The sequence below is a fragment of the Nocardia pseudovaccinii genome, assembly GCF_050942345.1.
GTDB lineage: Bacteria > Actinomycetota > Actinomycetes > Mycobacteriales > Mycobacteriaceae > Nocardia > Nocardia pseudovaccinii.
Genome location: NZ_CP192074.1, coordinates 5,559,057 through 5,674,399, shown reverse-complemented (window position 1 = coordinate 5,674,399; position 115,343 = coordinate 5,559,057). Strand labels below are relative to the sequence as shown.

General features: G+C 66.4%; 106 protein-coding genes and 1 pseudogene (1 of these 107 only partly in view). 57 read left to right on the top strand and 50 right to left on the bottom strand.

The genetic code is table 11. The features are described 5' to 3' along the window. The 8 genes and pseudogenes from ACQPZ2_RS25520 to ACQPZ2_RS25485 all read right to left on the bottom strand — a co-directional run. Positions 1-50, bottom strand: partial view of a GuaB1 family IMP dehydrogenase-related protein gene (locus ACQPZ2_RS25520; RefSeq protein WP_433520754.1) — the 5' portion only. The gene continues 1,387 nt to the left of window position 1, outside the view; only the first 50 of its 1,437 coding nucleotides appear in the window; its start codon is at positions 48-50; its stop codon lies beyond the left edge, outside the window. 90 nt (positions 51-140) lie between these two features. Then, the gene (locus tag ACQPZ2_RS25515) at positions 141-986 is read right to left on the bottom strand and encodes a DMT family transporter (protein WP_063037380.1); all 846 of its coding nucleotides are present in this window, start codon (positions 984-986) and stop codon (positions 141-143) included. A gap of 430 nt (positions 987-1,416) precedes the next feature. Beyond that, a pseudogene (locus ACQPZ2_RS25510) lies at positions 1,417-2,760 on the bottom strand (DEAD/DEAH box helicase); the annotation flags it as partial. A 123-nt stretch (positions 2,761-2,883) separates the two neighbouring features. After that, positions 2,884-3,822 (bottom strand): M56 family metallopeptidase, encoded by a 939-nt coding sequence (locus ACQPZ2_RS25505; RefSeq protein WP_327098363.1) that lies wholly within the window; start codon positions 3,820-3,822, stop codon positions 2,884-2,886. A 63-nt stretch (positions 3,823-3,885) separates the two neighbouring features. Then, positions 3,886-4,278 (bottom strand): BlaI/MecI/CopY family transcriptional regulator, encoded by a 393-nt coding sequence (locus tag ACQPZ2_RS25500; protein ID WP_040689937.1) that lies wholly within the window; start codon positions 4,276-4,278, stop codon positions 3,886-3,888. Between the two features lie 71 nt (positions 4,279-4,349). Further along, positions 4,350-5,165 (bottom strand): ABC transporter ATP-binding protein, encoded by an 816-nt coding sequence (locus ACQPZ2_RS25495; RefSeq protein WP_433520753.1) that lies wholly within the window; start codon positions 5,163-5,165, stop codon positions 4,350-4,352. After that, positions 5,162-6,313, bottom strand: coding sequence for a FecCD family ABC transporter permease (locus ACQPZ2_RS25490; protein WP_433520752.1), 1,152 nt, complete (start codon positions 6,311-6,313; stop codon positions 5,162-5,164). Before ACQPZ2_RS25490 ends, ACQPZ2_RS25495 begins: the two co-directional genes overlap by 4 nt. A gap of 55 nt (positions 6,314-6,368) precedes the next feature. After that, the gene (locus ACQPZ2_RS25485; RefSeq protein ID WP_433520751.1) at positions 6,369-7,442 is read right to left on the bottom strand and encodes a FecCD family ABC transporter permease; all 1,074 of its coding nucleotides are present in this window, start codon (positions 7,440-7,442) and stop codon (positions 6,369-6,371) included. Between the two features lie 108 nt (positions 7,443-7,550). Here ACQPZ2_RS25485 and ACQPZ2_RS25480 point away from each other — a divergent pair, with 108 nt between their 5' ends. From ACQPZ2_RS25480 to ACQPZ2_RS25445, 8 genes are all read left to right on the top strand, one after another. After that, on the top strand, positions 7,551-8,264 hold the full coding sequence (locus tag ACQPZ2_RS25480) for a hypothetical protein (protein ID WP_433520750.1): 714 nt from the start codon (positions 7,551-7,553) through the stop codon (positions 8,262-8,264). Positions 8,265-8,734: 470 nt separating this feature from the next. After that, the gene (locus tag ACQPZ2_RS25475; RefSeq protein WP_433527521.1) at positions 8,735-9,133 is read left to right on the top strand and encodes a PaaI family thioesterase; all 399 of its coding nucleotides are present in this window, start codon (positions 8,735-8,737) and stop codon (positions 9,131-9,133) included. Between the two features lie 67 nt (positions 9,134-9,200). Next, the gene (locus ACQPZ2_RS25470) at positions 9,201-9,503 is read left to right on the top strand and encodes an urease subunit gamma (protein WP_387292824.1); all 303 of its coding nucleotides are present in this window, start codon (positions 9,201-9,203) and stop codon (positions 9,501-9,503) included. A 7-nt stretch (positions 9,504-9,510) separates the two neighbouring features. Then, complete coding sequence (locus tag ACQPZ2_RS25465) at positions 9,511-9,828, top strand: urease subunit beta (RefSeq protein WP_433520749.1); 318 nt, start codon at positions 9,511-9,513, stop codon at positions 9,826-9,828. Continuing rightward, on the top strand, positions 9,825-11,546 hold the full coding sequence (locus tag ACQPZ2_RS25460) for an urease subunit alpha (protein ID WP_433520748.1): 1,722 nt from the start codon (positions 9,825-9,827) through the stop codon (positions 11,544-11,546). Before ACQPZ2_RS25465 ends, ACQPZ2_RS25460 begins: the two co-directional genes overlap by 4 nt. Before the next feature lie 128 nt (positions 11,547-11,674). Continuing rightward, positions 11,675-12,229: a YbaB/EbfC family nucleoid-associated protein gene (locus tag ACQPZ2_RS25455; RefSeq protein ID WP_433520747.1), complete on the top strand. Its 555-nt coding sequence runs from the start codon at positions 11,675-11,677 to the stop codon at positions 12,227-12,229. A 124-nt stretch (positions 12,230-12,353) separates the two neighbouring features. Beyond that, on the top strand, positions 12,354-12,689 hold the full coding sequence (locus ACQPZ2_RS25450) for a type VII secretion target (protein WP_433520746.1): 336 nt from the start codon (positions 12,354-12,356) through the stop codon (positions 12,687-12,689). A 4-nt stretch (positions 12,690-12,693) separates the two neighbouring features. Beyond that, entirely contained in the window at positions 12,694-13,704 is a 1,011-nt protein-coding gene (locus tag ACQPZ2_RS25445) for a hypothetical protein (protein ID WP_433520745.1), read from the top strand. Positions 13,705-13,729: 25 nt separating this feature from the next. Here the strand turns inward: ACQPZ2_RS25445 and ACQPZ2_RS25440 are convergent, their stop codons facing one another. Beyond that, entirely contained in the window at positions 13,730-14,584 is an 855-nt protein-coding gene (locus ACQPZ2_RS25440) for an SGNH/GDSL hydrolase family protein (protein ID WP_433520744.1), read from the bottom strand. 155 nt (positions 14,585-14,739) lie between these two features. Here ACQPZ2_RS25440 and ACQPZ2_RS25435 point away from each other — a divergent pair, with 155 nt between their 5' ends. The 5 genes from ACQPZ2_RS25435 (at position 14,740) to ACQPZ2_RS25415 (ending at position 18,540) form a co-directional block, all read left to right on the top strand. Continuing rightward, positions 14,740-15,420, top strand: a complete 681-nt coding sequence (locus ACQPZ2_RS25435) for an O-methyltransferase (RefSeq protein WP_397047331.1) — start codon at positions 14,740-14,742, stop codon at positions 15,418-15,420. A gap of 164 nt (positions 15,421-15,584) precedes the next feature. Next, complete coding sequence (locus ACQPZ2_RS25430; protein ID WP_433520743.1) at positions 15,585-16,118, top strand: DUF3558 domain-containing protein; 534 nt, start codon at positions 15,585-15,587, stop codon at positions 16,116-16,118. 13 nt (positions 16,119-16,131) lie between these two features. Continuing rightward, positions 16,132-16,497 (top strand): hypothetical protein, encoded by a 366-nt coding sequence (locus ACQPZ2_RS25425; RefSeq protein ID WP_433520742.1) that lies wholly within the window; start codon positions 16,132-16,134, stop codon positions 16,495-16,497. Positions 16,498-16,516: 19 nt separating this feature from the next. Beyond that, positions 16,517-17,770, top strand: coding sequence for a hypothetical protein (locus tag ACQPZ2_RS25420; RefSeq protein WP_433520741.1), 1,254 nt, complete (start codon positions 16,517-16,519; stop codon positions 17,768-17,770). Further along, positions 17,767-18,540: an ESX secretion-associated protein EspG gene (locus tag ACQPZ2_RS25415; RefSeq protein ID WP_433520740.1), complete on the top strand. Its 774-nt coding sequence runs from the start codon at positions 17,767-17,769 to the stop codon at positions 18,538-18,540. Before ACQPZ2_RS25420 ends, ACQPZ2_RS25415 begins: the two co-directional genes overlap by 4 nt. On the opposite strand, the gene ACQPZ2_RS25410 is transcribed toward ACQPZ2_RS25415, so the two are convergent. Next, positions 18,531-19,511: a zinc-binding dehydrogenase gene (locus ACQPZ2_RS25410; protein WP_433520739.1), complete on the bottom strand. Its 981-nt coding sequence runs from the start codon at positions 19,509-19,511 to the stop codon at positions 18,531-18,533. The genes ACQPZ2_RS25415 and ACQPZ2_RS25410 overlap by 10 nt on opposite strands. A gap of 56 nt (positions 19,512-19,567) precedes the next feature. Next, positions 19,568-20,245, bottom strand: coding sequence for a TetR/AcrR family transcriptional regulator (locus ACQPZ2_RS25405; RefSeq protein WP_433520738.1), 678 nt, complete (start codon positions 20,243-20,245; stop codon positions 19,568-19,570). An 89-nt stretch (positions 20,246-20,334) separates the two neighbouring features. On the opposite strand from ACQPZ2_RS25405, the gene ACQPZ2_RS25400 reads away from it, so the two are divergent. From ACQPZ2_RS25400 to ACQPZ2_RS25390, 3 genes are read left to right on the top strand one after another with little or no spacing between them, the layout of a single operon-like run. Beyond that, on the top strand, positions 20,335-21,795 hold the full coding sequence (locus ACQPZ2_RS25400) for an MFS transporter (RefSeq protein WP_433520737.1): 1,461 nt from the start codon (positions 20,335-20,337) through the stop codon (positions 21,793-21,795). 50 nt (positions 21,796-21,845) lie between these two features. After that, positions 21,846-22,295 carry a hypothetical protein gene (locus ACQPZ2_RS25395; protein WP_433520736.1) on the top strand — a complete coding sequence of 150 codons (450 nt, stop codon included), beginning with the start codon at positions 21,846-21,848 and terminating at the stop codon, positions 22,293-22,295. Further along, positions 22,292-23,203 (top strand): SDR family NAD(P)-dependent oxidoreductase, encoded by a 912-nt coding sequence (locus tag ACQPZ2_RS25390; protein WP_433520735.1) that lies wholly within the window; start codon positions 22,292-22,294, stop codon positions 23,201-23,203. Before ACQPZ2_RS25395 ends, ACQPZ2_RS25390 begins: the two co-directional genes overlap by 4 nt. On the opposite strand, the gene ACQPZ2_RS25385 is transcribed toward ACQPZ2_RS25390, so the two are convergent. Both ACQPZ2_RS25385 and ACQPZ2_RS25380 read right to left on the bottom strand, forming a co-directional pair. Then, positions 23,164-24,261, bottom strand: coding sequence for a 4Fe-4S binding protein (locus tag ACQPZ2_RS25385; RefSeq protein ID WP_433520734.1), 1,098 nt, complete (start codon positions 24,259-24,261; stop codon positions 23,164-23,166). The genes ACQPZ2_RS25390 and ACQPZ2_RS25385 overlap by 40 nt on opposite strands. 66 nt (positions 24,262-24,327) lie before the next feature. Beyond that, positions 24,328-24,906, bottom strand: coding sequence for a phosphatase PAP2 family protein (locus ACQPZ2_RS25380; RefSeq protein ID WP_433520733.1), 579 nt, complete (start codon positions 24,904-24,906; stop codon positions 24,328-24,330). Positions 24,907-25,029: 123 nt separating this feature from the next. Between ACQPZ2_RS25380 and ACQPZ2_RS25375 the strand changes: the two genes are divergently transcribed. Next, a complete protein-coding gene (locus tag ACQPZ2_RS25375) occupies positions 25,030-25,686 on the top strand; it encodes an urease accessory protein UreF (RefSeq protein WP_433520732.1) in 657 nt (218 codons plus the stop codon). A gap of 99 nt (positions 25,687-25,785) precedes the next feature. Here the strand turns inward: ACQPZ2_RS25375 and ACQPZ2_RS25370 are convergent, their stop codons facing one another. Next, positions 25,786-27,048, bottom strand: coding sequence for an IS701 family transposase (locus ACQPZ2_RS25370; RefSeq protein ID WP_433520731.1), 1,263 nt, complete (start codon positions 27,046-27,048; stop codon positions 25,786-25,788). A 118-nt stretch (positions 27,049-27,166) separates the two neighbouring features. Between ACQPZ2_RS25370 and ureG the strand changes: the two genes are divergently transcribed. Next, positions 27,167-27,883, top strand: coding sequence for an urease accessory protein UreG (ureG, locus tag ACQPZ2_RS25365; protein WP_433520730.1), 717 nt, complete (start codon positions 27,167-27,169; stop codon positions 27,881-27,883). Continuing rightward, positions 27,873-28,523, top strand: a complete 651-nt coding sequence (locus ACQPZ2_RS25360; protein ID WP_433520729.1) for an urease accessory protein UreD — start codon at positions 27,873-27,875, stop codon at positions 28,521-28,523. Before ureG ends, ACQPZ2_RS25360 begins: the two co-directional genes overlap by 11 nt. Positions 28,524-28,639: 116 nt before the next feature. Here the strand turns inward: ACQPZ2_RS25360 and ACQPZ2_RS25355 are convergent, their stop codons facing one another. Together ACQPZ2_RS25355 and ACQPZ2_RS25350 are read right to left on the bottom strand one after the other, a co-directional pair. After that, positions 28,640-29,269: a hypothetical protein gene (locus ACQPZ2_RS25355; RefSeq protein ID WP_433520728.1), complete on the bottom strand. Its 630-nt coding sequence runs from the start codon at positions 29,267-29,269 to the stop codon at positions 28,640-28,642. Positions 29,270-29,565: 296 nt separating this feature from the next. Next, the gene (locus ACQPZ2_RS25350) at positions 29,566-31,005 is read right to left on the bottom strand and encodes an NAD(P)/FAD-dependent oxidoreductase (protein ID WP_433520727.1); all 1,440 of its coding nucleotides are present in this window, start codon (positions 31,003-31,005) and stop codon (positions 29,566-29,568) included. Positions 31,006-31,182: 177 nt separating this feature from the next. On the opposite strand from ACQPZ2_RS25350, the gene ACQPZ2_RS25345 reads away from it, so the two are divergent. Beyond that, a complete protein-coding gene (locus ACQPZ2_RS25345) occupies positions 31,183-32,685 on the top strand; it encodes a cytochrome P450 (protein WP_433520726.1) in 1,503 nt (500 codons plus the stop codon). Here ACQPZ2_RS25345 and ACQPZ2_RS25340 read toward each other — a convergent pair. Both ACQPZ2_RS25340 and ACQPZ2_RS25335 read right to left on the bottom strand, forming a co-directional pair. Further along, positions 32,672-33,520, bottom strand: a complete 849-nt coding sequence (locus ACQPZ2_RS25340; protein ID WP_245720771.1) for a tat pathway signal sequence — start codon at positions 33,518-33,520, stop codon at positions 32,672-32,674. The two genes, ACQPZ2_RS25345 and ACQPZ2_RS25340, sit on opposite strands and share 14 nt — an antisense overlap. 101 nt (positions 33,521-33,621) lie before the next feature. Beyond that, a complete protein-coding gene (locus ACQPZ2_RS25335) occupies positions 33,622-33,819 on the bottom strand; it encodes a hypothetical protein (protein WP_387292870.1) in 198 nt (65 codons plus the stop codon). Positions 33,820-34,082: 263 nt separating this feature from the next. On the opposite strand from ACQPZ2_RS25335, the gene recC reads away from it, so the two are divergent. The 9 genes from recC to ACQPZ2_RS25290 all read left to right on the top strand — a co-directional run bounded on the left by recC (position 34,083) and on the right by ACQPZ2_RS25290 (position 46,044). Beyond that, on the top strand, positions 34,083-37,430 hold the full coding sequence (gene recC / locus ACQPZ2_RS25330) for an exodeoxyribonuclease V subunit gamma (RefSeq protein ID WP_433520725.1): 3,348 nt from the start codon (positions 34,083-34,085) through the stop codon (positions 37,428-37,430). Between the two features lie 121 nt (positions 37,431-37,551). Next, positions 37,552-40,902 carry a UvrD-helicase domain-containing protein gene (locus ACQPZ2_RS25325; protein ID WP_433520724.1) on the top strand — a complete coding sequence of 1,117 codons (3,351 nt, stop codon included), beginning with the start codon at positions 37,552-37,554 and terminating at the stop codon, positions 40,900-40,902. Beyond that, positions 40,899-42,779 carry an exodeoxyribonuclease V subunit alpha gene (recD, locus tag ACQPZ2_RS25320; RefSeq protein WP_433520723.1) on the top strand — a complete coding sequence of 627 codons (1,881 nt, stop codon included), beginning with the start codon at positions 40,899-40,901 and terminating at the stop codon, positions 42,777-42,779. Before ACQPZ2_RS25325 ends, recD begins: the two co-directional genes overlap by 4 nt. A 49-nt stretch (positions 42,780-42,828) precedes the next feature. Next, complete coding sequence (locus ACQPZ2_RS25315) at positions 42,829-43,308, top strand: RNA polymerase sigma factor (RefSeq protein ID WP_433520722.1); 480 nt, start codon at positions 42,829-42,831, stop codon at positions 43,306-43,308. After that, positions 43,308-43,922, top strand: coding sequence for a methylated-DNA--[protein]-cysteine S-methyltransferase (locus ACQPZ2_RS25310; protein ID WP_433527520.1), 615 nt, complete (start codon positions 43,308-43,310; stop codon positions 43,920-43,922). The genes ACQPZ2_RS25315 and ACQPZ2_RS25310 overlap by 1 nt, the downstream gene beginning before the upstream one ends. An 11-nt stretch (positions 43,923-43,933) precedes the next feature. Then, positions 43,934-44,653: a 2OG-Fe(II) oxygenase gene (locus ACQPZ2_RS25305; RefSeq protein WP_433520721.1), complete on the top strand. Its 720-nt coding sequence runs from the start codon at positions 43,934-43,936 to the stop codon at positions 44,651-44,653. 1 nt (position 44,654) lies between these two features. Continuing rightward, complete coding sequence (locus tag ACQPZ2_RS25300; RefSeq protein WP_433520720.1) at positions 44,655-44,909, top strand: Ada metal-binding domain-containing protein; 255 nt, start codon at positions 44,655-44,657, stop codon at positions 44,907-44,909. A 59-nt stretch (positions 44,910-44,968) separates the two neighbouring features. After that, on the top strand, positions 44,969-45,484 hold the full coding sequence (locus ACQPZ2_RS25295) for a methylated-DNA--[protein]-cysteine S-methyltransferase (protein WP_433520719.1): 516 nt from the start codon (positions 44,969-44,971) through the stop codon (positions 45,482-45,484). A 47-nt stretch (positions 45,485-45,531) separates the two neighbouring features. Beyond that, the gene (locus ACQPZ2_RS25290; protein ID WP_433520718.1) at positions 45,532-46,044 is read left to right on the top strand and encodes a mycothiol transferase; all 513 of its coding nucleotides are present in this window, start codon (positions 45,532-45,534) and stop codon (positions 46,042-46,044) included. A gap of 59 nt (positions 46,045-46,103) precedes the next feature. Here ACQPZ2_RS25290 and ACQPZ2_RS25285 read toward each other — a convergent pair whose 3' ends face one another. Together ACQPZ2_RS25285 and ACQPZ2_RS25280 are read right to left on the bottom strand one after the other, a co-directional pair. Then, complete coding sequence (locus ACQPZ2_RS25285) at positions 46,104-46,631, bottom strand: DUF3558 domain-containing protein (RefSeq protein ID WP_433520717.1); 528 nt, start codon at positions 46,629-46,631, stop codon at positions 46,104-46,106. Next, on the bottom strand, positions 46,628-47,083 hold the full coding sequence (locus tag ACQPZ2_RS25280; RefSeq protein WP_433520716.1) for a hypothetical protein: 456 nt from the start codon (positions 47,081-47,083) through the stop codon (positions 46,628-46,630). The genes ACQPZ2_RS25285 and ACQPZ2_RS25280 overlap by 4 nt, the downstream gene beginning before the upstream one ends. A gap of 131 nt (positions 47,084-47,214) precedes the next feature. Here ACQPZ2_RS25280 and ACQPZ2_RS25275 point away from each other — a divergent pair, with 131 nt between their 5' ends. Then, the gene (locus ACQPZ2_RS25275; protein ID WP_433520715.1) at positions 47,215-48,708 is read left to right on the top strand and encodes a flavin-containing monooxygenase; all 1,494 of its coding nucleotides are present in this window, start codon (positions 47,215-47,217) and stop codon (positions 48,706-48,708) included. A 7-nt stretch (positions 48,709-48,715) separates the two neighbouring features. Here ACQPZ2_RS25275 and ACQPZ2_RS25270 read toward each other — a convergent pair whose 3' ends face one another. Further along, entirely contained in the window at positions 48,716-49,390 is a 675-nt protein-coding gene (locus ACQPZ2_RS25270; protein ID WP_433520714.1) for a TetR/AcrR family transcriptional regulator, read from the bottom strand. 104 nt (positions 49,391-49,494) lie between these two features. Between ACQPZ2_RS25270 and ACQPZ2_RS25265 the strand changes: the two genes are divergently transcribed. Next, positions 49,495-50,364, top strand: a complete 870-nt coding sequence (locus ACQPZ2_RS25265; RefSeq protein WP_063037298.1) for a metal-dependent hydrolase — start codon at positions 49,495-49,497, stop codon at positions 50,362-50,364. Then, complete coding sequence (locus tag ACQPZ2_RS25260; RefSeq protein ID WP_433520713.1) at positions 50,361-51,431, top strand: PDR/VanB family oxidoreductase; 1,071 nt, start codon at positions 50,361-50,363, stop codon at positions 51,429-51,431. Before ACQPZ2_RS25265 ends, ACQPZ2_RS25260 begins: the two co-directional genes overlap by 4 nt. A 2-nt stretch (positions 51,432-51,433) precedes the next feature. Here the strand turns inward: ACQPZ2_RS25260 and ACQPZ2_RS25255 are convergent, their stop codons facing one another. Next, entirely contained in the window at positions 51,434-52,129 is a 696-nt protein-coding gene (locus tag ACQPZ2_RS25255; RefSeq protein ID WP_433520712.1) for a TetR/AcrR family transcriptional regulator, read from the bottom strand. Positions 52,130-52,292: 163 nt separating this feature from the next. On the opposite strand from ACQPZ2_RS25255, the gene ACQPZ2_RS25250 reads away from it, so the two are divergent. Continuing rightward, positions 52,293-53,864, top strand: a complete 1,572-nt coding sequence (locus ACQPZ2_RS25250) for a succinic semialdehyde dehydrogenase (protein ID WP_433520711.1) — start codon at positions 52,293-52,295, stop codon at positions 53,862-53,864. 42 nt (positions 53,865-53,906) lie between these two features. Continuing rightward, on the top strand, positions 53,907-54,737 hold the full coding sequence (locus tag ACQPZ2_RS25245) for an SDR family oxidoreductase (RefSeq protein ID WP_433520710.1): 831 nt from the start codon (positions 53,907-53,909) through the stop codon (positions 54,735-54,737). A 95-nt stretch (positions 54,738-54,832) separates the two neighbouring features. Here the strand turns inward: ACQPZ2_RS25245 and ACQPZ2_RS25240 are convergent, their stop codons facing one another. Further along, positions 54,833-55,633, bottom strand: coding sequence for a putative protein N(5)-glutamine methyltransferase (locus tag ACQPZ2_RS25240; protein WP_433520709.1), 801 nt, complete (start codon positions 55,631-55,633; stop codon positions 54,833-54,835). Positions 55,634-55,725: 92 nt separating this feature from the next. After that, entirely contained in the window at positions 55,726-56,598 is an 873-nt protein-coding gene (locus ACQPZ2_RS25235; protein ID WP_433520708.1) for a YdcF family protein, read from the bottom strand. 206 nt (positions 56,599-56,804) lie between these two features. Between ACQPZ2_RS25235 and ACQPZ2_RS25230 the strand changes: the two genes are divergently transcribed. Beyond that, the gene (locus ACQPZ2_RS25230; protein ID WP_433520707.1) at positions 56,805-57,659 is read left to right on the top strand and encodes a bifunctional 5,10-methylenetetrahydrofolate dehydrogenase/5,10-methenyltetrahydrofolate cyclohydrolase; all 855 of its coding nucleotides are present in this window, start codon (positions 56,805-56,807) and stop codon (positions 57,657-57,659) included. A 1-nt stretch (position 57,660) separates the two neighbouring features. Here the strand turns inward: ACQPZ2_RS25230 and ACQPZ2_RS25225 are convergent, their stop codons facing one another. Both ACQPZ2_RS25225 and ACQPZ2_RS25220 read right to left on the bottom strand, forming a co-directional pair. Continuing rightward, entirely contained in the window at positions 57,661-59,259 is a 1,599-nt protein-coding gene (locus ACQPZ2_RS25225; protein ID WP_433520706.1) for a 2OG-Fe(II) oxygenase, read from the bottom strand. A gap of 8 nt (positions 59,260-59,267) precedes the next feature. After that, positions 59,268-59,750 carry a MarR family winged helix-turn-helix transcriptional regulator gene (locus tag ACQPZ2_RS25220; RefSeq protein ID WP_433520705.1) on the bottom strand — a complete coding sequence of 161 codons (483 nt, stop codon included), beginning with the start codon at positions 59,748-59,750 and terminating at the stop codon, positions 59,268-59,270. Between the two features lie 81 nt (positions 59,751-59,831). Between ACQPZ2_RS25220 and ACQPZ2_RS25215 the strand changes: the two genes are divergently transcribed. Continuing rightward, entirely contained in the window at positions 59,832-61,592 is a 1,761-nt protein-coding gene (locus ACQPZ2_RS25215; protein WP_433520704.1) for an ABC transporter ATP-binding protein, read from the top strand. A gap of 5 nt (positions 61,593-61,597) precedes the next feature. Here ACQPZ2_RS25215 and ACQPZ2_RS25210 read toward each other — a convergent pair whose 3' ends face one another. Further along, a complete protein-coding gene (locus ACQPZ2_RS25210; RefSeq protein WP_433520703.1) occupies positions 61,598-62,014 on the bottom strand; it encodes a winged helix-turn-helix transcriptional regulator in 417 nt (138 codons plus the stop codon). A gap of 67 nt (positions 62,015-62,081) precedes the next feature. On the opposite strand from ACQPZ2_RS25210, the gene ACQPZ2_RS25205 reads away from it, so the two are divergent. Next, entirely contained in the window at positions 62,082-62,990 is a 909-nt protein-coding gene (locus ACQPZ2_RS25205) for an NADP-dependent oxidoreductase (protein ID WP_433520702.1), read from the top strand. A gap of 3 nt (positions 62,991-62,993) precedes the next feature. On the opposite strand, the gene ACQPZ2_RS25200 is transcribed toward ACQPZ2_RS25205, so the two are convergent. From ACQPZ2_RS25200 to ACQPZ2_RS25190, 3 genes are all read right to left on the bottom strand, one after another. Next, positions 62,994-64,436: a hypothetical protein gene (locus ACQPZ2_RS25200; protein WP_433520701.1), complete on the bottom strand. Its 1,443-nt coding sequence runs from the start codon at positions 64,434-64,436 to the stop codon at positions 62,994-62,996. 133 nt (positions 64,437-64,569) lie between these two features. Continuing rightward, complete coding sequence (locus ACQPZ2_RS25195) at positions 64,570-65,322, bottom strand: L,D-transpeptidase (protein ID WP_433520700.1); 753 nt, start codon at positions 65,320-65,322, stop codon at positions 64,570-64,572. Positions 65,323-65,486: 164 nt separating this feature from the next. Beyond that, positions 65,487-66,119, bottom strand: coding sequence for a cyclodeaminase/cyclohydrolase family protein (locus tag ACQPZ2_RS25190; RefSeq protein WP_433520699.1), 633 nt, complete (start codon positions 66,117-66,119; stop codon positions 65,487-65,489). Positions 66,120-66,236: 117 nt separating this feature from the next. On the opposite strand from ACQPZ2_RS25190, the gene ACQPZ2_RS25185 reads away from it, so the two are divergent. Beyond that, a complete protein-coding gene (locus ACQPZ2_RS25185) occupies positions 66,237-67,277 on the top strand; it encodes an LLM class F420-dependent oxidoreductase (RefSeq protein ID WP_433520698.1) in 1,041 nt (346 codons plus the stop codon). Positions 67,278-67,463: 186 nt separating this feature from the next. Here ACQPZ2_RS25185 and ACQPZ2_RS25180 read toward each other — a convergent pair whose 3' ends face one another. The 7 genes from ACQPZ2_RS25180 to mftR form a co-directional block, all read right to left on the bottom strand. Further along, complete coding sequence (locus ACQPZ2_RS25180) at positions 67,464-67,796, bottom strand: STAS domain-containing protein (protein ID WP_062989400.1); 333 nt, start codon at positions 67,794-67,796, stop codon at positions 67,464-67,466. An 85-nt stretch (positions 67,797-67,881) separates the two neighbouring features. Continuing rightward, the gene (locus tag ACQPZ2_RS25175) at positions 67,882-70,209 is read right to left on the bottom strand and encodes a SpoIIE family protein phosphatase (RefSeq protein ID WP_433520697.1); all 2,328 of its coding nucleotides are present in this window, start codon (positions 70,207-70,209) and stop codon (positions 67,882-67,884) included. An 85-nt stretch (positions 70,210-70,294) separates the two neighbouring features. Continuing rightward, a complete protein-coding gene (locus ACQPZ2_RS25170; RefSeq protein WP_433520696.1) occupies positions 70,295-70,933 on the bottom strand; it encodes a SpoIIE family protein phosphatase in 639 nt (212 codons plus the stop codon). After that, positions 70,926-71,351 (bottom strand): ATP-binding protein, encoded by a 426-nt coding sequence (locus tag ACQPZ2_RS25165; RefSeq protein ID WP_357475559.1) that lies wholly within the window; start codon positions 71,349-71,351, stop codon positions 70,926-70,928. The genes ACQPZ2_RS25170 and ACQPZ2_RS25165 overlap by 8 nt, the downstream gene beginning before the upstream one ends. Beyond that, a complete protein-coding gene (locus ACQPZ2_RS25160) occupies positions 71,329-71,718 on the bottom strand; it encodes an STAS domain-containing protein (protein WP_357475560.1) in 390 nt (129 codons plus the stop codon). The genes ACQPZ2_RS25165 and ACQPZ2_RS25160 overlap by 23 nt, the downstream gene beginning before the upstream one ends. Positions 71,719-71,730: 12 nt before the next feature. After that, the gene (locus ACQPZ2_RS25155) at positions 71,731-72,639 is read right to left on the bottom strand and encodes an STAS domain-containing protein (protein ID WP_357475561.1); all 909 of its coding nucleotides are present in this window, start codon (positions 72,637-72,639) and stop codon (positions 71,731-71,733) included. Between the two features lie 108 nt (positions 72,640-72,747). After that, positions 72,748-73,365, bottom strand: coding sequence for a mycofactocin system transcriptional regulator (mftR, locus tag ACQPZ2_RS25150; protein WP_433520695.1), 618 nt, complete (start codon positions 73,363-73,365; stop codon positions 72,748-72,750). A gap of 67 nt (positions 73,366-73,432) precedes the next feature. Between mftR and mftE the strand changes: the two genes are divergently transcribed. Further along, entirely contained in the window at positions 73,433-74,161 is a 729-nt protein-coding gene (gene mftE / locus ACQPZ2_RS25145) for a mycofactocin biosynthesis peptidyl-dipeptidase MftE (RefSeq protein WP_433520694.1), read from the top strand. Further along, positions 74,158-75,351, top strand: a complete 1,194-nt coding sequence (gene mftD, locus ACQPZ2_RS25140) for a pre-mycofactocin synthase MftD (protein WP_433520693.1) — start codon at positions 74,158-74,160, stop codon at positions 75,349-75,351. The genes mftE and mftD overlap by 4 nt, the downstream gene beginning before the upstream one ends. 9 nt (positions 75,352-75,360) lie before the next feature. Here the strand turns inward: mftD and ACQPZ2_RS25135 are convergent, their stop codons facing one another. After that, complete coding sequence (locus tag ACQPZ2_RS25135) at positions 75,361-75,831, bottom strand: MarR family winged helix-turn-helix transcriptional regulator (RefSeq protein WP_063037244.1); 471 nt, start codon at positions 75,829-75,831, stop codon at positions 75,361-75,363. A gap of 255 nt (positions 75,832-76,086) precedes the next feature. Between ACQPZ2_RS25135 and ACQPZ2_RS25130 the strand changes: the two genes are divergently transcribed. The 4 genes from ACQPZ2_RS25130 to ACQPZ2_RS25115 all read left to right on the top strand — a co-directional run bounded on the left by ACQPZ2_RS25130 (position 76,087) and on the right by ACQPZ2_RS25115 (position 79,538). Further along, a complete protein-coding gene (locus tag ACQPZ2_RS25130; RefSeq protein ID WP_364488554.1) occupies positions 76,087-77,763 on the top strand; it encodes a fumarate hydratase in 1,677 nt (558 codons plus the stop codon). A 146-nt stretch (positions 77,764-77,909) separates the two neighbouring features. Further along, positions 77,910-78,311: a hypothetical protein gene (locus tag ACQPZ2_RS25125; RefSeq protein ID WP_433520692.1), complete on the top strand. Its 402-nt coding sequence runs from the start codon at positions 77,910-77,912 to the stop codon at positions 78,309-78,311. 119 nt (positions 78,312-78,430) lie between these two features. After that, entirely contained in the window at positions 78,431-78,640 is a 210-nt protein-coding gene (locus ACQPZ2_RS25120) for a hypothetical protein (RefSeq protein WP_433520691.1), read from the top strand. A 292-nt stretch (positions 78,641-78,932) separates the two neighbouring features. Beyond that, on the top strand, positions 78,933-79,538 hold the full coding sequence (locus tag ACQPZ2_RS25115; RefSeq protein ID WP_433520690.1) for a D-alanyl-D-alanine carboxypeptidase family protein: 606 nt from the start codon (positions 78,933-78,935) through the stop codon (positions 79,536-79,538). On the opposite strand, the gene ACQPZ2_RS25110 is transcribed toward ACQPZ2_RS25115, so the two are convergent. From ACQPZ2_RS25110 to ACQPZ2_RS25065, 10 genes are all read right to left on the bottom strand, one after another. Then, positions 79,539-80,843, bottom strand: coding sequence for an MFS transporter (locus ACQPZ2_RS25110; protein ID WP_433520689.1), 1,305 nt, complete (start codon positions 80,841-80,843; stop codon positions 79,539-79,541). A gap of 16 nt (positions 80,844-80,859) precedes the next feature. Next, positions 80,860-85,071, bottom strand: a complete 4,212-nt coding sequence (locus ACQPZ2_RS25105; RefSeq protein ID WP_433520688.1) for a TIGR02680 family protein — start codon at positions 85,069-85,071, stop codon at positions 80,860-80,862. 3 nt (positions 85,072-85,074) lie between these two features. Then, on the bottom strand, positions 85,075-86,490 hold the full coding sequence (locus ACQPZ2_RS25100; RefSeq protein WP_433527519.1) for a TIGR02678 family protein: 1,416 nt from the start codon (positions 86,488-86,490) through the stop codon (positions 85,075-85,077). Next, positions 86,490-87,977 (bottom strand): TIGR02677 family protein, encoded by a 1,488-nt coding sequence (locus ACQPZ2_RS25095; RefSeq protein WP_433527518.1) that lies wholly within the window; start codon positions 87,975-87,977, stop codon positions 86,490-86,492. The genes ACQPZ2_RS25100 and ACQPZ2_RS25095 overlap by 1 nt, the downstream gene beginning before the upstream one ends. A 153-nt stretch (positions 87,978-88,130) precedes the next feature. After that, entirely contained in the window at positions 88,131-88,454 is a 324-nt protein-coding gene (locus ACQPZ2_RS25090; protein ID WP_433520687.1) for a type II toxin-antitoxin system PemK/MazF family toxin, read from the bottom strand. Beyond that, positions 88,444-88,656, bottom strand: coding sequence for a hypothetical protein (locus ACQPZ2_RS25085; RefSeq protein WP_433520686.1), 213 nt, complete (start codon positions 88,654-88,656; stop codon positions 88,444-88,446). The genes ACQPZ2_RS25090 and ACQPZ2_RS25085 overlap by 11 nt, the downstream gene beginning before the upstream one ends. A gap of 61 nt (positions 88,657-88,717) precedes the next feature. Next, positions 88,718-92,659, bottom strand: coding sequence for a CHAT domain-containing protein (locus tag ACQPZ2_RS25080; RefSeq protein WP_433520685.1), 3,942 nt, complete (start codon positions 92,657-92,659; stop codon positions 88,718-88,720). A 47-nt stretch (positions 92,660-92,706) separates the two neighbouring features. Next, positions 92,707-93,900 carry an XRE family transcriptional regulator gene (locus ACQPZ2_RS25075; protein ID WP_433520684.1) on the bottom strand — a complete coding sequence of 398 codons (1,194 nt, stop codon included), beginning with the start codon at positions 93,898-93,900 and terminating at the stop codon, positions 92,707-92,709. A 477-nt stretch (positions 93,901-94,377) separates the two neighbouring features. Further along, complete coding sequence (locus tag ACQPZ2_RS25070) at positions 94,378-96,984, bottom strand: AMP-binding protein (RefSeq protein ID WP_433520683.1); 2,607 nt, start codon at positions 96,982-96,984, stop codon at positions 94,378-94,380. Between the two features lie 99 nt (positions 96,985-97,083). Then, positions 97,084-97,986: a PAC2 family protein gene (locus tag ACQPZ2_RS25065; protein ID WP_387293241.1), complete on the bottom strand. Its 903-nt coding sequence runs from the start codon at positions 97,984-97,986 to the stop codon at positions 97,084-97,086. 136 nt (positions 97,987-98,122) lie between these two features. Here ACQPZ2_RS25065 and metH point away from each other — a divergent pair, with 136 nt between their 5' ends. The 12 genes from metH (at position 98,123) to ACQPZ2_RS25005 (ending at position 112,997) form a co-directional block, all read left to right on the top strand. Further along, positions 98,123-101,719: a methionine synthase gene (metH, locus tag ACQPZ2_RS25060; protein WP_433520682.1), complete on the top strand. Its 3,597-nt coding sequence runs from the start codon at positions 98,123-98,125 to the stop codon at positions 101,717-101,719. A gap of 382 nt (positions 101,720-102,101) precedes the next feature. Continuing rightward, complete coding sequence (locus tag ACQPZ2_RS25055; RefSeq protein WP_433520681.1) at positions 102,102-103,796, top strand: serine/threonine-protein kinase; 1,695 nt, start codon at positions 102,102-102,104, stop codon at positions 103,794-103,796. Positions 103,797-103,814: 18 nt separating this feature from the next. After that, positions 103,815-104,486, top strand: coding sequence for an HAD family hydrolase (locus ACQPZ2_RS25050; protein WP_433520680.1), 672 nt, complete (start codon positions 103,815-103,817; stop codon positions 104,484-104,486). A gap of 201 nt (positions 104,487-104,687) precedes the next feature. After that, the gene (locus tag ACQPZ2_RS25045; protein ID WP_433520679.1) at positions 104,688-105,551 is read left to right on the top strand and encodes a HalD/BesD family halogenase; all 864 of its coding nucleotides are present in this window, start codon (positions 104,688-104,690) and stop codon (positions 105,549-105,551) included. A 10-nt stretch (positions 105,552-105,561) separates the two neighbouring features. Continuing rightward, a complete protein-coding gene (locus ACQPZ2_RS25040; RefSeq protein ID WP_433520678.1) occupies positions 105,562-106,401 on the top strand; it encodes a class I SAM-dependent methyltransferase in 840 nt (279 codons plus the stop codon). Continuing rightward, complete coding sequence (locus ACQPZ2_RS25035) at positions 106,398-108,209, top strand: choline/carnitine O-acyltransferase (protein ID WP_433520677.1); 1,812 nt, start codon at positions 106,398-106,400, stop codon at positions 108,207-108,209. The genes ACQPZ2_RS25040 and ACQPZ2_RS25035 overlap by 4 nt, the downstream gene beginning before the upstream one ends. Before the next feature lie 199 nt (positions 108,210-108,408). Then, positions 108,409-109,734: an RNA-guided endonuclease InsQ/TnpB family protein gene (locus ACQPZ2_RS25030; protein WP_433520676.1), complete on the top strand. Its 1,326-nt coding sequence runs from the start codon at positions 108,409-108,411 to the stop codon at positions 109,732-109,734. A gap of 158 nt (positions 109,735-109,892) precedes the next feature. Beyond that, the gene (locus tag ACQPZ2_RS25025; RefSeq protein ID WP_433520675.1) at positions 109,893-110,174 is read left to right on the top strand and encodes a phosphoribosyl-ATP diphosphatase; all 282 of its coding nucleotides are present in this window, start codon (positions 109,893-109,895) and stop codon (positions 110,172-110,174) included. 122 nt (positions 110,175-110,296) lie between these two features. Further along, entirely contained in the window at positions 110,297-111,148 is an 852-nt protein-coding gene (hisG, locus tag ACQPZ2_RS25020) for an ATP phosphoribosyltransferase (RefSeq protein ID WP_063037213.1), read from the top strand. Between the two features lie 146 nt (positions 111,149-111,294). Further along, positions 111,295-111,429 (top strand): hypothetical protein, encoded by a 135-nt coding sequence (locus ACQPZ2_RS25015; protein WP_281005226.1) that lies wholly within the window; start codon positions 111,295-111,297, stop codon positions 111,427-111,429. Continuing rightward, the gene (locus ACQPZ2_RS25010; RefSeq protein ID WP_433520674.1) at positions 111,429-112,649 is read left to right on the top strand and encodes a YeiH family protein; all 1,221 of its coding nucleotides are present in this window, start codon (positions 111,429-111,431) and stop codon (positions 112,647-112,649) included. The genes ACQPZ2_RS25015 and ACQPZ2_RS25010 overlap by 1 nt, the downstream gene beginning before the upstream one ends. Positions 112,650-112,847: 198 nt before the next feature. After that, on the top strand, positions 112,848-112,997 hold the full coding sequence (locus tag ACQPZ2_RS25005; protein ID WP_433520673.1) for a hypothetical protein: 150 nt from the start codon (positions 112,848-112,850) through the stop codon (positions 112,995-112,997). Between the two features lie 2 nt (positions 112,998-112,999). Here ACQPZ2_RS25005 and ACQPZ2_RS25000 read toward each other — a convergent pair whose 3' ends face one another. After that, a complete protein-coding gene (locus ACQPZ2_RS25000; protein WP_433520672.1) occupies positions 113,000-113,899 on the bottom strand; it encodes a RecB family exonuclease in 900 nt (299 codons plus the stop codon). Positions 113,900-113,979: 80 nt separating this feature from the next. Here ACQPZ2_RS25000 and ACQPZ2_RS24995 point away from each other — a divergent pair, with 80 nt between their 5' ends. After that, positions 113,980-114,813, top strand: a complete 834-nt coding sequence (locus ACQPZ2_RS24995; RefSeq protein WP_433520671.1) for a tRNA (adenine-N1)-methyltransferase — start codon at positions 113,980-113,982, stop codon at positions 114,811-114,813. A 1-nt stretch (position 114,814) separates the two neighbouring features. Here ACQPZ2_RS24995 and ACQPZ2_RS24990 read toward each other — a convergent pair whose 3' ends face one another. Next, the gene (locus tag ACQPZ2_RS24990; protein ID WP_433520670.1) at positions 114,815-115,336 is read right to left on the bottom strand and encodes a hypothetical protein; all 522 of its coding nucleotides are present in this window, start codon (positions 115,334-115,336) and stop codon (positions 114,815-114,817) included. Positions 115,337-115,343 lie beyond the last annotated feature (7 nt).

The following is a 115,343-nucleotide window of genomic DNA, read 5'->3' as shown; positions in this document are numbered from 1 at the left end:
TCGTCGTAGGTCAGGTCGTACGGCGGTTGATGACCAGGGAGAAACTGCACTTAACCGATTCTAACCGGTGCGCCGGAGTTCCGTGCAATCACCCAGCATTCCCTCCGCGCCGATGTTCACCTGATGTCGAGCCGTGTATGTCACGCGTCGGCTTGGGCACGGGAGAGTTGGATTGTGGTCGCGCACATGATGATTACGGCGACGGTGATCACCGCGAATCCGATGTGGTCGGTGCGCAGGCGTTCGTCGAGGACGGTAATGCCGATGAAGGCGGCGGCCAGGGGTTCGGCGATGGTGACGGCGGGCAACGATGCGACGAGGGGGCCGGATTGGAAGGCGCGTTGCTGGAGATAGAGGCCGGTCAAACCGGAGGCCACCAGAGCCCAGGTTTGCCAGCTGCCCAGCACGTGGATGAGGCCGCCGTCGAAGAGTTCGGTCACGTACTCGGTGAGCGCGGCGGCCAGACCGAACAGGGCGCCGCCCGCGGTGCCGAACAGGAGTGCGCGGCGGGTCGGGTCGGAGGTCCCGAGGCCGACGACGACGGCCACTGCCAGCACACCGAGCAGAGCGGCGAGCGGCGGGATCCAATCACGCAGGGGCGCATTGGTATTGCCCTCGGTCGGATCGCCGATGATCAAGAAGGCGGCAAGGGCCGCCGCGAGTGCGACGGCGGTCGCCCAGGTGCGCGGGGTGATGCGGCGGCGGTTGATGCGGGCCGAGAGCGGGAGCGCAAAGACCAACATGCTCACCAGAATCGGCTGGACGAGCAGCACCGCACCCAGAGTGAGTGCCGCGACCTGCATGGCGTAACCGCCCGCATCCCCGATGATTCCGCCCCACCAGCGCGGATTGCGCAGCAGTGAACGCATGAGCGATTCGTCCTCGGGCACCGCGGCCGCCGCATGCTGCTGCGCGACCGCGGCCACCGCGAAGAGCAATGCCGCGATCAGCGCACAGACGACCGCGCCCACCTGATGATTCGCCACCTGGTCAGTTTGCCCCGTGATTGCGGTTGCCCGGCACCCCCTGTGCCCGCCCGGCGCGTCGACGCGTACGTCCGGGCGTGTCGCCGCTGGTCGCAGCGGTGCGACCGGACCCGGCACCACGACCGGAAGTGGCCCCTGCGCCATGGCCGGTTGACGTAGCGCGCGCGGATGAGCCCGTTCCGTGGGCCGCCTTGGCGGACCCGGCAGCCCGACCCGGCGCGGCCGATGCCGTGCTCGCGGTCCGCCCCGGAGCTGTGTTCGCCGACCCGGCGCTCCGGCCGGGGGCAGCCGTCGCCGCTGCGGTGGCCCTACCCGTGGCAGGGGCGGCCGTCGTCCCACGACCCGACGTTCCGACACTCCGCCGATTCGAAGTCGCGGTGGAGCTCGACGAAGCACCCGAGGACTTCTTCGCACCCCCGGCGCGACCACTCGAACCAGCACTACGCCGCCCGGCACCGGCTGAGCCCGCACCGCCCGAGCGTGCGCCGCGACCACGACCACCGGAACCCGGGCCGGACCGGCGGCTCGACCTACCGACCTTCAAGTCACCCTCGTCACCCACGGTGACCGCGGAGTTCGCCGCGACGATCGGTACGCCCGACGGTTGCTTCGCGCCGGTGATCTGGATCAGGCGCCGATCGCCCGGACGGACCTGCACGCCGTCGACATCGACGCCCGCCTTGCGGGTCATCTTCTCGACCTCGGCGCGTTCCTCCTCGGTGACCAGCGTGACGACGACGCCGTCCTCACCGGCACGGGCGGTGCGGCCCGCGCGATGCAGGTACGCCTTGGATTCCGCGGGCGGATCCACGTGCACGACAAGGGAAATCCCGTCTACATGGATACCTCGCGCGGCCACATCGGTGGTCACCAGAACCGGTGTCGCACCGTCGGCGAATGCGGCCAGCGTCCGCACGCGGTTGTTCTGTGCCTTACCGCCGTGCAGCGCGCCTGCAGCGATTCCGGCTGCGCGCAACTGCTTGGCGAGCCGGTCCGCACCGTGTTTGGTGCGCACGAACATGATGGTCAGCCCGTCGCGGGCGGCGATCTGCGCGGTGATCTCGCGCTTATCGGCCTTGCGCAGGTACAGCAGATGATGCGACATCGTCGCGACCGAGGCCGACGGCGGCGCAGTGGAATGCGTCACGGGGGAGCGCAGGTAACGCTTGACCAGTTTGTCGACCTCACCGTCGAGGGTGGCCGAAAATAGCAGGCGCTGACCATCTTTCGGCGTCCGGTCGAGCAGTTTGGTGACCTGTGGCAGGAACCCCATATCGGCCATGTGGTCGGCCTCGTCCAGTGCGGTGATCCGCACATCGGACAGGTCGGCGGAGCGCTGGTTGATCAGATCTTCCAGCCGCCCGGGCGTGGCGATCAGCAGGTCCACCCCGCGCGCGAGCCGGTCGGCCTGCCGCTTGATCGGTGCGCCGCCGACCACTGAAGCGACTCGCAGCCCGAGCGACAATGCCGCACTGTCCAGTGCCTTTTCGATCTGGGCGGCCAGTTCCCGGGTCGGCACCAGCACCAGACCGCGCGGACGGCCCGGCTTGGCCTGCGCGCCCGCCAGCAGCGCGAGCATCGGCAGCCCGAAGGCCAGGGTCTTGCCGGAGCCGGTCGGGCCGCGTCCGAGCACATCCTTACCCGCCAGCGCATCGGTCGCGGTCGCGGCCTGGATCGGGAACGGGGCCTCGATGCCGTCGCGGCGCAGCGCCTGGACGAGCACGGCGGGTAGGCCCAGATCCGCGAAGGTGGTGGCAGGGGTGGAGGAGGTCAACGGGGTTGTGTGCCTTTCATGTCTCGGCGCGGGCGGATCCGGGCACGCGTGGTGCCGCCGAGATGGTTGGGCCCGGTCATCGGGATGCGGTAGGACCGGGTGTGTCGGGGAGAACCGGAGGAATCAGTTACGCAGCAGTCGATCCAGTTCGACCAGCCAGGGTACCGCGACGGCCATGGTCGGGACCACCAGGATGGCCGCCGACCCCAGATACGCCGCCGAGGCCACCCGAATATCGCCGATTCGTCCCCCCAGGCGCTGGATGCGGATCAGGGTGGTCGGCCCGCCCGCGGCGAGCGCGCCCTGCGGAGCGGTGGATTTGGCGCATGCCACCAGCGCGCGGGCCAGCGGCTTCGGGCCGGTCACCTTCACCGCCGAATCGTCGGCGAGCAGTTCGATCAGCAGCTTCACCGATCCGAGCGCGGCCTTGCTGCGCACCACCCGGGGGAAGGCCTCGTGCACCGCCGTGAACGCCTCGAGCACCAGATCGTGCCGCGCGCGCAGGTGCGAGCGCTCATGGCTGACGATGGCGGTGACCTCGGCGTCCTGCAGGCTGGTCAGCGTGCCTTCGCTCAGTACGACCCGCTGGCGCAGGCCGGGCAGACAGTAGGCGATCGGCTCGGTCGAGGCGAGCACCCGGATATCGGCGGCGCGGCGCTGCGGTCCGCTCTGGTCGAGCAGATCGACCAGCATGCGGTGGCGCGCCCGGCGCCTGCGGGTGTGCACGCCGACGCACACGATCGCGTACATCAGTCGCGCGCCGACCAGCAGGGTCAGCGCGAAGACGAAGACGTAGGCCAGCCACAGCGGCAGTCCGAGCGCGTCGATTTCCCGGGCCGGGGAGGTGGTCGGGCGACCGTTCGGTCCGGGGACGAGTAGTTGTGCGGCGATGGCCAGGCCCGAGCCGAATGCGCTGAGCACGGCGGCGAGCGCGATGGCCTGCCATAACACGAGCGCGGCGCGCGGAGTCCGATACGGCCAGGTCGCGCGGCTCAGCAGCGCTGGGGCAGGCCCCGCGAGAAGCAAAGCGAGACCGGCGAAGACCGGCGCGGTTGCGTTCATCGACTCAGCTCACTGCGTTGTGGGGCCAGGGTCTCACCTCGTTGTGAGGCCAGGATCCCAAGACTACTGCTTCGGCGGCGCAGTATCTTCGGATGCCTCGAGCTTAGCGAGTGCTTCTCGCAACGCGTCCGTATCGTCCCTGCCGACCTGTTCGACGAAATGCACGAGCGCCGCCGCGCGGCTGCCCGCCACATCGGCCTGCTGCAATGCGTCGACCATCAAGCTGGCCACCAGTTCGTCACGGGTGTGCACCGGGGCGTAGCGGTGGGCGCGGTCGTCGCGGCGCTGGACCACCAGATTCTTCTTCGCCAGCCGTTGCAGCACCGTCATCACCGTGGTGTACGCGAGCTCACGGCGGGCGGCCAAAGCCTCGTGTACCTGCCGTACGGTCTGCGGCTCGTCACTGGACCACAGCTGGTCCATGACCGCCTTCTCGAGTTCACCAAGTCCTGCCATTCCACAAGTTTACGGACTCAACGACACAATTGCGTACTACACCCCGTCGTAACTGCCTGATAGCTGGTGTGTCATTTGTCATACCTGGGCAAAACGTGCCGGGTTCCGATGGGCACGATCATCGGACGGCCGGAGACCGGATCCTCGAGGACCGAGGCGTCGAGATCGAAGACCTCGCGCAGCAGGGCGACATCGATGATATCGGCGGGCGCGCCCTGGGCGACGATGCGACCGTCGCGCATGACGATGAGTCGGTCGCTGTAGCGAATGGCCAGGTTGAGATCGTGCAGCACCATCACCACGGTGCGGCCGAGGTCGTCGTGCAGCCGGTCGATCAGGTCCAGTACCTCGACCGAATGCGCGAGGTCGAGGTAGGTGGTCGGCTCGTCGAGCAGCAAGATATCGGTGCCCTGGGCCAGTGCCATGGAGATCCAGGCGCGCTGGCGCTGACCGCCGGACAACTCGTCGAGTGAACGATCGGCCAGCTCGGCGATGCCCGTCGCCGCGAGCGCGGACATGACCTCGGCCTCGTCGGTGACCGACCACTGCCTTATCCAGGACTGATGTGGATGACGGCCGCGCGCAACGAGATCCGCGACGGTGAGGCCCTCGGGCGCGACCGGCGACTGCGGGAGCATGCCGATGACGCGTGCCACATCCTTGGTCTTCATCGTCGAAATCGCCTTGCCGTCCAACAGGATTCGCCCCTGTCGCGGACGCAGCAGGCGCCCGAGCGAGCGCAGCATGGTCGACTTGCCGCAGCCGTTGGGGCCGATGACGGTGGTGACGACGCCGGGTGCGATATCGATATCGAGGCCGTCGACGATGATGCGGTCGCCGTAACCGAGGGTGACTTCCTGTGCGGAGAGCCGCGTATCGCTGGTCATGACAGGGTCGCCTTCCGATTCATACGCACGAGCAGGTAGAGCAGGAACGGTCCGCCGAAGGCCGCGGTCACGACACCGACCGGCAGATCGACCGGGAACAGCGTGCGCGAGGCCACATCCGCGCCGACTACCAGGATGGCACCGATGAGCGCGGAGCCGATGAGTGGTTCGCCGGGAGTTCGCAGCAGTCGGCGTGCGATCTGCGGTGCGGCGAGCGCCACAAAAGTGACCGGGCCGACAGCCGCCGTGGCGACGGACGCGGCCACGACGGCCGCGCCGATCAACAGCGTCTGCTGGGTCTGGATCCGCACGCCGAGCACGCGGGTGGTGTCGGTGCCGAGACGGAGTGCGGCAAGGGTTCGCGCGGAGCCCACCGCGACCACGACGACCATGGCCAGGGCCAGCGCGGCCGGGACGAGCTTCGTGCGGTCCGCGCTGTTGAGCGAGCCATTGAGCCAGAGTTGCGCGCGGGCCGCGTCCTGCAGGCTGGCGCGGGTGAGCAGAAAGCTGATGCCGGACAACAACAATGCGTTCACACCGATGCCGATCAGCACCAGTCGCATCGGCGTGACGCCGCGGTCGCCGGTCACGCCGCGACCCCAGGCGAGGAGGTAGATCACGATCGCGGTGAGCAGACCGCCGGTCAGCGCTGCCAGTGGTGTGCCGACGCTCGCTGCGAGTCCCGTGGTCGCGCCGCCGGTTCCGACCAGTACCGCGACCGCCCCGAGGCTCGAGCCGGTGGTGATGCCGAGCATATCCGGTGCGGCGAGCGGGTTGTGCAGGATCGATTGGGTGATCGCACCCGCGATGCCGAGCGCCGCACCGACGACCGCGGCGGTGAGCGCGCGCGGCAATCGGGACTCCAGCACGATGAAGCGCTGGGATCGAGTGCCGCCGCCGCCGAGGACATCGAGTACTCGGCCGATCGGAATGTGGGTGTCGCCGAAGGCGATATCGAGGCAGAACAGTGTGAGCACGATCGCGGCGAGCGCCAGAACCATGAGCGCCATGGTGGGGCGCGACACAATCGACACCGGACCGAGGCGCAAGGCGGGGCGGATGCGGCGCAACGGCGTTGCCGACGGAGTGCCGCCAGGCCCGCTCGCGGTGCTGTCCGGGGAGATTGCGTCCATGATTCGTTCGCTCATGGATGCTCCCCGGTGGCCCGCGAATTCGTGCGCGGCGATCGCGGTGACATCTCCCTCACAGGCTCACCAACTTCTTGCGACGAACGAGCAGAATGAAAAACGGTGCACCCAGGGCCGAGATCATCACGCCGACCTGTACTTCGCCCGGTCGCGCCACAGTTCGCCCGACCACATCGGCGACGAGCAGCAGTAGTGCACCGAGCAGTCCGGAGTACGGGATCAGCCAGCGATAGTCCGGACCGGTGAAAACCCTTGCGACATGCGGCACTATCAATCCGATGAACGCGATCGGGCCGACCGCCGCTGTCGCTGCGCCGCACAGCAATACGATCGCCGCCAGGCCGAGCGCACGGCTGCGCCCGATATGGACCCCGAGTCCACGCGCGACCTCGTCACCGAGGCTCAGCAGATTCAGGCCCGGCGCGGCCGCGACGGCCAGCACGACTCCGCTCGCCAAGAACGGCAGCACCTGCCAGAACACCTCGGCGTCGCGCCCGTTCACCGTGCCGACCACCCAGAATCGGTAGGTGTCCAGCGCGGCATTGTCCATGAGCACAATGGCATTCGTCATCGCCTGCAGGAATGCGGTCACCGCGGCACCTGCCAGCACCAGGCTGAGCGGACTCGCCTTGCCACCGCCGATCGCGGACACGCCGAACACCACCAGCCCGGCGATCAGCGCACCCGCGAAGGCGAACCAGATGTACTGCTCGGGTGCGGTCAGCGCGAAAAGGTAAATGCTCAGTGCCGCAAGGAAGGCCGCGCCCGCGTTCAAGCCGAGCAGGCCCGCGTCGGCGAGCGGATTGCGGGTATAGCCCTGGATCAGCGCACCCGCGATGCCGAGCGCGAGCCCGGTGATCAGCCCGAGTGCGGTGCGCGGCAAGCGAAGTCCGCGCACGATCTCCTCCGCCGTCGACCTGGCGGGACAGGTGAACGGCCGGCCCGGACAGCTGAGGGCATTGTGCACGGCGTCGTAGACGGCGCCGGGGGGCAGTGACCGGGTGCCGATGGCGATGCTGGCCACGGTGGCGATGAGGAGCAGTGCGGTCAATGCGACGAGTCCGAGCCGACGACGGCGCGCCGTATTCGTTCGTCGCGCCCCCGGCGCGATGGTGCCTGATGCCGTCACGGCGACGAACTACTCCTGACTAGATAGCTGGTATCCGATTGTTAGGTCTGGTAAGCCTAACCTATCTTTTCAATCCGACCCATCACGGAGCCGACCCGAGGAGGTTCGATGTCCGAGCCAGTCACCACCTACATGCCTCGCCAGTCCCAGGTGGCATTCGGTAGGGCCTGTGCCCGGTTGCGCTCGTTGCAACCCGAACATCCGCGGGTATATGCGGTGGCCGCCATGTCCGAACAGGGCAAACGGCGCTGGTGGCGGCTGGCCGACGGATTGCGCGAGGGACGGATCGAGCTGATGTATCGGCGGCATGCCGCGGAGATGATCAGCGCCGATACCGCCGCCGAGGTGGTGGCGACCGCGCTGATCCACGCGGTGATCGGCCGGGTGGTCGCGCTCCTGGTGGCCGAGGGGCGGGTCTGGGATCCGGGTCTCGAGAATCTGTGGCTCCACACCGACAATGACGGCGGCATCGACTGGGCGGGCTTGGCGGACACCACGATTCGGGTGCTCGACGGTGATCGGCTGGCAGGGGAGGCCGGTGTGGTCACGTTGCCGTGCGAGCGGGCGATGTACGTCTGGCTCGCGCATCGGTGTGAGCCGTCGTTGCGGTTGATCCAGCGGACATTGGCGGGTTGCGCGGGACTCGGTGAGCGTCGGTTCTGGTCGCTGGTCGGTGAATCGATCGTGGGCGCAGCCACTTACGTGCCGGATCTGGCGCGGACGGATTCGCTGGTCGGTGCGCGCCGGGGTGAGGGGTTGCTGTCGACGCTGGAAGAGCGCGGTTTGCCCGTGCGACGCGTTGTGGGTTGCTTGGTTCGATAAGGCCCTATCGTTTGGCGGGTTGCTCGGCTCTACCCGCGGCGTCTCGGTGGGCACGGCGAACGAATTGCCATGGTTGCCGGTTGCGTGCCGAGCCGGTCCACCGGGGCCGTGTCGACGATCGGGCGCGCTGGTCGTGTGTGGAATGGGTTATGGCAGAAAGTGTCTGGCCGTCTGCATGGTCTTGGTCGCGTGCGGAGCCCGATCCGACAGGAGTTGCTCACTTAGGTAAGCCTGACCTATAATAATTTCGGCGTTGGGATCGGCCGAGTGTTCCGGAGGGCTGCCGTGAACCCCCGATCCACTGCCGCGGCGGGCTCCATGTGCGTGTGGAGCCCGCCGCTCTGTCTCGGCGAGCGAACGCCGGGAAGTAGCCGTCGTGCGAGGGCCGGGACGCCCTGTGTCAAGGTGAATGCATGACACAGCAGGAAGTTGCCCAGATCGAGTCGCTGGCCGACGTGACGCCCGAGCTGATGACCGAGCTCAGCAAGAACACCTTCACCGATCTGATCGGCCTCGAATTCACCGAGGTCACGCCGGATCGGGTGCGCGGAGAGTTGACGGCGGGGCCGCAGTTGCTGCAGCTGGCCGGCATTGTCAACGGCGGCGTGTACTGCACGGTTGTCGAAACGCTGGCAAGCGTCGGGGGTGGGGTCTGGTACAACGCCCAGGGCAATAAGGGCACCGTGGTCGGGGTGAACAACAACACCGACTTCCTGCGCTCGGTCCGCGAGGGCAAGGTCTTCGGCGAGGCGACGCCGCTGCACCGCGGCCGCTTGCAGCAGCTGTGGCAGGTCGTACTCGCCGATGGCGAGGGTCGCACGGTGGCGCGTGGCCAGGTGCGGCTGCAGAACCTGCCCGCCCGGGATTGATCGGCGCTCCCGGAACGGGCGTGCCAGAATTACCGTCACCCCGATCCATGAGCGTTGAGGAGCCCGGATGCGACTGTCGCCGCACGAGCAGGAACGGCTGCTGCTGAGCTACGCGGCCGAACTGGCCCGGCGCAGGCAGGCGCGCGGGCTCAAGCTGAACCATCCGGAGGCGGTCGCGCTGATCACCGATCATGTGCTCGAGGGTGCGCGCGACGGGCGCACGGTCGCGGAGCTGATGTCTTCGGGGCGAACGGTTCTCACGCGTGCCGATGTGATGGACGGGGTGCCGGAGATGATCCACGACGTGCAGGTCGAGGCCACCTTCCCGGACGGCACCAAACTGGTCACCGTCCACCATCCGATCGGCTAGGGCGACCATGATTCCGGGTGAATATCTCTGCGCCGAGGGCACGATCGAGCTGAACGCGGGCGCCGACCGCATCGAGCTCGATGTCGTGAATACCGGTGACCGACCGGTCCAGATCGGCAGCCATGTGCATTTCCCGCAGGCCAATGCCGTGCTGCGTTTCGATCGAGAGGCCGCGCACGGACGTCGGCTCGATATTCCCGCCGGTACCGCAGTGCGCTTCGAACCCGGTCTCGGCCAACGGGTTTCGCTGGTTCCGCTGGGCGGTGCGCGCGAGGTGCACGGCATCAGCCTGAATCCCCCCGGACGTTTGGACGGTGCGTCATGAGTGAGCTGAGCCGCGCGCGCTACGCCGAGCTGTTCGGCCCGACCACCGGCGACCGAATTCGCCTGGCGGATACCGATCTGCTGATCGAGATCACCGAAGACCGCAGCGGCGGACCGGGACTCGCGGGCGATGAGGCCGTCTTCGGCGGCGGCAAGGTGCTGCGCGAATCCATGGGCCAAGCCCGCGCGACCCGCGCCGACGGCACCCCCGACACCGTCATCACCGGCGTGGTCATCATCGATCACTGGGGAATCATCAAGGCCGACGTGGGAATTCGCGACGGCCGCATCAGTGCCGTCGGCAAGGCGGGCAATCCGGACACCATGAACGGAGTGCATCCGGATCTGGTGGTCGGCGCGAATACCGAGATCATCGCGGGCAACGGCCGGATCCTCACCGCGGGCGCCATCGACTGTCATGTGCACTTCATCTGTCCGCAGCTGATGGACGAGGCACTCGGCGGCGGCATCACCACATTGATCGGCGGCGGCACCGGCCCGGCCGAGGGCAGCAAGGCGACCACCGTGACCCCCGGATCCTGGCATCTGGCCCGGATGTTGGAGGCCACCGACGCCTGGCCGATGAATATCGTGTTGCTGGGCAAGGGCAATACCGTCAGCGCCGAATCCATGTGGGAGCAATTGCGCGGTGGCGCAGCGGGTTTCAAGCTGCACGAGGACTGGGGTTCCACTCCGGCCGCCATCGATGCCTGCCTCACCGTCGCCGATGCGGCGGGTGTACAAGTGGCGCTGCACTCGGACACCTTGAACGAAGCCGGATTCGTAGAGGACACGCTCGCCGCCATCGCGGGCCGCGGCATCCACGCCTACCACACCGAGGGCGCGGGTGGCGGGCACGCACCCGACATCATCACCGTCGCTGCACATCTCAATGTGCTGCCCAGTTCGACCAACCCGACCCGTCCGCATACCGTCAATACCTTGGACGAGCACCTGGACATGCTCATGGTGTGCCATCACCTCAGCGCGTCCATCCCGGAGGATCTCGCCTTCGCGGAGAGTCGAATTCGCCCCTCCACCATCGCCGCCGAGGATCTGCTGCACGATCTCGGCGCGATCTCCATGATCGGCAGCGACTCCCAGGCCATGGGCCGCATCGGCGAGGTCGTCATGCGCACCTGGCAGACCGCGCACGTCATGAAGCGCCGCCGCGGTGCGCTGGCCGGCGACGGCGCCGCCGACAACGCCCGCGTGCGGCGCTACATCGCGAAATACACCATCTGCCCGGCCATTGCCCACGGACTCGACCACGAAATCGGTTCGGTGGAGGTGGGCAAGCTCGCCGACCTCGTGCTGTGGGATCCGGCGTTCTTCGGTGTCCGCCCGCATGCCGTCCTCAAGGGCGGCGCGATCGCCTGGGCCGCCATGGGCGATGCCAACGCCTCCATCCCCACGCCGCAGCCGGTGTTGCCGCGCCCCATGTTCGGTGCCGCACCGCTGGCCGCCGCCGCGACCTCGTTGCACTTCGTCTCCGAACAAGCCATCGAGAACGGCCTCGCCGACCGCTTGGGCCTGCGCCGAAAACTGGCTCCCGTCAAGAACGTTCGTCGCGTGACCAAGGCGGATATGCCGAACAATGACGCCATGCCCCGGATCGAAGTAGATCCGGACACCTTCACCGTGCGCATCGACGGCGAGGTCTGGACCGAGCAGCCCGCCACCGAATTGCCCATGGCCCAGCGCTACTTCCTGTTCTGATTGCCGGTGCGGGGAAGGGCTGTTTGCCGGGCGACGGCTCGACATCGTAGGGTCGGTCCCGGCGTCGGGGGCGGAGCATTCGTGACCCCGGAACATGGCACAACCGTAGGTGCCACAATGCGAAGGGGATGAAGTTGCTGAGCGGTGACCCAGGGCAGGCAGCAGACGAACTCACCCAGTGGGCCGAGGACCTCGAGCGCAAGGCTCAGCAGTATCAGAGCCTGCACGGCCGCATGGCCACCGTGACGGTGACCGAAACGTCGAGCGACAACCGGATCTCCGTAACTGTCGACGCCAACGGTGTACCCACCGACATCAAGCTGTCGTCGGCGGCACGTGGCATGGACCCGGCCGTCATCTCCGGCGAGATCATGTCCTGCATGCGGCGCGCGCAGGCGAAACTGCGCCACCAGGTCACGAACATGGTGCACGATGCGGTCGGCGACGACGACGCCGGTGCGGCGATCATCGGCCAATATGCCGATCGCTTTCCGGACGTCGATCCTGTCGATCCAGTTCCCACCCGGGCACCCGAGCCGCCGGTATACAGCCCACCGCCCACCGGCTTCCAGCCCGAGCCGCCGCCATCGGGATCGCGCAAGCCCAATCGCGATGACATCGTCGTGCCCGACGAACCGACCGAAGAGGATCTGTACTACCAGCGCAAGTCCTGGCTGGAATAGGGTGCGCGAGCCGAACGACATGGTTCCGTCCGGATCGGATGGAACCGGATGTGCAGTGGGAGCGTCCTAGTCAGAGGGCCGTCATTCGACGGCGCGAATCCGAGGTACGGCGAGTAAGGACGACATGGGCAATTCGGATGGGGTGAACGTCGACCCGGATCAGCTGCGCGATCATGCGCAGAAGGTGGAGCAGGCGATCGAGGGGGTGCCGTTGTCCCGCGAGGCCGCCGACTATCTGGCTCAGGCGGATGACGGATACGGATGGCTGGTGGGGCCGTACGCCAAGTCGGTACTGAATTCGCTGCACGACCGGATCACCGAGAGCCTGCGCACGTTGACCGAGGAGACCGAGTCGTTGCCACGCAAACTTCGTTTCGCCGCGGACTCCTTCGAAAACGTCGACCAGAGTCGAGCCGACGGCACAGATCGTCAGCGCGAGCAGCTCGAACAGCAGGTGTAGTCGAATGGCGTACGAGAATTCGGTCGGCAAGTTCCTCAACGAAGATGCGCCGCCGTTGCCCGGGCAACTGGACAATTTCGACGACGACGCGCGCCCGGACAACGAACTGCTCGAAAACGGTGTCGACTACCGCGAGGAGTACTACCAGGAGGATGCGACCGTCTTCCGGAAACTCGGCTTGCCCGAGGGAGCGAAGAAGGGCGAAGACGGCGAGAGCGAAGACGCTGACGCGGGGATTCTCAGCGGCACTTCGGTCGGCGACGCGTTCGAAGCGGGCCACAAGTTCAAACTGGCGCTCAGTGGCGAGGACACCGGCCGGAATCTCTACGAGGGCGCCATGAAGGCGTGGGCGGCCGCCGCCGACGTCAAAGAGCTCGCGAGTATCGGCTCGGATCTGGTCAGCGGCAGAGCTCTCGCGATATTCGACCCGTTCAACTTCGTCGGCGGGTTGCTCATGGGGTGGATGCTCGAACATGTCGAGCCGATGCGGAAATCGCTGGACTCGCTGGCCGGTAATCCCGATATGGTGTCGGCCTATTCGGACTCCTGGGCGAATATTTCGGAGCGACTGACGGAGGTCGCGGCGACCTGGTCGACCGAGGTGAAGCAGGGCACCGCGGCGTGGACCGGTGCCGCCGCGAACGCCTATCGGGCGAAGGCGGACGCACACATGGCGTCGATCGCCACCCAGGCCGCGCTCGCCGATTCGCTGAGCAAGGTGAACAAGAAGATGGGTGAGCTCGTGGACGGGGTTCGCGGCATTGTCACCGAGATCTTGAACAGCCTGGCCGGCGTTCTGGTCGAGATCGCCGCCATCCTCATCGCATCCGCCGGAACGGCATCACCGGCTCTCATTGCCCGCGCGGTATTCGAAATATCGACGGCGACCATGAGCGTTTCCCGCATGCTGCTCAAACTGACTACCGCGCTGATCAGCCTGGGCGCATTGCTCCGTGAAATGATGAAAATTGTCACCGCGGTCACTCAGATCGAGCTCGAGGCGGCGAAAGCCTGACAGCCCCAAGCAGTTTCGTATCGACTCAGCGCGGAGCTCCCGATGACCGGATGGCCTGGGTGATGATGTCGGCGACGCCGCGCATGCCTTCGAGGGTGGGGTGGTAGGGGACCAGGGTTTCGGTGGCGATGATGGGGTCGAACCATCGGATTCCAGCGGGCGCGCACATGTCGTGCCCGATCGACTGCGGGCGGGTGTCGATATAGGTCGCACCCGCGGCGGCGGCTTCGCGGGCGACGACGCTGTCGAGGCGGTCGAAGGCGGCCTGGATGGTGGCGGCGTCGGTGGGGCGCAGGCCGATCAGGTCGGGGCAGCCGCCGTCGCGGACGTAAGTCGGCCAGCCGTCGACGAAGATCGTCGCATTCGGGGCCAGTGACGAGATCCGATGCAGGGCAGTCGAATACGCGGCAACGATGCTGTCGATATCGGCGTCCCACGCTGGGTCGGCGCACGGCTTCGCTCCGGCCAGGTGACAGGTGAGGATGTATTTGGTCATTTTGGCGTCGTTAGCGCCGATATGCACCGTCACGAGTTGGGTTTTCGGTCCGAGGGCGTCGAATTGCGGTGGGATGCCAGGGCCTTGGGATGCGGTGAGGTCCGAAATCTTGGCGGAGCTGCAGGTTCGGTCGTCCAGTTCCAGGCCGAGGTCGGCGGCGACCAGTTTCGGGGTATTGGCAGTGGAGCGGGCGCATTGCAGCGGTGCCCCGGTATCGAATTTCTGGACACCGGTGGTCGCGGCACCGGAATCGCCGAGGGCGACGTAGGCGGCGCCGCCGTCCGCCGGCGCCGATGATGCGGGTGCAGCCAGGAAAGCAGAAGTGAGGGCTAGCAGGCTGATCGCGAGTGAGCCTGCGCGCCAACCAGTTCGGCGGGTCTTCATGATCGCTCCCTCGTCCGCAGTAAAAGTGATACGGATTGGTCTCAGTTCTTGGGCACGCTACTGGGTGAGCGGTGTGGCCCGCAAGGTTTCCGGGGAACACGGGTGTCGGCTTCAGTTTCGGCGGTATCCGGGCACCCGGTGGCAGACTTCATGGCATGACGACGTTCGAGTGGGCCGACGTGGACAGCTACATCGTGGACTCTCTGGTGGGAGGCGAGGATTCGACCGCGACGGCATTGGCCGCGAATGCGGCGGCCGGATTGCCCGCCATCGACGTATCGCCGGCGCAAGGAAAGTTCCTGCATCTGATAGCGCGGTCGATCGGGGCGCGGAGGGTGCTCGAAATCGGCACGCTCGGCGGTTACAGCACGATCTGGTTGGCGCGGGCAGTGGGTAAGGACGGCCAGGTCATCACCCTGGAATTCGAGCCGCGGCACGCGCGGGTGGCGCGGGAGAATCTGGATCGGGCCGAGGTCGGGGACCGGGTCGAGATTCGAGTGGGTGCTGCTCTGGACAGTCTGCCCGTACTGGCAGAGGAGGATCCGGAGCCGTTCGATCTGGTGTTCATCGACGCCGACAAGGTCAACAATTCGAACTACGTGCTCTGGGCGCTGCGCCTGACCCGGCCCGGCTCGGTGATCATCGTCGACAACGTCGTGCGCAATGGCGCTGTCGCCGACGACCATTCGGACGATCCGGCGGTCCAGGCCAGCCGCGATCTGGTGGACCTGCTCGCCGCCGAGCCGAGCCTCGACGCCACCATTGTGCAAACCGTCGGCAGCAAGGGCTGGGACGGTTTCGCCTACGCCGTGGTCAACGGTGAGGCCCTCGACTGAGCGCGGCAGCTCGGATCCCCGGTGCGCGATTTTGCCGGTGATCCGGGCGTGGGGGCGGCGGATGGGCGTGATTGGATGGAACCGAACAGCGGCGGGGTGCGTCATAGACTTCGAGCGACGTGTGATGGCTGGAACGGGAGGCCTTGGTGGGACGACGGACGACGATGACCGTGGTGGCGGTGGGGATGCTGTTGGTGGCGACCGGCTGCGGATCGACGAAGGGTGGGACGGCCACGCCGAGTACCGGAGCTGCGGGTACCTCGGCCGCGACTGCGGCACTGTGGGATCCGTGCACGCAGGTTTCGGATCAGACGCTTCAGAAGGTCGGGGTTGTTCCGTCCACGAAGAAGTCTGGTGTGGCGGGCGTCGAGGAACCGGGTTGGAAAGTGTGCGCCTGGAACAGCGCCCCATCGTTGTGGGATTACACCGTTACGGTGTATTCCACGATCCACAACGTTGATGCGTACAAAAAGAAGAAGGAGAACGTCGACTTCGTTGGCATCAAGGTGCAGGGGCGTGATGGCTTCCGCTTCCATACGACCAACGACAAGGACGACGAGGACTGCGACTTGGTTTTCCCAGCCACACAGGGTGCACTGCAGATCTCCGTATTCAAAGCTTCGCCGAACAAGCCGGTCGTGGCATGCGACCAAGCGATGGCGGCAGCCGGCACGCTTGTTCCGCTCTTTCCGCGTTGAATTAGGGGTAACCGTGTCCATGCAAGAAGAAAAGACGCGCTGGCAGTACCTGTCCGGGGAGGCGGAAGCCGGTCGGCTATATCTGGACCCCTCCGTTGCCAAGAGCTGCCGCGACGCATGTAACCGTCAGATCGACCTCTATAGCACGCTGCGCAACGACCTGAAGATCATGAGCCGCGTGACTGGTCTCGGACGTTTCGATTGCTCCGAGGCACTGGCTGAGATGCTGGGGGCGAAGGCGATCGGCGGCGACGGCGACGTCGACACCGCGCTCAAAGAGCACATCGAGGTAGTAACCCTCATCCGCGACACCATCCAAAAGTCCGTGGACAAGCTCGAGGCGCAGGACGAGTCCTACTCGAAGCTCTTCAAAAACTGAAAAGAACGGGGGAACAGCCGTGGTATTTCCAATTCTTCCGGAAATCGGTATCGCGCTGTACGAGTGGAGTAAATCCGGTCCGCCCAGTTCGTCCTCTCGGGACGAGAGTGCGGATGCGACGCAGGCGCGGAATCGGATCAAGGAAATCGAGAGTGCCGGGCTCGGTCTGCAATCGCAGCCTTCGAAGGTGCCCGAATCCGCATATGTGAACCCGGACCAGTTGGACGATCTGTACGGTCGGGTTTCGTCGATGTCGGTGACCGATGTCAAGGGGCTCGAGCAGCGGTGGAATGCCATGAAGAACGCACTGGACGACGGTCTGAAGAATTTTCAGCCGGAAATCCTGAAGGCGATGGACGGCAAGTGGAACGGCGCCTCGGCCAAGTCGGCGTCGGACGGTATCAAGGAGTACGTCGACAAGTCGGCCGGTCTGGTCGGGTCGGTGCAGTTGGTCGCCGAGAAGGTGAAGCTCGTCCGTTCCGGGATCGAGCTCACCACGGCCAATGTGCAGGAAGCGCCCGGTCACACCATCACCAGCAACATTGCCAGCTGGATTCCGGGTCCGACGTGGAGTATCAACAGCCATCGGGACGAGCAGTACAAGTCGGCCGCCGAGAACACGGTCAAGAATGTCTTCTACCCGTCGGTCCGCGAGGCCGATACCGGTGTCCCGCTGGTGCCCAAGCCATACAACCCCGTCTACAAATCCGACGACACGACGAAAAAGCCGGATGACGGTTCCGGCGGTAAAACGCCGGGTAAGGACCAGTCCAAGAGCCCCACCACTGGGACGGACCCGAAGAAGACGGACACCGGTGCCGAAACCCCGGGGAGCACCACCCCGTCCACGACGGACGACACGTCGAGCACCAGCCCCAGCACGACCAACACCTCGACCACGCCGACCACCACCGACACACCGACCGTTCCGACTTCGACGACTCCCACCGGGACTACCCCGAGCCTCAGCTCCGGCGGCTCCGGCACCAGCTCGGGCACCCCGTCGACGGGCACGCCGTCCGCGGGTAAAACCCTCAACCTCCCGCCGGTCGTCACCACGTCCGGCACTACCGGCACGTCCGCTTCCAGTGGCAGCACCGGCCGCTCGGGCATGTCGGGGATGGGTATGCCGGGTTCCCGCGGCGGCGGCAAGGATGACGAAAAAGAGTCGAAGTCGAAGGAATACCTGGTGAATCAGCAGAACGGTGAGGAGCTCACCGGTCTCGACGAGGCGCATCGGGTGAAGACGGTGCCGCCGGTGATCGGCGAATGACCGTGCGGGACTGGACTTTTACTCCGCTCGGCTTCAAGGTGCTGTGGCGGGCGATGGAACGCGATGTACTGCCGTATCCGCTGCAGTACCGGTCCACCGAACGGACCCTGGCCGAATACGATCAGGCGTGGAAGGACGAGGCGGGCGCCCTGCACCGTCAACTCGACGACTGGCTGCGCTCCGCGCTCGGTATTCTCGCGCAGCCCGAGGCACGTATCCAGGTCGCCGGATTCCTGGGCAAGACGAAGCTCCGGGTGCATGTCGCGGTTCGGCATCAGCACGCGGTATGGCTGCGGCAGGAGCCCACCGATGATCCGGATCGCGGTGGGGCGGTACACATGTCGATGATGGATGCCGACTTTGTTTCGCGCCGGGTGGCGGATCTGTTGCCGCCCGCGCGGCGCGGCAGTGGACCCGGGCTGGAGGTTTCGCGCCACGATCTCGAGGACGGCGCGGATGACGACCGCCCGTACTACGTGGGCTCGCGCTCACCGCGTCAGGAGGCCGCCCAGTTCTTCGAACGGCCGCGTCTCAATGTCGTGCATGTCGCGGTGTATGCGGGTGCGGCCTGGGACAACCGGCCCGCACCCTCACGCGGCTTCCACGTCATGGACTATCCGGACGGTCGCTATCTGGTGCGCAGTGGCGGCACCATCAGCGCCGTTCCCGCGGACGCGCTGGTCATCACGGACAACCTCGACCGGGCGATGCGCGCAACGGTCGAGGGGTTCCGCGAGGAGAACGACCAGGGCTACCGCTCCTACGCCTGAAGCACCACCTTCCCGACAGTGCCGCGCGACTCGAGCGCGCGGTGCGCGTCGGCCGCATCGGCAAGTGCGAAAAGCTGGACCGTGGGCCGCAGCCGGCCGGCTGCGGCCTCGGCCATGGCCTTATCCTCCAGCGGGCGCAGATCGCCGCCGGCGCGCTGGAGCATGCGGGGTCCCACGACCATCTCGGAGGTGATGCCGCGCGTGGCCGACTCCTGCTCCGAAAGCGATAGCGGAGCACTGTCGGCCGCACCGTAGATCAGATGCCGACCGCCCTTGCCGAGCAGATCGATTGCGGTGCGGCTTATTTCGCCGCCGACACCGTCGAACAGCACAGTGGCCCTGCGTTCGCCGAGTTGGGCGCGCACCTGCTCGGGCCAGTCGGAGCGAAGGTAGTCGATCGCGATATCCGCGCCATTGCGTTGCACCAGTTCGACTTTCGCGGGTCCACCGGCCAACCCGACGACCGTCGCGCCGACATTCTTCGCATGCTGAACAAGCAGTGTCCCGATGCCACCCGCGGCGGCCGTTATCACCACGACACTGTCGGGGCCGAGTTCGGTGAACAACAGAATTCCCATGGTCGTTCGCCCGGTGCCGACGATCGCGACCGCCTCCGCCGGATCGAGGTCGGCCGGAATCTCGTGCAGCCGAGCCGTTTCCGTCACGGCCAACTCGGCATAGCCGCCGGGCTCCTGGCCGAGATGCGCGACGACCCGCTTTCCGAGCCAGGACGCATCGACGTCGGGTCCGATCTGGTCCACGGTCCCGGCGACTTCCCGCCCCGGGATTGTCGGCAAAGTGGGCGGCGGATAGGGACCGGGCGCACCACGACGCAAGGCCGTATCGATGAAATGCACGCCCGCCGCCGCGACCCGGATGAGCACCTGACCTGGTCCCGGCACGGGATCGGGAACCGTTTCGTAGCGCAGATTTTCGGCTGGTCCGAAGGTGTGAAGGCGGATGGCGTGCACGTGGCTCCTAGTCGTCGGCGAACCACCCCACCCTGCAACCTGAAGTGCCATTGAGGTCAAGCGGTGGTGGACCTCGAGCACCGTGCTTCGAATCCGTCGCAGAGCGCGGACAATCCGATATACAGCAGATCTTCCGAGGTCAGGTCGCTGACGCCGCTGCCGTTCAGATCGGCGAGTGCGGGCGGGATCGGCAGTTGTGAGGTTCCTTCCAGCAAGGCCCGCAGTCCGTTCGAGCCCTCCGGATTCATGCCCTTGCGCGCGACCAGCGCACCGCTGATATGTGGCAGCGTGGCCCCGGAGATGTAGTTCCACACCGCGAAGGCCATGGTGGACGCCTCGCGGGTCGAGACATCGAGCTCGCGCAGCCCCTCGACCAGCCAGGCGAAACAGGCCAGACCCTGCGGGCCGAAGCTGTAGCGGGGCATCGCGAAGGTGAGCAGCACCCACGGATGCTTCTGGTAGAGCGCCCAATCGATTTCGGCGGCAATGCGGACCCGGTCGCGCCAGGTCCAGTTCTTGCCCTCCGGCGACGGATATGGGTTGCGGGCCGAGATCTCGTCGGTCATCAGCGCGAGCAGCTCGTCCTTGTTCGCGACGTGCCGGTACAGCGACATGGCCCCGACACCCAGTTGCTCGGCGATATGTCGCATGGACAATCCGTCGAGCCCTGCCTCGTCGGCGAGGGTGATCGCGGTGTCGACAATGGCCGCCTGGGTGAGCTTCGGCTCGGTCATCCCATGACTCGCTTCCAGTTTTGGGACCGCATGCGTACACTGTACCCGGATTGATGCGTACGCCGTACGCGACACGGAGAGGAATCGACATGACACAGGTGGAGATCGCGCAAGCGGCGCCGACCGGTTCGCGGCGTGCTCGGCTCGGTCTCGCGGTACTGCTGCTGCCCGTGCTGCTGGTGTCGATGGATATTTCGGTGCTGTTCCTGGCCATGCCGACGCTCACCCTCGATCTCGACCCCTCGGCCGCGCAGCAGCTGTGGATTCTCGATATCTACGGCTTCCTCATCGCGGGCCTGCTGATCACCATGGGCAATCTCGGCGATCGGATCGGGCGGCGCAATATTCTGCTGGTCGGTGCGTCGATCTTCGGTATCGCGTCGGTCATGGCGGCCTTCGCGCCGAGTGCCGCAGTGTTGATCATCGCGCGAGCGCTGATGGGGATGGGCGGCGCAACGTTGCTGCCGTCGAGTCTGGCGCTGATCTCCAGTCTGTTCCCGAACGCCCGTGAGCGTGCCGCCGCAATCGGTGTGTGGACCGCATTCTTTGCGGGCGGATCGGCGGTCGGCCCGATCCTCGGTGGCCTGCTGCTGCACCACTTCTGGTGGGGCTCGGTATTTCTCATCAATATTCCGGTGCTGCTGATCCTGCTCGCCTTCGGTCCGTTCGTGCTGCCCGAACATCGCGCCGGTGTGGTCGGTCCGCTGGATACTCCGAGCGTGCTGCTGTCGATCGGCGGCATTCTGCCGGTGGTGTACGCGGTGAAACAGATCGCTGCGGAAGGGTTCGATGTCGAGCCGCTGGTAATCGGACTCATTGGTCTGGTGCTGCTCGCGATCTTCGTGCGGCGGCAGCGGCAGCTGGCCGAGCCGCTGCTCGATCTGCGACTGTTCCGGCGGGCGCAGTTCTCGGTCGCCATCGGCTCCAGCCTGGTCGGCATGATGTCGCTGGCCGCGATGAGTTATCTGACCAGCGTCTACCTGCAATCGGTGACCGGCCGTGACCCGCTCGCGGCCGCGCTGCTCGGGATTCCGATGGCGATCGCGGTGTTCGTGTGCTCGATGGGGGGTGCGCGGGTCGGACACAAGCTCGGGGTGCGTCCCACCTTCGTACTGGCGCTGCTGGCTTCGGCCATCGGCAATCTGATGCTGATCGGCGTCGGCGTGGACGGCGGAATCGCCTGGTACCTTGCGGGATCCACGATTGCGGGCATCGGTTACGGCTTGGCGTTCACCCTGGTGTCGGATGTGGCGGTGTCCTCGGTGCCGCCGGAGCGGGCCGGATCCGCGGTCGGGATCTCCGAGACCAGTTTCGAATTGGGCAACGCGCTCGGCCTCGCATTGCTGGGTTCGGTTGCGGCACTGGTCTTCCGGTCCGGTGGCGACTATGCGGACACGCTCGGAGAGACCATCCAGCATGCGGGCGGCAATTCCGCACTGATCGATTCCGCACGCGAATCCTTTGTCTCCGGAATGCATGTCGCGACTTCGGTCGGTGCGCTGCTGTTGGTGGTGATGGCGGCGGTCGCCGCATTCGCACCCCGGCGCTGACCGGCGCGCCTCCCCGGATTCGGCAGCGATTCGCGATATAATCAGGTGTCATGATTTCGCATGACATCACCTCGATCGAGGGTTTCGTCCGCAGCTACGACGAGATCGTCGCGGCATCGGATTTCGCCACACTGCCAAGCCTTTTCGAGCCGGTGATCCTGGTGACCACCCCGACAACGAGTCGCTGTGTGAGCAGGGAGGAATTCGTGGCCGCGGCACAAGCGCGGGCCGACCAATTCGGTGCCGGGTCGCAGCCGCGCACTCGTCTGGTCGAGCAAACCACCTTCGAACTGGGCGGACACTGCTGGCTGACCTCGGCGCGGTGGGCGCTGTCGCTCGGCGAACGGTCCCTCGACGTCTACAGCGACTTCCTGGTGCGCCGTGCCGAAGACGGGCTGCGGATCGCGGCCTACCTGCCCCGACAGGATCTGCCCGAGCTTCTGCGCACCTCGGCAAATGATCGCGAACAGGGCAGGTCGGCGCATACAGTCGAGAGGTGAACGACACTCCCGAATCGAGCAATGGCCGCCCGCTCGCCGAGCGAGTGGCGTCCTGGCTGCTGTATCCGACGTCCCGGCCGCGCGAGAAATCCCTGCGCGCGGAGGTCGCGGGCCGGACCGTGCTGGTAACGGGCGCGTCGCACGGCATCGGCAAGGCGAGCGCGCGCAAACTGGCCGCGGCCGGTGGGATCGTGCTGCTGGTTGCGCGCTCCATCGACGCTCTGGAGCAGGTGGCGGCCGAGATCATCGCCGAGGGCGGTACCGCGCACGTGTACCCGACGGATATGACCGATATGGACGCCGTCGAAAAACTCGGGCTCGACCTGCTCGCCCAGCACGGTCATATCGATGTGCTGATCAATAACGCGGGCAAGTCGATTCGCCGTTCGATCGACGAATCCTACGACCGCTTCCACGATTTCACGCGCACCATAGATGTGAACTATCTCGGTCCGGTCCGGCTGCTGCTCACCTTGCTGCCGAGTATGCGCGACCGCAAACAGGGCCATATCGTCAATATCTCCACCTGGGGCGTGCTCATGCCGCCCGCCCCACGGTGGGCCGCCTACGGTGCTTCCAAATCCGCCTTCGATGTCTGGTTGCGCAGTGCCGCAGCGGAAATCGCCGCCGACAAGGTGACGACGACCTCCATCTACATGCCGCTCGTGCACACCAGGATGAGCGCGCCGACCGACTTCAGCCGCGTTCCCGGGCTTACCGTCGACGAAGCCTCCGATCTGGTCTGTCACGCCGTGGCCGCCAAGCCACGCAAGATCGCGCCCTGGTGGTCGCCGGGGGTCCAGGCGTGGTCCGATCTGACCCGAGGACGGGCGCAGCGTTTCATGGAACACGCGTTCCTCGCTGATCGCTATACGCCACGTGTCCGGCGCGGACGCGGGCCGATCTGATCGAGCAGGACATTGACCTCGTCCGGGAAACCATTGGTCACCGCCTTCGGCGTCTTGGTCGGGAATCGGCGCGTGACGTGCTCCTCGGCGGCCGATCCCGGCAGGACGTAGACGGGTTCGGCCTTGTTCTGCAGCGGACGCACGACATCGTCGAGGTGGGTTTTGCGATCGTCGAGGTAGGCGCCGATCACATCCTCGCCGGCCGGGCAGACGGCCATGCAGTATCCGGCCTTGTAGTTGGGTTTGAACGACAGGCTCTGCCACATCGAGAACGATTCGCCGGTGGTGACGCGCTCACGGTAATCGGCGGCGCTGTCGCTGTCGGCGACGGTTTCGGCCCAATCGGTGAAGCCGCCCATGAACTCTCGGTAGTTGTGGGTATAGCAGGCCTGGAAATCGAAGCCGCCGTCATTGGTGATCGCGCCGACCGGACAGGCCGATACGCACAGCTTGCATTCCAGACACGGATTGAAATCCAATGCGGCGCTCGGCTCGTCGATCACCGCATCGGTGACCACCGTGCCGAGCAGGATGAAATTGCCGAACTTCGGGTGGATCACGTTGCGGTGGATACCCATGACGCCCAATCCGGCCGCCTCGGCCACCACCTTGTGCGCGATCACCCAGATCCGACCCGGGAACTTGTCGACCTCCATCGGATATCCGGGCGCGGGGTAGACGGCGCGGTACCCGGCATCCTGCAGGGCCCTGGTTATGCGGCGCGACACCTCGTTGGTCTCGTCGTCGGCGTGATTGAACTCGGTATTGGCCAGGCTGCGCATGGTGCTGCGCAGGTTGTCCCGGTTCATCCGGACACAGAAGGTGACGAATGTGCGTGCGGTGGGCAGGATTTCGCGCGCATGCTCGAGTTCGACCGCCACCCTCGGATCGTCGACCGGTACGAAACCCACATCGTCGGCTCCGGCCGCGAGGCAGAGCTCGCGCAGCCGCGCCGCATTCAGCACCGGATCCGGTGTCGTGCGCGCCATTTCGGTCATCCGCTTGACGGTCGGATGGTCCGCCAATCGTCGCTGTCCAGTTGGTTCCTTATCCGACATCTGCCCTCCTCGTAACCGCGAGACCGACACGGCCTCAGGAAGATAGACCGCGCCGATCGCCGAAACTCATCGCACTCCGGGCGTGTCGGACGGTGAGTGGTCGGCGGTCTCGCGGTTCGAGCGCAACTTGTCGACCGTCCACGCGACGGCAGCGCCGACGCCCGCGCCGAGCAGCCAACCGGCGAGCACATCGGTCGGCCAGTGCGCACCGAGATACACCATGCATCCGCCGACGAACACCACCGCCACAACGAGCGCGGTGCCCGCCGCGCGGCGCATACGGGGCGAGCGCCACTGGACCGCCAGGAATATGCCCATCGCCAGTGCCGACGTAGCCGCAGCGTGCGTGGAAGGCATTGCCCAGCTGTGGATTTCGGGCCACAAGGTCAGTTCTCCACCCGGCCGCGGCCGCCTGACCACCTGCTTCAGCCAATGCGCGATGAAATCGCCCAGCAACAGACTCGCCGCCGCGATACCGCCGACTCGCCAGCTCCGCGTCGCGACCACGGCCAATACCCCGGCCAGCGCGCCGATCTCGAGTACCTCGATGCGCATTCCGGCATTGCCGATGCCCTGGATCACCTGCGTCACCGCGTCGGCGCGCCGGACCGAGACGACGCGCATGATGCTCTCATCGAACCCCATCGCGTCGATATTTCCAGACCCCCAGCGGTGGCAGGAGGCATCCCGAGCCCGCTCCGGTCCGAAGATCATGTGTGGCCCGGTCGGGGTGAGGGAGCCCGGCCGTGTCACGCATAGGATCGACGGGTGCACGGATCGGATGTGGGGACCGCGGGGTTGGCGACGTTGTTCGCGTTGGCGGACTCGCGGCTGCCGATCGGGGGACATGTGCATTCCGGCGGTGTGGAGGAGGCGGTGGCGTCGGGCGTGGTGCGGGATGTCGCGACGGTCGAGCTGTATTTGCGGCGGCGCATCCGGACGTCCGGGCTGGTGGCGGCCTCGTTGGCGGCGGCGGTGTGTGCGGGGAAGTCGACCGCCGAGCGGGCCGAAGCCGAGGCCGACGCGCGGACACCGGCTCCGGCGGCGCGGGCGGCGTCGCGGGCACAGGGGCGTGGTTTGGTGCGGCTGGCGAAACAGGTTTGGCCGGGGGCGGATTGGACGGTTCTCGGTGTGCGGCCGCATCTGTCGACGGCCTTCGGTGTGGTCGGGCAGATCTGCGGTGCGACTCCGGAGCAGGCCGCCGCGGTCGTCGTCTACACGACCATGACCGGCGCGGCGACCGCGGCACAGCGGTTACTGGCGCTGGATCCCGCCGCTGTCGCCGCCTGCACGATCCGGCTCGGCGAACTCTGCGACGAGACCGCCGCAGCGGCCGCGACCGGACTCGCCGCGCTCTCGGATCCGCTACAGGACGTACTCGCACAGCGACACCTCGTCCGCGATATGCCCCTGTTCGCGTCCTAGTAGGACTTTGTTAGGTCGGGAAGGTGTGGTGGCAGAGCGGGCAGGTGCCGATCCAGATGGCAAGTGCGCGTTGGATTTCGCGGACGATGCCGTAGAGGGTCAGTCCTGCCCGGATGCTTTTGGGCTGGTCAGCCGCAGCGTGGTGAGGAACAGGTGGGCGGCGGTGACGAGGGTGGTGTGGTGGTGCCAGCCGAGCCAGGAGCGGCCCTCGAAATGGTCGAGGCCGAGGGCGTCTTTGAGTTCGCGGTAGTCGTGCTCGATGCGCCAGCGGATCTTTGCCAGCCGGACCAGTTCGGTGATCGGGGTGTCGGCGGGCAGGGTGGACAGCCAGTAGTCGGTGGGCTCGGTTGCACCCGACGGCCATTCGGCGACAAGCCAGAGTTCGGGCAGGCTGCCGTCGACGGCGCGGGCGATGGTGCGGTTGGCGGGCCGGACCTGGGCCGCGGTGAACTGCGAGCGCATCGCGGCGGCCGGGTTGGCGGGACCGGTTTTGGTGCCGTGGCGCCAGGTCACCTCCTGCAGTGCGTGGCGACCGGCGGTCATGACGAGGTCTTTGCATGTCGTCGGCGGGTCGGGGTAGTGGGATTTCGGCGGGCGCCCGTTACCGCACCATGGTGGTGTCACCGGTATGGCATCGCCGGGGTGGATGCTGGTGGTGGCTTTGACGGCGACGACGTAGGCCAAGCCGCGGTCGGTGAGTCCTTGCCGGAATTCGGTGGCGTCGCCGTAGCCGGCGTCGGCGACGATCACCGGCGGCAGGGTGCGGCCCCAGGCGAGCAGTTCATCGATCATCTCCAGGGCTTGTTCCCACTTGCGGCGGTGGTGCTCGTTGCCGGGGATCGCGGCCTTCGCCCGACGCGCGGTGATCGCCGCTTTCTGCTCCGCGTCGCCCGCGGCCCGATAGTCCCAGCTGGCGGGCAGGAACAACCGCCAGTTCAGGGGTGCGGAGGCGTGGTCGGTCACCGCATGCACACTGACCGCGACCTGGCAGTTGCCGACCTTGCCCAGGGTGCCCGAATACTGGCGGGCCACGCACGGCGAGGCGTCACCGTCCTTGGCGAACCCGGTGTCATCGACCGCCCACGCCTGCGGTGTGATCACCTCACACGCCTTGCGCGACAACACCTTCCGCACCGGCACCACATCCCACGGCGAGGAGGTCACGAACTGCTGCAACCGCTGATGATCGCACCCCAACCGCTCGGCCATCGGCTGCATCGACTTGCGTTTGCCGTCCAGCATCACCCCACGCACATACACCCCGGCCGTGGCCACCCGGTCCTTACGCGCCAGCGACGAGAACACCTCGCCCACAAAGGAATCGAGGTGTTCACCGACCTCGCCCAGACCTACCGCATCCACCCCGCCATGGTCTCGAGAAACACGCCGGAACTCGAGCCGACACACTCCATAGTGACTGACCTAACAAAGTCCTACTAGGCGCGCAATCGGTAAGGATGAAGGCGGAAAGGAGCACGATATGCCACCCCACCTGATCGACGGCGAACCGCACGATCACTCGCACGACCGGCCAAAGCGCGAGCGCACGCCCGGTGAAGCGCTGCGCATCGGTATCGGCGGACCGGTCGGTTCGGGCAAGACCGCCCTGGTGGCCGCCCTGTGCCGACAGCTGCGTGACGAACTCTCGCTCGCGGTACTGACCAACGACATCTACACCACCGAGGACGCCGACTTCCTGCGCAGGCACGCGGTGCTGCCGGATGAGCGGATCACCGCCGTGCAGACCGGTGGCTGCCCGCATACCGCCATCCGCGACGACATCACCGCGAACCTCGATGCCATCGACGATTTGATCGCGGCCAACCCGCCCCTGGACCTGATCCTGGTCGAATCCGGCGGCGACAATCTCACCGCCACGTTCTCCTCCGGCCTGATCGATGTACAGATCTTCGTCATCGATGTCGCGGGCGGCGACAAGGTGCCGCGCAAGGGCGGTCCCGGCGTGACGTTCTCGGATCTGCTGGTGATCAACAAAACCGATCTGGCCCCGCTGGTCGGTGCCGACCTCGACGTCATGGCACGCGATGCCGCGAAGGTGCGCGAGGGTCGCCGCACGGCGATGATCTCGCTGACCGAGGATCCGGCCGCCACCGCAGTGCTCGCCTGGGTGCGCGAGCAGTTGCGGAGCATCGCCGAACAGGACAAATCCGTCACCGAATCCGCTGTTGCGCACTGAGGTTCGCATTGTCGCTGCCGTCGGCACGCTGCCCGAGATCCATGCGAGCGGCGGGCTGGCGGCCCGGCGCACCGGTCCGGACACCGTCCACCTGATCGGCACCGCGGCCACTCCGCTCGGTGGCGATGAACTCGATATCGAGATCGTGGTCGGCGCGGGCGCACGTCTGGTGGTGCGCTCGGTCGCGGCCACCATCGCGCTACCGAGCACACGCACGCCATTGTCGTTGGCGCACTGGCATTTCGACGTCGCGGGCGAGCTGGATTTCGATCCGGAGCCGACGATCGTGGCAGGCGGCGCGCACCACCACGCGGTGACCGAGGTGCGATTGACCCCCGACGCCCGGCTACGACTGCGCGAACGCGTACAGATCGGGCGCACCGGCGAAGAAGGCGGCGGCTGGCGCGGTGACCTGATCGCCGATATCGGCGCCCTGCCGCTATTGCGGCATCGACTCGAACTCGGCGCGGGTAGTGCCACCGATGACAATCTCGCCGCACCGAGGGCATTGGACAGCGAACTCGTCTATCCGGACGACCGCCCCGTGGAAACCGACGGCCTGGTCGCGGCCCGTCTCCCGCTCGCTTTGGGCGGGACCCTGTCCACCCGAACGGGACCGCTACTCGCAAGTAAGCGATAGCTCCCGATTCGCCCCACAATGTGTCATCCATCACAGCGGGGCTTTTGCCCGGACCGGCAGGGTGTAGCGATGCGCCGGGCGGGGGAATGAAAAGAGGTGGGAACCCGACAACGTCGTCAGGTTCCCACCCTGGTGCGGCGCTCGATCAGTCGCCGACGACCCGTGCGGGCGCGTTGAAGGCATTGACCGCGCCGACGGCCGCACCGGCCGCCGCCCCGATCACAGCGGCGGGGGCCGTGATCACGGCCGCACCGAAGCCCGCTCCGAGCATCGGACCCGCGACCACGCCCACCGGCACGAACGCGAGTCCGAAGACCAGTCCCAGCGCACCAGACCAGTCCCAGTGCACCGCCGACCAGCGCGGAGGTCGCCGCGACCGGGACCGCCGCCCCGGCCCCCGCCACCGCGCCCATCGCGGCGGTGCCGATGGTCTGTCCGGCGATCCGGTCCGAGCGGCTGCGCTCCATGCCGATCGAATCGAGGAATGTCGCCAGATCGGCCTCGGGGATTGCGGAGTTGTCGTTGATCTGGATCGCTTGCTCCTGATTGATCCAATCCGGTGCGTCGATGGTGACGTCACCGAAGCGAAACTTGCCTGGCGGCGGCGCGATCGGCGGCACCGGAGCTACCGGGCCGGGCGCGTGCAGCACACCGACGGGCGTGAGGTATTTCTTTTCCGGCGCGGGACGCGACCACTGCAGCGAGCTCTTGGTGTCGTCCGGGATGTGCAGACCCTCGTACGGCATCGCGTTGGGAGCGTCGGCTGCGGGCTACTGCGGCTTCTGTTCCTGAGTGGTTGTATTCGACTGTGCGGGATCGGCATTCGCGGTGCCGGTGCTCACCAGCGCAAGAACGAGCGGTACTGCACCCGCCGCGACCATCGTCCCCATCTTCTGTCGCTGCGGGTTAGGAGCTCTGTGCTTGCCAGTCCCCATACATCGCCTTTCATCCGCAGAAATGTCATCCCACGTTCGGATTCGAGGGACTCTCGGATGGGTGCGAAATGGCGGAGGCGGCGATATCGCTAATGATTAGCTGACGGCTAGCCAACCTTGCGATCGGCCGCCTTCTCGGTGCGCACGGCCTTCCCGTTCTCCGCGGGCGGCGCCCCCAGCGCGGCCGCGAGTTCGTCGGCCTCCTGCTGATCGGCCTGCACCGCCTCCACCGCGAGCCGGGCGAAAACCCACTGCTCGGTGGCCGCCATCTGCCCGCGGGTGCGGCCGAGGAAGGTCACGAACCACTGGATGACGGTGATGATCCGGCTGCGGTAGCCGACCAGGTAGTACAGGTGCAGCGCGAGCCAGGCCAACCAGGCGATGAATCCGCCGAACTCCAGCTTGCCGACCTGGCAGACGGCGCTGAACCGCGACACCGTCGCCATACTGCCCTTGTTGAAGTACTTGAACGGCTTGCGGTCCTGCGGCGCTTCGCCCTTCAGTCCGGCCTTGATCTGCTTGGCGGCATAGGTCGCGCCCTGGATCGCGCCCTGTGCCTGACCGGGCACATTCGGAACCGACATCAGGTCGCCGACCACGAAGACATTCGGGTGGCCCTTGATGGTCAGATCGGGTTCGACGATCACGCGTCCGGCGCGGTCGGTCTCGGTGCCGTCGGAGCGTTCGGCGAGCATCTTGCCCAGCGGGCTGGCCTGCACACCGGCCGACCACACCTTGCACGAGGATTCGATCCGGCGCACCGTGCCGTCGGCATCCTTCACGGTGACCCCGTGCGCGTCGACATCGGTGACCATGGCGTTGAGCTGGATCTCCACCCCCATCTTCTCCAGCCGCCGCTTGGCCTTACCGCCCAGCTTCGGACCCATCGGGCCCAGCACCGCGCCCGCGCCCTCGACCAGGATCACCCTGGCATCGCGCGGATCGATGTTGTGGAAGGTGCCCTCCAGGGTGCGATCGGCCAGTTCGGCGATCTGACCGGCCAATTCGACACCGGTGGGTCCGGCGCCGATCACCACGAAGGTGAGCAGTCGGTCCCGCACTTCCTGGGTGGTGGCCAGTTCGGCGCCTTCGAATGAGCCGAGGATGCGCGCGCGTAGCTCCAGCGCGTCGTCGATGGTCTTCATGCCGGGGGCGTAGGTGGCGAACTGGTCGTTGCCGAAGTAGGACTGCTGCGCGCCGGTCGCCACGATCAGGCTGTCGAAGGGGGTGACGGTGTTCTGGTTGAGCAGCTGCGAGGTGACCGTCTTGTGCTCGAGGTCGATATCGATGACATCGCCGAGCAGCACCTGGGCGTTCTTCTGCTTGCGCAGCACCAACCGGGTCGCGGGGGCGATCTCACCGACCGACAGGATGCCGGTGGCGACCTGGTAGAGCAGCGGCTGGAACAGGTGAGTCGAGGTCTTGGAGATCAGAGTGACGTCGACGTCGGAATGTTTGAGGTGCTTGGTACCGAACAAGCCGCCGAATCCGGAGCCGATCACCACCACCCGGTGGCGATGGTTCTCCTGGACAGACTGAGTGCTCATCGTCGGTGCTCCTCAAACCTGGGGTGCGGCCCCTCGAACGGTGTTGACCCGACTTACGGTAGTCGGCGCTCTGCTGGCCGTCGCGGCGAGATCCCGGTTGTTGATGTGCCGATTCTTTCGAGCGAACGAATGTGAAAAAGAGAATACGATAGATCCTGTCGTTCAGGGAGGTTTGTCATGGTCGCCGGTGGCCGTGTCGCCCACATCCGCAGCGGGAATGGAAAGCCCAGCGTGCGGCACGAATCCGAGAATGCGTCGCTCATCGACGTCCCGGACGACCACCTGATCGATCGACTGCTGCGCCGGGTTCCCGAGCGTCCCCATGTGCTGGCCTCACCGCCGCGCGGCAGCACCGCGACCGCGGTGACAGGAGATGCCGGACTTCCGTATTTCGGCCGGGGTCTGCACTACCTGCGCTGGGGACCGGCGGAAATGATGCAGCGGTATCGCCGCTACGGCCCGGTATCGCTGAATTCGTCGCTGGGCTTGGATCGGGTGCTGGTCTGCGGTCCGGAGGCGATCGATGAGGTGCTCGGTAAGCGGCGTCGCGATTTCGGCCAGGGCTGGGACTACTTCATCGGCCCGTTCTTCCGGCGCGGACTGCTGCTCCTGGAATTCGACGAGCACATGTTCCATCGCCGGATCATGCAGCAGGCCTTCACCAGGGAGCGGCTGGAGGCGCATCTCGCGGCGTTGACGCCGGTGGCGCGGGCCGCTATTGATCGGTGGGCGCCGCGGGCCGGCGGCACCGTCCGGCTCTATCCGACGATCAAGGAATTGACGCTGGAGATCGCGGGCGAGACTTTCATGGCCGTCGATGTCGGGATGCAGCGCCGCGAGCTCATAGCTGCGTTCATCGACTGCACCCATGCCGGGCTATCGGTTATTCGACATCCGGTGCCCGGCGGCAATTGGCGCGCCGGGCTGCGCGGGCGCAAGGTGCTCGAGCAGTATTTCACCGACATGCTGCCGAGCAAGCGACGGACCGAGTCGGTGGATTTCTTCTCCGGACTGTGTCATTCGCGCACCGAGGACGGCGCCGAATTCAGCGACGCGGATGTGGTCAACCACATGATCTTCCTGATCATGGCCGCGCACGACACCACGACGACCACCGCCACCGCCGTGGCCTACTACCTCGGCAAACATCCCGAATGGCAGCGGCGGGTGCGCGCCGAGGTGCACGCGGTCGATGCCGAAATCGGCGGCGCCGCACCGACAATCGCCGATCTGGACCGGATGTGTGAACTGGATCTGGTGATCAAGGAGAGTTTGCGCTTGATGCCGCCGGTGCCCGGACTGCCGCGACGGGCGGTACGCGACACCGAAATTCTCGGGCATTACATCCCGGCGGGCACGCCGATCGATTGCGCGTACACGGTCAATCACTTCCTGCCGGAGCTGTGGACCCGGCCGGAAGTGTTCGATCCGGAACGCTTCGGCGAAGCGCGGCGCGAGGACAAATCGCATCGACTCGCCTGGGTGCCCTTCGGCGCGGGTGCGCACAAATGCATCGGGATGCACTTCGGCACATTCGAGGTGAAGACGATCATCGCCGCGCTGGTGCGGGATTATGAATGGGAACTCCCGGCGGATTACCGAATGCCGTGGGGATTCACGACGATTCCGTTCCCCCGGGATGGTGCGCCGGTGTCTTTGCGTCCCCTCAGCGGCCGCTGAACAGGAGTTCGGCGACCTTGGTGTCGGTCGCGGCGCCTTCGGTGTAGCCGCCGTCGCTGCCGAGTGAGCTCATGATGGCCAGGGTGTAGCGCTCACCGGGGCCCGCGAAGCCGACCGAGTTCACCACCCAGCCGCCCTGCTCCTCGGACCAGCCGTTCTTGAGGCCGGGCCGCATCGCGGCGCCCGCGCCCCACACGCCCCAGTGCTGGTTGCTGTCGACCGCGCGCATACGGTCGAACAGGTAGTTCCGGTCGTCCGGGTGCATATTGTTGAAGATCGAATCCATCAGCCGATCCAGGTCGGCGGGGGTGCACTTCTGGAACGACCAGTCCGGGAACATCGCGGTATTCGTCGGCTGCGGAATCAGGTTCACCATGCCGCTGGCGCGGAAGGCATTGTTATAGGCCATCCGATCGAGGCCGGCGTACTTGTTCCAGAGGATGTCGGCGGCTTGGTCATTGGAGGTGGCGAGCATCGATTCCATCAGGCCGCGGTCCTCGGGACCGAGACCGATCACGCCCGCCCGCGCGCGGTTGAGCAGATCGGCGGCGATCGCCAGTTTGATGGTGGAGGCGGTCCAGACCGAGTTCTCCGCATTCTCGTTCGCGTACACCCCGCCGCTGACTCGGTCGCGGACCACGTAGCCGGTCACGCCGGGCCGATTCTTCAAATACGCGTCGACAGCGGCGATTCGGCTGCTCATATCGCAATCGAAACCGGCGATGCAGCCCTGTGTATGGGCCGGAGGCGCCGCGTAGGCCGACGGAATCAGCGCGGTGGTAGTGGGGACCAGGATCGCCGCAGCGGCGAGGACAGAGACGGAGGCGTGACGCACGAGGCAACACGATCGCACATCGGCGGGCCGGACGCACGTCTTGAGCTCTGCGCGACGCTGTGGTAAGTGGCGTTGCGTGCTTGTACCGCAGCGTCTTTCGCCTAGTGGAATGCGGCGTGCAATTCCTCGACGGTGCGACCGTTGAGGCGGTAGCAGTGGGCGAAGGCCTCGGCATGCTGATCGCGCGGCCAGGAGTGTAGGACAACGGTGCGACCATAGGAGCGCGAGTTGACCAGCTCCCATCTGTCACCGACCCGGCGGACCGTGAACCCGCCTCTCGGCATCAGGGGAATCACCATCGCCATCATGAACGCGAACCAGCCTTTCGTGCAGCTATCCCGTTCCTCCCCGGTTGAGCACTGTTGCACATCGACGCCCGCGATCCGACGTGACACGACGAAGTAAATCGTTCGCGTGTGGCTTATTTCACTCCCGCGGGAATGGGGCCGGGAGGTTGCGTGCTGGTCGCTGGGCGTATAAACGTGCGGAAGCGCCGAGCCGTGCGGATAGGCGACTTGACGCGCAGTGCGGACATACCGGACCAACCGACGAGAGGGCGCAGATGCCGCTGCACATACATCGTGCCGAGCGCGCCGATGCGTTGGCGGAGGCGTTGGCCGCGCTGCTTGCGGATCCGTTGCCGGATGCCTTCGCGGCCGAGGTGGTCGCGGTGCCCGCGAAGGGTGTCGAGCGGTGGTTGACGCAGCGGCTGTCGACGGTGCTCGGCGTGTCCGGTCGCTGCGACGGTGTTGCCGCGAATATCGAATTCCCGTCTCCCGGTGCGTTGGTCGCCGAAATATCGGCGGCGGCGAGTGGCGTGCGGGCAGAGGCGGATCCGTGGGCGTCGGAGCAGGTCGTGTGGACATTGCTGCGGGTGATCGATGCGTCGCTGGGCGAAGCGTGGAGTGCGGTACTCGCGCGACATCTCGGGGTGGGGGAACCCGCCGGACATCGGGTCGGTCGGCGGTATGCGACCGCCGCGCATCTGGCGGCGCTGTTCGACAGTTATGCGGCACAGCGGCCCGGGCTCATAAAGGAGTGGGCGGCGGGTTCGGATACCGACGGTACCGGCCGGGCGGTGCCGGATGATCTGCGATGGCAGCCGGAATTGTGGCGGCGGTTGCGGGCCGAGGTCGGGGTGCCGAGTCCGGCCGAGCGGTTGGACGCGGCCTGTGCGCGGTTGCGGGACGAGCCGGACCTGGTAGATCTGCCTGCGCGTTTGTCGCTGTTCGGGGTGACGCGGCTGCCCAGCGATCAGCTGGCGGTATTGTCCGCGCTGGGGGAGCGGCGGGATGTGCACCTGTGGCTCGCGCATCCGAGTCCGGCGATGTGGACGGAGTTGAGTGGCCTGCCCGCGGCGGTGGCGCGGGCCGATGATGTCAGTGCGACGGTGGTGCGGCATCCGTTGCTGGCGGGGCTCGGCAGGGATGTGCGGGAGCTCCAGCAGCGGCTGGTCGGTGCCGTGGACCGGCACCATGCGGCTGTCGGGTCGAATCAGAATGGCCGTCAGGAAGTTTCGGGTCCGACACTGTTGAGCGCCCTGCAATCCGGGATTCGCGACGATGTGTGGCCGCCCGCACCCGCGGGCTTTCCTGGCCGCACCGTTCAGGTGCATTCGTGTCATGGACCGGCGCGACAGGTCGAGGTGTTGCGCGAATGCCTGCTCGGCTTGTTCGCGGCCGATCACACACTGGAACCGCGTGACGTGTTGATCATGTGTCCCGAGGTGGAGGCCTACGCACCGCTGGTGCGCGCGGCGTTCGGGCAGAAGATGGTGGGATCGGTCGAGTCGGTGGGGGATTCGGCGCATCCCGCGCATCTGCTGCGGGTGCGGCTCGCCGATCGAGGGCGCGGGGTGACCAACCCGATGCTCGCGGTGATCGAGGTACTGCTCGAGCTCGCCGACGGACGGGTGACGGTGACGCAGGTCCTGGATCTCGCGGCGTCCGAAACCGTCCGTCGCCGTTGCGGTTTCGACGACGACGATATCGAGCGGTTGCGCGAATGGGCGGCCGAATCCGGCGCGCGCTGGGGCATCGGGCAGCGCCAGCGACAGGCATTCGGGCTGGCCGACTTCGCGCAGAACACGCTCAACAGCGCGGTGGACCGCATCCTGCTCGGTGTCACCGCGGACGAATCTTCTGAGGACTGGCTGGATCTCGCGCTGCCGCTCGACGATGTGGACAGCAATGATGTGGATCTGGCCGGCCGGTTCGCGGAATTCATCGACCGGCTCGCGGTCTGCCTGCGCGACCTGCGCGGACCCCGTCCGGCGCACGAGTGGGCGGCGGTGCTCGGCCGCTGCCTCGAACTGCTCACCGATGTCCCCGACAGTCAGGCGTGGGTGCGCACCGAGGCCCGCCGCGAGCTGGCCGCCGCCACCGACCATGCGGGTGATGTGCCGTTGCGGTTGGCGGATGTCGGTGTGCTGCTGTCGAGTCGGCTCGCGGCACGACCGACCAGGGCGAATTTCCGGACCGGCGAACTGACGGTGTGCACGATGGTGCCGATGCGTTCGGTGCCGCATCGAGTGGTGGTGTTGCTCGGTCTCGATGACGAGATCTTCCCGCGCACCAGCGGCGTGGCCGGCGACGATGTGCTCGCACGCAATCCGCTACTGGGCGAACGGGATGCGCGCAGCGAGGATCGCCAGCTCCTGCTGGATGCGGTGCTCGCCGCCACGGAGCAGTTGCTGATCTTCCACACCGGCGCCGACCCGGTGACCGGTGCGCATCGCCCGCCCGCCATCCCGGTCGCCGAGCTGCTCGACGCATTGCGCGCGCACGTCGGCGCGGCAGGTATGGACGCGGTGGTGACCCGACATCCGTTGCAGGGCTTCGACCGTCGCAATTTCGCGGCCGAGCGCCCGTTCAGCTTCGATACCGTCGCCCTCGCCGGAGCGCAGGCCGCCGGACAACCCGCGCAGCCGCGTCCCGTATTCCTGCCCGAACCGCTGCCAGCACTCGAACTCGCGGATGTCGCACTGGCCGACTTGATTTCGTTCGTCGAGCACCCGGTGCGGGCATTCCTGTGGCAGCGCCTCGGGCTGCGCGTTCCCGAACACGACGACGACATTGCCGACCGGCTGCCCATCGAACTCGACGGCCTCGCGAAATGGGAGCTGGGCGAACGACTGCTGTCCGCGCGGCTCACCGGTGCGGATCCATCGACGCTGCGCGCGGCGGAGTGGCGGCGCGGAACACTGCCGCCGTTCGGTTTCGGTGGTGCGGTGCTCGACGAGGTCGAATCGACGGTGGACAAGCTGGTGCGGGCGGCGCTGCCGGACTACGAGGGGGCGCCGCGCGCGGTCGATATCGCCGTGGATCTCGGCAACGGCCGTCGGCTCACCGGCACTGTGCCCGAGGTGCGCGGTGAATCCTTGGTCCGCACCACATTCTCTCGGCTCGCCCCGAAACACCGCATTGCCGCTTGGGTTTCGTTGCTGGCATTGGCTGTCACGGAGGACCGCTCATGGCGGGCGGTCACCACTGGTCGCGGCCAATTCGGCCGTCCCGCATGGCGTTCCGAAATCATGGCACCGGAACCACCTGCCGCGCTGGCGATCCTGCGCGAACTGGTGCGGCTGCGTGACGCAGGTCTGACCGAACCGCTCCCGATCGCCCCGTCCGCTACTGCGGTTTACGCCGAACGTCGCTTCCGCGGCTCGAACGCCGACGAAGCGGTGAGCGCCGCCGAACGCGAATTCAACGGCGGGCCCAACGGTCCCGGGCCGTTCGGCGACCACACCGACCGTCACCTGCGCTACATCTGGGGGCCTGCCCCTCGCCTGGAACACCTCATGGCCGCACCCGCGCCCGCTGGCGAGCCCGGCGAAACCACCCGCTTCGGGTCCCTGGCTCGTCGCATGTGGGCACCGCTGTTGGCCGCCGAGAATCAGGGCCAGCCATGAGTCGGCGTACCCGTCGAATGGGACGGCACCTCGTTCGGCGCGCCTCCCGGATACGGGCGGGCGTCGGGTGGACGGTGGATGCGAGCACCGGATTTGCCAGGCACGGAAAGGGGCGGCGGGGATGACCATCGAGGACACCGCCTTCGCAGCGTCCTCGCTGGACGCCGACCGATTCGATCCCAGCGGGCCGCTGCCGACCGCAACCACCGTGCTCGAGGCGAGCGCCGGTACCGGAAAGACACATGCGATCGTCGGGTTGGCGGTGCGGTATGTCGCCGAGATCGGGATCGATATTTCGCAGCTGCTGTTGGTGACGTTCAGTCGGGCCGCTACCCAGGAACTGCGGGAACGGACGCGGGACCGGTTCGTCGCGGTGGCGGCGGCACTGGCCGATCCGGAGACCGCTCGGGCCCATGCCGATGAGCTGATTCGGCTACTGGCGCAGGCGGATTCGGCCGAGGTACTGCTGCGGCGGCGTCGATTGCTTACCGCGCTTTCGGATTTCGATGCCGGGACCATCGCGACGACCCACAGTTTCTGCCAGCGCATGCTCGATGAGCTCGGGTTGGCGGGCGAACACGATCCCGGGTCGCGCTTGGTCGAGACGATCGATGATCTGATCGGCACGGTCGCCGATGACCTGTACCTGAATCGGTATGCCCGTGCGGAGCCGCCGTTTTCGCTGAAGGAGGCGCATACACTCGCGCTGGCGGCGGTGCAGGATCGCCACGCCGTACTGGTGCCGAAGGGCGATGGCCTTGCGGGGGAGCGGGTCGCCTTCGCCGCCGCGGTGCGCGCGGAAACCGAGCGCCGCAAACGTCTCGCCGGACTGCGCGACTTCGACGATCTGCTGGTGCTGCTGCACGATGTGCTCGCCGATCCGGCGCACGGGCCGCGGGCCTGTCGCCGTATCCGTGACCGGTATCGGGTCGCCCTGGTCGACGAATTCCAGGACACCGATCCGCTGCAGTGGGACATCTTGCGGCTGGCGTTTCACGGGCATTCGACCCTGGTGCTCGTCGGCGATCCGAAGCAGGCCATCTACGCGTTCCGCGGCGCGGAGGTGCTCAGCTATATCGATGCCGTCGCACACGCCGATACTCGCAAGGAGCTCACCGACAACTGGCGCAGTGATGCGGGTCTGCTCGCCGCATTGGATCATCTGCAGGGCGGTGCGGCATTGGGGCACCGGGAGATCACGGTCTATCCGGTCACCGCGACCCGCGGCTGGTCGCGACTGTCCGGACCCGAGGAACTGACGACGCCGCTGCGGATGCGGTGTCTGCCGCGCACCGGTGCGGGCCCGTTGAACAAATCGGGATTTCCGGCGGTCGGGCGCATGCGGGCGAAGGTCGCCGATGATCTCGCGGCGGATATCGTGCGACTGCTCGAGTCCGGTGCGCGGTTCGAGGCGAAGACCGGGCCTCGGCCGATCGGTCCCGGCGATATCGCGGTACTGGTGCGGACTCGATCGCAAATCGACGTGGTGCGAACCGCTTTGGACCGGGTCGGGGTCGCCTCCGTACTCGCGGGTGGCACCAGCGTCTTCGCCACCAGCAGTGCGACGGACTGGCTCTGGCTGTTGCGCGCGCTCGAACAGCCCCATCGCTCGGACCGTGTCCGCCTTGCCGCCCGCACACCACTGCTCGGCGTGACCGCGGTCGAAATCGACAGCGGCGGTGCGGATCTGGTCGGTCGTATCTCTGCTCAACTGCGGGAGGCGGCCCGGCTGTTCGCGCGTGCGGGTTTCGCCGCGGTCTTCGAAAAGATCTCCGCCGAAGCGAATCTGGCTCAGCGACTGCTCTCGGTCGAGAACGGCGAACGCGAGCTGACCGATCTGCGGCATATCGCGCAGCTGCTGGATCAGGTCTCGCTGAGCGAAGGTCTCGGACTCACCGCGCTGACCCGCTGGCTCGCCGACCGCGTGCGCGATCCCGCCTCCGGATCGGTCGCCGACCGCAGCCGTCGCCTCGATCGCGATGCCGCGGCCGTGCAGATCGCCACCGTGCACGCCAGCAAGGGACTCGAATTTCCCATCGTCTACCTGCCTTTCGCGTGGGACAACGCGAAGAACCCGTACCCGCAGACCCTGCTGTTCCACACCGACGACGGCGCCCGTGTACTCGATGTCGGCGGCCAGGACGCGTCCGGTTACGGCGAGCGCAAGCTGCGCAGTGAAACCGAGGAGGCGGGTGAGGAACTGCGCCTGCTGTACGTCGCACTCACCCGCGCGATGTGTCAGATCGTCGCCTGGTGGGCACCCGCGATCACCACGGCCAATGCGCCGCTGCATCGGATGGTCCTCGGCCGCCCGGATGGCGGAGATCTCGTGCCGAGTAAAGCGGCGGTGCCCGCGGATGCCGTTGCGGTGTCGATGCTTTCGGCCTGGGCCGCCGGTGCGCCGGAGGCCATTTCGGTGGAAGGCGTCGAGCACACCGATACGGTCGAGATCCGCCGCGTGCGCAGCGAGCTCCCGACCGGAGCCGTCGCCGCTGCGCACTTCGCCCGCAGCATGGACCTGCAGTGGCGTCGCACTTCCTATTCGGCACTGACGGCAGGTGCGCACGATGCCGCCATCCCCGAGGCCGAACCCGAGGACGACCGCGGCCCGTCCGACGAACCCGGCGCGCCCCTGCTCGCCGAAACCGAACCCCCGATCGCCGATGCGGCCCCGTCCCTGATGAACGCGCTGCCCTACGGCGCCGAATTCGGCACCCTGGTGCACGGTGTGCTCGAGCGAATCGATACCGACGCACCGGATCTTCCCACCGAGGTGCATACCCGCTGCCGTGCGGCGACTGAAGAGCTGATGGCCGAAGCCGATCCGGTGGTACTCGGCAACGCTCTGCTCGCCGTGCTGCACACCCCGCTCGGATTCGGTTGTCTCGCCGACATTTCCACCCGCGACCGGCTCAACGAACTCGACTTCGAGCTCCCGCTCGCCGGTGGTGACCTTCCGGGTGCGCAGACGGTCACCTTGCGCCGGATCGCCGATCTGCTGCGGACCCATCTCCCGGCCGACGATTCCTTGTCCAGCTATGCCGACCAACTCGCGTCCCTGGACGACACCCCGCTGCGAGGCTACCTCACCGGCAGTATCGACGCGGTGCTGCGCATCACCGAAACCACGGGCACGCAACCACGATTCGTCATCGTCGACTACAAAACCAACCGCCTCGGCACCGGCGATCTCACTGTCGACCATTACACCCACGACCGCATGGCCGCCGAAATGCTGCGCTCGCACTACCCGCTGCAGGCCCTGCTCTACGCGGTCGCCCTGCACCGCTATCTGCGGTGGCGGCTGCCCGGTTACGATCCGACGCGCCATCTCGGTGGTGCCCGCTACCTTTTCGTCCGCGGCATGATCGGTTCCGAAACTCCGTCGGGCTGTGGTGTTTTCGACTGGAATCCACCGGCCGCGCTGATCGTCGCCCTGTCCGATCTACTGGCGGGGGAGGCTGCCCGATGACGTCGATCCAGTTGGCGCAGCGAGGAACCGGGCTGCTGCGCACGTTCAACGAAGCCGGTGTGCTCTCCGCCGCCGACGTGCACGTCGCTCTTCGATTGGGCCGGATGGGCCGGGAAACCTCGGAAGAGGTGCTGTTCGCGGCTGCGCTCGCGGTGCGGGCAGTGCGTTCGGGTTCGGTCTGTCTGGAACTTCAGCGGATGCGCGAAATCGGCGTCGATGCCGACGAAACCTGGGATGCGGGTGCGGGTATCGATCCGGCGACGCTGCCGTGGCCGGATATCGACGCGGTTGTCGCCGCACTGCGGGTCAGTCCATTGGTGTGTGGGGGACCGGCTGGTCCGCTACAGCCGTTGCGGCTGGTCACGGGGCCATTGCTCTATCTGGATCGCTATTACCAGCAGGAACAGACGATCCGCCGCGTGCTCACCGAGCGCTCCGGACACCATCCGAAGGTGGATCCGGCCATCGTGCGGCGCGAACTCGACCGGCTCTTCGACGCCCCGGTCGGTGCGGCCCCGGACCGTCAGCGGATCGCCGCCGCACTCGCCGCGACGCACTGGACCACGGTGGTGGCGGGCGGGCCGGGTACCGGCAAGACCCACACCATCGCCCGCATCCTGGCCCTGCTCGACGCGCATCAGCAGGCGCATCCGAAGTTGCCCACACTGCGCATCGCCATGGCCGCGCCCACCGGCAAGGCGGCCGCGCGACTGCAGGAAGCCGTGCGCGAACAGGCTGAATCGCTCGCGCTACCGGAGCTGACCGCCGCCACCCTGCACCGTCTGCTCGGTTGGCAGCGTGGCCGGGCGACCCGGTTCCGGTACCACGAATTCAACCGATTGCCCTACGACGTGATCGTGGTCGACGAAACCTCCATGGTGTCGCTGACCATGATGAGCAGCCTGCTGGCCGCGCTGCGCCCGGATACCCGGCTCGTGCTCGTCGGCGATCCCGATCAGCTCGCCTCTGTCGACGCGGGTGCCGTCCTCGCGGATCTCGTCGCCGGACCCGTTGTCGGCGAACCGAATCCGGTTCTCGAACAGGTCCTCGGTGCGGAATCCATTGCGACCGAGGGCAATCCGGAGGCGCTGACCGATCTCGAGCGAACGCGGCTGCGCGGCGGCATCGTCCGGCTGACCCGTGGCCGCCGCTTCGGCGGCAAGATCGCCGAACTCGCCGTCGCGGTCCGCGCGGGTGACGCCGAGACCGCACTCGCACTGCTGCGGGCGGGCGGCGAAGAACTCTCGCTCTGTACCCCCGAGGACACCGCATCCGTCCGCGCCGACGTGGTGCGCGCCGCCCGCGAGGTCACCGCGTCCGCCCTCGACGGCGATGCCGCGGCCGCGCTGACCGCCCTCGAATCCCACCGCCTGCTGTGCGCACACCGCCAAGGTCCCTTCGGCGTCGAACGCTGGGACCGGATGGCCGGTGAATGGGCTGCGGCGGGCGGCGCGGGGCCGGACTCGCATCAGGCGCCGTGGTACCCGGGCCAACCCCTGCTTGTCACCGCCAACGACCACGAGGCGCGCGTCTACAACGGCGATACCGGTGTCATCGTGCGCATGCCCGACGGTTCATTGCGTGCGGCCCTGCAGCGCGGCAGCGAACCCTACCTGGTGCATCCGACCCAATTTCCGGCCGTGGTCACCGTCTTCGCCATGACCATCCACCGCAGCCAGGGCAGCCAGTACGACACCGTCTCGGTTGTCTTGCCCGAACCCGAATCCACCCTGCTCACCAGGGAACTGCTGTACACGGCCATCACTCGGGCCCGCCGCCACGTGCGCATCATCGGTACCGACGACTCGATCCGCGCCGCCATCGACCGCCGCGTCCTGCGTGCCAGCGGCCTGTCGCGCACCCCGGAGTCGCAGTGAGCCTGACCTGGGAATCTCACGTTTTCCGCGTCCCCGACGTCTACCCAGCGTGAGATTGCCTCCGTTCGAGGAAGTGGTGGCCGAATACGGCCCGATGGTGCTGCGCGTGTGCCGGGCCGTGCTCGGTCCGACGGATGCGGCCGATGCCTGGTCGGAGACCTTTCTGTCGGCCCTGCGGGCCTATCCGGACCTCGACCCGAAGACGAATATCGAGGCATGGCTGGTCACCATCGCGCACCGGCGCGCGATCGATGTGGGGCGCGCACTGACCCGCGCACCCGTTCCCGCCGAAACGCTGCCCGAACGCACGGCACCCGATGCCGATCCGGCCGATTACGACCCCGATCTGTGGCACGCACTCGCGTCGCTGCCGACCAAGCAGCGCCAAGCGGTGGCCTACCACTACCTGGCGGGTCTACCGCACGCCGAAATCGCTCAGCTGCTGGGCAATTCGACCGATGCCGCCCGTCGCGCCGCCGCCGACGGACTCAAAACATTGCGCAAGCTCTACCCGAAGGATCGAACATGATGGCCACTATCGACCGGGATCCGGACGGCCTCTTCGACGGCCTGAACCCGAACTCCGCCGAGATCCTGTCCCGATTGCGTCGACGGCTGGCCGCCGACGCCCAGACCGCGGGCCTGCTCGACGTCGCCTACCGCACGCTGGACACCCCCGTCGGCATCTTGCTGCTCGCGGCCACCCCTGCGGGCCTGGTGCGGGTCGCGTACCCCAACGAGAACCACGACACCGTGCTCGCCGCACTCGCCGAGCGCATCAGCCCGCGCGTCCTGGCCGCCCCGGCGCGTCTGGATACCGCGGCACGCGAGATCGACGAGTACTTCGCCGGTGCGCGAACACAATTCGATCTGCCACTCGATCTGCGTTTGACCGCCGGATTCCGCCGCCAGGTGATCGAGCACCTCAGCGATATCGGCTACGGGCATCGCGAGAGCTACGCCGATGTCGCTGCGGCCGTCGGCAATCCGCATGCGGTTCGCGCGGTCGGCTCGGCCTGTGCGCACAACCCGCTGCCGGTGGTCATCCCGTGCCACCGCGTGGTGCGTAGCGACGGTTCGATCGGCCAGTACGTCGGCGGCGTGACCGCCAAGACCACCCTGCTCACGCTCGAAGCGGCGTGAAAGGAGACGCAATGAAAACCCTTGCCGCACTGGAAGAACGAGTCGAAGCGCAGCAGTGGCACGATCTGACCGAGGAGATCGACGCCTACGGCTGCGCCCAGACCGGCCCGCTGCTGAGCCCGGACGAGTGCGCCGAATTCGCCGCCATGTGGGAGGATCCGGGCCGCTTCCGGTCAACGATCGATATGGCCCGCTATCGATTCGGCCAGGGCACCTACCGGTACTTCGCCGATCCGGTCCCCGCACCGATCATGCGGCTGCGCAGGGCTTTCTACCGCAAATTACTGCCCATCGCCCGCGCGTGGGCCGACCGACTCGGCGACCCTACGCCATGGCCCGACGATTTCGACGATTGGCTCGACGCCTGCCATGCCGCAGGGCAGACAAAGCCGACGCCAATTCTGTTGCGCTACACCGAAGGTGACTGGAACGCGCTGCACCGTGATCTCTACGGCGAGCTCGTCTTCCCGCTGCAAGTCGTGATCGGCCTGGACCGCCCCGGCATCGACCACACCGGCGGGGAATTCCTCCTGGTCGAACAACGCCCGCGCGCGCAATCCAAGCCGACGGTCACCATCTTGGAACAGGGCAACGCACTCGTCTTCACCACCCGAGATCGGCCGACCCCATCGTCGCGCGGTTGGTCCCGCGCTCCGATTCGCCACGGCGTCAGTCGAATTCGCAGCGGTCACCGACACACCCTGGGCTTGGTTCTGCACGACGCCGAATGAGATGTACCTCCTGACCGATGCCGACGGCCGCCCGTATCCCAGCCCCACCCCGGGCCGGTACGGCGGTCACCGGCGCGGGAAGCTGTACGGCCGCCTGGACTGCCCGTCGGCCTTGCGAGCCTTGGCGCGCGGCCACTACCGCGCCCACCGTGTCTTCTTCGCCGGCGAACAAACCGCCATCGCCGCCGGTTATCGACCGTGCGCAGTCTGCTTGCCCGCCGCATACGCGGCATGGAAAGCCGAATCCGGCAGGTGATCTCACGTTTCGGCGCCGGGCAGCGTCTACCTGATGAAGGCTCGATAGAGAGGACCGACATGATCTCCGATACCGCCATCGCACGACTGGTGTACGGCTCGACACTGGGCAATCTGCTGATCGAAGCGAACCAGACCGGTATCACCCTGGTTGCGTTCACCGATGAGCTGCCGACCGAATCGACCGGCGAAAATTCCACGGCGCGTGAGCATCTGGAGACCGCCGCAGACCAAATCGACGAATACCTCACCGGCGAACGTCAGCAATTCACAGTCTCGATGGACCTGACGGATATGAGCGCGTTCGATCGAGAGGTCTTGCGGACGCTCGAGGCGACCACGGGATACGGCCGGACAACCACCTACGGTGCCCTGACCCGGCAATTGGGCCGCACTCCCGCCGACGCCCGCAAGATCGGCGGCGCGCTGGCTCGCAACCGCCTGCTGATCCTGCTCCCCTGCCACCGTGTGCTCGGGGCCGATGGATCCCTGACCGGTTACGCGGGCGGGCTACCTGCCAAACGGGCCCTGCTCGACCTCGAATCGGCCGACCTCCTGCTGCCGCTGGGCGGATGACGGCGCGATCGGGAATATCGGCGGCGACTCTGTGCTTGCATGAGGTCATGACGAGCGCTGAGTTGTTGGTCGATGCCTTCGGGCGGGTGCGGGAGAATGTGCACGGCGCGGTCGAGGGGCTCGGGCAGGACGAGCTGGCGGCGCAGATCGATCCGGACGCCAACTCCATCGCCTGGCTGATCTGGCATCTGACCCGGGTGCAGGACGACCACGTCGCGGACGTGGCGGGACTGGAACAGGTGTGGACGGCGGCGGGCTGGGCCAAACGGTTCGACCTGCCGTTCGCCGATGAGGCGACCGGCTACGGGCACCGCGACGGGGAGGTCGCCGAACTCGGCGGGATTTCCGCCGAGCTGCTGTTGGGTTACTACGACGCGGTGCACACGCAGACGATCGACTACGTAACCGGACTCACCGATGCCGACCTGCCCCGCATCGTCGACACCCGCTGGGATCCGCCGGTCACCCTGGGTGTGCGGCTGATCAGCGTCGTGGACGACGATATCCAGCACGCCGGCCAGGCCGCCTTCATTCGCGGAGTTCTGCTGCGCCGCAGGTAGCCGGACGTCAGCCGCCTCCGGGGAGGAGCGGGACGACGGCTTGGGCGATTTCGGTGACGTTATCGCAGGGGGAGAGTTTGCGGGGGGTGGAGGCCGCGGGGGTCGTCTACGAGGATGTAGAGGGAGCCGGATTTCATATCGATATTGATGGTGCAGCCGCCGGGGACGTCGGGACGGGCCTCGTAGCGTAGGGCCTTGCGGCCGTCGATGGTGAGTTCGGTTGCGGCGGGGAATTTTTCGCGAACCTGGGGGAGGGTTCCGTTGGTCGTCTGGACACGGAATGTGTATGTGCTCTGCGCGACGTAGAGGCAGCCCTTCCACTGGAAGTTGCCCGTCGAATCCTGCTTGGGTGTGGGGGTGCGGGCGTTCCATTGGTGTTCGGAGAGGAACTGGGACGTCAGCGCGGTGCAGGGATCGAATGCGGCGTTCGATGTGCTGGACGGCATGGCCGAGGTACCGGACGTGGCAGGTGCGGCGGACGTCGAGATCGACGTGGAATTGCTTCCGCCGCCGCATGCCGCGAGGACGACGGCGGCAGCCGTGATCAGCAGCGCCGTCTTCGGCGAGCGCTCGGCGCGGATCCTCATACGCGGATCTGCCGTATACGGCGGGCGAAGTCTTCATCGGTGCGCTCATAGGCGTCGCAGATGGTCTTGAACAGGGTCTGGATTTCCGTGGCGACCGCGATGTAGTCGCCGATTGTGTCGTAAGCGTTGTTCGGGCCGCCGAATGCCTTCTCCTTGAACAATTTCACCAGCTCGATGGCCGAGGTCAGGCGCGGGTTGTTCTCACCGAGCCCCCAGTTCGACCGCTCGCCGAGTGCACGCGCGTCGTTCTGGACCGACGACAGGTCGATGATCAAGTTCTGGCAGGCCGCGTCGATATCAAGAAACGCCTGCGGTTCCATCCGCACCTTCAGCGCCCCGGTCTTCGCATCCTCGATATACCCGCCGAACGCGCTGTCAACAGCCATAGCGGTCGCCCCTTCGACTAGTCCCGTCTGATCATAGAGACGCACCCGCCGACCAAACGGTTCCATCGAAAACACAGGTCCCCGAAACCGGGAGTTTTCGGCGCCTCCGGCGTCACGATCCTCGACCGAACCGCAACGGATAGGCTGAGGGTGAAGTCGGTGCGAATCGCACCGCCGAATATCGGAGGACGAGATCGATGAGGATCGCTGGTGAGCATGTCGATGTGCTCATTGTCGGTGCCGGACTGTCCGGCATAGGCGCGGCGTATCACCTGCGGCGGGCTTTCCCGGAGCAGAGCTTCACGATTCTGGAGAGCCGCGACGCGATCGGCGGCACCTGGGACCTGTTCCGCTATCCGGGAATTCGCTCCGATTCCGATATGTACACCCTCGGCTACCGCTTCCGTCCGTGGTTGGGGGAGTATTCGATCGCCGATGGCGCGGACATTCTCGACTATGTGCGCGCCACGGCCGCCGAGAGCGGGATCGACCGCCGTATCCGCTTCCACCATCGGGTCGTCGGCGCTGAATGGTCGTCGCGGGAAAACCGGTGGACGGTGCGCGCCGAACGCACCGATACCGGCGAAACCGTCACTCTCACAGCCGGATTCCTGTTCTGCTGCTCCGGTTACTACCGCTATGACGAGGGCTACACCCCGGAATTCGCGGGTACCGAGCGTTTCGCCGGGCCGATCATCCACCCGCAGCACTGGCCGCACGATCTGGATGTCGCGGGCAAGCGCGTGGTGCTGATCGGCAGCGGCGCGACCGCGGTCACGCTGGGACCGGCACTGACCGACCAGGGCGCGCACGTGACGATGTTGCAACGCTCACCGAGTTACATCATCTCCGCACCCGCCCGCGACGACCTCGCCGTCAAGGCGCGCAAATTCCTGCCGACCCGCGCCGCCTACGCGGTGGCCAGGGCCGAAAATGTAGCGCTGGCAACCGCGATTTACCAACTGAGCCAACGGTATCCGCAATACATGCGCAAGCGGATCAAGGGCTGGCAGCAGCGCTGGCTGCCCGAGGGCTACGACATCGATACCCATTTCACCCCGACCTACAATCCCTGGGATCAGCGACTGTGCTTGGCCCCCAATGGTGATTTCTTCCGCGCGATCCGCAAGGGTCGATTGGATATCGTGACCGATAAGGTCGAGACATTCACCGAGACGGGCCTTGCCCTCGCTTCCGGCGCGACCCTCGATGCCGACATCGTGATCACCGCAACGGGTTTGAATCTGCTCGCCTTCGGCGGCATCGAACTCGCCGTCGACGGACAGCAGGTGCACCTCGCGGAACACATGGCCTACAAGGCCATGATGCTGTCGGATGTGCCGAATTTCGCGTACATCATCGGATATACCAACGCCTCCTGGACGCTGAAGGCGGATCTGGTGTGCGAGTATGTCGTTCGGCTGCTACGCCACATGTACCGCAACGGATACGATCGCTGCACACCTGTGCGCGATCCGTCCGTCGGCGCGGCGTCGCTATTCCTGAATTTCAATCCGGGTTATGTCCAGCGCGCCGCCAGCCAATTCCCGATCCAGGGCACCAAGGCGCCGTGGCGGCTACGCATGAATTACCTACGCGATCTGGTCACGCTGCGCCACGGCAAGATCACCGATCGCGCGATGGTGTTCGAACGGTCGCGGGACCGGGATCCGGTATCCACACAGGGCTGACGGCGGGTCAGTGCGCCTCCGGCGGCTCGGCCGACCGCGCGGACGCGATATTGCGCAACACGCTGGTCGCGTGGTCGTCGAATCGTTCGCGTGGAATATCGATGGTGCCGTCCAGCCACGGGCGGTACATATACGCCATGGCGCCGAAAATGGCGTTCGAGTTGAGGCTGTTCTCGTACTGATCCGGTGGGGTCTGCGGTCCGTCGTCACCCAATCCGATCGTGAGCGCGATCGGCGCGGTGAACAATTCGATGAGCTCATTGCCTCGGTCGCCGAGTACCCGGGTGGCCTGCGATTCCACGAACATGATCTGGCCGCGGCGGCGATCCTCGACCAGGTAATCGGTGAATGCCGAAATAGCATGGCGAAATAGTTTCTGCGGTTCGGGTGGGGCGGTGGCAAGCGCAGCGAGCAGGCGTTCCTGCGCGCCGAGGACGACCGCTTCCAATGCCGCGGTGAGCAGTTTGTCCAGATTGGGGAAGCTCTCGTAGAAGTAGCGCTCGGTGAGTCCGGCCTGCCTGCAGACCCCGCGCATGGAGATGTCGGAGGCTCCGATCGTGGCCATCAACTCGATGGCGGCCTCGACGAGCTGTTCGCGGCGCGCGGCGATTCGGTCGGCCGGGGGCGTGCCGCGCCAGCGGCGCATCCCCGGTATCGATCCATCGGAAACGGCGTCGTTCATGGCCCGATCCTCCCATAGTCGGGAAGTTGACATCATGTGATGTTGACAGCATTTGATGTCGGCAATACATTGATCGTCCAGGGACCAGACGTGAGGACCATCAGATGGGCACTGCTTACGCCGATCAGGCTCATGCCATCAACGCGCGGGACGTCAGCTTCGATTTCGATTCGGTGCCGATGCACTACATCCCCGGCGAAGTCATGGCCACCCACATCATCAATGTGATGCACCTGGTGCTCCCCGAAGGCGAGCGGGCCATGGCGCAGGCGCTGGCCGAGGCCTTACCGCTGATCGATGATGAGCGATTGCGGGAAGAGGTCCGCGGCTTCATCGGTCAGGAGACGATGCACGCCGGTTCCCACGAAAAGGCCCGTCACCAGTTGGAACGCCTCGGGCTCGAGGTCGGGCCGATGGTGGATCGCGTCGCCTGGCTGATCGATCGGCTGCTCGGCGACCACGGGCTGTCCGGCCGGGCCAAACGCGAATGGCTGTGCGAGCGGCTGGCCCTGTTCGCGGGGATGGAGCACTACACCGCCGTCATCGGCGAATGGCTGCTCACCAATGACAAATTGGCGGCCAAGGGGATGCATCCGGCAATGCTGGATCTCGTCCGCTGGCACGGCGCCGAGGAGGTCGAACATCGCAGCGTGGTCTATGACGCATACATGCATCTCGACGGCGGCTATGCCCGCAAAGCGCGTCAGGCGTTGATCGCGAGTTCGGGATTGCTCGCGCTGTTCGTGATTTCGAGTGCCTACCTCTTCCAGCAGGACCCATCGCCGAATAAGGGCCGATGGTGGCCACTACAGATGGCCAGCGCCTCGCTGCGCGGTGTGGTCCCGAACTTCACCACCTTCTTGACCGAGATTCCGCGGTACCTGCGGCCGGGATTCCATCCCTCCCAACTCGGTCCGATGGATAACGCACTGCGCTACCTCGCGCAGTCGCCGGCGGCACGGGCAAACGCATGACTGCCGTGGAGGAGCAGTTCCGGCCGGGAGCAGGGCTGCGGATGATCGCGTCGGCGGTGGACTCCTACAAACGGGTATTCACCGAAGGGAAAGCGGCGCAGCTGCTTTCGCGGCCACAGCCGGTGCGGCGCACCGGCTACGATTTCGAGCTGGCGATCTTGGGAATCGAGGCCGAGGCCGACGAGGTGGTCAGCCTGACCCTGTGCGATCCAGGCGGTGCGGACCTGCCCGCCTGGACGCCTGGCGCCCATATCGATGTATTCCTGCCCTCGGGTCGGCAGCGGCAGTATTCGCTGAACAGCGACCCGGAAGATCGCAGCTGCTACCGAATCGCGGTGCGGTACATCGCCGATGGCGATGGTGGTTCCCGCGAGATCCACGAGCAACTGCGCGTCGGCGACCGACTGTGGGTGCGGGGCCCGCGCAATGCGTTCCCGCTCATCGACGCACCGGAGTATTTCTTCGTGGCGGGCGGTATCGGGATCACGCCGATTCTGCCGATGGTCACCGCCGCCGAACGCGCCGGAATACCGTGGCGGCTCATGTATTTCGGACGCTCTCGGGCGCGGATGCCGTTCCTGTACGAGCTTGCCCACTTCACCGGCGGTGATGTGGTGGTCCGACCCGATGACGAGTTCGGGGTGCCGGATCCGCGGATGATCTTCGAACAGACGCCGACCGGTGCCGCGGTGTACGTCTGTGGACCACCGGCATTGGCGGAAGCCGCGCGCAGGGTGTTGCTGTTGCACGATCCGACGGCCTCGCTGCATACCGAGCGCTTTTCGGCGGTACCGGTCAGCGACGGCGCGCCGTTCCGTATTCGATTGCGCCGCAGTGGAACCGAGGTCGATGTCGCTGCCGATGAGTCCGCGCTGAGCGCGATCCGGCGGGCGGTGCCCGGTGTCGCGTATTCGTGTCAGCAGGGTTTCTGCGGGACGTGCCGGGCGAGTGTGCTGGCCGGTGAGGTCGAGCACCGGGACCGGGCGCTACTGCCCGGCGATCGCAACAGTGCGATGCTCACCTGCGTATCGCGTTCTCGCGGTGGCGAACTCGAACTCGATCTGTAGATTCACTCCGCGGCCGGGAAGATACCCGGCAGTGTCATGGCGTATTCGAGATCGGCGCGGGTACCGAGTGTGGTGAGCAGCACGCGGATCATGGTGAGCCGTCCGGCGGCAACGGTTTCCGCGTCCGGCTCGGCGCCGGGCGCGGTACCCGCCGAAATGCGATAGACCACGTACTCGCAAACATGCAGGGCCGCATCGAGATCCAGCGGCGAAGGGACCGGGCGGCCCAATTCGGTGAACGTTTCGCGCACCAGCGCGCGGATATCGTCCAATGCCCGTTCGCGATAGGCCGATACCGGTGAGGCCGGATCGTGCAGTTCGGCGAACAGTGGACGCAGCATCGCACCGTGGCCGCGGGCCCAGCCGAGGTAGGCATCGATGAGACGAATGCCGAGTTCGACGGGCTCGTCGGGACCGGTCAGTGCCGTGCGGATGCCCTCGACGAGGCCGTCGTTGGATGCCTCCAGTACGACGTGCAGCGGTTCGGTGGCATTGCCGAAATAGCGGTAGAAGGTGGGTCGGGCCAGTTCGGCCTGTTCGATGATCTGGGCGACGTTGAGTCCGCGCGAACCGCCGCGGGTAAATACCGCCGCGGTGGCGAGCACGATGCGGGCGCGGACCTCCTCGGCCTGCTCCTGGGTCTGCGGTGGTCGGCCCCGGCGGGCCGCGCCATTCGTCTGGGAAGTGTCAGTGGACATGGTGATGCCTCACAACTCGAAGCCTTGCCCGTCTGTGTGCCACACCCGACAGCTTGACACGAGGTGCGGCACGAGCATTAATCTAACACTAGTGTTCAGGAAATAGCCGAACCGGCTTGCCGCCTCGTCCAGCACAGGCGCCCGACCCAGGAGAGGGCCGACAATGACGACCGCCCGCCAGCTGACCGAACCGACGGCCCTGCCCGCGGCCCTGGTGCGACCCCTGCTAGATCGTGCGGTCGCGGGCGGTGCCCCCGCGGTCGAGGTCTTCGCACCCGCGACCGGGTGCAAGATCGCCGACCTGCCGCAGTCCTCGACCGGCGATATCGAGACCGCCTTCGCGACCGCGCGCACCGCGCAGCGGGAATGGGCGCGGTGCTCGGTCCGCGAGCGGGCCGCGGTGCTGCGGAAGTTCCACGACATCGTGCTGGCCGAACAGGACACCATCCTCGATATCGTGCAGACCGAGACCGGCAAGTCCCGGGCGCATGCCTTCGACGAGGTCGGGGATGTGGCGGTCAATGCCAGGTACTACGCGTCGGTCGCGAACAAGCTGTTGGCCACCCGCAAGCCGCGTGGTGTGCTGCCGGTATTGACCCAGGTCGATGTGCGGCATCGGCCCAAGGGCGTGGTCGCGGTGATCTCGCCCTGGAACTATCCGCTGGCGCTGGCCGTCTCCGACGCCCTGCCCGCATTGGTCGCTGGGAATGCCGTGGTCGCGCGGCCGGACAACCAGACCGCACTGACCGCCCTGTGGGCCATCGATGCCGCCGAGCGCGCCGGGCTGCCGCGCGGCCTATGGCAGGCGGTGCTCGGCCGTGGTTCGGTGATCGGCGGTGAGGTGATCGCGCGCGCCGATTTTGTCGACTACACCGGGTCCAGCGCGACCGGCCGGACCATCGCGCAGCAGGCCGGGGAGCGGCTGATCGGCTATTCGCTCGAACTCGGCGGCAAGAACCCGCTGCTGGTGCTCGCCGATGCGGATATCTCCAGGGCGGCCAAGATCGCGATTCGGGCCTGCTTCGCGTCGGCGGGGCAGCTGTGCGAGTCGATGGAGCGAATCTATGTGCACGACAAGGTCTATGACCAATTCGTCGGCGAATTCATCGAGCATGTGCGGGCTATCGAATTGGGCGGTGCGCTCGATTACGCCAGTGATATGGGGTCTTTGACGTTCCAGCGCCAATTGGACACCGTCAGTGCGCATGTCGACGATGCCGTCGCGAAGGGTGCGAAGGTGCTTGCGGGCGGTAAGGCGCGTCCCGATCTCGGACCCTACTTCTACGAGCCGACCGTACTGACCGGGGTGCGGCCCGGGATGACGGTGTATCGCGAGGAGACCTTCGGGCCGGTGGTGTCGATCTATCGGGTCGGTAGCGACGACGAGGCCGTCGAACAGGCCAATGACACCGCATACGGGCTCAATGCGAGTGTCTGGACCAAGGATGTCGATCGAGGTCGTCAGGTAGCCGCGCGCATCAATGCGGGTTCGGTGAATGTGAACGAGGGCTTCATCGCGGCCTGGGGCAGTGCGGACGCGCCATCGGGCGGGCTCGGCATTTCGGGTACCGGGCGTCGGCACGGTCCAGAGGGCTTGTTGAAGTACATCGACACCCAGACGATCGCGGTGCAGCGGATGCTCCCGATCGCACCGCTGCCCGGCATGTCCGAGGAACTGTGGGCGAAGACCATGACGCTGTATTTCGGCGTCATGAAGGCGCTGCGCCAAAAGTAATTGCGCCAAAGCTATTTCACGACGAAATCAAGATGAGGACGAATGAAACTGGACACGGTAGCCGATAAGAAGGTCCTGGTCACGGGCGCGGCAATGGGCCTGGGCAAGCTGTTCGCCGAGCGTGCGGTGCGTGAGGGCGCGGCCGCGGTGGTGCTGTGGGATATCAACGAATCCGCGCTGAAGGAGACCGCGGTCGAGTTGTCCGGTCGCGGCGTCGCCATCCATCACTATGTGGTCGACGTGTCCGCACAGGACGCCATCGGCGAGGCCGCGGCGGCGGTGCGCGCCGACGTCGGCGATATCGACGTCCTGATCAACAATGCGGGCATCGTCCGCGGCAACAGTTACTTCTGGGAGACCACCGATCGCGCCGACATCGATAAGACGATGGCGATCAATTCCCTTGCGCCGATGTACATCACGCTCGAATTCCTGCCCGCGATGGTGCGCGGCACGGGTACGGCGCGGGTCATGACCATCGCGTCCTCGGCGGGTCTGGTTTCCAATCCGCGCATGAGCGTGTACGCGGCCTCGAAGTGGGCGGCGCTGGGCTGGTCGGATTCGGTGCGCATCGAACTGGAACAGGCGGGCCACGACCATGTGCGGATCACCACCGTCTGTCCGACCTACATCAATACCGGAATGTTCAATGGTGCAAAGGGTTTCCTGTTCACGCCGATTCTCGAACAGGACGATGTCGTCGATACCTCATGGCGGGAAATGAAGGCGGGCACGCCGCTGGTGATCCTGCCGTGGACATCCCGGCTCAACAAGGCGATCTCCGGTCTGCTGCCGATCAAACTGCGCGATCTGTTCCTGAATTCGGTCGGCGTGTACCACTCGATGGATGAGTTCACCGGTCACAAGAAGTAGCGGCCTCAGAACGTCGTGGTGAGCCGCGCAGCGCCGGATCCGGTTGACCGGACAGCAGCCATGCCGTTTTCATCGGCGTCGGGTGGTGATCTGAATCATGCGTCCGGTTTTGTGCCGATGACGACGGTGGAGTACAGCTCGCCGGATTCGGCGACGCGGCCGGTGAAGCCGTGCGCGGCGAGGACGGTGATCGAGGGCCGCGCCTGGGCTTCGGTGGATTCGACCAGCAGGTGGCCACCCGGCGCGAGCCAGGTACGGGCAGCGGCGACGACGCGGCGGAAGATATCCAGGCCATCGGGTCCGCCGTCGAGGGCGGTGCGCGGTTCGTAATCGCGTGCCTCCGGCGGCATCTTGGCGATCATCTCGGATGGTACGTACGGGGTGTTGGCGAGCAGGATATTGATTCGGCCACACAATTCACGCGGGAGCGGCTCGAAAAGGTCGCCTGCGTAGACGGGCGCGCCGATCGGGGTGAGGTTGCGGCGGGCGCATTCGACCGCCGCGGGTTCGATATCGGTGGCGGCGAGTTCTATCGGGCGGCCTTCGGTGGCAAGTGTGTGTGCCAGCGCAAGACCCAATGCGCCTGAGCCGCAACATATATCGACGACGACAGGGTGCGCGGGCATGGCGCGGGCGAGTTCGGCGGCCTCGTCGACGAGGAAGGCGGTGCGCTGGCGCGGTACGAAGACGCCCGGCGCGACCGCGACGCGGATGCCATGGAATTCGGTCCAGCCCAGTAGGTATTCCAGCGGTGTTCCGGAAACCCGTTGTGCGACCAAGTCGCTGAGATCGGCACCGGTCTCCGCCGCCGCGGCGATGAGCAACCGCGCCTCGTCCTCGGCGAATACACAGCCGGCCGCGCGCAGCTGCGCGACCACATCTCCGGTTGGTGTCATCGGGATATCGTGCCGTGTGGACGGGGTGCGGTGGGTCTGAGCGTGCACATTGCGCGAATTATGTCACTTCAGCACGCTCAGACCCGTCGCGCTCAGCGTGCGGTGGCGAGCTGGAACGTCCGTGTCGCGTCCAGGTAGATGCCGCGCTGCGCCTGCCTGCTGGGCGGCGGCAACTGCGATACCAGTTGCTCGAGTGAGGTGGTCGCCCCGACCACCCGAGTGCCCGCGACAATGAAATCGGCGACCGCGCGCCGGATGTGGTTCGGCGAGGTCACCACGACCGCGCTGTTCGCGCCGACATCGCGCAGCATCTCGGTGCTGAACAATGCGTTCTGCACCGTCGATCCGGCTCGGCTCTCGACATTGATCCGCGATGCGGGCAGCCCGTTGCCGACCAGCCAGGCCCGCATGGCCTCGGCCTCGGTGATCCCGTTCTGCGGGTTTCCGCCGGTGACGACGATCGGTGAAAGTGGCGAGGCGACCGCCTGCAACCACGCCGCGGTCAGCCGGTTGACCAGTTCGGGGCGCAGCGAACCGTCCGGGAGCAGGCCGTAGCCGAGCACCACGATTCCGGTCTGCGGTCCGACGATCGCGGGCAGCGGATTCGGCAGGGTGGCGACCGCAGCGCCGATCGCACCGAGCACATTATTGGTGCCCTGGGCCATTGCCGGGTCGACGGCATTGAGGCGGACCAGTGCATCGGCCATGGCGGGCAAATCATTGGCGTAATGCGACCAGATCGCCTGCAGCGAAAGGGCCTCGGCATCGGCCGGGTCGGCGGCGATCAGCTGTCGGAGTTCGGCGCGGCCTGCGGCGTCGTCGCCGTCGGTGAAGGCGCGCTGGGCGGAGTTGTAGAGGGCGTCGTTTTCCGGCGCAGCGACGGCGGGTGCGCCGGATAGTCCGGTGATGGTCGCGGCCGCGAACGCGGTCGCGACCCATAGTTTCCAATGCCTCGAGATCTTCACTACAGTCGACACCTTTCCACGCGTGAAACGGGGCTTCCGGTAGGTGAGCTGACAGTTAGCCATTGGTAAGCACAACAACGATACGACTGGTAACGGCCATAATCGGGTAATTGCCAGGCGTTGTTTCCGGCATCCGGGTAAACCGGGAGGCGCGCGGGGTGCCCGCCGCGACCGGCCGTGCGGTGCAGCCGATAAGGTGTGACAACGTGGATACCGTTTCGCTGTCCGGCAAGGAACTCGCCGCCGCCATCAACGCCGACACCAAGCAGCGCGCCGCCGCGCTCACCGCGAGCGGAACCGCGCCGCGCCTGGCCCTGATCGTGGCCAATGACGATCCCGCCAGCGCGTGGTACGTGAATTCGCTGCGCAAGGCCGCCGAACGTCTCGGAATCGCCTGCGACACCATCGAACTCGGCGCCGACGCGAGCATCGAGCGGATCCGCGGCGAACTCACCGCCCGCAGCGCGGACACCGCCGTCGACGCGATCATGCTGCAGACCCCGCTGCCCGCCGGTGTCACCCTCGACGATGTCAGCTCCGCCATCGCCGCAAGCAAGGACGTCGACGGCGTCAGCCCGCTCTCACTCGGCCTGCTCGCCTCCGGCCTGGACGGCTTCGTGCCCGCCACCTCCGAGGCCGTCGTCGAACTACTGAAGCATCACGAAATCCCGCTCGCCGGACGGCATGTCGCCGTCGTCGGCCGCTCCAATATCGTCGGCAAGCCCCTCGCTCAACTCCTGCTCGCCGAAAACGCCACCGTCACCATCTGCCATTCCCGCACCACCGACCTCCCCGCCGTCACCTCCGCCGCCGATATCGTGGTAGCCGCCGCCGGCCGCATCGGCTTGGTCACCGGCAAACACATTCGCGAGGGCGCCACCGTCATCGACGTGGGCACCAACGAAGCCCCCGACGGCAAAATCGTCGGCGACGTAGCCGCGGAAACCGTCCGCGGCAAAGCCGCCGCCCTCAGCCCCGTCCCCGGCGGCATCGGCCCCGTAACCACCGCCCTCCTCATGCGCCACGTAGTAACCGCGGCCGAAAACACCCACCCCGCCTGAGTTATCGGTCAAACCGCCACAGGCGCACGGTTCCGTCGTATGACGCGCTCGCCAAACGGCCATCCGGGAGTGTGGCGAGGCTGCGGACGAAATCATTGTGGTGGAATACGTCGAGTTCGGTGAGATCGGCTGTGCGCCATATTCGTACGGCACCGTCCTCGCCTCCGCTGGCGATTAGGCTCCCGGACAGAGGTGTCACCGCGCAGACGGCACCGGTGTGTGCTTTGCGCGCGGTCGGCTCGCGTATCGCCGCCTCGGAATGTGATGTCCGACCGGGCGGAGCTACGGGTGTCGTCGCGTCGGAGGGGGCTGTCTGTTCCTGTGGCGCAGTCGGATTCAGCGCAATCGGGGCCCGCGCTTCGTCAGTGTGCCGCTGGGATCGGGTGCAACCGGGCAGACTCCAGGTGCGCAGCCATCCCTCGGCGTCACCACCGATCACGGTGCCCGATGACGTGACGGCCAGCGCGCGGACGGGTGCGGGCGCTCGCGCACTCCCCACAAGTCCGCCGTCCGCATCCCAGACCCCGATGGTGCCGTCTTCAGAACCGGTAACCAATTGCGCGCCAGTGGAAACCACGGCCCACACCCACCCGCCAACCTCGAGTGCGCCATCCGACCCGTCCGCACGCCACCATCGAATTCGCCCGTCCGCGCTGCCGGTCACAACTCGGCCATCGGGTAGGGCACTCGCACACAGCGCCGCGCCGTCATGACGTCCCACCGTGCGCGGCTCCCACGAGTGCCAGACACGGACGGCGCCGTCGCGCGACCCGCTCCACAGCTCCCCGTCCGGATGCGCGAGCAGGGTGGTCACCGAACTGTCGTGACCGCGCAGTGTGCGCCGCTGGGCGAAGCCATCGCCGGTCGGCTCCCAGATCCGGATGGTGCGGTCGCGAGAAGCGGTAGCGAGCGTGCCGTCAGCGCATGCCGCGACGCTCCACACATACCCATCGTGTCCGCGCAGGATCCCGTCCGATGAGGCGGCGTATTGCTCCCGCTCGTAGAGCACGTCGGTACGCATCACCCACTTCGTGCCGTGGGTGACCGGTTCGCCGTCGTGCCAGAGCGCATGATCGAAGACCACGATGGTTCCGGTCTCGGGCCGAACCACGCCGAGTGCGGCGGCACCCGGTTCGCCGCTGGCATAGAAGCGGGTGCGCCCACCTTCGAACTCGGTGCTGTCGTTGAGATAGATCATGCACGTCAGCCGGGAGACGACGGTGCTGCTGCGGGCATGCGCACCATCGCGGTGGATGGCGAAGGATTGACCGCCGCGGTAGCGGCAGTACCGGAACCGCTCGTTGAGCCCGACCAGCCGCCAGTGGGCTCCATCGATATGCAGCCGCGCGGGAAGGAATTCGGCGATCCTGCTGAAAAGCCTATCCGCCCGGACCGGGTCGTCACGGACCAGCCGGTCATTGTTGCGATAGGACGCCGGATAGTGCGCGCCGGTCGGTACGAAGCCCGAATCCGTTGCCGTATCGATGATTTCGGCGCACTCCGGGGCGTCGAACACCCCGCGCAACAGGAAGCAGGTCCGTGCTCCGGCGGCAATGCCGTTCTGCACCTTCGCAATCGGACCGGCGGGCACGTCCAACATGGCCCAATTCAGCCTCGGAGCGGCGGGGAAGTCAACGAGATGTTCGTCCCAGTGGAAGTGCCGACCGACGCCTGCGAATCGAGTGCCGCAAGCAATTCACGAAGAGTTGTGCGCTGCTCGGCGCTCAGGCCGGTGAAGACCTCCTCGGCGGCCGCACGACGGGCAGCGGCCATCTGGGAGAGTGCGGCTCGGCCGGAGTCGGTCAGCGTCACCAGGGTCGAGCGGCGGTTGGTCGGGTCCGGCGCGCGTGAGACCAGGCCTGCGGTTTCGAGCGCATCGACGACGGTGGTGGCCGATCGCGGCACGATGCCGAGGTGGTCGGCGATTGCCGCCATCCTAAGGGGCTCGTCGTGGTGGCCGAAAATGCGGAGGGCACGGGCCTGACCTGGGGTAATGCCCAGGGGGGCGAGTCGCGCGACCTGGTTGCGGCGGATGCGCTTCGCGGTGCGCAGGAACAGCTCGGGGAGGTCGGGATCGAGCGTGGTATCCATTTGTTGAGCATAACTCATTGTTTTGGGAACAATTATGAGTCATGCTCAGTTTCATGACATAGTCCTCGGAAGGAGGCGCCTATGCAGCCCCCACATCAACTTCGCCGGATCGTCCGGTTGTTTCGCCCGTATCGCGCGCGCCTGGCGCTGGTCGCCGCGCTCGTCGGTTTGTCGTCACTGGTCGCGCTGGCATCGCCGTTCATGCTGCGCGGCATCCTCGACGACGCTCTGCCGCACGGCCGCACCGGTCTGCTGACCGCACTCGCGGCAGGCATGGTCGCGGTCGCCGTACTCACGAGCATCTTCGGCGTGCTCCAGACCTACATTTCCACCGCGGTCGGTCAAGAGGTCATGCACGATCTGCGCTCCGCGGTGTATGCGCAGTTGCAGCGAATGCCGTTGTCGTTCTTCACGACCACCCGCACCGGCGAAGTGCAGTCGCGGATCGCCAACGATATCGGCGGCATGCAATCGACGGTCACCTCGACCGCGACCTCGCTGGTCTCGAACTTCACCACCGTGACCGCCTCGGTGATCGCCATGATCGCCCTCGACTGGCGGCTCACCTTGGTCTCACTGATCATGCTGCCGTTCTTCGTCTGGATCAGCAGGCGCGTCGGCGACGAACGCAGGAAGATCACCGCGCAGCGGCAGCAGAAATTGGCGGGCATGTCGGCGATCGTTGAGGAATCGCTCTCGGTGAGCGGCATTCTGCTCGGGCGCACGATGGGCCGCTCGCCCGCGCTGGTCGACGATTTCGCGCAGGAGTCACGCGGGCTGGTGGACCTGGAGATCCGGTCCGGCATGGCCGGACGGTGGCGGCAGTCGACGATTCAGATCGTCATGGCGGCCATGCCCGCGATCGTCTACTGGGCGGCAGGATTGACCGTGGCGGCTGGGCATCCGCTGGTGTCGATCGGCACCCTTGTCGCCTTCACGACCCTGCAGACCAGCCTGTTGCGGCCGATGGTGCAGCTGCTGTACACCGGTGTCGAGGTGCAGAGCTCCATGTCGCTGTTCGGTCGGATCTTCGAATACCTGGACCTGAAGCCGGATATCGAGGAACCGATAACGCCTGTGCCGGTACCGAATTCGGGCGTCAAGGGCGCGGTCCGCTTCGAGCACGTGTGCTTCACGTACGGATCCGGTACGCGGGATGTATTGCAGGACATCGACATCTCCGTGCCCGCCGGGTCCGGCCTGGCCATTGTCGGCGAAACCGGATCAGGCAAAACCACACTCGGCTACCTGGTGGCCCGACTCTACGATGTGACATCCGGACGGGTCGAGATCGACGGAATCGATGTGCGGGACTTGTCCTTTGCCGATCTCGCCGCCGCCGTCGGTGTGGTATCGCAGGAAACCTACCTGTTCCACGCCTCGGTCGCGGACAATCTGCGCTTCGCCAAACCCGATGCGACCGACGAGGAGTTGTACGCCGCGGCGCGGGCCGCGCAGATCCACGACCATATCGCGAGCCTGCCGGACGGTTACGACACGCTGGTCGGCGAGCGCGGCTATCGGTTCTCCGGCGGGGAGAAGCAGCGTTTGGCGGTGGCGCGGGTGATCCTGCGCAATCCGCCGATCCTGGTACTCGACGAGGCCACCAGTGCCCTGGACAACCGGACCGAGCAGGAGGTGCAGGCCGCCATCGACGCGCTGTCCGAAGGCCGGACCACCATCACCATCGCGCACCGGCTCTCCACCATCCGCGACGCCGACCAGATCGTCGTGCTCGACCGCGGCCAGATCATCGAACGCGGCACCCACCGCGAGCTCATGGACTCCGACGGCCGCTACGCCGCCCTGGCCTCCGGCGGCGACCTCCTCCAAGCCGCCTGACGCGTTCAGACGGGTTCCGGGTCGGTTGCCGCGCGCGTGTCGAATTCGTCACGGGCGGTGAGGATTTCACTGTGGTGCCGCACCGACCAGACCCCCATCGCGTGGCTGAGCTCGCCGAGGCTGGTACCCAGATCGGTCAGCGAGTACTCGACGCGCGGCGGGACGGTCGGGTAGACCGCGCGGCGGACCAGTCCGTCGCGCTCGAGGTTGCGCAGGGTGCGGGTGAGCATCTTCTGGGTGATGCCGTCGAGTCGACGGCGCAGATCGTTGAAGCGCACCGGTCCGCCCGCCATGCGCAGCACGCCGAGGACCAGCAGCACCCATTTGTCGGCTAGCACCGTCAGCACTTCGCGTGCCGGGCAGTTGGTCAGATAGCTCTTGACCAGGTTGTCGGAGCCGGACCAGTCGACAATGGTATCCATCGGGTACCTCGGGATCATTGAAGTGCCTTCTTTCCCTTGGATACTAAGGGACCGCAGAATCGGTGGCATGCTCGCAATCACGCAACAAACATTCGGTGGTCCCGAGGTCCTGGAAGTCGTCGAGGTCGATCGGCCGAGCGCCGGACCGGGCGAGGTGGTGGTCCAAGTCGCCGCCACCGGTATGAATGCGGCGGACTGGAAGCTGCGGTCCGGGCTGGTGCGCAAACTCGGGGATCCGCCGTTCACCCTGGGCTTCGATGTGTCCGGGATCGTCGCTGAGGTCGGCGCCGGGGTCGAGCAATTCCGGGTCGGCGACGAGGTCTACGGCATGGCGCTCGGCCGGTCCGGCGGCTATGCGGAATACGTTGTGGCGCAGGCGGATATCCTCGCACCCAAACCGGCGATCCTGGATCACATCCACGCGGCCGCCGTGCCGACCGCGGTGCTGACCGCCTGGCAGGGGCTCACCGAAGTCGTTGCCGGACAACGGGTGCTGGTACATGCCGCAGCCGGTGGTGTCGGACATTTCGCGGTGCAGATCGCCAAGGACCGCGGCGCGTATGTGATCGGCACGGCTCGCGCCGCCAACCACGAATTTCTGCGGGAGATCGGTGCCGATGAGGTGATCGATTACACGACAACAGATTTCGCGGAGGCGCTGGGTGATGTCGATGTCGTTTTCGATCTCGTCGGCGGTGACTACGGATCGCGGTCGCTGCCGGTGCTCGCCGCGAACGGTCGCCTGCTCGACGCGCAGGGCAATGATGCCGAGGACGATCCGCGGTACGAGCGGCTCTATGTCGAACCGTCCGGTCGCGATCTGGGCGAGCTGGCCGCCCTCTTCGAGGCGGGCCGGTTGCACGTGGAGATCGATCAGGTGCTGCCGATGGCGGAGGTGGTCAAGGCCCATCAGCTGAGCGAATCCGGGCGCGTCCGCGGGAAAATCGTGCTGGTGCCATGGAATTCGCCGGTGTGAGGGTCAGGCCGCGCCGATTCCGGTGATAAGGGTCTGGTTGCCCACCCGCGCCGTCGTGACGACCTGGGGTTTGTAGGTGATCGATGTCGAATCGGGTCGATGCTCGGTCACCTGCACCAGGTACTGGCCGACGAAAGCTCCCGGAGTGATGCTGATGCAGTGGGTGGTGCCGACCGGGATGCCATCGATGCCCTGTTGAATCGTACCGGCAGGGGAGACGGATGCGTTGGGCGCCACGAACTCTCGGGTCGCAACACCGGATCGGGTGACGTAATAGGCGTACTGGAACGCGAATATGACACCCGGTCCGGTATCCAGCCCGCCCGCGCCATTGCCGGTAATGGTGTCCCCGACCCGCTCGGCCGGGCACTGCGCCGCGGACGTGGATCCGGAGACCGCGACCTGGCTGGGCGTGGACGAAGCCACCGTCGCAGGTTGCGGCTCCGGCCGAATCTGCACGAATGCCACCACGAGTAGTCCGGCCGCCGCGACCGACCCGACCAGCACCGGCATCCACCGGCGCTTCGACCGATTCCGGCCGGACCGATCGATCATTGCCGCCAAGGCTTCCTCGTGCCGGAAATAGTCCGGCGCAGTCGGTTTCGGCTCCGCGGGAAGTTCCTCGACCCATTCGGACCAGTCGCTCCCATACTCGAGCTCATACTGCGCGGATTCGCCATCCGCTGCATGAATCGGGTGGTGCCGCGCCAGATCCTGCTCGTATGGGTCCGGTGCGTAGTGGTTCGGATCTTGCCGAGTGTGTTCTGTGTCGAAAGCCCCTGGGTGAATCGGGTTCTGGCGCAGGGGGTCTCGCTGAACGGGCCCGCGCCGGTCCGTGTCTCGGGCAACAGGCGCATACCAATTCGGATCTTGCGAGGCAGACGGACGCGGCACGGCAGGCGCAGGAGGGTTCGGGTTCCGGTTGACCGGCACCTGACGGATCGGTTCCGGCAATGTCAGCGATCCCTGCTCGAAGTCCTGCACAGTCGGCGCCTGGTGCATCGAGACGTGCGGAACCGGGGGCTGACGCGGGGGAACTTCCTGGATCGGAATCCGCGGTATCGGCCCGGTTTGCCTCGGGCCCTGGGGATTCGGAGCCTGGGGATTCGGAGCCTGGCCGCCGGGAACTTGTTGACCGCGAATGCGCCGGAACGGGTCCGTATTCGTCGGCACACGGTCGACCGGAACTCGGGGCAGCGGTCCGGATTGTGTTGCGGCGCGGTCGATCGGCACGCGGCGTAGTGGACCGGTGTCGACGGGTGCGCCGTCGATCGGGATCCGCGGAATCGGCCCGGTCGGCGCGTTGTCCTCGGTGAAGCCGATCCGGTGGAACGGGTTCGGCGGTGTCGGAGGCTGGTATGCCCTCGGCGCACCGAGCGGCTGTTGTGGCGCAGCGCCCGGCTGCGGGCCGGAATTCGCCCGCGAGGTCATATCCGGTCGATCCATCGCCCCACCTTCATCAGGTCATACGATCACGTGTGTCCCGCAGTTGTATCAACCTCGGCAGGATACTGCCAGGTTTGCTGCCCGTGACGAAATTGAGGGGAGGTGTCGCGAAGGAAAACGGATTGTTTACGGCTCACCAGTGCACGGTGACCGGATCGCCGACGCCGACGGTCTCGTAGTACCAGGCGGCATCATCGGGAGCCAGGTTGATGCAGCCGTGGCTGACATTGGCATAGCCCTGCGAATCCACCGACCACGGCGCGGAGTGCACGAAAACGCCACCCCACGTGAGGCGTTCGGCGTACTCGCCATTGATGACGTAGCCCTCGGGCGAGCTCAGCGGGATCCCGATGGTGCGCGAGTCGAAAACGACCGAACGGAACTTTTCCAGAATCGGGAAGGTGCCTGTCGGTGTCTCGTAGCCAGGCTTGCCCATGGATGCGGGCACCGACCGCGCGACCGCCCCGCCGATGCTCACGGTGAAGGTATGCGCCGACATATCGGCGTCGGCCACCACACCCGCGTTGGTGCGGAACTCCGTGCGCGCGTTACCGACCTGCACCGAGATCGGCGCCCGGGCGGGCAGGAAACGCGTTGGCGTCCAAGTCAATTCACGATCACTCGCCCAGGAGAAGGCACCCGGCAGCGGCTCGGTGGCTCGGATATCGACCAGTCGTTCGGCTCGGTCGCGGTTGGCGACCGGATCGGCGAATCGAATCGTCACCGGTGCCGCGATACCGACTTCCTGGCCTGCCGACGGGGTGATCGTCGCGACCGCGTCGACGTCGGGTTTCAGAATTGTCGTGGCGATTGCCGCTCCGGACCCGAATGCCGCCAAGGCGACGACCGTGGTCGCGAGGAACAGGTATCTGAGTGCGTTCCGCATGGTCCACCCCTTCACGCTGGTGTGGGACGCAGAAATCCATTCTAGGACTTCATGATCAACTCGACGTACCGGTTCTGTAACGGCCGTCCGAGTCCACAGTTTCATATATACGGCCGACATACCCGGCATAACACCGAACAAACGATCCGACCGTTCGGTCGAATTCAGCCGCGCACGGCGTGCAATACGTCGGCGTGCAGTGCGTCCGCGCGGGCGGTGATCTCGTCGATGCGGATCAGCACGGTCGCGAACTTATCGCCCTGATCGGCGCTGAGCGAGCGGACATTGATCTCGATATTGAGCTGCGAACTGGTGGCCGCGGCCCGTGCGGCATCGGCGGCGGCGCCGATATCGGTGACCACATTGGGATTGCCGATCGGCAGCAGTTCGGTGGCGAGTGAGAGCACCTCGTCGGCCTCGTCGACAACCGCGGCGGGCACCCGGGCTGCCTCGAGCAGGGCGGCGGTAATGGCATCACTCCGCGCGGCGGCCTGGGCGGAGGAATCCTTCGGCAACTTGTAGGCGTTGCCGACGGCGGTGAACGCCGCCGCATCGGCGTCGGCCAGGGCCAGTGCGCGTTCGCGAGCCGAATCGGCCGCCTCGATGATCCGATCGATGACCGGCCGGTGTTCGGCATCCTTGGCCCGGGTGGTGTAGCGCGCGACCATCGCGACCAGTGCGGCGCCCTGTGCGGCGTGCAGCGCCGCGACGGCGCCGCCACCTGGTGCGGGTACCTTCGCGGCCAGGTCGGTCAGGTACTGCGCGAGGGTGGCCTCAGCGAAGGCGGGCTGCGACACGGCGGGTGGCCTTTCGTTTTCCTGCGACGACAGTGAAGAACTACGGCGAATACGCTACCGCTCGCGCCGGGGTGGCCGGTGCGCGGCCGGTGCGTAGCTGCGGTTAGGTTGAGTGCTATGCGGATCGGATTGAGCATCAACTACTCGGGCGGCTTCAAAGAGGCGGCCGCCGAGGTGGCCGACCTCGAAAAGGCTGGACTCGACATCGTGTTCGTGCCGGAGGCCTACTCTTTCGACGCGGTGAGCGCGCTCGGATATCTGGCGGCCAAGACCACGCGGCTGCAGCTGGCCTCGGGCATCCTGCAGATCTACACCCGCACGCCCAGCCTCACCGCCATGACCGCCGCCGGCCTGGACTTCGTCTCCGACGGTCGCTATGTGCTCGGCCTCGGCGCGTCGGGCCCGCAGGTGATCGAGGGCTTCCACGGCGTCCCCTATGACGCGCCCATCGGACGCACCAGGGAACTGGTGGAGATCTGCCGCAAGGTATGGCGTCGCGAGCGATTGGAGTACCAGGGCAAGTACTACCAGATCCCGCTGCCCGCCGACCGGGGCACCGGCCTGGGCAAGCCGCTCAAGCTGATCAATCATCCGGTGCGCGAACGCATTCCGGTGCTGCTGGCCGCGCTCGGCCCGAAGAATGTGGAGCTGGCCGCGGAGATCGCCGAGGGCTGGCAGCCGATTTTCTTCGTACCGGAGAAGGCCAAGGAGATCTGGGGCGAATCGCTGGATGCCGGTCTGGCCAAGCGTGATCCGATCCTCGGCGAGCTGGACGTCTACGCCGGGCCCGCGCTGGCCATCGGCGAGAATGTCACGCCGCTACTGGAATTCGTGAAACCGCATCTGGCGCTCTACATCGGCGGCATGGGCGCGAAGGGCAAGAACTTCTATCACACGCTGGCCACCAAGTACGGCTACGGCGCCGAGGCCGACCGGATCCAGGAGCTGTATCTGGCGGGCAAGAAGGAAGAGGCCGTCAAGGTGGTCCCGGACGATCTGGTTCGGGATATCTCACTGGTCGGCCCGGCCGGATTCGTGAAGGAGCGGATCGCCGCATTCCGTGCCGCGGGTGTCACGGTGCTCAATGTGGTGCCGATGGCGGCGACCCCGGCCGAGCGGGTCAAGCTGATCGAGCAACTGCGCGAACTCTCTGTTTGATGCAGCGCCTGCGGCGCTGCGTGTTCGCGGCCCCCTGGTGTCTCGCGGCCGAGCGGTCGAGACTCGCGCCTTCGGCGCATGCGCTTCGACCACTCGGCCGCGAGACGGGCCGCGAACGGTCGCTCGTAAGACTCGATCCGTTGTGGTGAGGTAATCGAAAAGGGTTCCGGTTGGAGTCGGGGCGCGCTACCGGAGCGAGGCCAGCGCCTCGGCCAGGGTGGTGTGCAGTGCGAACACCTGATCCAGACTCGTCATCTTGAGCTGCCTACTGGTGGCCGGACCGTCCGCGACCACAACGATGGTCGTCGTGTCGCCTGCCCGCTGATGCGCCGCGACCAGGGTCGCCATACCCGCCGAGGCGAGGAAGCTGACACCGGTCAGGTCGATGATCAGGACCGCCGGTTTGCCGGTGAGGATGGCCTCGATGGTGTTCTCCAGCGCTGGCGCGGTCGCCAGATCGACCTCGCCGGAAACCGTGAGCACGGTCGCGCCATCGTGTGCCTCGACTGTGGTGGTCATCGTGTCCGCCAGGGGATACGCGTCTCCGGAGTTGTTTGTCACATCATCACAATCTGCCATGAACCCGCCTTTCGTGCTGCATTCCTCAGCCAGAAACCTGGCGGTTCGTGCCACGCAGTGGGTTCGCTACGGGGGATTTGATCGCGGGCAACGTTACCGACATGCGGACGCGGGTGCCCAGCCCGCTGTGGTCTATCTCCAATTCTTCCGTCAGAGCCCGCATCATGTCGATGCCGCGTCCGCGCGGCCCCGGATCGGCGGAGCGTGGTTTCCACGTTCCGGTGTCGGCGACCAGAATGACGACCTTTTGGGTATCACATTCGGCGGTCAATTCGACGAGTCCAGGATCGGTGGTGGCCGCAGCGGCGCTGGTGGCACGGCCGAGCAGTTCGGCCGTGGAGTTGATCGCGCGGATGACCGGCCCGCCGCCGTTGCGGTAGGCGTGTTCGATGCTGTTGCTACAGGCCTCGTTGGCCGCGGCGATGAGATCAGAGGCGAGATCGTGCGGTACCGCGGCGGCGGCGAGCCAAGCCTTGAGCCGCTTGCGCATGGCCGAGAGCTGATCCGGATTGGCCGGAAGCTCGAGCCGCAACGGTGCCGGGGGTTGCCGGTACACAACCATGGCGACGTCATCGTCGTAGCCCGCTGCCGGACGCAGTCTGGAGAGCACGGCATCGGCGACTTCACGCGGCAACTTGCCAGCGGTATCGGCGAGCACCCCCGAGATCTTCGCGAAACTGTCATCGATATCGACACCGCGCTGTTCGACCAAGCCGTCCGTGAACAGCACCAGCGTCGAACCCGGTGTGAGCGCCGTAGTGGCCTCGGGACGCCGTGGCGTATCGAAAGTAGCCAGCGGTACCGCGCGGCCGCCCTCGAGCAGTCGGCCCGGCTGACCGACATCGGCCAGAATCGGTGGCATATGTCCGGCGCTGCTGTAGCGGACCAGTCCGCGCACCGGATCGAGGACGGCGGCGCAGACCGTCGTGCACATCGCGCCGGGAATCCGGCCCGCGACGGTATCGAGTTCCGCGAGCAGTTGCGCCGGGCCCGCGCCGCGCAGCAGCAGAGCCCGTGCGGCCGTACGCAATTGGCCCATCACGACGGCCGCGGACAGACCACGTCCGACACAGTCGCCGACCACGACGCCGATGGTGCCGTCGCGCAAGGGAACCACGTCGTACCAGTCGCCGCCGATCTCCAGCGGCGGCAGCGCGGGCTCGTAATGCACCGAGAACCGCGGCGGCAGTTCGATCGGACCGAGCATGGCGCGCTGCAGCGTCAGCGAGGTCGAACGCGCCTGATCGAAGTTGCGCGCCCGCTGCACCGCCAGACTCAGATGTCCGATGAGCAGCGAGAACAATGTCCAGTCGGCGGCGCTGATGGCGCGCGGCGCGGCGAAGCGCAGCCACAATGCCGCATCACCGGTCTCACCGAGCGGGGCGACGATGCCCTCGGAACTCTCGGTGCCCTCCGGAATCGCGAACAGGCTGCGCGCCGGACGACGCCGGGCCCGATCCAGCAGCGCCCGCGCGCGGGCGTCGAGCACCGAGCCCTCCGGAACACCCTCGGCCCCCGAGACGTACGTCTCCGGCCCGGTATTGCGGTTGGGCCACACCATCACCACCGCGTTTTCCGCGCCGACGGTGCGTCGCAGTTCGTCCAGTCCGACGGCGAGCACCTCGACCACACTGGTGGCCGCGCCGACCGCGGTGGCCAGTCGTGACGCGGCCTGATCGCGGGCCTGCGCATCGTGTTCGGCGGTGACATCGCGGATGGTGCCGACGAAGATCTGCTCGTACTTCTCCGGTTCGACCATCGCGCTGGTACTCACCGCGAGCCAGACCGTGCGCCCGTCGCGATGCTTGACCGGAATCACAAAACGTTGTGCCTCGCTACCGAGATCGGGATAGCGCGGACCTTCCGGCGTCGACCACGGATGCGGCAGCGGGAACGGCAATTCCGACGCGCCGTAACCGGTCAGCGCACCGAAGGCGGAGTTGACCTCGATGATGGTGCCGCGCGCGTCGGCCACGAAGAATCCGTCTTGCAGCGACTCCACCAGGGCGGTGCGGAAGGCGTCGCGCCCGGCGAGATCGTCGATGCGCGAACGCTGTTGTTCGGCGCGGCGGGTGCCGTCGATATACCCGCGGGTGGCGATGTCCAGGGCGGCGAGAGTCTGCAGCAGGAATTCCAGAGCGATCTCGGCGTGCTTGGCGTCCGCGGTGCTCGATTCCGCGGCTTGTACTACGCGGTAATGGTTTTCGGTGAGATCGAGCAGGCTGATGCCCTCGATGAGGGCGCGGCGGCCCAGTTCGTAGCCCTCACCGAGACTCGCCTGCGTCGGTGAGTTCAGATGCCGCCGTAGCGCATCCGAGTAGGCGTCGAGAAAAGCGGCCAATGCCGCGCTCATGTCTCCGCCTCGCCGGCGCTCGGCTCCGCCATGACCGCAATGGCGGCTACGCCTTCTGTTCGCTCGCTCCGCTGCATTCCGCCGCTCACGCTGATGCCTCCCGTACGCCGCCCCGGTGGCGGGCCGCGAGCACCAACGCGTCATCGGTGTCCTTGGCATGCCTGGCCAGGATTTCGGCGGTGATCTCGGCGGTGGATTTGGACGGATCGATGCCGCTGTCGGCGGATTCGGTGACGATGCCGTCGGTCGACATCAACAGCAGATCGCCCGGACGCACCGGAACGGTCTGCACCTGTAGGTTCTGGGGTAGCCGATAGCCGACGATGCCACCGGTCATCAGGACCGTCGCGCGCATGGCGAGCCCGACCGGGCCTGCGGTCAGAATCCGGCAATCGACATTGCCGACGCCGAGCCAGTGCACGGTATCGGATGCGCCGAACAGCGCCAAAGACACTGCCGCACCTCGGGTGTCGGCCATGGCCCGATGACACAGCACCATCAGCACGTCCAGCGGTTCGGCGCGGTTCTCCGAGAGCACCTGCGCTGCGCGATCGGCGGCGTCCGCGGCCGCCGCACCGTGGCCCAGTCCGTCCAAGACAGCGAACAGCACCGCGCCGCCGCCCGCGTCGAGGACCACGCCGCGATCGCCGGAGACTCGCTGACCGGGCAGGGCACGGCCGGCCACCGCCCATTCGATCCGGCCGATGATCCCGTCCTCATGCACCGTTGGGTACCCACTTCCACATCTCCACCAACGTGCCGCGTCCGGGTGGGGATTCGACGGTTAGCCGGTCCATCAGCCGGCGCGCGCCGGGTAGGCCGAGTCCGAGACCACGGCCGGTGGAGTACCCGTCGTCGAGTGCGCGGGCGATATCACGGATGCCGGGCCCCCGGTCCGAGGCTTGGACGACCAAGGCTTGTCGGCCCTCCCGGTCATCGACCAGCAAACGTATTTCACCACTGCCCGCATAACTGGTTATGTTGCGGGCGATCTCGGAGATGGCCGTCGAGATCATGGTCATATCTGTCAGAGAAAAACCGAGCTTGGCCGCCAGCTCACGTCCGGCTTGACGTGCGATCACGATGTCACCCGACACCTTGATCGCGATCACCAAGTTCTCAGCGGCCACTGTCACGACCATCTCGTTGGCGGCGGGCCGGAGTCTTGCGGTTCAGCCACGCCAAGCCCTCTTCCAGGTCGAGGGCGGTATGCATGCCCTCGAAGGTGAGGCCCAGCTGCACCATGGCGAACGCGACTTCGGGCTGTAATCCGACGATGACCGTTTCGGCACCGCGGAGCTGGGTCATGTGCGCGATCGTACGGAGCGATCTCGCCGCGAACGAATCCATCACATCGATCGCGGTGACGTCCACGATGATCCCGTGCGCTCGGTATCTGCTGACCTGCTTCATCAGGTCGTCCTGGAGACGCTCGGTATCCGCGTCGGTCAGGGCTGACTGGACCGACGCGATTAAATAGGTGCCTTGTTTGAGGATCGGAACCGGCATAGGTGGGCCCGATCAGCGCCCATCGCGCTCGGTGAGCATTCGATCCGTGACTCGCGTCACCTCGTAGCCGAGTAGGCGTTCGGCCTCTTCGATACCTCCCTGGAGGTCACCGACCGCGTTCATCTTGGACAGATCGAGGCCGATGGTCACCAGGGTGAGAGCGATCTCGGAGGACAGGCCGGTGATGATCACATTGGCGCCCATCAGGCCGGATGCGTCGACGGTCTGCACCAAGTGGTTGGCCACCGTGGAGTCGATCTCGGGCACACCGGTGATGTCGATGACGACCACCTTCGCGCGATTGGCGCGGATGGCGCGCAGTAGCTGTTCGGTCAACTGCCGGGCACGCTGTGAATCGAGCACACCGATGATCGGCAGGATGAGCAACTGTTCACGCACCTGCAGCACCGGGGTGGACAGCTCGCGAATGGCTTCCTGCTGCTGGCGGATGACACGCTCGCGCTCCTGCACGAACGAGATGGCCACCGTGCTCGCGATGCGGTTCGCGGCGGGCTCGTAGGCATCTAGTACCGCGTTCAGTAATTCGAAATCGGCCTGGTATTTCTCGAACAACGAGCGGGCCAGCACGTCACGCAGGAGCAGCACGATGCCGAGGACCTCGTCGGTGTCGACGCCTCTCGGAATGATGCGCTCGGACAGATCGCGCGCGTAGGCCTGCAGCGCCTCGACGCTACCGGTGACGAGCACCTCGACGTAGTTGTCGTACATGGAGGTCGCCTCGGAGAAGATTTCCTCCGGGGTCATCGCGGTCAGCAGCTGGGCCTCGGTAATGCGCCTTGCCCACTCTTCACGCAGCCCGGTTCGGTTCTGCCGCAGGTGTTCGACCAGCTGCGGAAGCAGGTTGTCGACCGGTCCTACGGGCAGGGAATCCGCCGAAAGGCTCATGGACACCTCGGACATGGAAATTCCAGCCCCTTTCGACGGGATTGTCGGGATAGTCGTGCATTCGGCTGCGCGCCGATACCGAGCCTAGTCATACCCCATCCCGGTCGCCGGTGAAACCTGCCGTTAGCTCGATGGTAGATCCGGATCCTCGTCCGGCGGCGCGAATCCGCGCGCCAGCGCCGCGAGCGCCTCGTCGAGATAGACGGTGAGGTCGGCATCGGCGCGGGTCAGCCAGGCATCGAAGGCGGCGCGCGCGGCGGCCAGGGTGGTACGGCCGACCGCCATCGCGACCAGGTTGTCCTGCGGTACGCCGAGTCGGTGTGCGGCGAATGCGCTGACAGCTCGTTCCCATGCGTCGTAATGCGCGCCCGCGGTGGCGGACAGTGCCGGATCGCCGCCGAGGAGCTGCATGCGAACGCGTAGTTCCGGCACGTCTTCGGCGCGATATCGGTTGGCGTTCACCACAACTCGGCGTACGGCCGTCATCATCGGCACCTCGTCGGGCACGGTGCCGAAGGCCGCGCGCAGCGCCTCGACCTCGGCGTCGAACTGATACCAGAGCACCTCGGCCTTGGTGGGGAAGTAACGGAAGAAGGTGCGCCCGCTGATACCTGCCGCCGCGGCGATCTGCTCGACGGTGGTTTCGTCGAAGCCCTGTTCGGTGAACAGTCGCATGGCGATCAGTTCGAGTTCGCGCTTGGTTGTGCCGCGTGGCCGGCCTCGCACCTTGGCATCTGTCACGGTTGTCGATTATGGGCGTCGATCGCCGGATCTTGATTATGTCAGTGACTGACGATAATCTCACGGCATGGTGGAAAGTGTCGCGGAACACACCGTGGCCGCGCGACTGACCTGGCCGGAGGCCGGGTCGCGCGCGGCTGCGGGTGCGATCCTCGCCGTGCCGGTGGGGGCGACCGAACAGCACGGACCGCATCTGCCGCTGTCCACCGACACCGATATCGCGGTGGCATTGTGCGCGCGGCTGGCCGAGTCGCGGTCGGATGTGCTCGTCGCACCGGCGATCCCGTATGGAGCCAGCGGTGAGCACGCGGGTTTCGCGGGCACGCTGTCGATCGGGCAGGCCGCGCTGGAGTTGCTGATCGTCGAGTTGTGCCGTTCGGCCACCGATACTTTCGACCGCATCGTGCTCGTCAACGGGCACGGCGGAAATCTCGAACCGCTGCGCAAGGCGGAGGCGTTGCTGCGTACCGAATCCCGGGACGTGCGGGTATTCATGCCGCGCTATCCGGGTGATCCGCACGCGGGCCACGCCGAGACCTCGATGCAGTTGGCGCTGCGCCCGGAGGCGGTGCGGACCGAACTCGCCGTCGCCGGTGATATCAGGCCGCTCGCCGAGCTCTTGCCGCTGCTGCGCGCCGGGGGAGTGCGCGCGGTGAGCGCCAATGGTGTGCTCGGCGACCCGACGGGCGCCAATGCCGACGAAGGTGCTGCACTGCTCACCCGACTGACCACTGACCTGCATGAACAGATCCGGCTGTGGTGGCCGGTGGCGTCCCCGAAAGGATCTCTCACGTGAACCCCTGGTTCGAAACCGTTGCCGAGGCGCAGCGGCGGGCAAAGAAACGACTGCCGAAGTCGGTCTACGGCGCACTGATCGCCGGATCCGAGCGCGGCCAGACCATCGACGAAAATCAGCAGGCCTTCACCGAACTCGGCTTCGCACCGCACTGCGCGGGCCCGATCGGCGATCGCGACCAGTCGACAACCGTGCTGGGACAGCAGCTCTCGATGCCGGTGCTGATCTCGCCGACCGGCGTGCAGGCGGTGCATCCGGACGGTGAAGTGGCCGTGGCGCGTGCGGCGGCGGCACGCGGGATCGCGATGGGGCTCAGTTCCTTCGCGAGCAAGCCCATCGAGGAGGTCATCGCGGCGAATCCCGCGACATTCTTCCAGCTGTACTGGTGCGGTTCGAAAGATGAGATCCTGCAGCGGATGTCGCGCGCCAAGGCGGCGGGCGCGGTCGGTCTGATCCTGACTCTGGACTGGTCCTTCTCGCACGGGCGCGACTGGGGCAGTCCGGTGATCCCGGAGAAGCTGGACTTCAAGACCATGCTGACATTCGCGCCGCAGACCCTGGCGCGGCCGCGCTGGCTCGCGACTTATGTTCGCTCCGGCCGTATTCCGGATCTCACCGCACCGAACATGGCTGTCGGCGGCGGTCCGGCGCCCGGCTTCTTCGGCGCCTACGGCGAGTGGATGGGCACTCCCGCCCCGGATTGGGCGGACGTGGCGTGGATCTGCGAACAGTGGGACGGGCCGGTCATGCTCAAGGGCGTGATGCGTGTCGACGATGCGCTGCGTGCGATCGACGCCGGTGTCGCGGCCATCTCGGTGTCCAATCATGGTGGGAACAATCTGGACGGCACACCCGCCGCGATTCGGGCATTGCCCGTGGTGGCAGCGGCGGTCGGATCGCAGATCGAGGTGGTGCTCGACGGTGGCATCCGGCGCGGTAGCGATGTGGTGAAGGCGGTGGCGCTGGGCGCTCGCGCGGTCATGATCGGGCGGGCCTACCTGTGGGGCCTCGCCGCGAACGGGCAGGCCGGTGTCGAGAACGTGCTCGACATTCTGCGTGGCGGTATCGATTCGGCGCTGCTGGGACTGCGCAAGACCAGCATCGGCGATCTCGATCGGGGCGATCTGGTGGTGCCGGACGGGTTCGAGCGGGCATTGGGAGTGCCGGACCCGGCCGTGCAGTCGGCTTGACCTGGCGGATTATTCGGTAGCCGCGGCTCTTCGATGATGGGCGAGCAGCGTGTCGTAGATATCGGCGAGGGCGGCCAATTGCTGGCGGTCGAGTACGTCGACCATATGTTTGCGCACGCTCTGCACATGTGCGGGCGCGGCCGTGGCCAGCACGTCGGCGCCGCGCGGGGTGAGCCGCGCGGCGGTGCGGCGGGCGTCGTCCGGAATCGGTTCCCTGGCGACCAGCGCGCGCTTTTCCATGCGGGTGATCTGGTGCGACAGCCTGCTCTGCGACCATTCGAGCTTCGCGGCAAGATCGGCGAAGGTGAGTCGATGATCCGGTGCGTCGGCCAGGTAGGCCAGTACCGAGTATTCGACGTAGGTGAGGTTCGACTCGCGGGATGAGTCGCGCCCGACCGCGGCGGCGATGAGGTCCCTGGTGCGCACATATCCCACCCATGCGCGCATTTCGATGTCATCGAGCCAGTGGGGATCGGTCACGAGAGCGCTCCAAACTCTGACATGTCATTGAATTGTCCCGTCGCATGATGTCGCGCGACAACTGCCAGATCTGAGAGGTAGCACTGCTGGGGTTGAACGTGCAACCTTTTGGCGGGATGCATCGAGTGAGGGTTGCCTAAGCACGGTCGGCCTCCTAATGCTGGATACGCTCCTTGTGCTCGTGACCAGCCTGCCGAAGCCCTTCTCGAGGCCCCGGCGGTGCGTCAGCCCTGAGACCGAATAAGGAGTGCGTCCGTGACCGCGCCGGATTTCCGCTATTCAGATCTGCTGCCGATCGGCGCCGACGACACCCCGTACCGGTTGATCACCACCGAGGGCGTCAGCACCTTCGAACACAACGGGCGTACCTTCCTGCAGGTCGAACCCGAGGCATTGCGCCTGCTCACCGCGGAGGCGATGCACGACATCAGCCACTACCTGCGGCCCGCGCATCTCTCGCAGCTGCGCCGGATCATCGATGATCCCGAGGCGAGCGGTAATGACCGCTTCGTCGCGCTGGACCTGCTCAAGAACGTCAACATTTCCGCGGGCGGCATCCTGCCGATGTGTCAGGACACCGGCACCGCCATCGTGATGGGCAAGAAGTCCGAGGGTGTGCTCACCGGCGTCGACGATGCCGAATGGATCAGCCGCGGCGTATTCGACGCCTACACCAAGTTGAACCTGCGCTACTCGCAGCTCGCCCCCATTACCATGTGGGACGAGAAGAACACCGGCACCAACCTGCCCGCGCAGATCGAGTTGTACTCCACGGCGGGCGATCCCGCGCATCCGTCCTACAAGTTCCTGTTCATGGCCAAGGGCGGTGGTTCGGCGAACAAGTCGTTCCTGTACCAGGAAACCAAGGCCGTGCTGAATCCCACGCGCATGCTGGAGTTCCTGGACGAGAAGATCCGCTCGCTCGGCACCGCCGCCTGCCCGCCGTATCACCTCGCGGTGGTAATCGGCGGCACCAGTGCGGAATTCGCGTTGAAGACAGCCAAATACGCCTCCGCGCACTACTTGGACACCCTGCCCACCGAGGGTTCGCTCGCGGCACACGCCTTCCGTGATCTGGAGTTGGAGGAAGAGGTCTTCAAGCTCACCCAGTCCTTCGGTATCGGCGCGCAGTTCGGCGGTAAGTACTTCTGCCACGACGTGCGCGTGGTGCGCCTGCCCCGGCACGGCGCGAGCTGCCCGGTCGCCATCGCGGTGTCCTGCTCGGCCGACCGGCAGGCGCTGGCCAAGATCACGCCGGAGGGTGTGTTCCTGGAACAGCTCGAGCGCGAGCCCGCGCACTACCTGCCCGAGCAGACCGACTCCATCCTCGGCGGCGATGTGGTCGAGGTCGACCTGAACCGGCCGATGTCGGAGATTCGCGCCGAACTGTCGAAATACCCGGTGAAGACCCGGCTTTCGCTGACCGGTCCGCTGGTCGTCGCCCGCGACATCGCGCACGCCAAGATCAAGGAGCGCCTCGACGCGGGCGAGCCGATGCCGGAATATCTGCGCGAGATGGCCGTGTACTACGCGGGCCCGGCGAAGACGCCCGAGGGCTACGCCTCCGGTTCGTTCGGCCCGACCACCGCGGGCCGGATGGACTCCTACGTCGATCAGTTCCAGGCTGCGGGCGGGTCGTTCGTCATGCTGGCCAAGGGCAATCGCTCGGCCCAGGTGACCAAGGCGTGCAAGGAACACGGCGGTTTCTACCTGGGTTCCATCGGCGGGCCCGCGGCGCGACTGGCACTGGATTGCATCAAATCCGTCGAGGTACTGGAGTATCCGGAGCTGGGCATGGAGGCGGTCTGGAAGATCGAGGTCGAAGATTTTCCGGCATTCATCGTGGTGGACGACAAGGGCAACGACTTCTTCGCGGAAACGCAGAAGCCGATCGCGTTGCGGGTGCGCACCCGCTCGAAGGAACGCGTCTGAACAGTCGAAACACGGTCACCCATCAGGGCACATGTCCGGACACCGGATTGTCACCCCGTTCGCCGGGGTAACAATCCCGCCGAAGCGATGCACTCTTGATTAGGGGTACATCGCTGCACTGGTGTCGATGGAGGTCGAGGAGGGCAATGAGTACGTCGTTTCGTATCTCGGAATCCGCCAGCCGTCGGTTGGCCGAACGCGCCGCTCGTGAGGGAACCAGTTCGACCGCACTACTCAACCGCCTGATCCGGGAGGGTTTCGACCAGCTCGACCATCCCGGAATCGTTTTCCGCGGCCCCATCTCCGACCGCCGCGCGGCATTGGCCGCGGGACCGGAGGTGTGGGAAGTCGTTGCGCGCCTACAGGAACTGGACGGTCCGGAGGAACGCCGTATCGCGGTCCTGAGCCAGCAATCGGATCTGCACTCCCGCAGAATCAAGATCGCCATCGCCTATGCGCGGGCGCACGGCCCGGAGATCATCGAGCGCATCGACCGCAATCGTGAAGCGGCCGAAGCGATCCGCGGTTCGAACTCTGTTCGCCCCTGACTCATAGCCGATCGGCATTATAGCGGGCGGCTATCGCACTCATTCAGTGTGCGATAGCCGCCGGTTCTGCGTCTGCGGAGCGCCGGTGCCGCAGCGGAAAGGCTTGCGATGCAATAGGGTTGCGTCGCAAGTGGGCGATCGTCGGGCGCTGGGTTGCCGATCAGGACGGCGGCTTCGGGGTCGTGACGACCGAGTCGTGCGAGGAGTTCGTGGTGCGCGATGCGGTGATCGAGTCCGATGCGCCACTGCGTACCGGGGACCGTGTGTGGGTCGAATTCGTCGACGGTGGGGATTCCGGTGGCGTCGTGAAACTCGTGAAGGCGCGGTAATTTCCGGTTTCCCGGGGGTTGCTGGGGGATTGTTGATCGTGATCCACAACACTGGAATAGATTGTGGACAGGGGGATTTCCGCTGCGACAAATCGGGCGTGGCACAGGATGTTTCGGACATTGGTGATTTATTGTGCTGTGAGTATGTGGAAAGCTATGTGAATGACGTCCGTTCGGACAACATCGTGTCCTCGCGTTCGCCGGTGTGTTGCTAGCGGTGATCGACGGTGGGGTGTGAGCCGTAGGGGAGTAGCTGCGGGTCAGTGGACGCGGGGCCGTTACTATCGCTGACATGTCGCTCACGCTTCGTACCCGGACCATGCTTGGCGTATCCGCCGCACTGTTCCCGGTGATCGTCGCGGCCGGGCTGTCCATGCCCGCCGCCACGGCCGCGCCGATCGTGCAGGTGGCTGGCAATGCCAGCGGGACCGAGGGGCTGGAGCCGGGGCTCGCCGCGGCGTACACGCGGGCCGAGAACCAGGCGCGTGCCGAAGGGGTCGGGCTGTACATCAACTCCGGCTACCGCACGCCCGCCGAGCAGCAGGCGCTGTGGGACGACGGGGTGCGGACCTACGGCAGTCCCGAGGAGGCGCGGCGGTGGGTGCTGCCGCCCAACGAGTCGACCCATGTGCAGGGCCGGGCGATCGACGTGGGGCCGCAGGCCGGGGCACAGTGGTTGGAGGCGAATGGGAATCGCTGGGGCCTGTGCCGGATCTATCAGAACGAATGGTGGCATTTCGAACTCGCCACCGCCCCGGGCGGGGCCTGCCCGGCGTTGCGCGCGGACGCGAGCGAGGGCGGTACCGCACCGGCTCCGTCGTCGCCCATCCCGCCCGTCCTCCCGGGATTGCCGTCCATCCCCCTCCTGCCGTGGTCGAGCGGCTCCTTCGGGCTGTAGTCAGCCGACCGGTACGGGCACGGGGATCTCTGCGTTCGCCTCGGCTGCCCGGATCAGCACCGCCGTGCTGATCGTGCTCAACGCGCAGATGGCGACGATATAGCAGGTCACCGCTCCTGAGGTCGAGCCTGCGGTCCACAGTGCGGTCGCGATGAGCGGGGCGAGTCCGCCGCCGAGGACGACCGAGATCTGCACGATCAGCGAGGTGCCGGAGTAGCGGACCGATGGTGGGAAGAGTTCGGCGATGACGATGCCGCCGACGCTGTGGCCGATCGGCAGTGTGACGCCCATGCCGAGCAGCGCGAGAAAGACGACGGCCTTGTTGCCGGTGTTCAGCAGCGGGAAGTACACCGCACACCACACCGTCAGCGCGGCGGTACCCGCGAGGAATATCCGGCGCGTGCCGTAGCGGTCGGCGAGCGAGCCCCAGAAGGGCATTGCGGCACACCAGAAGACGGCGGAAACGATGACGCCGAGCAGGAGGAAGTCTCGGCTGAACCCCAGCGTCTTGGTGCCGTAGGTCAGCGTGAACACCATGAAGATATAGACGACGGCCGAGGTCGCGATGGCGGCCAACAGAATCAGCACCAGCCGCGCAGGTCCTACCCGAAGTGCGTCGCGAAGCGGGAACGAGGCGACCTCGCCGCGTTGGAGGAGTTCGGCGTAGTCGACGGATTCGGTGATCCCCAGTCGCACCCAGAGCCCGACGACGATGAGAATCGCGCTGAGCAGGAACGGAATTCGCCAACCCCAGCTCAGGAAGGCCGCATCGGGCAGCAGCGCGCTGGTGCCGAGGAAGATGGCATTGGCCAAGATCAGCCCGGCCGGTGTGCCCATCTGCGGGAAGCTGGCATACCGGTTGAGTCGTCCCGGTGGCGCATGCTCCATCGACAGCACGACCGCTCCCGCACCTTCACCGCCGAGTCCGACGCCCTGCAGCAGTCGCAATGCGACGAGCAGTGCGGGAGCCCAGAATCCGATGCTCTCGTAGCTCGGGATCACCCCGATGAGCATGGTGCTCACGCCCATCAGAAACAGCGACACCACGAGGGTTGTCTTGCGACCGAACCGATCACCGAAATGGCCGAAGACCAGCCCGCCGATCGGTCGCGCGCCGAAACCGACCGCGAAAGTGCTGAATGCCGCCAGCGTTCCGGCCGCGGGGCTCAGCGTCGGGAAGAACTGTTTACTGAAGATCAGCGCGGATGCCGTGCCGTAGAGCATGAAGTCGTACCACTCGAGGGTGGTGCCGACCAGCGTGGCGATGGCGACCTTGCGGTGGGGCGGGGTGGAGCTCGAAGACACTGCTATCCATTCACGTTCAGCCGACGGGCGCCGGGCTGCCCGGCATATTGTCCAGTGCGAGCCCGCCCTCGATCGAGTTCGGGACGCGGCGGCGGTTGGGGGAGCCGAGCGCGGCGGTGAGATCGGTCCCATCGTGTTCGGCGAGCAGATCGCCGCTGTCCCATACCAGCAGCGTTGCGCTGACGGTGTTCTCGGCGGCCGAATGCGCGAGATCGTAATGCGCGCAGCCGGGGACGTGCGGGTAGGTGATCCACAGGTCGTAGCCGGTCATGAACAGGTCGAGGTCGAATTGCACACTCAAGCCGAGCAGTTCGCTGCGGCCGTTGTCGTCGACACCGGCGAACGCCTCGTCCAGCGCGAGCAGCCGCGGCGCCTGCGGATCGGCTGAGTCGAGCATGACGTGCGCGGCGGCGAACAGCGGCAGATGCAGCGAGACCGACTGTTCACCGCCGGAGAGCGCACTGTGCCTGGCCACCGTCAGCTTGTCCTCGCTGCCGTCGGCGGAGATGAGAGTGAAGGAGAACACCCGCCAGGTCCGGTAATCCAGTGTCGCGCCGAGGATTTCGGGATAGGAACGCTCCGGATGCGTGGCGCGGGCGGCCCGGATCTCGGCGGCGAAGTGGGCGCGAATGGCCGCCAGATCATCGGCGACGAGGGAGGAAGCGTCGCGATCCAACAGTTTGCACATGGCCCGGGCCGCATCCGAGAGTGAATCGGACAGCACCCAGTGCACGCCGATGGTATTGCCCGAGGACATGCGGCGCTGCTTCATTTCCGCACCCATGCGGGCGATGAGATCGCGCGCGTCGCTGGTGCGTTCGTAGATCTGCTGTGCCAGGCCGGTGAGCAGTGCGTCCTCGAGGATCCGGCGTTCGGCGTCGGTGAGCAGCAATTCCTGATCGCGGCGGGCGGCGTCGATGCGGGTGGCGAAATCCGCGAGGGCCGACAGCCCGTTGTCGTCCTGTACCTGGACGACGGTCAGGCCGTCCGCGGCATCCCATTGCAGCCGGTAATCGCGGCCGGAAGCGGCGAGCGCGGCGTCGAATTCCTGGAGTGCCGAGGTCACCGCACTGCGCGTGGATTTGCGTGCCGCCTCGCCCGCGCGCACGGAAGACGTTGCGGCGGTCAGGTCGACGAAGAGTTCGGCTACCTCGTCCGGCAGCACCTGGGGTTCGACCTGAGGCCCAGCCGCCGAAATGCGGTAGAGCAGTTGTTCGGGCGTCGACCAGGCGGCGTCGCTGCTCGGCCAGCGGCTGTCGGCAGGTGCGCCGAGCAGGGTGAGCAGATCCGGCTGGGCGTAGGGCGCGAGGGCTTTCACATCGGCCAGGACCTCGGTGAGTGCCGTACCGAGCGACTCGTGCGCGGTGCGGTAGGCCGCCTCCGCATCACCGACCGCCTCGATCGCCTCATTTGCGGCCTTGCGAGCGGCTTTCTGCTCGGCCCGGGTCGCCTCGATCTTCGCGCGCGCCTGTTCGAGTTCGCGATCGATATCGGCGGCGCCCGCGCCGAGCGCCTCGCGCAGGGTTTCGAGTTTGCGCAGTTGCTCCTGGTAGCCCGCATTGGCGGCCTCGGCCTCTTCGGCGAAGGCCTCGGCCAGATCGCGGGCCTCGTCGAAGCGGTCCGAACCCTCGCGTTCGCGTTCGCGCTCTCGTTCGTGATCGGTGCGCAGGCGCAGCAGGCCCGTTCCGGTGTTCTCGAAGTGACGGATGGCGGCGGCGAGGGCATCGATCTCGCGCGCATCGCGCGGCGTGCGGTGCGCCTGAGCGACCGAGCGCAGCTTCTTCTCGACGGCCGATGCCTCGGCTACCGCTTGGTCGAGGTCGCGTTCGGCTTGTTGGACGGCCTCGGAGCGCGAGCGCATCATGCCAGCCGCTTCCGAAACCGCGCGCAGGGCGGCGGTGACGGCCGAGGGACGCGGCAATGCCTTGGCGGCGGCGGAGATTCGCGCCAGTTCGGCGCTCGCTGCCGACTCGGCGGCCTGTGCCTGCCGCTGTGTCTCCTCGGTGGAGTGGATTGCCGCGGCCAACTCGGCGAGCCGGATTTCCCGGCGCTTCGCGCGGGCGGTCGCGCCGATGAATTCGGCATCAGGTTTGTGGTGGCGGCCCACCTGAACGCCCTGGCGGAAAGCGCCGGTGGTGCTCACGCCGACTTCGGTGCCGAGATCGGAGTCCTTGTCGTACAGGGCGATGGAGGCCAGCACGTCTGCGACGATCTGCTTCGGCACCGTGAGGTCGGCCGAATCTTCCTCCACGACAAGGACGTCGGCGAGCGTGCGCCCGGACGGCCGCGCTGGGGTAGGCAAGGAAACCAGGAACTGGTCGGAGGTGTACTCCGGTCGTTCGGATTCCGCGCAGACCCAACCATCGAGCAGGTCCGCGGCGTGCAGGGCGGCCTCGATGCCCGCGGCCTGCGCTGGTGTCACGGAATCGGCGAAACGGACCAGTCGCCACAGCGGCGCCCCCGGACGACCCTCCGCATTCCGCGCACGAGCCGCCGAAACCGGTGGGGCCTCGTCACGTTGGGCCGCGACCTCATCGCGTTCGGCCTCGAGTTCGACCAGCCGGTCACCGGCCAGCGCGGCGGTGGCGCGCGCTTCCTGACGGCGGGTGCGGATGTCGTCGAGCAGCGGTTCGGCGCGTTCGGCCAGAACCTCGGCGACACCGGCCGCCTCATCGGAGCCCGCATCGGCCAATGCGGTGTCGAGGGCTTCGAACAGGCCTTTCTGAATGGGGGAGTACACGTCTCGATGCGCATCCCACCAAGTGCGCAGTGCGCCTGCGGCTTCGGTGCGCGCCAGCACAACGGCTGCCTCGGCAGCCGAGACCTCGGCGGCGGCCGATTCGCGCAGCGCACGAGCCCGTTCGGCGAGCTGTTCGGCCCGATTGCGTTCGGCGGTAGCGGAATCCATCAGACCGAGCGCCTTGCGGACCGCGCGCACGTCGGCGTCGCGTTCCTCGGCATGTCCGCGGACCGCGGCGGTCAGCTGATCGCCACGGGCCTGGTCGGCTGATCCGGCCCAGGTGATGCCCGCCTCTTCGGCGGCGGCACGCAATTCGTCCTCGCCGCGGGCCAGCGCGGCGGCCGCGTTCTGTACGGCTGCCTTGGCGCGTTCGGCCTCCTGACCGCGCTGATCGAGGGTTTGCCGGGCCTTGAGCGCCTTGTCCTTGTGCACACCCGCCGAGGTCTCCAGGCGGCGCACCGCGTCGGCGAGATCGTCGAGTTGCTGTTTGCCCTCGTAGGCGCTGGAGCGCTGCAGGGTTTCCCGGTCGGAGAGTGCTTGTTCGTAGGCGCGGTCGGCATCGTCTGCACGCGCCTCGGCGGCGGTCCGTTCGCCCTCGCGACGTTCGCGCAGTGCGGTGGCGGCGAACAGTGCGGTGCTGGCGTGGGTCACCGCATCGAGTCGGGTCCGTACCTGGTCGACATCGGTCTTCGCCTGTACCGCAAGGTATTTCCGGTATACATCGACGAAGGACCTGGTGGCGGTGTCGGCGTGGACCAGACCCTCCAGGGTGCGCCCGACCTCCTCCATATCGCTGAACGAACGCGCCGCGTCCAGGATCAGCTGCTCGTCGAGCGGGCGCAGACCATCGGTGAGTGCCTGCGAAAGTCCGCGTGGATCAAGGTTTTTCGCGAGCTGGGGACGGCGCAGCGTGAGGATGAGATTGATCAGCTGGTCGTAGCGCTGGGTGCCGAGACCGAACATGCGTGCGTCGATCGCATTGCGGTATTCGACCGGTCGATCGACGATGGCGTCGGTACCGATCTGCTCGGCCAACTGCTTGCGGGTCAGCGGCCGATCGTCGGGGCCGATGAGTGAAAAGTCGACGCCCGCACGGCCGTCGGCGACAAAGTACCAGCGGGTCACCTTGTCCGAGGACCGGGTGGCGCGCATACCGATGCCGATGGTGACGACCTCGGGGTCGTCCCATTTACCGCGCGCGAACTCCATCCAGACATACGAATACGCGGAGTCCTGCTTGCGGTACAACAGGTTCGACTTCATGGTGCGCTCTTCACCCGCGAACGGATTGAGCCTGCGCGGTTCGATCCTGCCGTCGAGCACGAACGGGAACAGCACTTCGAGCGCCTTGGTCTTACCGGAACCGTTGGGTCCGCGCAGTACCAGCCTCCCGTCGGCGAAGCAGTACTCCTGGTCGCGGTAGTCCCACAGGTTGATGATGCCGGCGCGGGTCGGGACGAACCGCACTCCGCCATGGATGAGCGACATGGTTTAAATCCCTTCCGTACCAACGCTGTCGGCCCCGAGCGTGTCGGAGGCGGTGACGAACAACTCGGCGGCCCGCTTGGTGCGGACGGTGACGACCGCGCCGCGGTAGCGAGCCAGTGCGGGCAGAATGATCAAACCGTCCTCGACCACCTGGACCAGCCGCAGCCGCTCCAACAGGGCGGTAACCTCCCTGGCCAGTCCGGGAACGTCCGCCTGCCACTGCGCGGCGAAGGTGACACCATAACGGTCGGTCAGCGCCTGCACCGTCTCGCCGACCCAGCTCGCTTCGACGAACGGGTACGTCGCGCGCACATACGCCATCGCCTCCGCATCAGGATCCGAAACCTCTTCCGCCACTTCGGGGTCGGTGGACGGGAGATCGGCGAGCGGCACGAATACGGTGGACTCGGGGATGGCGCCGTCGAGCTGCTCGGCAAGGGCGACGGCGGGATCGGGTGCGCCGGGACGTACCGGTACCGGATTGTCGATATCGAGGACGCGGTCGGCGATTTCACCGGCAAGCAGCAGCGCCACCTGCGCCAATGTGCCGGTGCCCGGAAAACGGACATCGGAGAGACGCCCGGAGACATCGATCAACGCGACGCCCTCCGCGCGGCGCTCGGCCCGCAAGCCGGTGAACTGTTCGACATCGGCGACGACCCGATCCTGCAACAACAGCGGTCGTTCGTCGTAGGCCAGATCCTCGGCGTACACCACCGGACGCTCCACGAGACTGCGCCGCACCCGCCGCGCCGCATCGGCGGCCTGCGCATTCGCGGCCGGACCGTGCGCGAGCGCGTCCTCGGTCAGCAGCCCACGGACACTGTGCAGATGCTGCAGCGCGCGCGGCGGTCGGAACAGCGCGAAAACCACCGGCCGGTCGATGTCGTAGAGCGCCTCACCCGCCTCCGGATCGGCGGCCCAGCCACCCGCATCGCCGTCGGCCAGGGTGAGCGCACCCCGATGTGCGAGCCAGCCGACGGCATCGACGAAGGCATCGCGGTCGGCGGCGCGGTCGGGTGAAAGTTCGAGGCCGTCGACCCGTCCGGTATAGGCGGCGACCTGATCGGCCAACTCCGACAATGTGATCTGATCCCCGGCGCGGCCGAGCGCTGCCAGCGCCAAGGCCAGATAGGCGTAGCGGCGGCGGTCGAAGACGCGCTCGGTGACGGAGCGGGCCGGTTTGCCCGAATCGAGTCGATCGATGACCGGGAAGACCCGGGCTGTCGTTTCGGTGACCTCGAGTCGGTAGCCGAACAATTCGGCCAGATCCTCGCGGAGTTCGGTGGCCCAGCGCCGGATCAGCGGCAGCGCGATCCGGTCCGGAAAGGTCCGGGTGACCAGGTGATTGGCGAGGATGACGCGGGCGGCGCGCTGATAGTTGTCGAGTGCGAGCGAATCGATGCGGCGGGCGTTGATCATGCGCGCCGCCCGCGGGTCGACTGCTTCACCTCTAGGCGGCGGTTGTTCAAATGCAGTAGCCCGCGTGCGGTGCGGATCACCGTCGAACCCGGATGTTCGGAGACGGTGAGGGTGACACCGCTATCCGAGCCGGTGGTGCCGTCGACGCGGCCGCTCACCGGAACCCAGGCGGTGGACGCGGCATCGAGCAGGCGCAGCAGCACCTCGGTCTCCCGTTCGTCGAGGACGCGCTCGTGTACCGAGGCGGCGGCCAGGGATTTGGCGGCCTCGGCGCGGGCGCGCTGCGCGTCGAGCTGCGCCTCGCGGAGTCGGCGAATTCCCGCGTCATTGCGTTGAATTCGGGCGGGGGCACCGGCCTGCGGCGGCCTGCCCGTTTCGGCGAGGGTGCGCGAGATCTCCAATGGTGGTGCCTCCCACCAGGAGCGGATCGCCGGAATCAGGTCCGCATCCGGATGTTCCAGGGAAATATGACGCGGCCTACCGAGACCGAAGACGGCATCGAAGAGCGCGTGTGCGCTGTCAGCGGTCGGTGCGGCGGTGAACCAGCCAGCGAGGTGCCTCAGCGCCGATTCGCGACTCACCCCGCCCTTACGTGAATCGGTGACCCGCCGCAGCAGCGACAGCACCGCGGCAATGGCGCTCATGGTCGCCTCCCGCAGCCGATCCGCCTCGGTGGAGGACGATTCGCCGGGAATATCGGAGGCCGTCGCGACGAACCAGGTCCGCAGCCCCTGCCAGCGCGCCCGCCAATCCGCTTGCCGCTCGGCCGGACTCAGCAGCACCCGTTCGTCACAGCGCGCCGCCCGCTCGATGAGTTCCTCGACGCCGGTCTGCTCGATCTCACCGATCGCCGCGGCCAAGCGCGGCGCGAAACGAGCCAGATCCATGCTGAATTCGCGCATATGCGCGAGCAGTGCGTCCTTGTGCGCCAGGAACGACTCCGGGGTGATCTCGGTGGTGCGCACCATATCGCCGAGCGAGAGGTAGAAATGCGCGGCCCGTGCCGCCATATCCGAGAGTGCGGCATCCAGGCGGCGCAGCGTCCGGTACACCCGCTCCGCATCACCGGCCTTATTCGCCTCGGCGAGGGTATTGAGATCCGCGAGCAGTTCGGGCAGCACCAGTCGCGACAGCGCGGCTTCGTCCAGCCGTGCCTCGAGTACACCCGCGACCGCCCGATATGCCTTGAATCCGGCCTGTGTGAGCTGATAGACGTAGTGCCGATTCCGATATTCCGCGAGCGTCGCGGCGCGCGTGCCGTCATAGCTGCGCTCGACCACACCCCACTGATGCAGCTGGTCCAACAGCGGCCCGATCTCCGCGCCGGTCAGCTGCGGGGCATCGGGCGCACTGCGTTCGATCCAGGTCGCGACATCGTCGGCGTGCAGCAACACCACATAGGCCGCGCGCGCATTGTCGAACGCCCGCAGCACCCACAGATACTCCACCCGCTTCTCGGCCGTGGCGAAGGAGAACAGCCGCAACCGCTCATCCCATAGCGCGGGCGCGGCATACGGCAGGCCGTCAACGGAGTCGGTCACCGGGAACAGGGTAGTAGCGGGTCGGTCGCGGGTGTCGAGACCGACCCCCATTCGGCGTGGCCGCGTCCGGTTTGCACCTGTTCGCCACCTGGTGACTCACAGGTCGAATCGGGCCCGCAGCCCGATCTTCACCTGCTCGAGCACTTCCGAGGTGAGGTCACCGACTTGCTCGGTGAGACTGTTTTTCGGCACGATGGCGATGTCGTACAGCGCGATCACCTGCGAACTCTCCGGCATTGCGACGGTGAGCAATTGATGGCGCGACGGAACTTCGCGAGCCTCGCGCACCGGCGCGGCGACCAACATCGGCCGCTGCCGAATGACCACATCGGAATCCACGATCACCACCGTCGCGCGGCGCCCGGAGATCCGGCTCACGAGATTCCAAATCTGGCCTTGGTGCGTGGGTTCAGCTGGCACGGCCGAACAATACTTGTTCGGCGGTCTGCTCGGCGTCCTTCACCCATTCGGTCCCGGTGCTGTCCGGCAATGCCCTGAGTTCATCCTCGAGCAACTGCCTGCGCACGGCCTTGGCGATGTAGTCGCTCAACTTATCGGCGGATGCCGCACGGAGACGGGCCGCGAGATCGTCGTCCATCGAGATATTCAGGCGCACCGTCATACAGCAGACTTTACAGCGGATACCGCACATAGTGGTACAGAGATGGGCGTTACCTGCGGAATCAGGTCGGCGGCAGCAGGCGCCGGAGGAAGGTCTTCCCCTGTTCCAGCAGAGCGTCGATGCGGGTCGACCCGAGCGGGTCCGGTTCGACGATGTCGACCACGCGACCCAGGTTGGTCAGGGCGAATTCCATATCGCGGAGGGCGCGGGGGCTGGCCGGGTCGGTGTCGAGGACGTCCTGGGCGATCGCGACGGCCTCGCGATAGACCGCTACGGCGGTGTCATAGTCGTGTTCGCGTTCGGCGGCATCCCCGATCGCCCAGAGGATCAGCCCGACATCGCGGTGCAGTTGCAGATTCTCCGGGTCGGCGGTGGCCAAGCGGCGGGCGATGGTGAGTGCCTCGGTGTTGTGGCGGAAGGCGAGAGTGAAGGCGCCGGTCGCGGCGGCGACCATGGCGAGTTGGTGGTGCGAAATGCTCAGGTCGCGCTGCATTTCGGTATTGGTGGGGTCGGCCGCCGCGAGTTGTTTTGCGAGGGTGAGGGATTGGGTGTAGTGGTGATCAGCGGCCAGATAGTCGCCGGTGCGGACGGCCAAGTCGCCGAGTTTGTCATGGGAGATGCTGAGGTCGCGCTGATTTCGGGCATTGCCCGGGTCGGCGTCGGCGAAGCCGCGGTGGATGGCCAAGGCTTGGGTGTAGTGGGTCGAGGCTGTGGTGAGTTCGCCGAGGCGCAGTGCCACGTCGCCGGATCGGTTGAGTGCGATGGCGAGATCTCGTCGGTATTCGGCATTGCCGGGATCCTTCTCGGCGAGCTCGCGGTGGATGGCGAGGGATTCGGTGAAGAAGGTGAACGCATCCTCCGGAGTTTCGTAGAGCAATGAGGTGTCACCGATCTGCTGCATGGCAATGGCGACATCGCGGGTGATCTCGGTATCGCCCGGATCGGCCAGCGAAAGTTCGGCACTGATGCGCAGCTTTTCGAAGTAATGCCTGCTCGCGGTCTCGCCGTGCCCCGCGCGCATGGCGAGATCACCGAGTTTGCCGTGCGCTATGGCCAGGCCACGCCGGGATTCGGCGGCGTCGGGGCCGGATTCGATGAGACCGCCGTGCAGCGTGAGCGATTCGGTGTAGAGGTAATGTGCGCCGTCGAGATCGGCGGTCAGCACTGCCAGGTCGCCGAGTCGGGTGCAGGCATTGGCGAGGTCGCGGCCAAGGTCCACGCGGGTGGGGTCGTTATCGGCGAGCGAGCGTCGGATGGCCAGTGCCTCGGTGTGGTGGGCGAGGGCGGCCGTGAGATCGCCGGTGCGCACGGCGATATCGCCGAGGCTCTCCAGTGCGCGGCTGAGCACCTGTTGCATATCGACGTTGTGCGGGTCGGTATTCGTGAGATGCCGTGCGGTGCGCAGGGATCGGCTGTAGTGCTCGCGCGCCGTGCCGAGATTTCCGGCCAGCATCGCGAGTTCACCGAGGGTGTCCAGGCCGATGACCAGCGCGCGTCGGGCATCGGCACTGCCCGAGGCCGATTGCACCCTGGCGCGCAGCACCTCGACCAGCGCATACTGGCGATCGGTTGCGGCACCGAGGTTCCCGGTCCGGCGCAGTGCGCGCACCTCGCGCTCGCCGAGCTCGAGATAGCCGGGGGTTTCGGTCGGCAGCGTGGGCATGATCTCGCCGAGCAGGGCGGCGACCTGCAATTGGTCCAACTCGCGGCAGAACGGGATGGCGAGATCGGTGAGTTCCGCGAACCGACCCGCGGCGAGGAGATGTCCGCAAGCCTCGCTGTAGTCGTCGAAGTCCCGGAAGCCAGCGGAGATTCGGGCCATCCGCATTCCGTGGGCTCGGTTGTGACGGCGAATACGATCAGTGCCCTGGTGGGCGTCGAGGGCTTGGGCGACCCACGGGTGCACGAGATATCGGTCGTCGTCGGTGGTCAACAGCGTCAGCCTGAGCAATGTATCGATGGCCGCCATCACTTCGCGGCGCTGGTCTCGGGTCGCGTCGGCACCGAAGCGGGCATGGGAGATATCCAGGTCGCGCAGCGGCGTCCGCGAGAGCGAAATCTGTAGCAGCAGTTCGCGTTCGGCGGCATCGAGCAGGTCGAGCAGCGCGTCTACGAGGATATCGCGGGTGCCGAGCACCACCGCGGTATCGAGGCTTTCGGACAGTGTCCGGTCCCGGCCGAGATCGACGGCGTGTTCGTCGGCCAATCGGTGTAGCCGTTCACCGACCGGCCGCAATGTGCCGTCGCCACCGCGCAATAGCGCGTCGACGAATTCGATGAGCCGCGGGTGTCCACCGATCGTCCGCGCGACCAGCCGCTGCTCGTCCACGCGTAAACCGCTGATCTGGGGCAGCCGCAGGAACATTCGCTTCAACTCCGCCGGGCTCAGCGGAGTCAGGGCGACGTCGGTGAGACCGCCGGGAACCGGATAGCGACAGGTGACCAGCAATCGGCCTGTTCCGGCGACCCGGCACAACTGCGAAAACTGTTCGGCGAAACCAGGATCGAGGAATTCGGCACCGCCCGGTCGGGTCAGATTCTGTTCGAAATCATCGAACAGCAACAGCACTCGGCTCCCCGCCAACAACCGATGGACATGCTTCAGCGCCTGCTCCCCGTTGTCGCGGGCGAGCGCATCGGACACCGTGCGCAATGCCGGGTCGTCCTCGATCGCCGTGCGGACCGCGTCGCATAATGCGGACGGATTCCATTGCCCCACATGTTCGGCGATATGCCAGCCGCGCTCGCGCATGCGCGCGGCCACGCGACCGGCCACCGCCGTCTTCCCGAGCCCGCCCATACCGGTGATCACCACACCCGGCCGCCCACGTGAGGAATCGAGTGTCCGGACGATATCGCGCACCGGCCCACGACGACCGATCAGATATCCGACCGGCAACTCACGCACCGTCGCACCGCTCGGCGCTTGCGTCCGGCGTCCGAGCGGGCGCGGCGGCGCCGTCGGATGCCAGAGCGGCCGGTCCGTGACGCCGGTGAGCAGCGTCGGCACGAACCACTCGGGCGGAACCGATGCGCCATCGGCGAGGCGCTCCTGCTCCAGGGCCTGGCGCGCCTGCCCTAATGCGAAGGCGACCGACCCGGCCGGATGTGCGGACAGCATGGCGTAGAACGATTTCGCCAACAGCGTGGCATACCGGTCCGACACCCGGGTCTGCATGACCAGCACCCGTTCGACACCCCCGCTGATCAGCGTGCGCGCCAACCCGGCAGGCCCACCGTCGACACCGCCACAACTCGACAACACCACCAGCGGCAGCGCCCGCTCCGAAGCACGCAGCGCGGCAATGAGATCCGCGGCCTCGACCACATCCGGATCGCCGTCCTCATCCTCCAATTCCAGAATCGTCGCCGACCCGTGCGCACTCAGATGCAGCACGTGGAACTCCTCGGCCCGCAGTGCCGCGGTGATCTGTTGCAGCGAAGCGACTTCCAGAATGCGCACGCCACCGCCGCCAGCGGTCGGCACCTGTGCGACCGCGTCGAGGATCGCCTGCATCTCGGCTTCCACATCCAATGCCATATTGGCCGTCCGGGTCTCGGTCGGCGCGGCGACCGCGGCGAGGACTTTCAACGGCCCCGGTGCCGGCACAGAGCTGGGCTGCCCGTTACCCGGATGCCTGCGGGAGATGGCTACGGTCGGCCGGATGGCCAGGGGCATATCGTCGGCGAGTACCAGCATCTCATAGGGGAGCAGCATCGTCTCGTCGTCGACATCGAAGACGATCTCGGTATCGGAGCCGTCGACGAGTCGCGTCAGCTGCCGGGTCGTGTGTGGCTCGAACAGTGCGTCACGCAGCGCGGTACCGATCTGAAGGACCGTTCGACGCACCGTTTCCGGTTGACCGCCCACCGCATCCCACGCGCACGCGACCAGATCAGGCAGTGGCGCTACCCGTTCACCGATGGGCGCACCCGCCTCGACGACTGTGGTGCGTAGCGATTCGTTCGCATCGCGACGCACAATGACGCGAACCCTATTCATCGCCCACCCCTTACCGCTGGCGATGAGTCAAACGTACGCCGAAATGATCACTCGCAGGACAAGGTCCGCAACTGATCCAGATACACCCGGGTGCGCGGATCGCCCGGATAGCGCTCGATGATTTCGCGCGCGGCCTCACCCGCGATCCACATCAGCGATGGCAGTGACCGGCGCTTGCCCGCGAAGGCCCGCATGCCCTCGTCCAGCGCGAGCTCCAGATCGCGGTTGCGGACCGCGACCACCGCGAGGGTCAGATGTGCCTCGGACACCCGCATCGGATTGCGTATCGTGCCGTCGGCGCGGGTCGAGTGGCGGATGACCTCGCGCGCATAGGATTCCGCGAGCGGATCCTCACCCGCGACCCGGCAGCAGTCCATGGCGTAGAAGTCGAACTTCTGCGGATCGACCACGAAATGGTTGTCCAGATTGGTCGGATGGTCGAGTCGCTCGAGAATAGCTCGGCCCCGGTTCAGTGATGCCTCCACCTCGCGCCGATCACCCAGACGGGCCCAGGCCTTCGCGCGTTGTGCGCATAACTGGACACCGGCGCCGAGTTTGCCGCTGGTTGTCAAGGCCGGGTCGACCGCCTCGATCGCACCCCGATAGTTGCCCTGGGTCAGCGCGAACCAGGCCGCCATTTCCGCACTCCAGCCGGTGATCTCGGCATGCTCGGCTTCCTGGCCGAGCGAATAGGCCGCACGGCGAGTGGCTTCCGCGGTGGTGCGCCGACCGAGGTCGTAGTCCACGCAACCCACAAGCAGAGCAACCCAACCGGCCAGTACGAGAATTTCGCGATGCTGTGCCAGGGTCAGTCGGCCGTCCAGCAGCGAGGTGATGCGGCGCAACCAGGATGTGCCCTCGGTATGCAGATCGTGCGGATCGGCGAATGGATATTCGCAGCACAGCCGCTCCGCGGTGATGCGGATGGCATCGAGTGTGGCCGTGGAGACGTCCGACATCCGTAGCCTGCCAATGAATTCGAGGGTGTCCATCCCGGTTGCCGAGAGCAGCTCATCATCGCGATTGGGACGATTTTTCGGGAAGAACGCGGCCGTCACCGTATCGAACGCGGCCGCGATGATAGGGGCATAGAAGTCGTCCGGACGCGATTCGCCCGACTCCCAGCGTCGCCAATTACGCAGCAGGGTACTGTCCGTCGGCAGGTTGTGCGAAGACTTCGCGCGCATCACACGGACGGCGTCGGCTTGTGACCACCCCCGCGCGTCACGTTCGGAGCGCATTCGGACAGCCCAGACGGGTCGATCGTCTCCAGCGGCCACATCTGTAGTATCGCACCAGTTAACGCTCAGTGGCCCGGATAGGGCATACAGATGTCACTGGGTTGACACCTGCAGTCGCAGTTTTGCGTCCTACATGATGGATATGGGCGCGGAAGATTTGCCACGCTTCAAATGTAAGGACATCTGCTCTTGCAAGTGCGCAATGCCCCTCGGCGACGGGGGTGATCCACATAAGAGAACAGCGAGATCCCCAATCCAACGGAGGTTCGGGTGGAAGCGTTGATCTATGGATACTTGCGTGACGATCTGGCCGATGGCCACAGTGCGGAGCTCGAGGATGCGATGAGCAGCCTCGCTCGCGAGGAAGGGCTCTGCTTCGCCGCGACATTCCATGAATCCACTTCCGGTGACGGCACGGCATTCGCCGAGTTGACCCAGGAGCTGAAGCGGGCGGACGCGCATCATGTGGTGGTGCCGTCACTCGATCACTTTGCCGGCCAGACGATTCCGCGAGACATTCTGCTCGCGAAGCTGGCCCAGGATGCGGCGGCGCAGGTGTGGACCATCGAGAGCTGCGCGCTTCGAGACGAGGCTCTTGGCGAAGAAGCTGTGCACCAGGACTGACCTGCGTCGCAGGTTCGCCACCAGCCAGGTCGCGACCGCACCGGCCGCGAGGGATGCGAGCAGCGCCGCGACATGGTGTTGCCCGAATGGCGGATAGACCTGCCAGTGCAGCAGATAGACGAACAACGAGCTGTCGGCCAGCAGCGCCGCGACACCCGCCACCAGGGCGGGCACGCGGACCGCGGGCAGCCAGATCAACAACAGCAGCCCGGACATCACCAGCCGCTCCCGATCGGCAATGCCGAAGTAGCCGTGCACCGAGATCAGCAGTACGGCGCTCACGAGCAGCCGCTGCCAGATCGCCGTAGCCTTCGCGGCCGCCCAGCCGAGAGCGAAGAACCAGCAGGCCAGGGGCGAGAACGGCACATCCTTGGGCGGGTAGAGCCCGAACGACCAGAGCCGGAACACCATGGTGAGGCCGACCAGCCCCATGGCGAAGCAGAACGGTTCGCGCCGCTGCACGGCATCGATGAAAGGCACCCGCACCAACAGCGCGGACACGACCATGAACAGCACGAGCACCTCGATGAACCACAGGTGCCCCGCGGTGTCACTGTCGCGCGGTCCGAGAATCTTGTTGAGCAGCAACACGTTCTGCCAGCTGTAATAGTCGGTGAACAGCAGTGTGAGCGCCACCCAGGCGGTGGTCGGAATCGCGATGAGCGCCACTGTGTGCAGCGCGTGCCGCAGCCGTTCGGCGCGCGGGGACATGGTGACCGCGAAGCGGGCGAAGTTGAATCCGGCGACACCGAGCAAGATATGTGCCGCGCCCCAGTGCACGAATATGCCGATATGTGCGCTGGCGATCAGCACGATTCCGGCGGCGCGCAACAAGGTCGGGGTGTCCACCGTGCGACCGAATGTCCGGTGGCCGTCCGGAACTCGCTCGAGTTCGGCGACGGTCAGGTCCGGCCAGTTCGCGGGCAGTCGCCCGAGTGCGCGCTCGAGGCGGGTCGAGGTGGTGATGTAGGTCAGCGAATTGCCGCCGAGATCGACGAAGGTGCTGTCGGGCCGGACCCGGGCCGGATCGATGCCGAGGGCGATGGCGTAGAGCGCGCGGATATCGCGCGGCGGCAGTTCGGGTTCGGGTGCGGAGAGTCGGCGGATCGCCGGATAGTCGGGCTTGCCATTGGGCAGGCGCGGTATTTCCTCGACCGCGCAGGCGCGGATCGCAGCGGCCGGTAGACCGGACAGTTCGGCGGCGGTCGCGGCAAGCGAGTGCGCGGGAGATTCGGCGGCGACGACCAACCGGTCGTCATCATCGGTGCAGCACGCGGTGAAACCGGCTGCGGCCAAACCGGATTCGAGCCGTTGCAGATCGATGCGCAGGCCGAAGATCTTGGCGAACCGGCTGCGCCTGCCGACCACCTGGTACAGGCCCTCGGGTGTGCACCGGGCCAGATCGCCGGTGCGCAGCGATTCGACCGCGCGGCCGAGGGCGAGATCGCGTGGGCCGTCGGCATAACCGAGCATCACGTTGGGCCCGTGATAGACCAGCTCCTTGTCATCGGTATCCGGCACCGGCTCCAGGGTGAATCGGCCGCCGGGAATCGGCTTGCCGATGCAGTTCGGATGTTCGGCGGCCAGTTCCGGTGGCAGATAGGCCATTCGCGCGGTCGCCTCGGTCTGGCCGTACATGACGACGAAGTCCCAGCCCGCCCGCTTGCCGAGCCGGGAGTAGTCGCGGACCCGCTCGGGTGCCAGGCGGCCGCCCGCCTGGGTGAGGTAGCGCAGGCTCGGCAGTGTCATCTCGGCGAAGCCGACGCGTTCGAGCAGATCGATCGTGTACGGCACCGCCGCGAAAGATGTTGCGCCGTAGCGACGGAACTGGACCCAGAATTCGTCGTCGAGGACCGATCGGTCGGTGAGCAGCAGGCTCGCGCCGCGCAGCAGATGGCTGTGTACCACCGACAGTCCGTAGCAATAGAACATCGGCAGGGTCGTCGCGGCGCGATCATCGGCATCGATGGCCAGATATTCGGCAATGGCTTCCGCATTCGACACCAGGTTGGCCGCGGACAATCGCACCAGCTTCGGTGAACCCGTCGAGCCGGAAGTGCTCAGCAGCAGCGCCAACTCCGGATGCAGGCGATGTGCGGAGCGGGCCCGCCGGATATCGGGCGGGCCCGCATCGATCACGACATCGGGATCGTAGGTATCCAGCAATTCGCTGGTGACCTCCGCGGTGAGCAGCACGACACAGCCCGCGCTCAGCGCGCCGAGATACGCGACGAGCGAGTCGATATCGTTGCGTGCTGCGAGCGCAACGAGGCGCCGGGTCGCTCCGAGCTGCCGCGCGTACTCCTCGACACGTGCCGCCAGCTGCGCATAGGTGATCCGCTCCAAACCATCCGGCACCGATTCCGCTGCTGTGACGGCCGCCGAGGGAGATCGAGAGCAGAGGACGGCGATCCGGTCGTCGAAACTGCGAAGGTGCGCGACGATCCGGTGAATAGTCACCCGGGAAGTCTAGATGGCAAGCCTTTCCATACCTACGCGTGGCCCCATGGCGAACTTTCGGTGAATTATCCGAACCCGGACCGCAACGGCGTGAACCGATTACAGCCCGAAGCTGCCCGGACCCCGCCTGCGCAGGTACTTTTCGAATTCGGCCGCGATCGCGTCGCCATCTATTTTGGCCATCGCGTCGTTGAGATCGACGGCCGCGTCGCCGCGTTCCTCGAGCGAGCGCACGTACTCGCTGATCTCGTCGTCGCCGACGGTCATCTCGTTGACGGCGGTCTCCCAGTCCTCGGCCTGTTTGGGCAGCTCGCCGAGCGGCACCTCGATATCGAGCACATCCTCGACGCGGTGCAGCAGCGCGATGGTCGCCTTCGGATTGGGCGGCTGCGAGACGTAATGGGGCACGGCCGCCCAGAACGAGACGGCGGGCACGCCCGCCTTCACGCACTGATCCTGCAGCACGCCGGTGATACCGGTCGGTCCCTCGTAGCGGGTCTGCTCCAGGCTGAACCGCTCGGCGGCTTCCTTGCTATAGGCCGATCCGGTGACCGGTACCGGGCGAGTGTGCGGGGTGTCGGCGAGCAGTGCGCCGAGTATGACGACGGTCTGCACGCCGAGTTGTTCGATGAACTCGAGCAGATCCGCGCAGAAGCTGCGCCAGCGCATATTGGGTTCGATACCGCGCAGCAGAACCACATCGCGATCGCTGCCGGGCGGCGAGCAGACCGAGAGCATGGTGGAGGGCCACTGGATTTCCCTGGTCACACCGTCGACCTGACGTACCGTCGGCCGATTGACCTGGTAGTCGTAATAGTCCTCGGAGTCGAGTTCGGCCAGCGGCTCGGCATCCCAGATCAGTTCCAGATGCTCGACGGCACCACTTGCCGCATCACCCGCATCGTTCCAGCCTTCGAAGGCGGCGACCAGCACAGGTTCCCGCAATGTCGGCAGTTCCGGCTCGGGTGACACCGGAGATTCACTGGAGTTCACCCCGGTCAGCCTACGGCGTGTGAGCACGCGGTGTTGAATTTGCACAGTCGGCGCGGCACCGTCGGTTCATCTGTCTGGGCAGGTGTGGCGCCCGACACCGGTACGGTGGTTCGGCATGTCGTAGCGGCCCACTACGCTTGATCACATGTCTGAGTCCAGCCCAGTCGCCTTCGATACCACCCTTCTCGACACGCTCCGGCGGCGTGTCGTGATCGGCGACGGTGCGATGGGCACGATGTTGCAGGCGGCCGAACTGACCCTGGACGACTTCCGTGGTCTGGAGGGCTGCAACGAAATCCTCAACGACACCCGCCCCGATGTCCTGCGCAATATCCATCGCGCGTACTTCGAGGCCGGTGCGGACGCGGTCGAGACCAATACCTTCGGCTGTAATCTGCCGAACCTCGCCGACTACGACATCGCCGACCGGATTCGCGATCTGTCCGAGCGCGGCACCCGCCTGGCCCGTGAGGTCGCCGACGAGATGGGCCCGAGCGCGGATGGCACCCCGCGGTACGTGCTGGGTTCGATGGGACCGGGCACCAAGCTGCCGACACTGGGTCATGCCCCCTTTACCGCGCTGCGCAACGCTTACACCGAGGCGGCGCTCGGCATGCTCGAGGCCGGCGCGGACGCCATCCTGATCGAGACCTGCCAGGACCTTTTGCAGGTCAAAGCCGCGGTGACCGGAAGTCAGCGCGCGATGGTCCAGCTGGGGCGGCGCATTCCGATCATCACCCACGTCACGGTGGAGACCACCGGCACCATGCTGGTCGGCAGTGAGATCGGCGCGGCGCTCACCGCGCTGGAGCCGCTCGGTATCGACATGATCGGCTTGAACTGCGCCACCGGCCCGGCCGAGATGAGCGAGCACCTGCGCCATCTGTCCCGGCACGCGACGGTTCCGGTGTCGGTCATGCCGAATGCCGGTCTGCCGGTGCTCGGCGCGAACGGCGCGGAGTACCCGCTGACCCCCGAAGAGCTGGCAATCGCGTTGCGCGGCTTCGTATCCGAATTCGGGCTCGCCCTGGTCGGCGGCTGCTGCGGTACGACTCCGGAACATATTCGTCAGGTCACCGCGGCGGTGCGCGAGGTGGAACCGACGCTGCCGCCGCTGGAGGCGCGCCGTGAACCGGTGCACGAGCCGAGCGTATCGAGCATGTACACCGCGGTGCCGTTCGAACAGGATGCCTCCGTCCTGATGATCGGCGAGCGCACGAATGCCAACGGCTCCAAGGCATTCCGCGAGGCCATGCTGGCCGAGGACTGGCAGAAATGCCTCGATATCGCCAAGGATCAGACCCGCGACGGCGCGCATATGCTCGACCTGTGCGTCGACTACGTCGGACGCGACGGCACCACGGATATGTCGGCGCTGGCGTCGCGACTGGCGACCGCGTCGACCCTGCCGATCATGCTCGACTCCACCGAAACCCCGGTCCTGCAGGCCGGTTTGGAACATCTCGGTGGTCGCTGTGCCGTCAACTCGGTGAACTACGAGGACGGTGACGGTCCCGAATCCCGGTTCCAGCAGACGATGAAGCTGGTCGCCGAACACGGCGCCGCGGTGGTCGCGCTGACCATCGACGAGGAGGGTCAGGCCCGCACCGCCGAGAAGAAGGTGGAGATCGCCGAGCGGCTCATTGCCGATATCACCGGCAACTGGGGTCTGCGCGAAAGCGACATCATCATCGACACGCTGACCTTCACCCTGGGCACCGGCCAGGAGGAGTCGCGGCGCGACGGTGTCGAAACCATCGAGGCCATCCGGCTGCTCAAGCAGAAGCATCCCGAGGTGCAGACCACCCTCGGTCTGTCGAATATCTCCTTCGGCCTCAATCCGGCCGCGCGCCAGGTGCTGAATTCGGTCTTCATGCACGAATGCGTCCAGGCCGGACTGGATTCCGCGATTGTGCACGCCTCCAAGATCCTGCCGATCGCCCGCATTCCGGAGGAACAGCGCGAGACCGCACTGGACCTGGTCTACGACCGCCGTCGTGACGGTTACGATCCGCTGCAGAAGCTCATGTTGCTGTTCGAGGGTGTGTCGGCCTCGTCGTCGCGGGCCTCGCGCGCGGAGGAGCTGGCGGCGCTGCCGCTGTTCGAGCGGCTCGAACGCCGGATCGTCGACGGCGAGAAGGCCGGGATGGAGGCCGATCTCGATGCCGCCATGACCGAGGTGCCGCCGCTGCAGATCATCAATGAAACGCTGCTGTCGGGCATGAAGACGGTTGGTGAGCTGTTCGGCTCCGGCCAGATGCAGCTGCCGTTCGTGCTGCAATCGGCCGAGGTGATGAAGGCAGCGGTCGCCTACCTCGAGCCGCATATGGAAGCCACCGACGACAGCGGTAAGGGTCGCATCGTGCTGGCCACGGTCAAGGGCGATGTGCACGATATCGGCAAGAATCTCGTCGACATCATCCTGTCCAATAACGGCTACGAGGTCGTCAACCTCGGCATCAAGCAGCCGATCGCGACCATTCTCGACGCCGCCGTCGACAAGAAGGCCGATGTGATCGGCATGTCCGGTCTGCTGGTGAAGTCGACCGTGGTGATGAAGGAGAATCTGCAGGAGCTCAACACCAAGGGCGTCGCCGACCAGTTCCCCGTGCTGCTCGGCGGTGCGGCGCTGACCCGCGCCTACGTCGAGAACGATCTCACCGAGGTCTACCACGGCGATGTGCACTACGCCCGCGACGCCTTCGAAGGCCTGCGGCTGATGGACGACATCATGACCCGCAAGCGCGGCGGTGGCATCGATCCGGACAGCCCGGCGGCGATCGCGGAACGCGAGAAGGCGGCCGAGCGCAAGGCGCGGCACGAGCGTTCCAAACGGATCGCCGAACAGCGCAAGGCGGCCGAGGTGCCGATCGAGGTGCCCGCGCGCTCCGATGTGGCCGCGGATCTGCCGGTCGCGGTGCCGCCGTTCTGGGGCACCCGCGTGGTGAAAGGCGTTTCGCTGCACGAGTATTCGGGACTGCTCGATGAGCGCGCGCTATTCCTCGGTCAGTGGGGTCTGCGCGGTCAGCGCGGCGGTGAGGGCCCGAGCTACGAGGAGTTGGTGGAGACCGAGGGTCGGCCGCGCCTGCGGTACTGGCTGGACCGGCTGTCCACCGAAGGCGTACTGCAACATGCGGCCCTGGTCTACGGGTACTTCCCCGCGGTCTCCGAGGGCGATGACGTCATCGTGCTGGCCGAGCCGAATCCCGATGCGCCGCAACGCTACCGGTTCACCTTCCCGCGCCAGCAGCGCGACCGGTTCCTGTGCATAGCCGACTTCATCCGCTCGCGCGAACGCGCCCGCGAAACCGGTCAGGTCGATGTGCTGCCGTTCCAATTGGTCACCATGGGGCAGCCGATCGCCGACTTCGCCAACGAACTGTTCGCGGCGGACAACTACCGCGACTACCTCGAGGTGCACGGCATCGGCGTCCAGCTCACCGAGGCGCTCGCCGAATACTGGCACCGCCGGGTCCGCGAAGAGCTGGTGCTGGAAGGGCATTCGATCGCCGACTCCGACCCCTCGGATGTGCAGGAGTACTTCAAACTCGGCTACCGCGGCGCCCGCTACTCCTTCGGTTACGGCGCCTGCCCAGAACTGGAGGACCGGGCGAAATTGGTCGACCTGCTCGCGGCCGACCGCATCGGCGTCGTCCTGTCGGAGGAGTTGCAGCTGCATCCGGAACAGTCGACCGATGCGTTCGTATTGCTGCATCCGGAGGCCAAGTACTTCAACGCGTAAGCGCCGACCAGTCTGTTTCCGGGCGGGATCGGTTATCCGATCGGTCCGGTCGTTGTGATTCTCGCCCCATCGGAATCGGTTCGATCGGTGCGTTTCCGGTGCGGTGACGGCCTTGATTACCTCGTGATATGTGGGATCGAATGCCGACGCGGACGACACGAGGGGTTGCGACGCGCGGGCGTATCCGATCGGCCACGCGCCTCTGACCTGGGGTATCGCCTCCTCGTTCGCGCGTCGGTGGATGGATGTCGGTCGGGTGTGACAAAGTCGGAACTGTTGCAACTGCATCCGGGGCAGTCGGCGGATGTGAACGTCCTGCGGCAATTCGGGTGCAAAGGACTTCAGCGCGTAGCATTTTCGAAGATTTCCGCTTACGCGCGGAGTGCGGAATTGGCTCGGCGGCAAGCAGGAGGGGCACAACACCATGACGGCGGACCGGTTGATCGCTGGACGGTATCGGCTGACGGATCCGATCGGCACCGGTGCCATGGGCGTGGTGTGGCGGGCCACCGACGTGCGGCTGCGCCGCACTGTCGCCGTGAAGCAGTTGCTGCTCGCGCCCGGTCTGTCCCGCTCCCAGGCCCTGGAGGCCAAGCTGCGGGCCATGCGGGAGGGCCGCATCGCCGCGCGACTACACCATCCCAACGCGATCACCGTCTTCGATGTCGCCGAGGAGGACGGCCAGCCGTGGCTGGTCATGGAGTACATGAACGCGCCGAGCCTGGCCGTGAAACTGGCGGGCAACCGGACCCTCGCACCGACGGAGGTGGCCCGCATCGGGGCCCAGGCCGCGGGCGCGCTGGCTGCCGCACACGATGCCGGGATCATGCACCGGGATGTGAAACCGGCGAATCTGCTCGTCGGTGACGACGGCACGGTGAAGATCACCGATTTCGGCATCTCCCGCGCCGTCGGCGACGTGACGGTCACCGCGACCGGATTCCTCGCGGGCACCCCCGCCTACCTCGCGCCGGAGGTGGCGCGCGGTGAGAATCCGGAACCGGCTTCGGATGTCTTCGCGCTCGGCTCCACGCTGTATGCGGCGGTCGAGGGCAGTCCGCCGTTCGGTGAGGGTGATAACGCCCTCGCGGTCCTGCACGCCGCGGCGCGGGCGCAGATTCCGCCGCCGCGGCACGCCGGGGAACTCGGGCCGGTGCTGATGCGGCTACTGGCCGCATCGATCGACGGTCGCCCGAATATGCGCGAAGCCAAGGAGGCGCTGGAAGCCGTCGCGGCGGGCCGGACTCCGGCACTGGTGACCACCCCGACGGTGACCAAGGTGCTGCCCGCGCCCGGCGCGGATGCGACCACCGTTCTGAACAAGTCGGGTGACACGGAAGACGCTACGCAGGTCGTCGCGCTCGGGGCACCGGCTGTCACCGTCCCGCCGCCGCCCGCACCGCCGAAGTCCGGCAGCACCCTGCCCGGCGGTGGTGGCGACGGTGAGCAGAGTCGTGGCCGGCTGATCGCGGTGGCCGCGGCTGCCGCGGTCGCGGTGCTGGTGCTGGTCGCGGTCATCGTGTCGTCACTGAACAACGACGACAAGGGCGGTACGGCGGGCGGCTCGACGACGCCGACTCCCGCGACCAGCAGTTCGGCGACCGGACCGGAGTCACCGATCGCGATCCAACCGGGTCAGCCCGAGCCACAGGCGCCGACGACCACGGCGGCGCCGACCACCCAGCCGAGCACCACGGTGACGCCGACCCCGTCGGCCAAGCCGTCGACTACCGCACCACCGACGACCGTCACCACCACCCCGTTCGGTCCGGCCACCCCGGATCGGATCTCGCAATTCGTCTACGGCTACTACGGAATGCTGCCGGGCAATGTGCAGGGCGGGTGGTCTGAGCTGACGCCGTCGTACCAGGCCCAGACCGGTGGCTTCGGCTCCTACTCACAGTTCTGGTCCACCATTCGTTCGGTGAGCGTGAGCGGCGTCACACCGAACGGTGAGAACCGGGCGGTCGTTTCGCTTACCTATAACCTGAAAAACGGCTCGACCTCGTCGGAGAACCGATGGATCCAGGTCGCGTCGGACAACGGGCGGCTGCTGATCGCCGCTTCGGGTGTATAGAAAAAGGAGACGAATCGGGTGACGGCGCAACTTGCCGGGGTCCTGTGGGATATGGACGGCACCCTGCTCGATTCGGAGAAGCTGTGGGATGTCGCCGTGCGCGAACTGGCACGGGCGCACGGCCACGAGATGACCGATGAACTGCGGCACGCATTGATCGGTGCGTCGGGACCGAACGCCTTGCGGCTCATTTTCGATGGTTTGGGTGTCGAGGCGACGCCCGAGGCGGTGCGGGCCGCCGGTGAATTCATCGAGCGGCGGGTGACCGAATTGATGGCGGGCCCGATCCCATGGCGGCCCGGCGCGAAGGATGCGCTCTCATTGGTCCGCACCGCGGGCCTCGCGACCGCGCTGGTCACCAATACCAAGCGGTCGCTTACGGAATTCGGATTGGATACGCTCGGCCGCGATTTCTTCGACGTCTCGGTCTGCGGTGACGAAGTCGCGCACGGCAAGCCCGAACCCGAGATCTATCTGCGCGCTGCCGAACTGCTCGGCGTGCACCCGCGAGACTGTGTGGCACTGGAGGATTCGCCGACCGGTGCCGCCGCGGCGGGTGCGGCGGGCTGTGCGGTCATCGTGATCCCGTGTGAGATACCGGTTTCGGCGACGCCGGGGCGGGTATTCCGTAATTCATTGGTGGGATTGACCCTGCAGGATCTCGAAGACGCGCTACGCGTCAGAGATTGAGCCGCGCACCCGAGCAGGGGCGCTTTCGGGACGGAACATGATCGCGAGTCCTGCCGTTTGTGAGCCGACACTCCCGACCTCGGCATAGTGAGAGTTACTGTGCCGCAACGGATGTGCGTGCAGTTGATAGGTGTGACCGTAGTCACCGGCAACTTTGTCGAATCCCGGGCGTGTCGCCGACTGCTCTACCAAAATGACGCCATGGCAGCGACGGATGTCCTGGACGAGATCGTCGATACGGCACGGTATCCGCTGGGGGATCCGACCGGCGCGGCGTGGGGAGAAGCAGTGGCGCGGGCGCGGGCGGAGCTTGCCGAAAGTGGCTGCACCGTACTGCGGGAGTTCATCCGTCCGGAGCTGATCGACACCTTGCGCGCACAGGGCGAGGCGATGGCCCCGGATGCGCACTACGAGGTCGAGCGCGTCAACGCCTACAACATTCCGCTGAACACCGAACTGCCACAAGGCCATCCGGGCCGAATCGTGCTGGAACGCGGCAACGCCTTCGTCCCGCGCGACCGCATTCCGGCCGAGGCTCTGATCCACCGGCTCTACACCAGCACCGTGTTCCAACGTTTCGTCGCGGACTGCTTCGGACTGGCCGAATTGCACGAATTCGCAGACCCTTTGGCCGGACTGTGCCTGAATGTGGTGGCGCCCGGAATGTCGCATCCCTGGCATTTCGACACCAATGAATTCACCGTCAGTATGTTGACCCAGCCCGCCGAGACCGGTGGAATCTTCGAGTACTGCCCCAATATTCGCTCACCCCACGCCGAGAACCTCGACGATGTGCGGGATGTGCTCACCGGATCCGGTGCGCAGCTGATCCGGCACCTCGATCTGCGGCCCGGGGATCTGCAACTGTTCCAGGGCCGTTTCTCGCTGCACCGGGTTTCACCGGTCGAGGGCGGCACCGCACGGCATTCGGCGATTTTCGCCTATACCGATCGGCCCGGTGTCATCGGCACCGTGGAACGTACCCGCCAATTGTTCGGGCGGGTGCTGCCCGATCACCTAGCCGCCGCGGCCGACGCCGTCCGTGGCGATCGGTTGCTCGACTGAGAGGGACGACATGCCAGTGCCGTTGCATACGACCGGAAAAGCTTCCTTCGACGATATCTACGACCGTCCCGATCCGCGCGATTACTACGCCCGGATGGCCGAATTGGATTACCGCATACCGGAACTGGCGAAGCCGCACTTCCAGCAGCAGATTCGGGAATACCGTGCCTCCGCGCGCGTGGACACCCCGACCGTGCTCGATATCGGTTGCTCCTACGGCGTCAACGCGGCCTTGCTGCGCTTCGACACCACCGTGAGCGAGCTCGCCGAACACTACGGCGGCGCCGAGGACGACGCCGACCAGGCCGCACTCATCGCCCGCGACCGGGCCCGCCTGGACTCCCGCGACCAGCTTCCCGGCGTCCGCTTCATCGGCATGGATGCCGCCCGGCCAGCGCTGGCCTATGCCCAGGAAGCCGGATTCCTGCACGACACGGTGCACGCGGATCTCGAGGCCACCGACCCGACCGAAGCGCAACGCCGTACGCTGGCGGCAGCGGATATCGTCATCTCGACCGGCTGCGTCGGATACGTCACCGAGAAGACGCTGGCGCGGGTGGCAACGGCGCACCCGCGTCGTCGGCCGTGGATGGCACACTTCGTACTACGCATGTTCAGTTTCGAACCGATCGCCGCGGAACTGGCCGCGCTCGGCTACCGCACCGAGCGAGCCCCCGGGGTGTTCGAACAACGCAAGTTCGCATCCGATAATGAACGCACCCAGGTGCTGAATGCCTTGGCCGCCAACGGAATCGACACCGCTGGCCAGGAAAGCGCAGGTTGGCTGCTCGCCAACCTGTACATCTCGCGACCGCTACCGAAACACGCCGACCCCGAGGACCCGCATTGACCGAACGCACCTTCGCCGCCGACGACCACCTGCCAAGGGTGCCCCTGCCGACGCTGGAGGAAAGCGGCGAGCGGTTGCTGCAGTGGTGTGCGCCACTGCTGACCGCCGACGAATTCGCCACCACCGAAGCCGCGGTAGCGGACCTGCTTCGCCCCGATGGTCCGGGCCGAAAGCTGCACGCGGCACTGGCCGAATACGACGCCACCCCCGGTGTCGGGAGCTGGCTGGATCTGTTCTGGCCGTCGCGCTACCTGGGCCGTCGCGATCGCATCGCATTGAATGCCAACTTCTTCTTCCTGTTCCGCGATGACACCGCACTGGCCGCCTCGACCGGCGCGTCGCAGGTGGAGCGGGCGGCCGGAATCATCATGGCCGCGGTCGATTACAAGCTGGCGCTCGATATCGAGGCGATCCCGCCGGTGACCCAGCGTGGACAGCAGCTGTCGATGTGGCAGAACAAGTACCTGTTCTCCGAGACCCGGATTCCGGGGGAGACACAGGATTCCGTGCGGGTGCCCTACAGCGACGAATGGCCCGGCCCCTCGGCTGCGAGGCATATCGTCGTGTTCTTCCACGGCAGCATGTTCCGGATGGAGGTGATCGGTCCGGACGGTGTGCCCTACTCGCTGGAGGATCTCGCCGACGGACTGCGCGCGGTGCTCAAGGCGGGGGCGCGCTCGGCCCGCACCGATACCGCCGTCAGCCATCTGACCACCAAGCCGCGGGCCGAATGGGCCGTCAGTCGACAGGGACTGCTGGCCGAACCTGCCAATGTCGCGGCCTTGGACACCATCGAGACCGCGCTGTTCGGCCTGTGCCTGGAGGATTTCACGCCGCGCGACGAACTGCATGCCTGTGATCAGCTGCTGCACGGTGACAGCGCCAACCGCTGGTTCGACAAGTCGGTATCGTTCATCGTCTTCGCCGATGGTCAGGCCGGCATCAATATCGAGCACTGCGGTCTCGACGGCACCACCATCCTGTCCTTCGTCGACACGCTGCTGCAGGCTCCGGCTGCCGAACACGCCGAACGGGCCGGGGCGCAGCCGCAGGGGTTGCCTCCGGTCGAACCGATCGAATTCGTGCTCGATCCGGCGCAGCGCGCCGATATCGCGGCGGCTGGAGCGGCGTTTTCCCGGTATGCGGCCGAGAACGCCACCGCGACAGTATCTTTCGAGTTCGGCACCACCCGCGCCAAGCAACTCGGCATCTCACCGGATGCGTTCGCACAACTGAGCTATCAGCTGGCGCACCGGCGCAGCAAGGGATTGACCGGGGCCACCTACGAATCCATTGCCACCAGGCAGTACCGCAACGGTCGCACCGAGGCCATGCGGGTGGTGACACCGGAGATGGTGGCCTTCGTCGATGCCGTGCAGGATCCGGCTGTCGCACAGGCCGACCGGCTCGCCGCAGCGCGGACCGCGGCGAGCGCGCATGTCGAACGGGCCAAGCAGTGTCAGGCGGGTGATGCGCCCGAGCAGCATCTCTGGGAACTCGAGTGGATCCAGCGGCGGCGCGGCGCCGAACTCGGCGTCACCGAACCGATCCCGCTCTACACCAGTCCCGGCTGGACGATCATGCGCGACGACTACCTGAGCACCAGTTCGGCCCCGTCGGTCAATATCCGCTACTTCGGTTTCGGCTCCACCAGCCAGAAGTGCATCGGCATCGCCTACGTCCTGCTGCCGGACCGCTGGAACATCTACCTGGCCACCCCGAAACCGGTCGCCGACCAGATGTACGCCTTCGCCGACCACCTGCGCACCGCCGCGGCGGACCTGGAGGCCCTCCTCACCGAGGCCTGACCCGCTGCACTGCGTCCCCGCCGCTCCGGCCCACCGGGGCGACGGGGACGCATGGCGTTAAGAGCGGGACAACAGGACTGGGCACGGGTCTGACAGGCATCCGCGAACTCAGCGGTGCTGCTCTGGTCTTCAGAGGCGTCGTCATCGCAGGGAACGGCAGCGATCGCTTGTTGTCGGTGGCTCGTGCGATGCTGTTGCGGTGGGGGGGTTTACGAGTTTCCGGTTCTGTCTCGACCCGACCGTCGAGCAGCAATCACTGCTGGTCCGCCATGCCGGTGCGGCACGGTTCGCGTTCAATCAATGTCTTGCGATAACGAAGGCGGCGTTGCGGAGTCGTCGCCGTAACGAGGATGTGCGGGTGCCGTGGACCGGTTTCGATCACATCAACGGGTTCAATGCGTGGAAGAAGACCGAGCAGGCCGGGCGGGTGTTTGCGGTCGATTTGTCGGGGACGGCATCGCTGGTTTCAGTCGGGCTCGGTTGGCGAAATCAGGTGTGCCAGCAGGTGTTCGAGGAAGCCGCCATGGACCTCGGACGAGGGTTGGCGGCGTGGCGGGATTCACGGACCGGTAAGCGTGCCGGACGCCGGGTGGGGTTTCCGAAGTTCAAATTGAAATCGTCGACGGTCCCATCGTTTCGGTTGCGGAATAAGCACTCTCCGCGCGGGCGGCCCATGATCCGAGTCGGCGAGGGCCACCCTCGGTCGGTGACTTTGCCGGTGATCGGCGCGGTGCGGGTGCGGGAGGACACGCGCCGTTTGCGGCGGATGATCGCCGCCGGCCGGGCGAAGATCGTGGCGGTGACGGTGTCGTATCGGGCGGGTCGTTGGATGATCAGCCTCGTCACCGAGGCCACCGACTTGCATCCCGCGCACCGGCATCCGGTGCGTGACGGCGGCGAGCACGGCGGCTGGGTGGGTGTTGATCGGGGATTGTCGGCGTTCCTGGTCGCCGCCACCAGTGACGGGGCTGAGGTCGACCGGATTGCCCATCAACCGAAACCACTGGTAACCGGGATGGCGCGGCAGCGCCGCCTTGCACGGTCGGTCACCCGTAAACAGAGGGGAAGCCGTCACCGCCGTAAGGCCGTTGTCCGGTTGGCGCGGCATCATCACCGGATCCGCAATATTCGCGCGCATTTTCTGCATCAGGTGTCGAATCGGCTGATCAAGACTCACGACCGGCTGGTTGTCGAGGATCTGAATATCGCGGGCATGTTACGCAACCGGTGTCTGGCCCGTGCGATCGGTGACGCCGGGTGGGGCGAGTTCGCCCGTCAACTCCGCTACAAACAGGGCTGGCGCGGCGGCGATGTGCTCACGGTCGATCGGTGGTTTCCGTCGAGCCAGTTGTGTTCACGTTGTGGAGCCAGCACTGTCGGGTTGACACTGGCCGACCGCATCTTCACCTGCGGCTGCGGGGCACGCCTCGATCGCGATCTCAATGCCGCAGTGAACCTCGCTACTCGGGGCGAGCAACTGGATCTGTGCCCGAGTCCGGGAGCCCGAAGCACGAGCCCCGGATAACAACGCCCGCCGACGGGACGGCTCTGGCACACCCACCCCGGTGTGTGAAACCAGCGCGGATGACGCGGGAACCGGCGTAACTCAACACCGGGATGAGCACCGGACGTCCGAGAAGGACGGCGTCGACGACTTCCCTCGGGGAGTTTCTCAGACGCGCTGTGAAACAATGGCTCACCGTGAAGAACTTCGAAACCCTGTTCGCCGAGCTGCAAGATCGTGCGGTTGCCCGCCCCGAGGGGTCCGGGACCGTGGCGGCATTGGACGCGGGCGTGCATTTCCAGGGTAAGAAGGTGCTCGAGGAGGCCGGTGAGATCTGGTTGGCCGCCGAGCACGAGGGCGACGAGGCGCTCGCCGAGGAGATTTCGCAACTGCTGTACTGGGTCCAGGTGCTGATGGTGGGCCGCGGGCTGAAGCTGGAAGACGTGTACCGACATCTGTGACGGCGGTGTTGAATTTGCGGCACTCGCGGGCCCCTTCGTGGTCACGCTCCGCTACCGCCTCCGGGGCCGTCGCTCGCGCCGCCACGTCGATCCCTAGTTCTCCTCCCCGAAAGGACCCATCCATGCTGCGCGTCGCAGTCCCCAATAAGGGCGCACTTTCCGAATCGGCCACCTCGATCCTCGCCGAGGCCGGTTACCGCAAGCGCACCGATTCCCGCGACCTGACCGTCCTCGATCCGGCCAACCAGGTCGAGTTCTTCTTCCTGCGGCCCAAGGACATCGCCATCTACGTCGGCTCCGGCGAGCTCGATCTCGGCATCACCGGCCGCGATCTGGCGCTGGATTCCGGTGCGCCGGTTCAGGAACGGCTCGCACTCGGCTTCGGTCGCTCCACCTTCCGCTACGCCGCCCCGGCCGGGCGCGAATGGAAGGTCGAGGACCTCTACGACAAGCGCATCGCCACCTCGTACCCGAATCTGGTCCTGAGCGATCTGCAGCGGCGCGGCATCGAGGCCGAGGTGATCCGCCTCGACGGCGCCGTCGAGATCTCCATCCAGCTCGGTGTGGCCGATGCCATCGCCGATGTGGTCGGCTCGGGCCGCACGCTGCGCCAGCACAACCTGGTCGCCTTCGGCGAGACCCTGTGCGATTCGGAGGGCGTGCTCATCGAGCGCACCGGCTCCGATCAGAACGAACGAGCCCGTAATCAGCTCATCGCGCGCATCCAGGGCGTCGTATTCGGTCAGCAGTACATCATGTTGGACTACGACTGCCCGAAGGAGCTCCTGGAGGAGGCGGTCAAGATCACGCCCGGCCTCGAGTCGCCGACGGTATCCCCGCTCGCCGATTCGAACTGGGTCGCCATCCGCGCCATGGTGCCGCGCAAGCAGGGCAATGAGGTGATGGACCAGCTCGCCGAACTCGGCGCGAAGGCGATCCTGGCCTTCGATATCCGGTCCTGCCGCGCCTTCTGACCCGATTTCGCCCACTCGGCCCCGTCACTCGGCGGGGCCGAGTTGTTTTGTGTGAGTGATCGATTCACTGCGATTGCAATCGGTGTGCTCACCTGCGATTGATTGGTACGTTGCGGCCTCGATGAGGAGATGCAAGGAGTACCACCGTGTCGCAGACACCGCCCGCGAAACCGTCGGGCAGCACATTCGCATGGAATGAGGACTGGCTGGCCGCCATCGTCGGCCTGGTTCTCATCGCACTGGTCCTGGTCGGCGCAATCCCGGATTGGTTGGTGCCGTGATGTCGGAGAACGAAGCCAGGACCGAGACCGTGCCAGTGCGCGCCGATGCCGTGCCCCCGGAAACCGAATCGGCCGAGTCCAGCGCGGAGGCAGTCGACTCGGCCGGGGTTCGATCCGAAACCGCTGCACTGCAGGCGATTGCACGCCCCACGGTGGCGCAGATCGGCGCCGGGATCGCAGCCGTCATCCTGCTCGGCGCGCTGACCCGCTACTTCGATACACACGTGCCGCAGTGGGCCGTCGGTACGCCGTTCGACCGGATCGCCAAGTCGATCGAATTTCCGGTGTACGCCATTGCCATCGGCCTGATCGGCAATGTCGCGCTCGCGAAACTCGATCTCCGGGAACGCCTTTCGGCCGGATTCCGCACCGAATTCTTCATCAAGACCGGTGTGGTGCTACTCGGCGCATCGATCAATCTGAAGATCCTGGTGACCGCGGCGGGGCCGTCGATCGTGCAGGCGCTGCTGTTGATCACCGTGGTTTTCGGTTTCACGTGGTGGCTGGGCGGTCGACTCGGCCTCGACGACAAGCTGCGCGCCCTGCTGTCCTCGGCTGTCTCGATCTGCGGTGTCAGCGCCGCCATCGCGGCCGCGGGTGCGGTGCAGGCCAAACGCGAGCAGATCGCGTATGCGGCATCCCTGGTCATCATCTTCGCATTGCCATCGATCTTCGTATTGCCATGGCTCGCCGATGTTTTCGATCTTTCCGACGCGGTCGCAGGCGCATGGATCGGCGGCAATATCGATACGACCGCGGCGGTTGCGGCCTCCGGTGCGATCGCGGGGGAGAAGGCGCTGCAGATCGCCACCATCGTGAAGACCACCCAGAATGCGCTCATCGGCATTGTCGCCATCGCGCTCACCGCCTACTTCACGATCCGGGTCGAGCGCATTCCCGGCGCGGCCCGGCCGTCGGTGCGTCAGTTCTGGGAGCGGTTCCCGAAGTTCGTGATCGGCTTCGTCGCCGCGTCCGTCATCGGCACGCTGTATCTGCAGTCGGTGGACAAGAAGACCGGCGCGGCGCATATCGCGATCGTCAACGATCTGCGCACCTGGTTCCTGATCTTCGCATTCGTCTCCATCGGCCTGGAGTTCTCGCTGCGCGGCCTGCGCGAGGCGGGCTGGCGCCCGGTCGTGGTCTTCGGATCCGCGGCCGTCTTCAATCTGGCCGTCGGCTTGGGCCTGTCCGTGCTGCTGTTCCACAACTTCACCGCGTAGATCCGCTCCGGCAACCTGCCGTTTCGGTGCTCGCCGGTCGTCACGGCGAGCATCGCAGCGACATTGTGTGCGTTCAGTTCAGACCGAACTCACGAAAATTTCATGCTTCGCCGTCAACACTGGGGGCGTGTCGGGCGAAACAACTAGGGAACACCTCGGACGGGCAATGCCGTTCGAGCACGGACAGGGGAGGCCCCAGTGAAACCGAGTGTCGAGTCGGTCGGGTCGTGGTGGCGGCTTCGCAATGTGCTCATCGGGGTCGGTGATGCCGTCGGCGTACTCGTGCTCATCGGCGTTATCGCCGCGCTCGGCTCGCACGGCCTCGATCTGAATCTGTTCGTCGGCTGAGCTCAGTCGGCGACCGCTTCGGCGAAGGATTCGTCTGGTGACTCACCGGTGCCAATGTCCGGCCAGCCTGGATAGACCGGTGGCGTGCCGCCGAATGCGGGGCACAGACTCTTGTAGCTGCAATGTCCGCACAGCCAGCTGGTGCTCGGCAGGAACTCGCCGGTCCGGCCCGCCGCCAGAATGGCCTGCCACAGGGCCGAGAGAGTGCGTTCGAAGCGCAGCAGTTCGTCCTCGTCGGGGGCATAGGTGAGGATCTGTTCGTCGGCCAGGTAGATCAGCCGCAATTGGGTGGGCAGGATGCCGCGGGTGCGCAGTACCACCAGCGCGTAGAACTTCAGCTGGAACAGCGCCTTGGTCTCCTGGGCGAGTCCGGGCGCCCGGCCGGTCTTGTAATCGACGACGCGCAGCTCCCCGGTCGGCGCGACATCGATACGGTCGACGAACCCGCGCAACAGCACACCGTCGTCGAGCTCGACCTCCACCCGCGACTCACACGACTCCGGATCGAACCGGGTCGGATCCTCCAGCCGGTAGTACGTCTCGACGAAGGCGCGCACCTCGCCGAGAAAGCCCGCCAGCCCGTCTGCTGCGACCACTTCGGCGCTCTCCGGTCTGTCGGCCAGCACCCGGGCCCATGCGGGCTCGACGAGCTCAGCAGCCCGTTCGAACCGGCGCTCCCCGGCGGGCAGTCCGTACAGATCCTCCAGTACCGCGTGCACCACCGTGCCGCGCACGGCGATCCGGGTGGGCGGCTCCGGAATCCGATCGATCGCCCGGAACCGGTACTTCAGCGGGCACTGCTTGAAATCCATTGCCCGCGAAGGTGACAGCGCCGGACGCGGACGGTCGGGTGCGACCTCCCGCGCGTTGTCGGCAGGGGGCGTGGATACCGGCGGATGCATACCTGGCAGGCTATCCGGGCGCACCGACACGCCGGTGCCACTCAGTGCGGACAGCAGCGACGACCAGCGAACGGAGATACATGACGGCCAGACGGACCGGGCCATTCACCATCGGGGACCGGGTACAGCTGACCGATGCCAAGGGGCGCCTCTACACCGTGGTGCTGGAACCGGGTAAGGAATTCCACACGCATCGCGGCGGTATCAAACACGACAACCTGATCGGCGCCGATGAGGGCAGTGTCGTCCAATCCACCAATGGCACACCGTATTTGGCGTTGCGGCCGTTGCTGATCGATTACGTGCTCTCCATGCCGCGCGGTGCCGCGGTCATCTACCCCAAGGACGCCGCCCAGATCGTGCACGAGGGCGATGTGTTCCCCGGTGCGCGCGTACTAGAGGCCGGTGCGGGCTCCGGCGCGCTGACGTGCTCGCTGCTGCGCGCGGTCGGCCCGCAGGGCCAGGTGGTCTCCTACGAGATCCGCGAGGACCATGCCGAACACGCGATCCGCAATGTGGAGACCTTCTTCGGCGAGCGGCCGGACAACTGGTCGATCACCGTCGCGGATGTCGCCGCCTACGACGGCCCGCCGGTCGATCGCGTCGTCCTGGACATGCTCGCCCCGTGGGACGCGCTACCCGCCGTGTCCAAAGCGCTGGTCCCCGGTGGTGTGCTGATCGTCTATGTGGCGACCGTCACACAATTGTCGAAAGTGGTCGAGGCGCTGCGTGAGCAGGAGTGCTGGACCGAGCCGCGTTCGTGGGAATCGATGGTGCGCGGCTGGCATGTGGTCGGTCTGGCGGTGCGGCCCGAACATCGCATGCAGGGCCACACCGCCTTCCTGGTCAGCGCGCGGCGGCTCGCCGAGGGGACGGTCACCCCGAAGCCGCAGCGTCGCCCGTCGAAGGGCTGAATCAGGCAGGCACGCAGGGCGCCTGCGCGAAGCCGAGCATGAGGCAGCCGCTGGCATCCGAGAGCTTCCAGGCGCCGTCGACATGTTCCCAGGTCAGGGGCATGGCGGGGGCGGTGCCGTGCGGTGAGGTGATGGTCACCTGGGCGGTCGCGGAATTGCCGCTGGTGGTGATGTCGGCGACCGCGTAGGTGAGCTTGCCGTAGCTGCCGAGCGCCTGGTTCATCTGGTCTATATTGGCGGCGCGCTTTTCGCCGTCGACGATCAGCTTGGTCTTCTCGGAGGTGGGTTTGGCCGGGTCGGAAAGGGCATCCAGGACGGCGGTGAGCGTTTCGGCGGTAGGTGCGGCGGCGTTGCCGTGGTCCCCGTGACCTGCGGCGCTGGTGGACGCGGCGGCAGAAGTGGTACTCGTGGCCTTGGCGTCGGACTTGTCGTCGGAGCCGCAGCCGGTGAGCCAGACGGTAGCGGCCATCGCCGCCGCGGCGATAACCATGGACGTGCGCAGCGTCCTGGCGGGAAGGAGCATCGTCAGC

Bases quoted from the DNA above. Each gene is read 5' to 3' on its own strand.
- ACQPZ2_RS25180 (WP_062989400.1), bottom strand. From the start codon at position 67,796: ATGACCACCACAGTCGAGGCACACGATGGCGCGACCGTGCTCACGGTT.
- ACQPZ2_RS25450 (WP_433520746.1), top strand. From the start codon at position 12,354: ATGGGCAATTCGGATGGGGTGAACGTCGACCCGGATCAGCTGCGCGAT.
- ACQPZ2_RS25270 (WP_433520714.1), bottom strand. From the start codon at position 49,390: ATGAACGACGCCGTTTCCGATGGATCGATACCGGGGATGCGCCGCTGG.
- ACQPZ2_RS25220 (WP_433520705.1), bottom strand. From the start codon at position 59,750: ATGGATACCACGCTCGATCCCGACCTCCCCGAGCTGTTCCTGCGCACC.
- hisG (WP_063037213.1), top strand. From the start codon at position 110,297: ATGCTGCGCGTCGCAGTCCCCAATAAGGGCGCACTTTCCGAATCGGCC.
- ACQPZ2_RS25195 (WP_433520700.1), bottom strand. From the start codon at position 65,322: ATGCGGAACGCACTCAGATACCTGTTCCTCGCGACCACGGTCGTCGCC.
- ACQPZ2_RS25300 (WP_433520720.1), top strand. From the start codon at position 44,655: ATGTACCTCCTGACCGATGCCGACGGCCGCCCGTATCCCAGCCCCACC.
- ACQPZ2_RS25470 (WP_387292824.1), top strand. From the start codon at position 9,201: ATGCGACTGTCGCCGCACGAGCAGGAACGGCTGCTGCTGAGCTACGCG.
- ACQPZ2_RS25175 (WP_433520697.1), bottom strand. From the start codon at position 70,209: ATGAGCGCGGCATTGGCCGCTTTTCTCGACGCCTACTCGGATGCGCTA.
- metH (WP_433520682.1), top strand. From the start codon at position 98,123: ATGTCTGAGTCCAGCCCAGTCGCCTTCGATACCACCCTTCTCGACACG.
- ACQPZ2_RS25255 (WP_433520712.1), bottom strand. From the start codon at position 52,129: ATGTCCACTGACACTTCCCAGACGAATGGCGCGGCCCGCCGGGGCCGA.
- ACQPZ2_RS25500 (WP_040689937.1), bottom strand. From the start codon at position 4,278: ATGGCAGGACTTGGTGAACTCGAGAAGGCGGTCATGGACCAGCTGTGG.
- ACQPZ2_RS25085 (WP_433520686.1), bottom strand. From the start codon at position 88,656: ATGACGGTGCGCCTGAATATCTCGATGGACGACGATCTCGCGGCCCGT.
- ACQPZ2_RS24990 (WP_433520670.1), bottom strand. From the start codon at position 115,336: ATGCTCCTTCCCGCCAGGACGCTGCGCACGTCCATGGTTATCGCCGCG.
- ACQPZ2_RS25275 (WP_433520715.1), top strand. From the start codon at position 47,215: ATGAGGATCGCTGGTGAGCATGTCGATGTGCTCATTGTCGGTGCCGGA.
- ACQPZ2_RS25225 (WP_433520706.1), bottom strand. From the start codon at position 59,259: ATGTTGGACGTGCCCGCCGGTCCGATTGCGAAGGTGCAGAACGGCATT.
- ACQPZ2_RS25385 (WP_433520734.1), bottom strand. From the start codon at position 24,261: ATGTCGGATAAGGAACCAACTGGACAGCGACGATTGGCGGACCATCCG.
- ACQPZ2_RS25240 (WP_433520709.1), bottom strand. From the start codon at position 55,633: ATGACACCAACCGGAGATGTGGTCGCGCAGCTGCGCGCGGCCGGCTGT.
- ACQPZ2_RS25155 (WP_357475561.1), bottom strand. From the start codon at position 72,639: ATGTCCGAGGTGTCCATGAGCCTTTCGGCGGATTCCCTGCCCGTAGGA.
- ureG (WP_433520730.1), top strand. From the start codon at position 27,167: ATGCCACCCCACCTGATCGACGGCGAACCGCACGATCACTCGCACGAC.
- ACQPZ2_RS25205 (WP_433520702.1), top strand. From the start codon at position 62,082: ATGCTCGCAATCACGCAACAAACATTCGGTGGTCCCGAGGTCCTGGAA.
- ACQPZ2_RS25105 (WP_433520688.1), bottom strand. From the start codon at position 85,071: ATGTCGCTCATCCATGGCGGAGTGCGGTTCGTCCCGACCCGCGCCGGC.
- ACQPZ2_RS25380 (WP_433520733.1), bottom strand. From the start codon at position 24,906: ATGGGGTTCGATGAGAGCATCATGCGCGTCGTCTCGGTCCGGCGCGCC.
- ACQPZ2_RS25245 (WP_433520710.1), top strand. From the start codon at position 53,907: ATGAAACTGGACACGGTAGCCGATAAGAAGGTCCTGGTCACGGGCGCG.
- ACQPZ2_RS25400 (WP_433520737.1), top strand. From the start codon at position 20,335: ATGACACAGGTGGAGATCGCGCAAGCGGCGCCGACCGGTTCGCGGCGT.
- ACQPZ2_RS25160 (WP_357475560.1), bottom strand. From the start codon at position 71,718: ATGCCGGTTCCGATCCTCAAACAAGGCACCTATTTAATCGCGTCGGTC.
- ACQPZ2_RS25405 (WP_433520738.1), bottom strand. From the start codon at position 20,245: ATGACCGAGCCGAAGCTCACCCAGGCGGCCATTGTCGACACCGCGATC.
- ACQPZ2_RS25285 (WP_433520717.1), bottom strand. From the start codon at position 46,631: ATGAGGATCCGCGCCGAGCGCTCGCCGAAGACGGCGCTGCTGATCACG.
- ACQPZ2_RS25290 (WP_433520718.1), top strand. From the start codon at position 45,532: ATGACGAGCGCTGAGTTGTTGGTCGATGCCTTCGGGCGGGTGCGGGAG.
- ACQPZ2_RS25455 (WP_433520747.1), top strand. From the start codon at position 11,675: ATGAAGTTGCTGAGCGGTGACCCAGGGCAGGCAGCAGACGAACTCACC.
- ACQPZ2_RS25045 (WP_433520679.1), top strand. From the start codon at position 104,688: ATGGCAGCGACGGATGTCCTGGACGAGATCGTCGATACGGCACGGTAT.
- ACQPZ2_RS25445 (WP_433520745.1), top strand. From the start codon at position 12,694: ATGGCGTACGAGAATTCGGTCGGCAAGTTCCTCAACGAAGATGCGCCG.
- ACQPZ2_RS25355 (WP_433520728.1), bottom strand. From the start codon at position 29,269: ATGCCGTACGAGGGTCTGCACATCCCGGACGACACCAAGAGCTCGCTG.
- ACQPZ2_RS25010 (WP_433520674.1), top strand. From the start codon at position 111,429: ATGTCGGAGAACGAAGCCAGGACCGAGACCGTGCCAGTGCGCGCCGAT.
- ACQPZ2_RS25185 (WP_433520698.1), top strand. From the start codon at position 66,237: ATGCGGATCGGATTGAGCATCAACTACTCGGGCGGCTTCAAAGAGGCG.
- ACQPZ2_RS25490 (WP_433520752.1), bottom strand. From the start codon at position 6,313: ATGAGCGAACGAATCATGGACGCAATCTCCCCGGACAGCACCGCGAGC.
- ACQPZ2_RS25210 (WP_433520703.1), bottom strand. From the start codon at position 62,014: ATGGATACCATTGTCGACTGGTCCGGCTCCGACAACCTGGTCAAGAGC.
- ACQPZ2_RS25460 (WP_433520748.1), top strand. From the start codon at position 9,825: ATGAGTGAGCTGAGCCGCGCGCGCTACGCCGAGCTGTTCGGCCCGACC.
- ACQPZ2_RS25000 (WP_433520672.1), bottom strand. From the start codon at position 113,899: ATGCATCCGCCGGTATCCACGCCCCCTGCCGACAACGCGCGGGAGGTC.
- ACQPZ2_RS25040 (WP_433520678.1), top strand. From the start codon at position 105,562: ATGCCAGTGCCGTTGCATACGACCGGAAAAGCTTCCTTCGACGATATC.
- ACQPZ2_RS25495 (WP_433520753.1), bottom strand. From the start codon at position 5,165: ATGACCAGCGATACGCGGCTCTCCGCACAGGAAGTCACCCTCGGTTAC.
- ACQPZ2_RS25395 (WP_433520736.1), top strand. From the start codon at position 21,846: ATGATTTCGCATGACATCACCTCGATCGAGGGTTTCGTCCGCAGCTAC.
- ACQPZ2_RS25260 (WP_433520713.1), top strand. From the start codon at position 50,361: ATGACTGCCGTGGAGGAGCAGTTCCGGCCGGGAGCAGGGCTGCGGATG.
- ACQPZ2_RS25125 (WP_433520692.1), top strand. From the start codon at position 77,910: ATGAGTACGTCGTTTCGTATCTCGGAATCCGCCAGCCGTCGGTTGGCC.
- ACQPZ2_RS25215 (WP_433520704.1), top strand. From the start codon at position 59,832: ATGCAGCCCCCACATCAACTTCGCCGGATCGTCCGGTTGTTTCGCCCG.
- ACQPZ2_RS25465 (WP_433520749.1), top strand. From the start codon at position 9,511: ATGATTCCGGGTGAATATCTCTGCGCCGAGGGCACGATCGAGCTGAAC.
- ACQPZ2_RS25345 (WP_433520726.1), top strand. From the start codon at position 31,183: ATGGTCGCCGGTGGCCGTGTCGCCCACATCCGCAGCGGGAATGGAAAG.
- mftE (WP_433520694.1), top strand. From the start codon at position 73,433: ATGGTGGAAAGTGTCGCGGAACACACCGTGGCCGCGCGACTGACCTGG.
- ACQPZ2_RS25475 (WP_433527521.1), top strand. From the start codon at position 8,735: ATGACCGAGCTCAGCAAGAACACCTTCACCGATCTGATCGGCCTCGAA.
- ACQPZ2_RS25115 (WP_433520690.1), top strand. From the start codon at position 78,933: ATGTCGCTCACGCTTCGTACCCGGACCATGCTTGGCGTATCCGCCGCA.
- recC (WP_433520725.1), top strand. From the start codon at position 34,083: ATGCCGCTGCACATACATCGTGCCGAGCGCGCCGATGCGTTGGCGGAG.
- ACQPZ2_RS25430 (WP_433520743.1), top strand. From the start codon at position 15,585: ATGACCGTGGTGGCGGTGGGGATGCTGTTGGTGGCGACCGGCTGCGGA.
- ACQPZ2_RS25165 (WP_357475559.1), bottom strand. From the start codon at position 71,351: ATGGTCGTGACAGTGGCCGCTGAGAACTTGGTGATCGCGATCAAGGTG.
- ACQPZ2_RS25250 (WP_433520711.1), top strand. From the start codon at position 52,293: ATGACGACCGCCCGCCAGCTGACCGAACCGACGGCCCTGCCCGCGGCC.
- ACQPZ2_RS25335 (WP_387292870.1), bottom strand. From the start codon at position 33,819: ATGGTGATTCCCCTGATGCCGAGAGGCGGGTTCACGGTCCGCCGGGTC.
- ACQPZ2_RS25415 (WP_433520740.1), top strand. From the start codon at position 17,767: ATGACCGTGCGGGACTGGACTTTTACTCCGCTCGGCTTCAAGGTGCTG.
- ACQPZ2_RS25305 (WP_433520721.1), top strand. From the start codon at position 43,934: ATGAAAACCCTTGCCGCACTGGAAGAACGAGTCGAAGCGCAGCAGTGG.
- ACQPZ2_RS24995 (WP_433520671.1), top strand. From the start codon at position 113,980: ATGACGGCCAGACGGACCGGGCCATTCACCATCGGGGACCGGGTACAG.
- ACQPZ2_RS25350 (WP_433520727.1), bottom strand. From the start codon at position 31,005: ATGAGCACTCAGTCTGTCCAGGAGAACCATCGCCACCGGGTGGTGGTG.
- ACQPZ2_RS25080 (WP_433520685.1), bottom strand. From the start codon at position 92,659: ATGAATAGGGTTCGCGTCATTGTGCGTCGCGATGCGAACGAATCGCTA.
- ACQPZ2_RS25280 (WP_433520716.1), bottom strand. From the start codon at position 47,083: ATGGAACCGTTTGGTCGGCGGGTGCGTCTCTATGATCAGACGGGACTA.
- ACQPZ2_RS25310 (WP_433527520.1), top strand. From the start codon at position 43,308: ATGGCCACTATCGACCGGGATCCGGACGGCCTCTTCGACGGCCTGAAC.
- ACQPZ2_RS25325 (WP_433520724.1), top strand. From the start codon at position 37,552: ATGACCATCGAGGACACCGCCTTCGCAGCGTCCTCGCTGGACGCCGAC.
- ACQPZ2_RS25200 (WP_433520701.1), bottom strand. From the start codon at position 64,436: ATGGATCGACCGGATATGACCTCGCGGGCGAATTCCGGCCCGCAGCCG.
- ACQPZ2_RS25505 (WP_327098363.1), bottom strand. From the start codon at position 3,822: ATGAACGCAACCGCGCCGGTCTTCGCCGGTCTCGCTTTGCTTCTCGCG.
- recD (WP_433520723.1), top strand. From the start codon at position 40,899: ATGACGTCGATCCAGTTGGCGCAGCGAGGAACCGGGCTGCTGCGCACG.
- ACQPZ2_RS25265 (WP_063037298.1), top strand. From the start codon at position 49,495: ATGGGCACTGCTTACGCCGATCAGGCTCATGCCATCAACGCGCGGGAC.
- ACQPZ2_RS25480 (WP_433520750.1), top strand. From the start codon at position 7,551: ATGTCCGAGCCAGTCACCACCTACATGCCTCGCCAGTCCCAGGTGGCA.
- ACQPZ2_RS25075 (WP_433520684.1), bottom strand. From the start codon at position 93,900: ATGCGCTCCGAACGTGACGCGCGGGGGTGGTCACAAGCCGACGCCGTC.
- ACQPZ2_RS25435 (WP_397047331.1), top strand. From the start codon at position 14,740: ATGACGACGTTCGAGTGGGCCGACGTGGACAGCTACATCGTGGACTCT.
- ACQPZ2_RS25295 (WP_433520719.1), top strand. From the start codon at position 44,969: ATGATCTCCGATACCGCCATCGCACGACTGGTGTACGGCTCGACACTG.
- ACQPZ2_RS25440 (WP_433520744.1), bottom strand. From the start codon at position 14,584: ATGAAGACCCGCCGAACTGGTTGGCGCGCAGGCTCACTCGCGATCAGC.